Origin of the sequence: Micromonospora sonchi (assembly GCF_014646235.1) — a bacterium.
Lineage (GTDB): Bacteria > Actinomycetota > Actinomycetes > Mycobacteriales > Micromonosporaceae > Micromonospora > Micromonospora sonchi.
On the sequence record NZ_BMNB01000004.1, the window covers coordinates 1 to 115,343 of the forward strand.

The 115,343-nt window shown below is 69.8% G+C and carries 106 protein-coding genes (1 of these 106 running past the window's edge); 48 read left to right on the forward strand and 58 right to left on the reverse strand.

What is annotated here, in order from left to right; genetic code table 11:
• The first annotated feature begins 143 nt into the window (after positions 1 to 143).
• Positions 144 to 2,372: an RNaseH domain-containing protein gene (locus tag IEY61_RS31040; protein ID WP_268240630.1), complete on the forward strand. Its 2,229-nt coding sequence runs from the start codon at positions 144 to 146 to the stop codon at positions 2,370 to 2,372.
• A gap of 94 nt (positions 2,373 to 2,466) precedes the next feature.
• On the opposite strand, the gene IEY61_RS05630 is transcribed toward IEY61_RS31040, so the two are convergent.
• The 4 genes from IEY61_RS05630 to IEY61_RS05645 form a co-directional block, all read right to left on the reverse strand.
• Entirely contained in the window at positions 2,467 to 3,852 is a 1,386-nt protein-coding gene (locus IEY61_RS05630) for a hypothetical protein (RefSeq protein ID WP_189041244.1), read from the reverse strand.
• Positions 3,853 to 4,073: 221 nt separating this feature from the next.
• Positions 4,074 to 5,831: a UvrD-helicase domain-containing protein gene (locus IEY61_RS05635; RefSeq protein WP_189041246.1), complete on the reverse strand. Its 1,758-nt coding sequence runs from the start codon at positions 5,829 to 5,831 to the stop codon at positions 4,074 to 4,076.
• 6 nt (positions 5,832 to 5,837) lie between these two features.
• Positions 5,838 to 7,772 (reverse strand): ATP-dependent nuclease, encoded by a 1,935-nt coding sequence (locus tag IEY61_RS05640; protein ID WP_189041248.1) that lies wholly within the window; start codon positions 7,770 to 7,772, stop codon positions 5,838 to 5,840.
• Positions 7,773 to 8,064: 292 nt separating this feature from the next.
• Positions 8,065 to 8,649: a PASTA domain-containing protein gene (locus tag IEY61_RS05645; protein WP_189041250.1), complete on the reverse strand. Its 585-nt coding sequence runs from the start codon at positions 8,647 to 8,649 to the stop codon at positions 8,065 to 8,067.
• Positions 8,650 to 9,326: 677 nt separating this feature from the next.
• On the opposite strand from IEY61_RS05645, the gene IEY61_RS32280 reads away from it, so the two are divergent.
• The 6 genes from IEY61_RS32280 (at position 9,327) to IEY61_RS05670 (ending at position 16,866) form a co-directional block, all read left to right on the forward strand.
• Positions 9,327 to 9,683: a zinc finger domain-containing protein gene (locus tag IEY61_RS32280; protein WP_444543342.1), complete on the forward strand. Its 357-nt coding sequence runs from the start codon at positions 9,327 to 9,329 to the stop codon at positions 9,681 to 9,683.
• A gap of 395 nt (positions 9,684 to 10,078) precedes the next feature.
• Positions 10,079 to 11,299, forward strand: a complete 1,221-nt coding sequence (locus IEY61_RS05650; RefSeq protein WP_229705706.1) for a hypothetical protein — start codon at positions 10,079 to 10,081, stop codon at positions 11,297 to 11,299.
• The gene (locus IEY61_RS05655; RefSeq protein ID WP_189041252.1) at positions 11,296 to 11,844 is read left to right on the forward strand and encodes a hypothetical protein; all 549 of its coding nucleotides are present in this window, start codon (positions 11,296 to 11,298) and stop codon (positions 11,842 to 11,844) included. The genes IEY61_RS05650 and IEY61_RS05655 overlap by 4 nt, the downstream gene beginning before the upstream one ends.
• Entirely contained in the window at positions 11,841 to 12,503 is a 663-nt protein-coding gene (locus IEY61_RS05660) for a hypothetical protein (RefSeq protein ID WP_189041254.1), read from the forward strand. Before IEY61_RS05655 ends, IEY61_RS05660 begins: the two co-directional genes overlap by 4 nt.
• Entirely contained in the window at positions 12,500 to 15,583 is a 3,084-nt protein-coding gene (locus tag IEY61_RS05665) for a coiled-coil domain-containing protein (protein WP_229705707.1), read from the forward strand. The genes IEY61_RS05660 and IEY61_RS05665 overlap by 4 nt, the downstream gene beginning before the upstream one ends.
• Positions 15,580 to 16,866: a DUF2399 domain-containing protein gene (locus IEY61_RS05670; protein WP_189041256.1), complete on the forward strand. Its 1,287-nt coding sequence runs from the start codon at positions 15,580 to 15,582 to the stop codon at positions 16,864 to 16,866. The genes IEY61_RS05665 and IEY61_RS05670 overlap by 4 nt, the downstream gene beginning before the upstream one ends.
• Before the next feature lie 557 nt (positions 16,867 to 17,423).
• Here the strand turns inward: IEY61_RS05670 and IEY61_RS05675 are convergent.
• The 5 genes from IEY61_RS05675 to IEY61_RS05695 all read right to left on the reverse strand — a co-directional run bounded on the left by IEY61_RS05675 (position 17,424) and on the right by IEY61_RS05695 (position 23,619).
• Entirely contained in the window at positions 17,424 to 18,185 is a 762-nt protein-coding gene (locus tag IEY61_RS05675) for an NYN domain-containing protein (RefSeq protein ID WP_229705708.1), read from the reverse strand.
• A gap of 34 nt (positions 18,186 to 18,219) precedes the next feature.
• Positions 18,220 to 18,957, reverse strand: a complete 738-nt coding sequence (locus tag IEY61_RS05680; protein ID WP_189041260.1) for a hypothetical protein — start codon at positions 18,955 to 18,957, stop codon at positions 18,220 to 18,222.
• 22 nt (positions 18,958 to 18,979) lie between these two features.
• Positions 18,980 to 20,095: a hypothetical protein gene (locus tag IEY61_RS05685; protein WP_189041262.1), complete on the reverse strand. Its 1,116-nt coding sequence runs from the start codon at positions 20,093 to 20,095 to the stop codon at positions 18,980 to 18,982.
• A 556-nt stretch (positions 20,096 to 20,651) separates the two neighbouring features.
• On the reverse strand, positions 20,652 to 22,010 hold the full coding sequence (locus IEY61_RS05690) for a DNA cytosine methyltransferase (RefSeq protein ID WP_189041264.1): 1,359 nt from the start codon (positions 22,008 to 22,010) through the stop codon (positions 20,652 to 20,654).
• A 616-nt stretch (positions 22,011 to 22,626) separates the two neighbouring features.
• Entirely contained in the window at positions 22,627 to 23,619 is a 993-nt protein-coding gene (locus IEY61_RS05695) for a hypothetical protein (RefSeq protein WP_189041266.1), read from the reverse strand.
• A 134-nt stretch (positions 23,620 to 23,753) separates the two neighbouring features.
• On the opposite strand from IEY61_RS05695, the gene IEY61_RS05700 reads away from it, so the two are divergent.
• Positions 23,754 to 24,446: a hypothetical protein gene (locus IEY61_RS05700; protein ID WP_189041268.1), complete on the forward strand. Its 693-nt coding sequence runs from the start codon at positions 23,754 to 23,756 to the stop codon at positions 24,444 to 24,446.
• Positions 24,447 to 24,895: 449 nt separating this feature from the next.
• Positions 24,896 to 25,546: a transcriptional repressor LexA gene (lexA, locus tag IEY61_RS05705; protein WP_189041270.1), complete on the forward strand. Its 651-nt coding sequence runs from the start codon at positions 24,896 to 24,898 to the stop codon at positions 25,544 to 25,546.
• 55 nt (positions 25,547 to 25,601) lie between these two features.
• Here the strand turns inward: lexA and IEY61_RS05710 are convergent, their stop codons facing one another.
• The 6 genes from IEY61_RS05710 to IEY61_RS05735 all read right to left on the reverse strand — a co-directional run bounded on the left by IEY61_RS05710 (position 25,602) and on the right by IEY61_RS05735 (position 29,550).
• The gene (locus tag IEY61_RS05710) at positions 25,602 to 25,874 is read right to left on the reverse strand and encodes a hypothetical protein (protein WP_189041272.1); all 273 of its coding nucleotides are present in this window, start codon (positions 25,872 to 25,874) and stop codon (positions 25,602 to 25,604) included.
• 123 nt (positions 25,875 to 25,997) lie between these two features.
• On the reverse strand, positions 25,998 to 26,906 hold the full coding sequence (locus IEY61_RS05715) for a hypothetical protein (RefSeq protein WP_229705709.1): 909 nt from the start codon (positions 26,904 to 26,906) through the stop codon (positions 25,998 to 26,000).
• 239 nt (positions 26,907 to 27,145) lie between these two features.
• The gene (locus IEY61_RS05720; protein ID WP_189041277.1) at positions 27,146 to 27,562 is read right to left on the reverse strand and encodes an Imm1 family immunity protein; all 417 of its coding nucleotides are present in this window, start codon (positions 27,560 to 27,562) and stop codon (positions 27,146 to 27,148) included.
• Entirely contained in the window at positions 27,559 to 28,041 is a 483-nt protein-coding gene (locus IEY61_RS05725) for a DddA-like double-stranded DNA deaminase toxin (RefSeq protein ID WP_189041631.1), read from the reverse strand. Before IEY61_RS05725 ends, IEY61_RS05720 begins: the two co-directional genes overlap by 4 nt.
• Entirely contained in the window at positions 28,038 to 28,565 is a 528-nt protein-coding gene (locus IEY61_RS05730) for a DUF6244 family protein (RefSeq protein ID WP_189041279.1), read from the reverse strand. The genes IEY61_RS05725 and IEY61_RS05730 overlap by 4 nt, the downstream gene beginning before the upstream one ends.
• A gap of 442 nt (positions 28,566 to 29,007) precedes the next feature.
• Positions 29,008 to 29,550, reverse strand: coding sequence for a GNAT family N-acetyltransferase (locus IEY61_RS05735; RefSeq protein WP_189041281.1), 543 nt, complete (start codon positions 29,548 to 29,550; stop codon positions 29,008 to 29,010).
• A gap of 797 nt (positions 29,551 to 30,347) precedes the next feature.
• On the opposite strand from IEY61_RS05735, the gene IEY61_RS05740 reads away from it, so the two are divergent.
• Positions 30,348 to 31,796, forward strand: coding sequence for a UDP-N-acetylmuramate--L-alanine ligase (locus IEY61_RS05740; RefSeq protein WP_189041284.1), 1,449 nt, complete (start codon positions 30,348 to 30,350; stop codon positions 31,794 to 31,796).
• 572 nt (positions 31,797 to 32,368) lie between these two features.
• Here the strand turns inward: IEY61_RS05740 and IEY61_RS05745 are convergent.
• From IEY61_RS05745 to IEY61_RS05795, 11 genes are all read right to left on the reverse strand, one after another.
• On the reverse strand, positions 32,369 to 33,283 hold the full coding sequence (locus IEY61_RS05745; RefSeq protein ID WP_189041286.1) for an endonuclease/exonuclease/phosphatase family protein: 915 nt from the start codon (positions 33,281 to 33,283) through the stop codon (positions 32,369 to 32,371).
• Positions 33,283 to 35,784 carry a DEAD/DEAH box helicase gene (locus tag IEY61_RS05750; protein WP_189041287.1) on the reverse strand — a complete coding sequence of 834 codons (2,502 nt, stop codon included), beginning with the start codon at positions 35,782 to 35,784 and terminating at the stop codon, positions 33,283 to 33,285. The genes IEY61_RS05745 and IEY61_RS05750 overlap by 1 nt, the downstream gene beginning before the upstream one ends.
• Positions 35,781 to 36,842, reverse strand: a complete 1,062-nt coding sequence (locus IEY61_RS05755; protein WP_189041289.1) for a hypothetical protein — start codon at positions 36,840 to 36,842, stop codon at positions 35,781 to 35,783. The genes IEY61_RS05750 and IEY61_RS05755 overlap by 4 nt, the downstream gene beginning before the upstream one ends.
• Complete coding sequence (locus tag IEY61_RS05760; RefSeq protein WP_189041291.1) at positions 36,839 to 37,759, reverse strand: hypothetical protein; 921 nt, start codon at positions 37,757 to 37,759, stop codon at positions 36,839 to 36,841. Before IEY61_RS05760 ends, IEY61_RS05755 begins: the two co-directional genes overlap by 4 nt.
• A gap of 73 nt (positions 37,760 to 37,832) precedes the next feature.
• A complete protein-coding gene (locus IEY61_RS05765; protein WP_189041293.1) occupies positions 37,833 to 38,675 on the reverse strand; it encodes an HAD family hydrolase in 843 nt (280 codons plus the stop codon).
• The gene (locus tag IEY61_RS05770; RefSeq protein WP_189041295.1) at positions 38,669 to 39,931 is read right to left on the reverse strand and encodes an acyl-CoA dehydrogenase family protein; all 1,263 of its coding nucleotides are present in this window, start codon (positions 39,929 to 39,931) and stop codon (positions 38,669 to 38,671) included. The genes IEY61_RS05765 and IEY61_RS05770 overlap by 7 nt, the downstream gene beginning before the upstream one ends.
• A 183-nt stretch (positions 39,932 to 40,114) precedes the next feature.
• Complete coding sequence (locus IEY61_RS05775; RefSeq protein ID WP_189041297.1) at positions 40,115 to 40,675, reverse strand: GAF domain-containing protein; 561 nt, start codon at positions 40,673 to 40,675, stop codon at positions 40,115 to 40,117.
• Complete coding sequence (locus IEY61_RS05780) at positions 40,672 to 41,289, reverse strand: GTP-binding protein (RefSeq protein ID WP_189041299.1); 618 nt, start codon at positions 41,287 to 41,289, stop codon at positions 40,672 to 40,674. Before IEY61_RS05780 ends, IEY61_RS05775 begins: the two co-directional genes overlap by 4 nt.
• On the reverse strand, positions 41,264 to 41,626 hold the full coding sequence (locus IEY61_RS05785) for a DUF742 domain-containing protein (protein ID WP_229705710.1): 363 nt from the start codon (positions 41,624 to 41,626) through the stop codon (positions 41,264 to 41,266). The genes IEY61_RS05780 and IEY61_RS05785 overlap by 26 nt, the downstream gene beginning before the upstream one ends.
• Positions 41,627 to 41,637: 11 nt before the next feature.
• Complete coding sequence (locus IEY61_RS05790) at positions 41,638 to 42,054, reverse strand: roadblock/LC7 domain-containing protein (RefSeq protein ID WP_189041303.1); 417 nt, start codon at positions 42,052 to 42,054, stop codon at positions 41,638 to 41,640.
• Between the two features lie 28 nt (positions 42,055 to 42,082).
• A complete protein-coding gene (locus IEY61_RS05795) occupies positions 42,083 to 43,270 on the reverse strand; it encodes a sensor histidine kinase (protein WP_229705711.1) in 1,188 nt (395 codons plus the stop codon).
• A gap of 523 nt (positions 43,271 to 43,793) precedes the next feature.
• On the opposite strand from IEY61_RS05795, the gene IEY61_RS05800 reads away from it, so the two are divergent.
• Genes IEY61_RS05800 through IEY61_RS05810 form a run of 3 tightly spaced genes read left to right on the forward strand, consistent with a single transcriptional unit; the run spans position 43,794 to position 46,328 of the window.
• The gene (locus tag IEY61_RS05800; RefSeq protein ID WP_189041307.1) at positions 43,794 to 44,897 is read left to right on the forward strand and encodes a radical SAM protein; all 1,104 of its coding nucleotides are present in this window, start codon (positions 43,794 to 43,796) and stop codon (positions 44,895 to 44,897) included.
• Positions 44,898 to 44,912: 15 nt separating this feature from the next.
• Positions 44,913 to 45,512 carry a dTMP kinase gene (gene tmk / locus IEY61_RS05805; protein ID WP_229705712.1) on the forward strand — a complete coding sequence of 200 codons (600 nt, stop codon included), beginning with the start codon at positions 44,913 to 44,915 and terminating at the stop codon, positions 45,510 to 45,512.
• Between the two features lie 12 nt (positions 45,513 to 45,524).
• Entirely contained in the window at positions 45,525 to 46,328 is an 804-nt protein-coding gene (locus tag IEY61_RS05810; RefSeq protein ID WP_189041311.1) for an exodeoxyribonuclease III, read from the forward strand.
• Here the strand turns inward: IEY61_RS05810 and cyaB are convergent.
• A complete protein-coding gene (gene cyaB / locus IEY61_RS05815) occupies positions 46,325 to 46,882 on the reverse strand; it encodes a class IV adenylate cyclase (protein WP_189041314.1) in 558 nt (185 codons plus the stop codon). The two genes, IEY61_RS05810 and cyaB, sit on opposite strands and share 4 nt — an antisense overlap.
• 356 nt (positions 46,883 to 47,238) lie before the next feature.
• Here cyaB and IEY61_RS05820 point away from each other — a divergent pair, with 356 nt between their 5' ends.
• Positions 47,239 to 48,732, forward strand: coding sequence for an IMP dehydrogenase (locus tag IEY61_RS05820; RefSeq protein ID WP_189041316.1), 1,494 nt, complete (start codon positions 47,239 to 47,241; stop codon positions 48,730 to 48,732).
• Positions 48,733 to 48,830: 98 nt separating this feature from the next.
• Here the strand turns inward: IEY61_RS05820 and IEY61_RS05825 are convergent, their stop codons facing one another.
• From IEY61_RS05825 to IEY61_RS05880, 12 genes are all read right to left on the reverse strand, one after another.
• Entirely contained in the window at positions 48,831 to 50,156 is a 1,326-nt protein-coding gene (locus IEY61_RS05825) for a PD-(D/E)XK nuclease domain-containing protein (RefSeq protein WP_189041318.1), read from the reverse strand.
• Positions 50,153 to 52,501 carry an argonaute/piwi family protein gene (locus tag IEY61_RS05830; protein WP_189041320.1) on the reverse strand — a complete coding sequence of 783 codons (2,349 nt, stop codon included), beginning with the start codon at positions 52,499 to 52,501 and terminating at the stop codon, positions 50,153 to 50,155. The genes IEY61_RS05825 and IEY61_RS05830 overlap by 4 nt, the downstream gene beginning before the upstream one ends.
• A 272-nt stretch (positions 52,502 to 52,773) precedes the next feature.
• Positions 52,774 to 53,886 carry a DUF3800 domain-containing protein gene (locus IEY61_RS05835; RefSeq protein ID WP_189041322.1) on the reverse strand — a complete coding sequence of 371 codons (1,113 nt, stop codon included), beginning with the start codon at positions 53,884 to 53,886 and terminating at the stop codon, positions 52,774 to 52,776.
• A 131-nt stretch (positions 53,887 to 54,017) separates the two neighbouring features.
• Positions 54,018 to 55,484, reverse strand: coding sequence for a tyrosine-type recombinase/integrase (locus IEY61_RS05840; protein WP_189041324.1), 1,467 nt, complete (start codon positions 55,482 to 55,484; stop codon positions 54,018 to 54,020).
• 94 nt (positions 55,485 to 55,578) lie between these two features.
• Positions 55,579 to 55,845: a helix-turn-helix domain-containing protein gene (locus IEY61_RS05845; RefSeq protein ID WP_189041325.1), complete on the reverse strand. Its 267-nt coding sequence runs from the start codon at positions 55,843 to 55,845 to the stop codon at positions 55,579 to 55,581.
• An 88-nt stretch (positions 55,846 to 55,933) separates the two neighbouring features.
• The gene (locus IEY61_RS05850; RefSeq protein ID WP_189041327.1) at positions 55,934 to 56,392 is read right to left on the reverse strand and encodes an XF1762 family protein; all 459 of its coding nucleotides are present in this window, start codon (positions 56,390 to 56,392) and stop codon (positions 55,934 to 55,936) included.
• Positions 56,389 to 57,549, reverse strand: coding sequence for a DNA-methyltransferase (locus IEY61_RS05855; RefSeq protein ID WP_189041329.1), 1,161 nt, complete (start codon positions 57,547 to 57,549; stop codon positions 56,389 to 56,391). The genes IEY61_RS05850 and IEY61_RS05855 overlap by 4 nt, the downstream gene beginning before the upstream one ends.
• Positions 57,546 to 58,454: a hypothetical protein gene (locus IEY61_RS05860; RefSeq protein ID WP_373293101.1), complete on the reverse strand. Its 909-nt coding sequence runs from the start codon at positions 58,452 to 58,454 to the stop codon at positions 57,546 to 57,548. Before IEY61_RS05860 ends, IEY61_RS05855 begins: the two co-directional genes overlap by 4 nt.
• Complete coding sequence (locus tag IEY61_RS05865; RefSeq protein ID WP_189041333.1) at positions 58,423 to 58,974, reverse strand: DNA cytosine methyltransferase; 552 nt, start codon at positions 58,972 to 58,974, stop codon at positions 58,423 to 58,425. The genes IEY61_RS05860 and IEY61_RS05865 overlap by 32 nt, the downstream gene beginning before the upstream one ends.
• The gene (locus IEY61_RS05870) at positions 58,971 to 59,837 is read right to left on the reverse strand and encodes a hypothetical protein (RefSeq protein WP_189041335.1); all 867 of its coding nucleotides are present in this window, start codon (positions 59,835 to 59,837) and stop codon (positions 58,971 to 58,973) included. The genes IEY61_RS05865 and IEY61_RS05870 overlap by 4 nt, the downstream gene beginning before the upstream one ends.
• Positions 59,834 to 60,823, reverse strand: coding sequence for a TRM11 family SAM-dependent methyltransferase (locus IEY61_RS05875; RefSeq protein ID WP_189041633.1), 990 nt, complete (start codon positions 60,821 to 60,823; stop codon positions 59,834 to 59,836). Before IEY61_RS05875 ends, IEY61_RS05870 begins: the two co-directional genes overlap by 4 nt.
• Positions 60,807 to 61,748 (reverse strand): hypothetical protein, encoded by a 942-nt coding sequence (locus IEY61_RS05880; protein WP_189041337.1) that lies wholly within the window; start codon positions 61,746 to 61,748, stop codon positions 60,807 to 60,809. The genes IEY61_RS05875 and IEY61_RS05880 overlap by 17 nt, the downstream gene beginning before the upstream one ends.
• Positions 61,749 to 62,574: 826 nt before the next feature.
• Here IEY61_RS05880 and IEY61_RS05885 point away from each other — a divergent pair.
• The 27 genes from IEY61_RS05885 to IEY61_RS06015 all read left to right on the forward strand — a co-directional run bounded on the left by IEY61_RS05885 (position 62,575) and on the right by IEY61_RS06015 (position 91,097).
• Positions 62,575 to 63,453, forward strand: a complete 879-nt coding sequence (locus IEY61_RS05885; RefSeq protein WP_189041339.1) for a hypothetical protein — start codon at positions 62,575 to 62,577, stop codon at positions 63,451 to 63,453.
• 533 nt (positions 63,454 to 63,986) lie between these two features.
• A complete protein-coding gene (locus tag IEY61_RS05890; RefSeq protein ID WP_189041341.1) occupies positions 63,987 to 64,367 on the forward strand; it encodes a pilin in 381 nt (126 codons plus the stop codon).
• A 6-nt stretch (positions 64,368 to 64,373) separates the two neighbouring features.
• On the forward strand, positions 64,374 to 65,288 hold the full coding sequence (locus IEY61_RS05895) for a hypothetical protein (RefSeq protein WP_189041343.1): 915 nt from the start codon (positions 64,374 to 64,376) through the stop codon (positions 65,286 to 65,288).
• A 38-nt stretch (positions 65,289 to 65,326) separates the two neighbouring features.
• The gene (locus IEY61_RS05900; protein WP_189041635.1) at positions 65,327 to 66,262 is read left to right on the forward strand and encodes a PrgI family protein; all 936 of its coding nucleotides are present in this window, start codon (positions 65,327 to 65,329) and stop codon (positions 66,260 to 66,262) included.
• A 29-nt stretch (positions 66,263 to 66,291) separates the two neighbouring features.
• Positions 66,292 to 68,046: a VirB4 family type IV secretion system protein gene (locus tag IEY61_RS05905; protein WP_189041637.1), complete on the forward strand. Its 1,755-nt coding sequence runs from the start codon at positions 66,292 to 66,294 to the stop codon at positions 68,044 to 68,046.
• 17 nt (positions 68,047 to 68,063) lie between these two features.
• Positions 68,064 to 70,562, forward strand: coding sequence for an ATP-binding protein (locus tag IEY61_RS05910; protein ID WP_189041345.1), 2,499 nt, complete (start codon positions 68,064 to 68,066; stop codon positions 70,560 to 70,562).
• Positions 70,563 to 70,770: 208 nt separating this feature from the next.
• Positions 70,771 to 71,646, forward strand: coding sequence for a replication-relaxation family protein (locus IEY61_RS05915; RefSeq protein ID WP_189041347.1), 876 nt, complete (start codon positions 70,771 to 70,773; stop codon positions 71,644 to 71,646).
• Positions 71,647 to 72,113: 467 nt separating this feature from the next.
• Positions 72,114 to 72,830 carry a hypothetical protein gene (locus IEY61_RS05920; protein ID WP_189041349.1) on the forward strand — a complete coding sequence of 239 codons (717 nt, stop codon included), beginning with the start codon at positions 72,114 to 72,116 and terminating at the stop codon, positions 72,828 to 72,830.
• A gap of 28 nt (positions 72,831 to 72,858) precedes the next feature.
• Positions 72,859 to 73,299, forward strand: a complete 441-nt coding sequence (locus tag IEY61_RS05925; RefSeq protein ID WP_189041351.1) for a hypothetical protein — start codon at positions 72,859 to 72,861, stop codon at positions 73,297 to 73,299.
• Between the two features lie 442 nt (positions 73,300 to 73,741).
• Positions 73,742 to 74,839, forward strand: coding sequence for a hypothetical protein (locus IEY61_RS05930; RefSeq protein WP_189041353.1), 1,098 nt, complete (start codon positions 73,742 to 73,744; stop codon positions 74,837 to 74,839).
• A complete protein-coding gene (locus IEY61_RS05935; RefSeq protein WP_189041355.1) occupies positions 74,836 to 75,183 on the forward strand; it encodes a hypothetical protein in 348 nt (115 codons plus the stop codon). The genes IEY61_RS05930 and IEY61_RS05935 overlap by 4 nt, the downstream gene beginning before the upstream one ends.
• A gap of 201 nt (positions 75,184 to 75,384) precedes the next feature.
• The gene (locus tag IEY61_RS05940) at positions 75,385 to 75,651 is read left to right on the forward strand and encodes a hypothetical protein (protein ID WP_189041358.1); all 267 of its coding nucleotides are present in this window, start codon (positions 75,385 to 75,387) and stop codon (positions 75,649 to 75,651) included.
• A 131-nt stretch (positions 75,652 to 75,782) separates the two neighbouring features.
• The gene (locus IEY61_RS05945) at positions 75,783 to 76,124 is read left to right on the forward strand and encodes a histone-like nucleoid-structuring protein Lsr2 (RefSeq protein ID WP_189041360.1); all 342 of its coding nucleotides are present in this window, start codon (positions 75,783 to 75,785) and stop codon (positions 76,122 to 76,124) included.
• A 26-nt stretch (positions 76,125 to 76,150) separates the two neighbouring features.
• A complete protein-coding gene (locus tag IEY61_RS05950; protein WP_189041361.1) occupies positions 76,151 to 76,549 on the forward strand; it encodes a hypothetical protein in 399 nt (132 codons plus the stop codon).
• 48 nt (positions 76,550 to 76,597) lie between these two features.
• Positions 76,598 to 76,990, forward strand: a complete 393-nt coding sequence (locus tag IEY61_RS05955) for a hypothetical protein (RefSeq protein WP_189041363.1) — start codon at positions 76,598 to 76,600, stop codon at positions 76,988 to 76,990.
• Positions 76,991 to 77,148: 158 nt separating this feature from the next.
• Positions 77,149 to 78,024 (forward strand): winged helix-turn-helix domain-containing protein, encoded by an 876-nt coding sequence (locus IEY61_RS05960; RefSeq protein ID WP_189041365.1) that lies wholly within the window; start codon positions 77,149 to 77,151, stop codon positions 78,022 to 78,024.
• 90 nt (positions 78,025 to 78,114) lie between these two features.
• The gene (locus tag IEY61_RS05965; protein ID WP_189041367.1) at positions 78,115 to 78,792 is read left to right on the forward strand and encodes a GGDEF domain-containing protein; all 678 of its coding nucleotides are present in this window, start codon (positions 78,115 to 78,117) and stop codon (positions 78,790 to 78,792) included.
• Positions 78,793 to 78,885: 93 nt separating this feature from the next.
• On the forward strand, positions 78,886 to 79,461 hold the full coding sequence (locus tag IEY61_RS05970; RefSeq protein WP_229705713.1) for a hypothetical protein: 576 nt from the start codon (positions 78,886 to 78,888) through the stop codon (positions 79,459 to 79,461).
• A gap of 174 nt (positions 79,462 to 79,635) precedes the next feature.
• Positions 79,636 to 80,046, forward strand: coding sequence for a hypothetical protein (locus tag IEY61_RS05975; RefSeq protein WP_189041371.1), 411 nt, complete (start codon positions 79,636 to 79,638; stop codon positions 80,044 to 80,046).
• 57 nt (positions 80,047 to 80,103) lie between these two features.
• Positions 80,104 to 81,144, forward strand: a complete 1,041-nt coding sequence (locus IEY61_RS05980; RefSeq protein ID WP_189041373.1) for a hypothetical protein — start codon at positions 80,104 to 80,106, stop codon at positions 81,142 to 81,144.
• 389 nt (positions 81,145 to 81,533) lie between these two features.
• Positions 81,534 to 82,622, forward strand: a complete 1,089-nt coding sequence (locus IEY61_RS05985; protein ID WP_189041375.1) for a M23 family metallopeptidase — start codon at positions 81,534 to 81,536, stop codon at positions 82,620 to 82,622.
• Positions 82,623 to 82,677: 55 nt separating this feature from the next.
• Positions 82,678 to 83,775, forward strand: coding sequence for a hypothetical protein (locus IEY61_RS05990; RefSeq protein ID WP_189041377.1), 1,098 nt, complete (start codon positions 82,678 to 82,680; stop codon positions 83,773 to 83,775).
• Positions 83,776 to 83,941: 166 nt separating this feature from the next.
• Positions 83,942 to 84,820, forward strand: coding sequence for a hypothetical protein (locus IEY61_RS31045; protein WP_229705714.1), 879 nt, complete (start codon positions 83,942 to 83,944; stop codon positions 84,818 to 84,820).
• A 225-nt stretch (positions 84,821 to 85,045) separates the two neighbouring features.
• Complete coding sequence (locus IEY61_RS06000; RefSeq protein WP_189041379.1) at positions 85,046 to 85,456, forward strand: hypothetical protein; 411 nt, start codon at positions 85,046 to 85,048, stop codon at positions 85,454 to 85,456.
• A 336-nt stretch (positions 85,457 to 85,792) separates the two neighbouring features.
• Positions 85,793 to 86,932 carry an AAA family ATPase gene (locus IEY61_RS06005; protein ID WP_229705715.1) on the forward strand — a complete coding sequence of 380 codons (1,140 nt, stop codon included), beginning with the start codon at positions 85,793 to 85,795 and terminating at the stop codon, positions 86,930 to 86,932.
• Between the two features lie 13 nt (positions 86,933 to 86,945).
• Positions 86,946 to 88,577, forward strand: coding sequence for a VWA domain-containing protein (locus IEY61_RS06010; RefSeq protein WP_189041381.1), 1,632 nt, complete (start codon positions 86,946 to 86,948; stop codon positions 88,575 to 88,577).
• Positions 88,578 to 89,576: 999 nt separating this feature from the next.
• Entirely contained in the window at positions 89,577 to 91,097 is a 1,521-nt protein-coding gene (locus tag IEY61_RS06015; protein WP_189041384.1) for an SEC-C domain-containing protein, read from the forward strand.
• 242 nt (positions 91,098 to 91,339) lie between these two features.
• On the opposite strand, the gene IEY61_RS06020 is transcribed toward IEY61_RS06015, so the two are convergent.
• From IEY61_RS06020 to IEY61_RS06070, 11 genes are all read right to left on the reverse strand, one after another.
• Positions 91,340 to 92,845: a hypothetical protein gene (locus IEY61_RS06020; RefSeq protein WP_189041386.1), complete on the reverse strand. Its 1,506-nt coding sequence runs from the start codon at positions 92,843 to 92,845 to the stop codon at positions 91,340 to 91,342.
• Positions 92,842 to 95,898: a BTAD domain-containing putative transcriptional regulator gene (locus tag IEY61_RS06025; RefSeq protein ID WP_189041388.1), complete on the reverse strand. Its 3,057-nt coding sequence runs from the start codon at positions 95,896 to 95,898 to the stop codon at positions 92,842 to 92,844. The genes IEY61_RS06020 and IEY61_RS06025 overlap by 4 nt, the downstream gene beginning before the upstream one ends.
• Positions 95,899 to 95,929: 31 nt before the next feature.
• Positions 95,930 to 96,376 (reverse strand): pilus assembly protein TadG-related protein, encoded by a 447-nt coding sequence (locus IEY61_RS06030; protein ID WP_189041390.1) that lies wholly within the window; start codon positions 96,374 to 96,376, stop codon positions 95,930 to 95,932.
• Complete coding sequence (locus tag IEY61_RS06035) at positions 96,373 to 96,753, reverse strand: hypothetical protein (protein WP_308424552.1); 381 nt, start codon at positions 96,751 to 96,753, stop codon at positions 96,373 to 96,375. The genes IEY61_RS06030 and IEY61_RS06035 overlap by 4 nt, the downstream gene beginning before the upstream one ends.
• 89 nt (positions 96,754 to 96,842) lie before the next feature.
• The gene (locus IEY61_RS06040; protein WP_189041392.1) at positions 96,843 to 97,289 is read right to left on the reverse strand and encodes a TadE/TadG family type IV pilus assembly protein; all 447 of its coding nucleotides are present in this window, start codon (positions 97,287 to 97,289) and stop codon (positions 96,843 to 96,845) included.
• Positions 97,290 to 97,291: 2 nt separating this feature from the next.
• Positions 97,292 to 97,492: a hypothetical protein gene (locus tag IEY61_RS06045; protein WP_189041393.1), complete on the reverse strand. Its 201-nt coding sequence runs from the start codon at positions 97,490 to 97,492 to the stop codon at positions 97,292 to 97,294.
• A 44-nt stretch (positions 97,493 to 97,536) separates the two neighbouring features.
• Positions 97,537 to 98,409 carry a type II secretion system F family protein gene (locus tag IEY61_RS06050; RefSeq protein ID WP_189041394.1) on the reverse strand — a complete coding sequence of 291 codons (873 nt, stop codon included), beginning with the start codon at positions 98,407 to 98,409 and terminating at the stop codon, positions 97,537 to 97,539.
• Positions 98,406 to 99,245 carry a type II secretion system F family protein gene (locus tag IEY61_RS06055; protein WP_189041395.1) on the reverse strand — a complete coding sequence of 280 codons (840 nt, stop codon included), beginning with the start codon at positions 99,243 to 99,245 and terminating at the stop codon, positions 98,406 to 98,408. The genes IEY61_RS06050 and IEY61_RS06055 overlap by 4 nt, the downstream gene beginning before the upstream one ends.
• A 2-nt stretch (positions 99,246 to 99,247) precedes the next feature.
• Positions 99,248 to 100,555, reverse strand: a complete 1,308-nt coding sequence (locus IEY61_RS06060; protein ID WP_189041396.1) for a TadA family conjugal transfer-associated ATPase — start codon at positions 100,553 to 100,555, stop codon at positions 99,248 to 99,250.
• Positions 100,552 to 101,295, reverse strand: coding sequence for a CpaE/TadZ family protein (locus IEY61_RS06065; RefSeq protein WP_229705716.1), 744 nt, complete (start codon positions 101,293 to 101,295; stop codon positions 100,552 to 100,554). Before IEY61_RS06065 ends, IEY61_RS06060 begins: the two co-directional genes overlap by 4 nt.
• A 5-nt stretch (positions 101,296 to 101,300) precedes the next feature.
• Positions 101,301 to 101,900 carry an SAF domain-containing protein gene (locus IEY61_RS06070; RefSeq protein ID WP_189041398.1) on the reverse strand — a complete coding sequence of 200 codons (600 nt, stop codon included), beginning with the start codon at positions 101,898 to 101,900 and terminating at the stop codon, positions 101,301 to 101,303.
• 60 nt (positions 101,901 to 101,960) lie between these two features.
• On the opposite strand from IEY61_RS06070, the gene IEY61_RS31050 reads away from it, so the two are divergent.
• Positions 101,961 to 102,464, forward strand: coding sequence for a hypothetical protein (locus tag IEY61_RS31050; protein WP_229705717.1), 504 nt, complete (start codon positions 101,961 to 101,963; stop codon positions 102,462 to 102,464).
• Between the two features lie 391 nt (positions 102,465 to 102,855).
• Here the strand turns inward: IEY61_RS31050 and IEY61_RS31055 are convergent, their stop codons facing one another.
• A complete protein-coding gene (locus IEY61_RS31055) occupies positions 102,856 to 103,566 on the reverse strand; it encodes a hypothetical protein (RefSeq protein WP_229705718.1) in 711 nt (236 codons plus the stop codon).
• Between the two features lie 191 nt (positions 103,567 to 103,757).
• On the opposite strand from IEY61_RS31055, the gene IEY61_RS06085 reads away from it, so the two are divergent.
• The 3 genes from IEY61_RS06085 (at position 103,758) to IEY61_RS06095 (ending at position 105,338) form a co-directional block, all read left to right on the forward strand.
• On the forward strand, positions 103,758 to 104,105 hold the full coding sequence (locus IEY61_RS06085) for a hypothetical protein (protein ID WP_189041400.1): 348 nt from the start codon (positions 103,758 to 103,760) through the stop codon (positions 104,103 to 104,105).
• Positions 104,106 to 104,215: 110 nt separating this feature from the next.
• The gene (locus IEY61_RS06090; RefSeq protein WP_189041401.1) at positions 104,216 to 104,566 is read left to right on the forward strand and encodes a winged helix-turn-helix transcriptional regulator; all 351 of its coding nucleotides are present in this window, start codon (positions 104,216 to 104,218) and stop codon (positions 104,564 to 104,566) included.
• A 34-nt stretch (positions 104,567 to 104,600) separates the two neighbouring features.
• A complete protein-coding gene (locus IEY61_RS06095; protein ID WP_189041402.1) occupies positions 104,601 to 105,338 on the forward strand; it encodes a prepilin peptidase in 738 nt (245 codons plus the stop codon).
• A gap of 558 nt (positions 105,339 to 105,896) precedes the next feature.
• Here IEY61_RS06095 and IEY61_RS06100 read toward each other — a convergent pair.
• The gene (locus IEY61_RS06100; RefSeq protein ID WP_189041403.1) at positions 105,897 to 107,264 is read right to left on the reverse strand and encodes a hypothetical protein; all 1,368 of its coding nucleotides are present in this window, start codon (positions 107,262 to 107,264) and stop codon (positions 105,897 to 105,899) included.
• A gap of 267 nt (positions 107,265 to 107,531) precedes the next feature.
• Here IEY61_RS06100 and IEY61_RS06105 point away from each other — a divergent pair, with 267 nt between their 5' ends.
• Positions 107,532 to 108,434 (forward strand): hypothetical protein, encoded by a 903-nt coding sequence (locus IEY61_RS06105; protein ID WP_189041404.1) that lies wholly within the window; start codon positions 107,532 to 107,534, stop codon positions 108,432 to 108,434.
• A gap of 250 nt (positions 108,435 to 108,684) precedes the next feature.
• Positions 108,685 to 109,323: an NUDIX hydrolase gene (locus IEY61_RS06110; protein ID WP_229705719.1), complete on the forward strand. Its 639-nt coding sequence runs from the start codon at positions 108,685 to 108,687 to the stop codon at positions 109,321 to 109,323.
• Between the two features lie 235 nt (positions 109,324 to 109,558).
• Here the strand turns inward: IEY61_RS06110 and IEY61_RS06115 are convergent, their stop codons facing one another.
• Positions 109,559 to 109,978 (reverse strand): NUDIX domain-containing protein, encoded by a 420-nt coding sequence (locus IEY61_RS06115; protein ID WP_189041405.1) that lies wholly within the window; start codon positions 109,976 to 109,978, stop codon positions 109,559 to 109,561.
• Positions 109,979 to 110,129: 151 nt separating this feature from the next.
• Here IEY61_RS06115 and IEY61_RS06120 point away from each other — a divergent pair, with 151 nt between their 5' ends.
• Positions 110,130 to 111,161 carry an NAD-dependent epimerase/dehydratase family protein gene (locus IEY61_RS06120; protein WP_189041406.1) on the forward strand — a complete coding sequence of 344 codons (1,032 nt, stop codon included), beginning with the start codon at positions 110,130 to 110,132 and terminating at the stop codon, positions 111,159 to 111,161.
• A gap of 8 nt (positions 111,162 to 111,169) precedes the next feature.
• Here the strand turns inward: IEY61_RS06120 and IEY61_RS06125 are convergent, their stop codons facing one another.
• From IEY61_RS06125 to IEY61_RS06145, 5 genes are all read right to left on the reverse strand, one after another.
• A complete protein-coding gene (locus IEY61_RS06125) occupies positions 111,170 to 112,603 on the reverse strand; it encodes a helix-turn-helix domain-containing protein (RefSeq protein ID WP_189041408.1) in 1,434 nt (477 codons plus the stop codon).
• Positions 112,604 to 112,775: 172 nt separating this feature from the next.
• Positions 112,776 to 113,132, reverse strand: coding sequence for a hypothetical protein (locus IEY61_RS06130; RefSeq protein WP_229705720.1), 357 nt, complete (start codon positions 113,130 to 113,132; stop codon positions 112,776 to 112,778).
• Positions 113,133 to 113,553: 421 nt separating this feature from the next.
• The gene (locus IEY61_RS06135; RefSeq protein ID WP_189041413.1) at positions 113,554 to 113,964 is read right to left on the reverse strand and encodes an ATP-binding protein; all 411 of its coding nucleotides are present in this window, start codon (positions 113,962 to 113,964) and stop codon (positions 113,554 to 113,556) included.
• Between the two features lie 290 nt (positions 113,965 to 114,254).
• Complete coding sequence (locus IEY61_RS06140; protein ID WP_189041415.1) at positions 114,255 to 114,680, reverse strand: GFA family protein; 426 nt, start codon at positions 114,678 to 114,680, stop codon at positions 114,255 to 114,257.
• A 110-nt stretch (positions 114,681 to 114,790) separates the two neighbouring features.
• Positions 114,791 to 115,343, reverse strand: partial view of a 5'-3' exonuclease gene (locus IEY61_RS06145; protein WP_229705721.1) — the 3' portion only. 272 nt of this gene lie beyond the right edge of the window; 553 of the gene's 825 nt are visible here — the last part of the coding sequence; its start codon lies off the right edge, out of view; the stop codon is at positions 114,791 to 114,793.

A 115,343-nucleotide genomic window follows, 5' to 3' on the forward strand; every position in this document is an offset into this window, starting at 1 on the left:
CCTCCATCGGCTACCACCGCAGCAATGGCGAACCCAACATCGCCCGAGCTACCCGACGCGCCAACCGACGATCTACAGAACTCATCGATGCCGTAACCAGGAGTAACCCGACTACGCAATAGCCCTGCGTCACCGGCGGACTGATCGCCATCGACGATCCGTGGGAGAACGACCAAGGCGGCCGGTACGCCCTCTCCCGTACCGCTCTGAGCCTGGCAACAGTGCCGAACATCCTCACCCCCGTACTCATGGTGACCTCCCGGGTGACCCGCATCTCCGATTCGCTGATCTACAGCAGGAAAGTACTGGCGATCCAACCCGGTAAGAATCGGCCGATCCTCGAAGTGGCACTGCACGGTGGCGGCGGAGCCCGCACGATCAGCCGATACGCGCTCGAAGCGCTCGGACGTCTCGACATGGACTACTCCATCCTGAAAGCCATTGCGACCCGCTCGCGGGCTGAACAACTGATCCGCGCCGAGGCTGTCGCCAAGGCCGTCAAGGACGGCAAACCCAAACTGAGATTCCCCCGTGAACGGCCGGACCAGATCTGGCCGGTACTGCCCAAGAACCGCCAATTCCCCATCGGTGTCGGCACCGGCATGCACCACCTACGCGTGCTCAACCAGCACATCCTGAACCGGTTCCAGGACCTGGCCGAACCGCTCGTCGCACGCGCCACCACCCTGACCTTGCCTCACCGCCCCACCGACCCCGAGAGGGTCTCCAAGGCGGAGATGGACCGGCGCAAGGCCGAACGCGAAGCCGGGTCCGACATACCGCTGCGCGGCAAGGGCACCGCGTTCCCCGAACCCGCCTCCATCACCGCCGCCGTCAAAGCAGCCGGCTTCACCAAGCTACGCCTGGTCTGCCTCTGGTACCGCGACGAGACCCGCCTACGGATGCTCACCACCCTCGCCAAGACGTACAACCTCGACAACAAGGGACTGGACCCGCGCGACGGCCAGGAGATCGACCTCTACGGCGGCACGATCACTGCGGTCTTCCACTTCATGGGCGACTTCCTCACTCACGGCAGCCCGAGCGGCAGAACGAAAGCGTTGAAGCCGGCTGACGCGGCGCTCGACGCGAGCGGCGGCGTCCTGGTCGGCGCCTGGTGCGAAACCCACATCCCCACCGCCGACGATGCTCCCGGCCTCAAACCCGCCGAGCTGGAGGATATAGACGCCAAACCACAGACCAAGACGATCCTGGCCGGTAGAGACATCGCCAGCCAATACGTGCTCGGGAAGAACGCCCAGGGCGTCATCCAGCCGAAAGCTCCCGATCATCCGACCGAGATGGCGCTACTCGACCTCTACCGCTCCCTCGGCATCATCGATGACCGCATCGCTAACGCTCTCCGTCCCGAGCCGCGGCACGCGCTCTATGGGCCCGACCGGATCGCCCACGTCGGATTCCACATCCGCCAGCAAAACAAGCGCAAGGGTGAGAGAACCTCACCCAAGATTGTCGTAACCGCAACCGCGTTGGTCCCGCCAGCGAAACGCGGCGACGTGTGGCAACTGCGTGGCTGGAGCTCGGCCGTCCCTCGCTGGCAGCCCTACCGCTCGGCCCAGAACCAGTTCCACGCCAACCAGTACCCGCAGGAGGCCGGCGGCAAGAAGTCCTACCGCCATCGCTGGGACGACATCGGCGCCGTCATCGAACGCGCCCTCGAGGACCTCGTTGAAGAGCTCGACGGCCGACCCTACGTCGTCACCGTCGACGAGGACAGTGCCCGACGCATCTGGGACGGATTACAGAACAGCAAGCAGAGCAGCCACCCCGGCACGGGCAAAAACAAATACTGGCTTCCCGGCTACAGCCTCCAAGAGGATGAACGCCCCGACGCGATCATCCGCGTCAACATTGCCGACGACAGAGTGCCCCCGCCGGTCGCATACACCCGCGTGCTCAGCACACGAGACGGCGAAAAGGAAGGTGAGACGACCAACGCTCTGTACGAGATCGAGACGGACTTCGGCACCCCGGTATGGCTCTTGTGTAACGTTCCCCGCAATTACGACGGCGGAAACTCGGGCCGGCTCGGCGCCAAATACACCCGCTGGGACGCGAAACGCGCCGTCATCTCCGAGAATCGAGAAGACCGCCGCAAGAGCGAGATGCCCGAACCGTGGTACACGATGACCGCCACCGAGATCTTCCCCATCGCCCTCAACGACCGCGTCTCCCACGAGGCACTCGCGTTCGCTACCGCCCAACTCTGTCACCAAACCATGTACTGGTCCGGCCGCGCCCGCTACCCCGTCGCCCTGCACGCGGCAATACAGATGGACGAAGACCATCCCCAGTACCGCCGCACCGCACAATCAGCCGACGAGGAGCCAGACATCGACGAACAAGAATAATCCCCTGACCGACGCCTGCACCGTGCCAAGTCGGGCCGAGGCGATCCGTCACTGTGGTGGACGCCGGACCCGTGCTCGCCGCTTTGGTCGTTCGTCAGAGCCCGTGAAGCCTGCGCCACAGCCGTCTGTCGGTGCGTTTCCACAGGCTTTGGGTGTGATGGTCGTACCCGTCGCCGAGCCCGAGGGTAAGCCTCAGAAGCCCCTGCGGCGGGTGTTCCGGACGACGTTTCAGCTCGACCACCTGGTAAGCGGTGACGCTCTGGGCGTTGAGCGACTTCAGCCGCTTGAGCGCTTGATCGTGCTCCCGTCTCGTCTGCGTGGCGGCCGGGTCGCCCTCGGCAAGGAGTCTGGGGGTGAAGCGCCGTGGCTCGATGTGGGGCCGAAGCACCTCGTGGACCGCTGGGAGCACGTCGAGGGCGAGATTGTCGAGGTCCTTTCCCTGCTGCGGGGGCACCACCAACATGGTGACCTTGATGGGGACGACTAGGTTTTTCAGGACGGGCCACTTACCTCGAAAGTCCTCCATGCTGAGGTATAGGGCGTCGCGGAAGGTGCGTCGATCGGCGGTGTTTTCCGGAAGGCCTGGTAGCGGCAGCGTCAATGGGAACGACAGCAGGTCCTGCCACGGCTCGGTTTCGTGCTGCTCGACCAGATCGAGCAGCTCGGGCCGCCGCCGGGTCCCGCCGCCGTCGCGAGCGCCCGCCGCCGAGATCTGGTAGGGCGCGGACCAAATCGCGCCATCCACCAGTCGGTCCATCGCGATCAGTAACCGCTTCTGGGCAAGCTCAAGATTCTGGTAGGTACTCCACGCCAGCAGGGACTTGTTGAACCGGTCCCGTGCAGGATCGCCAGTCGGCTGCGGTACCTCCGTGTCCCACTCCTCAGGTGGGCCGATGCGCGGGTAATCGTCTTCCTCGTCCTCCCCGAACACGTCTCGGTCCATGAAGTGCCGCTGTCCGACTGTCGACAACTCGTGGGACACGCGTAGGTCCTCGACAGCGTCTCGCAGTGGCTGAGCATGGATTATCGTCTTGGGGCCCTCGGGTCCGGGCCGGTGCCCGTCTCCTGGCCAAGCCTGGTCAAGAGAGACGTGCAGCAGCTTGACCTGACGGTCGTTGCGATACACCAGCGGCCGGCGATCGGCGCTCAGCGCGACGGTAGGACCGGGCTGTTCAAGGACATCGAGTGCCCACTTCGCCATCCGGTGAATCGCGGGCGGTGTCGGCCGCGTCGAGATGAACCGAAGTTCCAACGCGACTGGCCCGGTCATCGCTCGGTGGCCGGCAGCTCGCTGTTGTGCGGCCACCTGCCGCTGGAACTCCTGGGCCGCTCGGCGGCCCCGCTCGCCTTTACCCTCGGGCTCCCCGCCCACGTCGATGCGCCTGACACGCCGGCGGCGTACGAACGATCGGTACTGCCATGCCTCAGGCGAAGACCAGAATCCGGAACCGGCCGATGGGCGCATCGTCACCACGAACATGCTAGGGAAGGCTCGGGCGCGAATTCGAGGGTAGCCACCGCCTGTCAGTTCGCCGTCCAAGCGGTTCAAGCCCCAGGCTTGCCCGACGGCGCGGTGTGGAGGCATTTGTATGGTGTGCGAGGAACCGGTGTGTCGCGGTTCGGCCGCACCGGATGCGGAACGCGGCGGCCTGCGATCTGCCTGCGGTCGAGGCCATGAAACTGCGGCGATGAGGCTGGGTGTCAGGCTCGTGCCCTGGAGTCTCGGGTGTTGTGGACGACCATGAACGGCACCGCGTCCCGTTGAAGGCAGGACGTTACAGTGGGCACCTGCGTATCGGCGGTTACCAGGATGAGCAGGCGCTGGGCGCGGGATGCGCCGACGTACAGCACCCGCCGGCTTTCGCCGGGATCGCCTTTGCTCCAGAGCCCGACCCCGTCGGTGGAGGTGGCGCGCTTCGGCAGCGGCGGGATCGCGACTGCGGTGACCGTTGCCTGGAGGCCCTTGAAGCCGTGGATCGTCGACCAGTCGAGCGCATCGGGTTCGTCGACCATGAGGACGGGCCAGGTGTCGCCGTTCGGAGAGCGGAGGCTACCGGTGTTGATCCAGTCGTCCCACCCCATCGCCTTGATGCCGTTGCGCATTTCGGCGCGGAAGGCGCTGGGTGGGCCGCCGAAGGGTGAGGTTCTACTGGCGAGCCGCAGGCATCCGTTCCGGAATGTGCGTGGGGTGAGTCCGACGGAGTCGAGGAACTCGGCGTCGGCGAGCACATGCTCGTCGTTGTGGCCGAGCCCGCGGAGGATGCCTTCGATCGTCTGCATGGCCTGGGTCCGGGCCCGGGCGCTGGCGCGGAGATCTTGGAGGGTTGCTGCGGCCTGGGCGAGCTGGACGAGTTTGCCGCCGCTCTTGTCGCCCGGCGGTGAGGCGCCGGCGCACTCGCGGGCGTCCTTCTCGGCGTAGGCGAGCACCTTGATTTCCTCGTCAGTGAAGCCCATCGACTCGGCGACCTCGATGATCTTCGAGCGAGCGTGGCCGAACCCGCTCACGGGCAGGACCACGACGGGGTACTGGTCGTCCTTCCATCTCCCGAGCGGAATATCGGTGCCGGCGTCGGCGCGCAAGCTGTTGACGACGGCGCAGATCGCCGGGGAGCTTCGGTAGTTGCCGTCGAACCGGGTTCCTTCGGGGACCCGGCCGACGAGGTTCTGGACCTCTTCGATGGTGGAGCCGCGGAAGCCGTAGATGGACTGGTCGAGGTCGCCCACCATGACGGTCTCAATGCCGCAGTCCAGCAGAAAGTTGATGAGGAAGATGTCGCTGCTGTCGCAGTCCTGCACCTCGTCGACGATGACCGATCCGAACCGGGCGCTCATCAGCTGGCCCAGGCGCGCCCGGTTGGTCGGGTCGGTGAGGTAGTGCTCCATCAGCACCCGCGTCGCCGCGCAGTCCATCACCCCGTTCGCGAGGAACCGGCGAGCCAGGCGCGAGGCGCTGGTGTTGGCCTTATTCCGCTGCCAGTCCGGGAGGTTGGTCACGGTGCTTCGCTGGGCGTACGGGACTTGGTGGTTAACCAGCCGGGCGTTGGCGCCGTCGTGGTCGAAGGCGAACCAGCCGAGCTGGAACTCCAGCGGCGCTCCCGCCACTCCGAACGTGGTGCCCTGGACGGTGTGCCACGAGTCCTTGAACGTGGGGACCTGGCCCGTCAGCGCCTTGTACAGGGGCGTGACGATGAACCGGTTGATGAAGCCGTCGATCGTGCCGACGTAGTTCGGGGCCGTGATGAGGTCTGGCCGCTGGGCGCACCGCTGCCGCGCCTCGTTGATCGCGGCGTTAGTGAACGACAACAGGGCGACGCCCTGCCGAGCAGGGACGCCGGGGCGTTGGGTGAAGCGCTCGACGATGCTCTGGGTCTTCCCGGCGCCCGGGCACGCCGGGACAAAGACGCTGCCCGGCTTGTCGATGAGGGCGCGCTGAGCCGGCGAGAAGTCGATCTCGTCCATGACCGCTTACCGCATCGCCGACTGGACGGCCTGGGTGAGGTAGGTGGGGCACTTGAAAGTGCCGCCGCTCTGGATCAGCTCGGCGACGTCGTGGGCGAACTCGCCCTTGCCGATGTACCGCTTGGAGGTGCGCAGCTTGCGGTAGAAGACCTCCGCCGGGTTTGTGCTCGTCGTGAGCGTGCTCCAGAACCTACCCGACCTGGGCTTCTGGCGTTTGAACGCGGTCTCCAGCAGCGGGCCGTTGACCGTGAACGGGTTCATCAGGTCGGCCTCGAGCGTGAACTCGGCGGCGAACACGGCGAGGATCGAGTCGGCGCTCAGCTGGGTGCCGATCTCTTCCAGCCGGTCCTTGCGGCTCAGTGTGGCGGCCGGCTCGTCCTCCGTCTTTGGCTCGCCGGCCTTGGGCTCATCGTCGAGGTCGTCGTCCTGGTCGACCTCGCCAGCGACGTCGGGGTCGCCGTCGGTGATGACCACCAGCCGGTCGACGAGCCGAACGCCGTTGACCTGCTGCAGGAGGAGCTTGAGGTACGGGCCGAAGTCGACGCTGCCGATGCTGATAATCGACACGGCCCGGAATTCGCGGCACTTCGCCCCGTAGCTGGGTGCCGTCTTATCGAGAACGCAGTGGCGTGCGAGCGGCGGCAGGATGACGGCCTCGGAGACGCCCTCCACAAGGACCGCGCGCCGGGTGAACAGCAGCTCAGCACGGCTCACGTCGAGATACTGGTCGATCTTGCGACGTTCCTCATCGGTCAGGTCGATGTCGCACAGGGCGATCGCGGCGGTGCCGCGCTGGATGCCCGTCGGCACCACCTCGACCTCGGTGGCCAAGGAATCCTCGGTGATCTCCGGTGTCGGGGTCTCCTGGGTGCGCAGGACCACGATGCTGCGGATGCCCACCGCGCTGGCCAGGTTCGGCGAGTGGGTCGTGGCGACCACCTGGATGCGACCCGCCGGGCCGTCCGTGTCGTCGCGCAGCGACTTGACGGCCTGCTCCTGAAGGTAGTCCAGCAGCACGGCCTGCAGCTGCGGGTGAAGGTGCGCCTCCGGCTCCTCTACGAGGAAGAGCGTGAGCTCGGCGTCCTGGGCGTTGCGCAACTCGATGATGACCGACGCCATGTAGAGCAGGTTGGCGTAGCCAAGGCCCGAGTCCTCGATGTCGGCAAGGTCGACGCCGTGCTCGGCCATCTTGAGGCGCAGGCCACGAGCGAGCCGCTGCAGCCGGACGTCGCGGAAGCTCAGACCGATGACCTGCCCACGGACCGGATCGGTGAGGTCGCTGACGTGCTCCTGCAGCCGCTTTTGGGTGCCGGTGATGACATCGTGCTCCTCGAGCTTGCGCAGCCCGTCGATCGCCTGGTCGAGAAAGTCCGTTCGGTCGGCCTCGCTCGTCAGGTACTTGATGATGAGCGCCATACGGTTGCCGGTGGCGGAGTCCAGCTCACGCTTGGCGTCGCGCAGCGGCGCCAGGTAGACGTGCCGGATCTGGTCGCGCTTCTCAGGTTCGGCGTCGGGCCCGGCGGCTCGCCCGACCAGATTTTCCAGCTTGGACCGGCGGGGTACGTCCACGTTCGGCCGGAACCGGGTCATGTAGTACGCCTTGTTCGTGGCAATATCGAGCGCGCCGATGTACTGGCCTTGCTGAAACCGCGTCAGACCGTCGAACTCGCCCACAATCTCGATCGGCCCATCCGTACCGGTGGAGACGTCGTCGATCTCCAGGTAGCGGACCCGTCGCCCGCTCAGCGGCGTGGTCAGCAACCGCATCGCGTCGATGACGTTGGACTTGCCGGAGTTGTTATCGCCGACGAGCAGCGTCAGGCCGGGCTGGAGCTTGATCTCCACGCCGCGACACGAGCGGAAGTTCGTGAGACGCAGGCCGGCGAGATACATGCCGCTGCCCGTGGTTGGTGCGCTGAGCGTGGTCGGTGCTGTGGGCATGCTGGTGGGAACTCCCTGTACCTTCTCGAAATTGTGTTTCAAGCCATGAGCTGCGGATTTGTGAGCGGATCAAGCAACTCGTCGATACTCGTTGATGAGGCCGCCAAGAAAGTGGCGCCGACGGATCGCCTGGTCGATCGCGACGACCGCGTCGGTCGCAGTCGGGTAGATGCTGATCCAGGCTCTGGTGTGGTCGGTGTCGGTCGAAATGGTCCTCGTAGTCGCGTAGCACGGTGGGGGCGTGTTGTTCGTTGTCGATCAGGGTCACAGCGGGAGTTGCTACCCGTCGGACTCAGCTCTGCTTGGTACAGGTCACTACCACCAGGTCATCCGGAAGCATCTTGCTGCCGGCCTTCGCTGACTGCTTTGTCACCGTCCAGTTTGCCAGTATCAGAACCAGTGTGTCGTTCTCGTCTTGGCTACCGTACTGAATGTTTGTGAACCCGAGCTTCCGGAGCTTGTCGTCGGCGACCGCAGCGTTCATACCCTTCAAGTTCGGCATGACCAGCTTCGTCGGTGCGGGCGGCGCGGTAGGTGCCGGCAGGGCGGGGGCGGTTGTCGCAGCCGGAGCAGTCGCGGTGGGGACTGACGTCGTCGGCGCCGGTGTGGGTGCCGCAGCAGCGGGAACAGTCGCCGCGACCGCTGCGGCTGTCGGCGAGGACTTCGCCTCCGGTTGGGGCTCACCGCTCACGGCCGCGACGATCCCGGTTACGCCGCAGCACGCGATGACGATTACCCCAGTGACGATACCGATGATTGCGCCGATGCCGAGTTTCCGGCGAGGCGGTGCTGCCGGTGGCAGACCGTGGGTGAACTGCTGTGTGGCCGGTGGCGGTCCCTGCCACGCAGCGTTGTTGTCAGGCGATTGGTAAGTCACCCGGTGGAGTGTGGTCGGCGGTGATTGTCATGCACACCAGCCGATCGGGTGCGTCGCTGTCAGGTAACCGACTTCCGAGGGCCGCAGGGGTTTGATAGGCGGGGCGAATCCGGCTCTCGGGCCTCACCGGTCATGCTCAATCGATGATCATATGCAGTCCATTGGTGCGGTAACGGCAGCGGCGATCGTGGAGTTCAAGGCCCGCACCTGCAGACGTTGTGCTCGGGCATGAACGCCATCACAATTACTACTCGTTTGCAGAGGCGATAAACCAGCTCAGCTGGCCTGCCCACCCCCGGTTCCCTTACGTCCGAGTATTCACGGAGCACCAGCGAGCTCCGCCTCGATGGCCGACATCGGCCTATCGGGACCAACAGGCCCCGAAACTTGGCGCGCGAACCACGGTCGATGGCAGCGAAGGCGGGCAACCCGTAGTTCGCGCCGCTGACGCTCTCAAGGCCCTTGGCTACGCTGAGCCGGTGAGCTACCCCCGGCAGACGCATCCCTACATGACCTTCCCCAGGTCGAACGATGACGGCCGCGGGAACGACTACCTCCGCCGTATCGCTGAAGCGGTGGAGCGCATCGCTGACGCAGTCGCCGGTCAGGTTACCCAGCAGGAGGTGGAAGTCCTACCGACGTACCCCATCATCGACTGCGACGGCCCCTCCCCCGAGATGGGCGTGGCCGAGCCACACATCCAACGCTCGGGTGGCCGCCTGTACTGCGCCGTGTGCACCTACTGCCCAGAGCGTCCAGGTCGAGCCGCCAACGTACTGGAGCCATCAGTCTGGCTGGAGTACAGCGAGTCCTCTTTCGACGTGGATGAGCAACGAGCCGCTCTGACCCGTCATCTCAACCATCACCGGAAGCAGGCCGATCCAACAGCAGCGTTACCTATCTGGACATGGTCCGACCACAGCTGTCCTCGGTGCCATGCACCGGCCGAGCACAGGTGCCGTACCAGCTCCGGACGGCCGAGCACCTCAGTTCACGCCGAGCGCTGGCAAGATCATTCGGACGAGTATTGGTAGCGCGTTCCACGCTTTGACGCATTTAACGAGCATGATGAATGCGTTGCTACGGTGACAAAGGCGCGGTATGGCAGCGTCGCCGGCCAGTGGGGGAACCAGATGAGACGCCGGCAGCAGGAGTTTGGCCTTGCGACTGGGCTTTTGCCTCTCCGCCGTGGGCGCGCGGTTCGCGGGTCGACGGCGGACGTGCTCGCGAGTCGCCCCTACCGGCGGACGGGCGCCGCGTGACGGCACCGTTCGGGCAAGTGCTGGCGCAGATGCAGAGAGCAGAATAATCCCGTGACTGCGCACCTGACAGCGCCAGAGAGACCTTTGCCCACCTCACGCGCCACCCGGGTCACCTCCGACCTGCCGGCCGAGCTCGCGGCCACCCGCGATGTCGTCGGCGGTGACCGGTGACCGGGCCCGACGAGCTGCCGTTCGAGGCGGCAGTAGCAGACTCGACAGTCTTGGCGATCTATCGGCAGGTGCACTCGGTCCTGGCCCGCACTTCCGGCAGCATGATCGACGACTCCGGCAGTGTCGACATCGACGAGGCCATCCTGAACGCGTTCGCGCTCGCCGGGCCGGCCGGTCTGACGATCGAGCAGGTATGTGCCGCCTGCCAAACTTTCGCTGATAGCGTGGTGCGCCGACGGTTCGAGGTGCTGCGCTCGTACCGGGCGGTGTCAAAGGTCAACGAACGCCCTAACGAGATGTACTACCAGGCCGCGTTCGCGCCGTACGTAATGCTGCTGTTCCTGCGTCGGCTGTCGCACACCGGCGGACTGAGCGAGCTGCATCAGCTGCTGTCGGTGGCCCGGCTCGCCATCGATGACGAGACGACCACCCTTGAGCAGGGCCGCGATCATCTGGTGCAGATGACGACGGTGTTCCGACTGCTGGCGAACCCCATCATGCAGTTGGCGAAGTCCGGGACCGTCGAGTCGCTGCGCGAGCAGGCCGAGCCGCTGCTGGGTAACCAGGAGCTGCTGGACCAGGCGACCGCTTATCACAACCGGGCGGCCGACATCTGGCCACAACTGCTGCCGGAGTGCACGGACCTGCGGCTGGCCGTCGCCGGGTATCGCGACGCGGTGGCGGCCGCGGCGGGCCGGCTGATCGACAAGGCAGGCCGGACCAGGGCGCTGGGGTTGCTGCCGGCGGAACGGTGGCGGACCTTCGCCCGGGAGGCGGATATCGACGAGCTGGCCGCTGCGGTCGACGGTCTGCTGTTCGACGCCCCGGACCCGTTCTTCACCGCCCAGGATCTGCTCACTGCGGTCGAGGAAGGGCTACACACCGACGTCGGGCGCACGCCGCCGCCGCGGCCGCGGATCGACGACGGCGGGCCGGGGGACCTGCCGAACATCGACGGTGACCTGCGGCTGCTTGTCGACCGAGCGGAGGAATTCCTCGCCGGCGGTGACAAGGTCACCGTCGCGGCGCTGCTGGCTGCTGCCGGGGACTGGCCCTCCGGGCGCAGGGTGCTGTCCGATCTGACCGCGATCGGGTTGCGACCCGAGCTGCCCTACGAGTTGACCTGGGGTGACGGGCTACGCGTCGACGCGGGCGCAGAGGTGACCTGGGTGAGCGACGGCTGGCTGCGGCGGCAGAACGTGACGGTGGCATCGTGAACGAGCGCGACACAGCGGTGTGGTGGGCGAAGGTCCGCTCCGGTGGGCCGCAGCGGGAACCGGCCGGTAGCCGCAGCCCGGACGGGATGCGCCGGCTGGTGGAATCGGACGCGCAGTCGGTGTGGCTGCTTGCGCACCTGCCCACCGGCGCCGGCCCGCACGTGCTGGCCGAGTACGGGCAGGAACCGATGACGCTGTCGGACTTGTCTGGCACGCTGCGGGTCCTGGCCGCCTGCCTGCGCTGTTGCTGGGCCGACCCGGCCGCCGATCCGTGGCCGGGCCGCCTCGCTGGCCTCGAACAGGTCGACACCGTTCTAGCCGCTCTGACGCCGGGCCGCGACCGGATCAGCCGGCGTCGGCTGCTGACAGCCGGCCTGCGGCGACTGGAAACGTCACGGTGGGTTCTGCCCACGCCAGGGCACGTACGGCTCGGCCCTCGGGTATCCGCGTGGACGGCTATGGATCTGTCCACGTTGCGGGAGATGTGGCGCATGCTGCCCTCCTCCGACCATCCCACCAGTGACCACCTGCAGGAGCAGGCATGAACAGCGAGCGGAACGTGGTGTTCGACACCGTACTGGCCCCGCTGACCGACAGGCAGCGCGAGAACGTCGAGGCGGCGTACGCGCTGCTGGAACACTCCCGGGAACCGGTTCACCGCCAGGAGTTGCCCGCGCTGCAGGACCCGACCAGCCGGGAACGACTCGAACAGCTGCTGCGCCGTACCGGCCGCACCCTCGTGGCCGTCGACGACGTCCGGTTCACCTCCGGCTACGACGACACCGTCACTGCGGAACTGACCGCCGACGGCTGGCAGCCGCTGACCCCGGTCGAACGGGCCGTGCTCGTGCTGGTCCTGGTGTACTCGGTCGCGATTCCCCGCAGCGAGGAACAGCTGGGTGCCGACGCGTGGACCAGCGGGTTCGTGACCACCGAGACCGACGTGCTCAAGGACGGCAAGGTGCCCGCCGGCGTCGGGAAGGCCGCGCTGAGCAGACTCGTCAGCTGCGGTTTGCTGGCCCGCCGCCGCGACCGCGCTGGTGGCGAAGGCGGCTATGTTCCCGGCCCGCAACTGCTGCGGCTCACCCCGGCCGCCCGCAGCCGGCTGCAGGACCAGCTGATCCTCGCCGCTGCCCCGAGCCATCCACTCGCCGCCGCGATTCGCGAACGCCGAAACCGCACGAGCAGGGAGAACATCCGTTGACGGCACCGCACACGGCCGACGGCAGCGCCAACGTCGACATCGTCGGGCCTCGCGTGCTCGCCGGCGTGCAGATGGTTAACATCTCTCGCCTGTCAACGCATCCGGTGCCGATCACTCCCCGCGGTCTGATCACCGTGGCCGGGCAGGGGCCGTCGGATTCCAACGGCGCCGGGAAGTCGTCGTTTATCGCCGGGATCAGCCTGCTGCACGCCGACGACCAGTGGCGACTGCAATCCGGGGCGCAGGACGCCGCCGAGCTGCTGTTCACAGCCGAACTGGCGGGGCAGGAAGTCGTTCACGCCAACGCCGATCACGGCTACATCATCGGCGTGTACGTGCCGCCGTCGACGCAGACCCTGCCCGAGCTGGAAGCCAGCGTGCTGACGGTGTGGCTACGGATCAACCGGCAGGCGCCGCATGTGGAGTTGCGGTGGGCGACGCGGCTGCACGTCGCGTTCGGTGACACCGAAAACGATCGCGCGGAAGGCGCCGACGGGCAGTGGGACGCGCTGCCGCGCAGCAACGGCCGCACCGACCTGCGGGCCAACAAACTCGCTCGGACCCTGTACGGGCAGACGGTGCGGTGCGTGTCGTTCCTCTCGACGTCGGTGCGGGCCAGCGCAACCGCGAACCTGCTCGCCCAGCCGCTCAACGAGCTGACCCCCGAACGGATCTTCGACGCCATCGGGGCGCTGACCGGACTGAACCGGGAGATCGAGGATGAACAGAAGGCCCGGCAGGTCGAATACCAGCACGCCGACGAAGCCCGCCAGGCCCGCACCGACTACGAGGCATGGAACACCCGGGTCACCGTCATCGAAGATCTGATCCACGCCAGGGAACAGGCCCGGACCCTGCGGGCCGAAGCCGACGACCACTGGCGATCCCGGTGCGCTCGCCATCTCGTCGACGGTGTCGTCCTCGCTGACGAACTCGCCCACGACATCAGCAACCTCGACGCCACCAAGACCGAGTTCGACGCAGCGATCGACACCGCCGACGGCGACTTGGCCCGGCTGCGCGACGACAAAGCCCTCGAGGCGAACTTCCGCACCCGGAAGAAGACCTACGACGACACCAAAGCAGCCGTCGACGCGCTGGGAAAACAGCAGACCGCCAACATCGCCCAGATCGAACTCCACACCGCCACCGCCCGTGGGCTGCGGCAGACCGCGGCGGCCGCCGACGGCCGGAGCGTCGAACAGGCCGAACAGGAACTCTCCGCCGCCGAAAACGCCGTCGAGGCAGCCCAACGCGCCGCCGGGGTCACCGAACAGCGGCTGCGTGACGCCCGCGACGAGCTCGCCGCCGCTGAACGAGGTGAGGACGTCGCGGTCGCCCAGGTCCAGGCCCTGCGCGCCGAAGACATCACCGCGGTTCCACTGGTTGACGTGATCTCGCTGACCGAACCGCAGCGTGCCGTCTGGGAGGCTCGGCTGCTGCCCTATCGGCATGCCGTCGTCGTCGCGGACGCCGCCGCAGCCGCAGTCGCCCTGGACGGGCTGCCCGGCTCCCTACTCATCGAAGCCGACCCCGCCGGCACCCCCGCCGGTGACGGCCTACCGCTGCCAGCGGACCCCGCCACCACCGTCCACCGGTTCCTGGCTGCACTGCGGGACCGCGCTGGCTCCGCCGACACCCATCTCGACACGACCACTGGTGTCCACGGCGTTGCCGGCTTCCCCGAGGCGATCACCGGCCGAGCAGGCCGGATCGAGAAAGCCCGCACCGCCGTCAACGCCGCCGTCACCGCGGACGACACCGCCGCAGGCACCCTGAAGACCGCCCGGAAGGCCCGCCGCCGCGCCGACGACCGAGTCACCGGCGCAAAGGCAGCCGTCGAGGCCGACAAACTCGACACGACGGTAAAGACGCTGCGGGCCGCCAACACCAGGATCGACGAGGAGCTCGGCACACTCGAGACGCCCCTGGCCCAGGCCCGTGCCGAGTACGACAAGGCGCTCGGCGAGAAGACCTCCCGCGACCAGCAGATCGCCGCGATCACTAGCCAACGGGACGGGCTGAAGGAACAACGGCGCCTCAACCGCGTCACCTGGCAGGAGAAGACCGCCCAGAAGACGGCGGTGAACCTGCCCGCCCGGCAAGCCGCCTGGCAGGGCACCACCGATACCGCCCACCAACACCTGCTTACCCTCACTGAAGCCGAACAACATCGCAGCAGCGCCGACTGGGACGATCTGTGCGTAGGTCAGGCCGACCGGCTGCAGTACGTGTGCTTCCCGCCCGGCACCCCGGCGGAGCAACTGCCCGAGGAACTGCGGATTATCAATCAGCAACGCCGCGACCGGCACTTCGGCGCGAACACTCGCCTCGTCCCGCACGTGCTGCGGATCGTCGGCACTCACCTGGACGGGCTTGCCGAACTCGACCAGGAGCAACTCGACCAAATCCGTACCGACCGAGGGAACCTCACCCGCACCCTGTCCAGTGCCGAGGCCGCCATGCGCGAAGCGCAACTCGCGTCGGCCGCGCTGCGGGCCACCCTCGCCAAAGCGATCAAAACGAAACTCAAACAGGTCAGCGACGAGTTCAACACCCTCGACACCACCTACGGCGGCTACGGCGGCGCCCTTGACTACCCCGAACCGGAACCACCCGCCGATCCGCAGAAACCGTGGCAGTGGACGATCACCCCTCGCTGGCGGCGCGGCGAAGGTAAACCCCTGTCGCCCTACCGGCTGCGCGGCAACACCGCACAGATGGACGACAAGGCCGTCAAACTCGTCTGCGCCGCCGCCCTGGCCGGCGCCACCGACCGGCCGCTGCTGCTGATCCTCGACGAACTCGGCCGCAACCTCGGCTCCGCGCACCGCCGGGACGCTGTCGCCCTGTTCGAGAACATTGGCCGGGACCGGGCGATCAGCGTCATCGGCGCCCTGCAGGACGACATGGAACGCTACGCCGTCGGCTCATCCAGCCTCTACATCAAACTGCGGCGCACCTCCGACACCCACGCCTACAACCAGGCCCCTATCGTCGTCGGCAGCGAATCCGAAACCGCGCGTGTCCAGCTACTCACCGACTGGATCACCTCCTACCGGCCGCAGCCGCTGACATGACAGACCCCGACGGGCCCACCCCCGGCCAGGAACCGGACCCGGAGATCGTGCTGCGGTCAATCACCGACTGGCCGGGGCTGATCGCGTACGCGCCGCTGCCCGCCTCCGGCCGATATCCCCGCAACCGCAGCGGAGTGCCGTACTACCGCACCATCCGGCTGCGCACCGACGACCCCGTACAGCCACCGCACCGGCCGAACGGGCTGCTGTCCGACACAGACTGGGCATGGATGATCCGCAGCGAGCACGGATGGAAACAGATCACCGACCGGTTCGGCGACCGCGCCCACATCATCGCGTTCACCCTCGCCCGCGCCGGCTGCATCACCATCGGTTACGAGCTGCAAGGCGCCCGCCCAGCTCCCACACCGAAGAAGGTCTACCCGCACCCCGCCTTGACCGCCACTGAGAAGGACCGCCGTACCAGCCGCCGCGATCAACGCACCAACTTGCAGACCCGGGCCGCCGCCCTCGCCGCCGACATGGCGGGCGAATGGCCCGGCGTCGCGCACGCGTTGATCAGCACCGACCATGCCGACCGGCTCACCTGGGCCGTCAACGCGGCCACCGACCTGGCCACCGGTGCCGTCCACCCCTCCGTCCGCGCGTTCGTCCAGCACCACGCCGCGAACACCAAAGCCCGCGACGACGTGCAACGGCTGCTGGCGGACCTCGGATTCGAACCAGCCGCGCTCGCCGAGATCGGCCTGTCCCGGTCGCCGTACATCGGCGTCGCCGGCCCGGTCCGGTTACACCCCCCGACCGGGCCCGTCATCGACCTGTCCGGCCTACCCGGTCCGCACGACCTCCGACTGCACCCCACCCACCCGCTGACCATCACCGTCACAGCCAGCACCGGACCACTGCTGATCATCGAAAACCGGCAGGCCGCCGAAGCCGTGTGCGACACCCACCCCCACCTGCCCATCATCTGGTGCCACGGACAACCACCCGACCCAGTTCTCGACCTGATCCGGCAAACCGCCGCCCAGGTGCAGCTCACCTGGATCTGCACCGACGCCGACCTCGGTGGCGTCCGAATCACCGCTCGCATCCACGACAACCTCCCACCGGCAACCGCCATCCGCGTTATCGACGTCGGCACCGCCGAACACACCTCTGGCAAACCGTTCTCGACTTACGTTCGCACGCGTCTGGAACCGGTCGCCGCTCGCGGCGACCAGGTCGGCGCGTTCGCCCGCGCCTGCCTCGCCCGTGGCTACGTGGTCGAACAGGAAGCCAGCACCCGCACGGCGTTGGTCATGGCGCTCGACTCGCGATGACGAATAAGGGTCTGTCAAGTTATTTGTACAGTCCCGCTGACGGTGGGTCGCCGCCCCCGGTCAGCTACCACCAGGGCCCCGCCGCAGGCGGCCGCTTCCGTCAGCTTGGTTCTACGGTCCTGGCGGGGTGCCGGCCGACGGTCGCGCCACATGCAGAAACACGGCTCGGACACTCTGAGTGCCTGGCAGGCCACCTCGTGCGGGAGCCGCACCCGGTCCTATGAGAAGCGCCGAAGGCAGCCACGCTCACCGGCTCGTCGCTTCCTTGAACCCCAGGACCACGGATCGCTTGAGGACGGTGCTCCATCGCCAGCCCGGCGTTCTCCCGCCGTAACCGCGCCAGCTCGGCCCGCTCGTCCTCGGCCAACTACCCGACAGCGCCTTCGCCACGAGCGGCACGATCCGGCTGCACCCAGTTAGCCGGTGTACCGCTGTTGATCCCGGATCACGCGCTAACTGCGCGATCGACTTCCCGGTCTCCGCATGATCCGGACCGCGCCCGCACGGAACTCCGGATCGAACCGGCGTCTCGTCTGAGCGCAGAAGGCCCCCGGTCCTCAGGCCAGGGGCGGTGAGTCAGGGCGGTGCCGCGTCGAGGCGTGGCGGTCACGAACGTAGACGACGGCGGGTTTACCGTCGGCGGGTAGTCGGCGGTCCACCTCGAAGAGGGTAGTGGCTGCGACGAGGTCGGTGAGTTTGGTGTACCCGTAGGTGCGGGAGTCGAAGTCGGGGCGGCGTTTGGTGAGGATGTGCCCGACGCTGGCCAGGTGTGCCCAGCCGTCGTCGCCGGAGGCGGCTTCGATCGTGTCCCGGAGCAGCCTGACGAGGGTCGTGTCGTTACTGAGATCGGTGATGGGTGTGCGCGGCTTGACGGCAACCGCTTGATGCGATGCCGGAGGGTCGAGCTTGAGGTTCTCGGTGTAGATGAATTTGTCGCAGGCGGCGACGAACGCTTGGGGCGTCTTGCGCTCGCCGAAGCCGTAGACGGTCAGCCCGGATTCGCGGATCCGTGAGGCCAGGCGTGTGAAGTCGCTGTCGCTGGAGACGATGCAGAATCCGTCGAAGCGCCCGGTGTAGAGGAGGTCCATCGCGTCGATGATGAGGGCGGCGTCGGTGGCGTTCTTGCCAGAGGTGTAGGCGAACTGCTGGATCGGTTGGATGGACTGCGCGAGAAGGTGTTCCTTCCATCCGCGAAGGCTGGTGCCGGTCCAGTCCCCGTAGGCGCGTTTGGCATGGGCCGTTCCGTACTTCGCGATCTCGGCCAGCAGCGGGGCGACGACCGCGGGCTGGGCGTTGTCGGCATCGATGAGAACCGCCAAGCGGGTGGTCCTCTGTTCGTTATTGTCCATGCTTTCACCTGCTGGTTGAGGGTGTGGTCGCGGCAGATTGATCCGGTGGCTGGGCGACGCCGATCGGCAGGAGGAAGGTCGCGGTGGTCAGTGCCGAGGCGCCGAACCGGAAGTACGCGAAGAGGACCGCGTGCAGCCAGGCGGCTGGCCCGGTCAGGCGCAGCGCCTCGGTGTCGGCGAACAGGAGCACCACCCCGTACGGGTCGAGGTGGCATTCCATGACGGCGGCGTGGTCGAACGACAGCCAGCGTCCGAAGGAGTAGCACCGGGTTCGGGTGGGGGTGAGCACGACCCGGGTGAGTTCGTGGTCGCGCCACTGGGGGCTGGCGAGGCGTGCGGCCCGGGAGCGGGCGTTGCTGTTGCCGACGGCGTTGGCGAGCAAGGCGTCGGTGACGAAGGCCGCGGAACCGAATGCCAGCGCGGAGGTCTGCTGGTAGGTGACCGTCGTGCCGTAGTGCCGCGCGTGGTGCAGCCGGGCGTCCAGGTGGACCGGCTCGTCGGTGAGGAATCCCGGGGTGGGCACGGTGCCGGGCTGTCCGCCCTGGGCGAGGAATTCGAGGGTACGACGCGCGGCGTCACGACCGTCCGTCCACGAGGAGTCGGCGGCTGAGGGTCGTAGTAGCCGGCCGATACCGTAGGTGCCCAGGGCCCGCGGTGAGTCGTTGACCCCTGGATCAGCCGAATCCGGCCCGGCCGCGCCGGTCGAGCAGGCTCGGCTTACGGCGGGCCGCTCCGGCGACACGGGCGAGACATCGGTGGCGAGGCTAACGGCTCGCCAACTTCGTAAGCCAACCTTCGAGGCCGTCGAGACGTCCCGACTCGATGTGTCCTTGGGTGCGGTTGATGCCCTTGCCGCGCGGAGGAACAGGTGCAGCGTATGCCGCGTGCGGGCCTGCTGGGTTGACATGAACAACAGATGTGAACAAAGGGCTATTCTGACGGCGAACCTCGCAGGCCGCAGCCAGCCGGGCGGGGTCGAACTCGTTGGTGATGAGCACGTACTCGAAGTCCTCACCGGCTTCCTCGAGTTCGGCGTAGTCCCGGAAGTCGCTGACGAACTGCTCTTCCCGATCGCTTCGTACGCTCCACTTGCAGGAGACGAGCGTTCGCTTACGTGTCACGTTATGGACAAGAGCGAGGTCTACCTGCCGGGGCTTGCTGTTGGCCCTAGGATTCCGGAACCCCGGAACCTCGTGTAGCAGCGGGCGGACGTAGAGAGTGTGGGTGTCAGCAATGGCGGGGATGCGGCTCAGAAGTGCGTAGATGGTGTCTTCGAATCCTTCGCCGACGAGGTTCTTTCGTTTGTTTTCAAGGCCAATATGGGTGTATATCCGTTCCGCGAGCGCCCTAAGGGTCGTCGCCGACGGAGGCTGCGCGAGGAACGGGTCGAGCATTCCGATAATGATCGACTCTAGTTCAGGATCCTCTCCTGGTTGGGGCAAGCCCATGCTCTGGTAGGGCTCACGCTGGAGGGAGACGGTGTCCAGAAGGCGTGCGCGGTTCCGCGCAGCCACAAGCGCAAGATCAGCAGTGGCGTGCCGGAAGAGGTAATCAATGTCCTTGTCCAGTTCGCCGGGTGCCACCCCCAGGGCCTCTGCCGACCAGACATGGAAGGCGAGGCTGCGCGCGTACCAGGGGCGACCGGGCTGACACTTGTCGCTTTCGTAGCAGTGGGCTAGCCCGGTGGTGCGGTCGATCCACAGCAGCAGCCGGTAGACATGTCGCCAGGCGTCTTCCGGGGTCACGGTGCCGACGCTCGAAAAGTACCGGTTTAGCAGACGGACGCGGTTCTCCTCGCCAAACGCGCGTGCGCTGGCTTCACTGGTTGAGCCCTCGGCTGCATCGCTCTGCCCTGGTATGGCTACCTGATCTTCGACCACCCGGCGAGAGTACTAGGCATGCCCATGTCTTGGTGTCCTGCATGGTGGTGGGCCCAGTGACTCAGATCAGCGACCGCCGCCGCAACACAGGACACGGCCGCCGTGAGACGGACCGTCAAAGCCCTGACCATTGCTGTCCCCGACGGGATCAGATTTCCCCGCGCCGAGGAGGCCGTCTGGATCATCCGGACCCGCATCACCGGCGCAAAGACCAGCCGCGAGACGGTCTACTTCACGGTTTCCCACCCGCCGAGCAGGCCCAACTCGCCGATCTATATGACTGGGCCCGCCGCGCATGGCCCATCGAAGACCGCGTACATCACGCCCGAGATGCTACTTTCCGTGACCTCCACCAGGCACGCACCGGCACCAGGCCCGCCGTCCTGGCCACTCGCTGCGTAACACCCTCCATCGGCTGCCACCGCACCAACGGCGAGGCCAACATCGCCCGCCATCCAACGCGCCAACCGCCGCCGCCTACACGATCTCATCACAGCCGTGACCAGCAATTGCTCGACTAAGCACTTACCCTGGGTGGACGGCTGGCCCGCCGAAACTAATGGATAACTCCGACTTCAATCGGAGATGCTGTTCTTCTCCCGGACGTCGGCCGACCTAGTTTCTGTTCGTCCTGCTCAAGGTGACAGCGAACAAGCTCATGCACTTGACGTGCAATGGCCTCCGCAAGTAGTGGCGGCACCGCATTGCCTACCTGCCGGTATCGAGAGTGTGCCTGGCCGCCATCGATGCGCCCAGGCAGGTTTCCGCGTCGCGGGTCGGTAGAAAACACAAAATGGTCAGGGAAGGACTGCAGGCGCGCGAACTCTCTCACGCTGAGGGCTCGCGGCATCCCGTAATGATAGGCCGAATCGGCCTTCGTGTTAAGCGTCCAGGCCCAGATTCCTGAATGTAGCCGACGATATGCAGAAAAATGGGCCCGACCAAGCCGACCGCTGTCGGTGCTCGGGCCCCACCGCTCGCCACTGATATAGCGAGCAGTGAGCGCCTCAGTGAGGTCGCGGTGATTTCCGCCAGCTGGAATACCCTTTAAGCGCGTGACGGTATCCGAGTTTATTCTAGGGACGCTGACGTTCCAGATACTGCCTTCCGAGTGCTTGCGCATCAGGCGCTGATACGCCGATTCAGCCTCTCTGGCTTCACTAAGTGGCATCGACTCCTCCCGCCTTCCTGCCTTCAAATTTCGCAGGTCAGAGATGGCTTGGCCGGCCGAAACGACAGTAGAGTTGTCGGGATCCTCCAGGCTTTTCAGTAAAGTCTCGGCGCGTGCTTTGTCTCTCCGCGTTTCGATGGCATACTTACCTTTTTCTTGTCGCACAAGGGCAAGGTGGAGAGTCGCTTCAGTTCCCTTGAACAACGGAGGGGGCTTACCCAGATCGCTTCGCAATCCTACGAAGACTAGCCGCTTACGGGTTTGTGGAACCCCGAAGTCAGCCGCGTCAAGCAGGTTGGGCTGAACGCTATAGGCACCATCTAGTTCTAGATCTTCCTTGACCTGTTCTAGTACGCCCATCTGGGCCATGCCCGGCACGTTCTCCATGACGAATGCAAGCGGTTTGATCTGCCCCACCGTCTTGACGAACTCTCGGTATAGCGAGTTGCGGGGATCGTCGATGATCCTTGAGTGATTTCGGACTTGCGAGAAAGCCTGACACGGAGGGCCACCTACGAGAACATCGACGCCTCGCCCTGCCTCGATAATGCGCTCATGGACATCAGGAAGCCTGACGTCTCCACAGATGAACTTAGCATTCGGAAAATTGAGTGCGAAGGTAGCGCAAGCGTCTGGGTCGATGTCGCTGGCACCGACAATCTCAAATCCAGCTTGCTGAAACCCTTGGGAGAGTCCGCCGGCGCCGGCGAACAGGTCCAGTACGCGCGTCTGCCGAACGGACATGAAGTCGCCTGGTGCGCATGGCGCCGTATCGGCTTGGAGTCCAAGCATTGGCAGTGCCAGTCGCGTGACCACGCAGCCCCCTTGACCCGTCTCGTCACGCCGCGCACACGCGGTGTTACTGCAGGCCCGATTCTGCTCCAGGCCGCCCCCAAGGGACGGCCGCCGCGCCGGGTGGCGCGCGCCTGCCATATTTGATCCTCTTCTGCACCCGTTCGACAAGTCGTCTCCCGGCATGGCAGCCGATCCGCGCCCGAGGCATACCCGGGGTGCTGTTGTGCTGGCGGATCGGTGGGCAGATCGGTGGGCGCGCCGAGCTGCGTCAGCGGGCACTGGTCAGATTGCTCGTGCGAGTTCAGTGAACGCGGCGGCCACCCGGGTCGCGGGCGGGGCGTCGGTGGCGAGTGTGGTATCCGCGTCGGAGGTTCTGCACGAAGGCATGGCCGATGACGACGGGCCTGCTTGCTGCAAACGGCATCGCAACTGCTCATCATCGATAGACAGGGCGGTGTTTACCCCGTCGCACGCACGCAGCGTGCCACCACTCGGGTGCGGCTGGTGCGACCACACCCTTGAACGGACGGCTGGGCCTGTGCTGGCGGGGCCGGTAGTGGTGGGCTCATTCGTCGTCCTGGTCGATGTCGGGGTCGAACTGGGTGAGCCATTCCACGTCGCCGTTCGCCTCGGTGGCGACCAGCCCGGCGACGAGCCAGATCAGGGCGGGAAGGAACGCGTCGCCGAGCCGGTCGAGGGCCTCGTTGACGGTCAGGTTCGGTGCCAGTGGGCTGCCGAGCAGGCCCGCGAGTTGGAATGCCTGGTCGGCGGGTTCGTCATCAAGGTTCTGGCGGATCCACCCCAGCGCGGGGCTGGCGAGGTCAGTGGTCGCGGTTGCCTTCGCGCTGGTCAGCCAGGTCATCAGGACAGCGGTCAGGGTGGTCGCGGCGAGACCGGCAGCGTCGGGGTCGTCGGCGTGGTCGAGGGCTGCCCCGAGCCGCCAGGCGGGTTCCTCCATACCGCTGGTGATCGTCTCGTCGATCAGGTCCCGCAGCCCGTCTGCGGAGAGCTCGACCGTCGACGCGAGGTCGATATCCTCAATGTCGCCCCGGTGGCGGGTCACGGCGTCGGCGTAAGCCTGCACCTCGGCGGCGCTGAACAGGTGCTGGTTCTCCTCCGTGACGAGGTAGCCGACCTCCCGCCAGGCATGGATCGGCGCTTGGTCCACCCCCGCGTCCTCGGCGGCCTTCAGCATGTGGTCCACGGCGTCATCGAAGCTCCGCTGACTCAACGGGGTCGGCTCGTCAGCGTCAGGGTCGAAGAACACCGGATCCTTCGGCCCTGGCTCACGGCCGAACTTCTCCCGGAACGCCGCGAACTGCGCCTGGAACCCCTCACGCAACTCCGTACCCGCCTGGGACCCCGCGTCCCACGTCAACGTGGCAACGCCGTCCGCGCCGGTGGTGCGCTGCACGAATCGGGGGTCCCCCATCCGGTCCAGGACCAGACGGGCGTGCTCTTCGTGGAACTCTTCCTGCCGAGCCACGTCTTGCCGCTGCTGCAGGCGTGCGCGCTGCTGCGCGGCGCGACGCTGACGAGGTGTGCGCTTCTTCGGCATGACCCGCTCCTCCCGCCACCCCTTCGACAGGCGACCCGGGCATTATCCCTATGAGACAGCCCGCCCCGACTCCGCGACACAGGCCCATGCGAACACGCCTGCCTCAACCTGGGATCGGCGACCAGATCCGTCCCGTGGACCGCTTTCCGGGATGCCCCTGCACCGGCCGGCTATCGTGCGATGGAGGGCCACCACAGGAGGATCGCGTGCGTCGGATGACCAAGTTCCAGGAAGCGGTCGAGCGGCTGCGCGAGGAAGGCCGCCATCGAGGCCTGGACATCCCGGCGGTCACCGCGCAGGACATCCTCGCCGACCTCGTCACCAGTGCTGCCGCCACCCTCGGCATCCGCGAGGAGACCTACGTACGGTCCCACCTTCTAAACGTCGACCTCGCCGACCTCGTGACCCACCTCAAACAGGCGGACGATGCGCAGAAACGCGAAGTGGCCGACGCTTCACCCGCGGTGATCAAGCTGGAGGACACCGGCCGGCTCATCGCGTCGCTCGCCCAAGCGGTGCGATGCGTCAGCCTCAACCACGACCGGCTAACGACAGGACGCCGCGACAAGTGGGAGGCCGTCGGCGTCCTCGACGACGCCAGCAACTGCCTGACCCTGCTCGGCGAAGCCGTGACCAACAGCCACACCACCGCACAGGGCACCGCCGTGCTCTGGAGCGACGAAAGCGTCGTGTACGCACGACGCGCTCTCACCCAGACCATCACCAACATCCGCGACGGTGGCTGGACCTTCGCCCACGGCCCGCAACTCGACGCCGACGTCGCCACCCGCATGAACGCCGACCTGAAGATCCTGCCCCCGGAGTGACCACCCAAACGCCATAACCTGCCAGCTTCACGCGATGCGACGGCCGACACCGCTCCCGACGCATTTCGCGATACCGGACTGGCGTTCTTGCTACGACATCGGTCACCGCACTCGAACCATCCGGTCCATTAGACGCTCGCCCGCACGCTGAGTGCCGACCGGCCGTTTACTTGCTGACGGCGCTGGACAGCCAGTGCAGGAGAACACCCGATGAGGTTGATCCGAACCGCACGGGCGCCGACGTCGGCTGCCCTGGGGATTGTCCTGCGTTGATGACCAGGTCTACCGTGACGGCATCGTTGGGCAGGGCGGCTCCCCCCGTGGTCGCCCTGCCCAACGTAAACAAGCCGGGATGCGCCAGGCGTCGGCCACGCCTCGACGACCCACGCAGACCGCATCCCACCCACCTGTTTAGTACATTCGTTCTAAGTTCGCGGTATCGTCCTGGGGTGACCGCTCCTGACGTGCCACCGGATCCGGTGTCGTTGACTGCCCGGCAACAGCAGATCCTCGACGTGATCCGGGAATGGGTTCAGCGGCATGGATACCCGCCGACGGTGCGGGAGATCGGGGCGGCCGTTGGGCTCGGTTCCCCCTCGTCGGTGGCACATCACCTGAAGACCCTCACCCACCACGGCCTGATCCGACGGGCTCCGGGCGGACCGCGAGCGGTCGACGCCCGCCCCCTGCTAGGCGACGACCCGCCGCTGAAGTCGGAAGCCGCGCGCGGAACCGCTGTGCCTCTGCTGGGAGCCATCGCCGCCGGCACACCGATCCTCGCCGAGGAACACGTCGAGGAGGTGCTGTCCCTGCCCGCCGAGCTGGTCGGCCGGGGCACGCTGTTCGCGCTGCGGGTACGAGGCGACTCCATGACCGAAGCGGCCATCACCGATGGCGACATCATCGTGGTACGGCAGCAGGCGGTCGCCGACAACGGCGACATCGTTGCCGCCATGCTCGACGGGGAAGCCACCGTCAAGCAGTACCGAACCCGCGACGGCCGCATCGAACTCGTCCCCCGCAACCCCCACTACCCGGTACTGCCCGGCGATCACGCGACGATCCTCGGCAAGGTCGTCTGCGTCCTGCACCGCCCGTGATCCCGACAATCGCCGCCACCGTCCTGCCGGCGGCAGGACGGTGGCTCGCCTGGGCCTACTGCTCAGCCAGGTCCGGGCGCCACGCGGTGATCTCGTCGTCAAGGTCGCCGCTGCGGAGGTCGTTCAGGGCGGCCATGTATCCGACCTCGGTGGCGTCGATGAGCATCCTCAGGACCTCGGTCGGCGCGTCCTGGTAGCCGTAAGCCGACCACACGTTGGCCATCGCCTCGTAGGCCCGCCGCACGTCGCCCTCATCCTGTGCGGTATTGCCGTGCAGGTTCGCCACGGCCTCGGACCAGCCGCTCACGTCGCGCTCCGAATAGGACATGAGAGAAGTATGCGCGACGCGATTCCCGCTGCGGGGTTTGCCGCAGCAGCGGACAAGCCCTACCGCCGTAGCCGAGCCGGGCTGTTGCCAGGTCTCGCCCGCCCCGGCTGCCCGGTGTGAGGGCTACCAGCCTCGTTGCACCTGGTAGGGCGGTAGCTGGCCACGGAGCACCTGCGCGAACTCGGCCCGCAGGCTCGTCAGGTTGATCGGGTGCCCGGCCATGCGTTCGCCCAGCTCGGCGATCGGCCATGTCGCGAGGTGGCCGAACCTCGCCGCGTACACCGCGACGGTGTGCAGGCCGTACCGGTCCGAGTAGTCCATCAGTGTGTACCCGAGGAGCTGGTCGAGGTCGGTACGCGCCAGGGAGGCGGCGCGGGTGCCGTCCGTTCGGGGTTTGCCACCCTGCCCGGCCTTGAAGTCGACCAGCATCCCACCGGCGATCAGGTCCGCGTCGGCGTTGAGGTCGGCGCTGCCGTCGAAGGTCATGCCAGTCGTCACGGGCCCCTGCGGCAGCCCTGGCAGCAGGCGTTCGACTGCCAGGTCCCGCATCGCGACCATGTCGATCACCTCCGCGTCGGTGGCCAGCGCCAGCAGGTCCGCCGCGCCGCTCGACTCGGGAAGGCGCATCAGTCGGGAGTGCTCCACCGACGGCGCCCGATACAGCTCCACGAGGAGCGCCAGGGCGTAACACACCCGCGCCCACCACTCATCACCACGCTCAGCGAATCCTGCCGGCCGCATCCGCAGTTCCACCCCGCCGTCGGCCACCCGGCGGGGGGTGTCCCCGGTCGCGAGGTCGGCGAGCAGTTCCCGACCGGCCCGCAGACACGGCGCCCGCCCCGACAACAGCCCCATCAGCGGCAGGGCGATCGACGGGTGCGGGTCAACGAGCATCCGCAGCCAGAAGTCGATCGCCGCGCCCTGCGTGCCTGGCGCAACCCCAGCCGGCATCACCACTCGCTGCAGGCCAGCCGCGACCCGGAACTCCGCCTGGATCTCCCTGGCCTCCGGAAACGTCGTCCGCAGCCACACGCATACAGGACTCCGAACGTCTTTCACCTCATACGTCAACGCAGACATGCACCGGAAGCTACAGAGAGCCACCGACAAAGAGCTCAGAGTGTGCGACGGATGCAGGAGGAAGGGATCAGGCCACCCGTCGGGCTCGCCGTGCCGCAACCGTCGTCGTCGAGAGAGCTGTCTCCTGCTCGGCGTTCAACTGGTCCCGAGGGAACCGCGCGCGTGCTCACTCCCGGCCGACACCGCCAGTGCTACTCGGTGTCGGCGGGTAGGCGGGGCGGCTTGCCGCCGGTGGCGAGGAAGGCGGTCGCGATCTGGATGGCCGTGTCGGGTCGGATCCGTAGGTACTCGGCGGGATACTCGGTGGGTACTCCGCCGAGGTCAAAGCTGAGTCCGGCGGTCGGGGCCTCGACTGTCGGGTCGTTGAGGTATGCGCCGTCGGCGGCGATGTGCACGGCGAAGCTGTGGGTGGGGTGGCCCAGGCCGATCTGCAGGCCGGGGGGCAGTTCGTCCGGGTCGTCGATCGCCTGGCTGAAGATGGTGACCGCGACGGGCTCTCCGGCCTGGTGAATCTCGTGCAGTACGGCGCTCAGGGCGGCGGGGGCGCTCAGGTCGACCTCGTGGTTGTCGCGGTGGTCGCCCCGGTCGTATGCCCACGTCACCTTCATGCGATGGCCTTTCCGTTGCCGGTGTAGGTACGCCACAGACGTACCTGCCCGTCATCGTCGCGTACGTACACGGTCAGCTGCGCACCGGACGGCAGCAGCCGGGCGAGGATCCTCTCGCAGCCGTAAGGCTCGTAGTCGCACGGCGGGTTGTTGGTCAGCACGACCGCGTGCGTTGCCTGTTCGCGGCGCATCCGGGCGGCGAGCTTGGCCTCGAGGTGGTCGGTCGTGGTGGCGATGAGCTTGTAGGCCGGTTTGAGGTCCGCAGCGGCTTCCGGGTCGCGGCCCGACTTCATGGGCACTCGTTGGCCGTTGATCAGTGCCATGCCGGACGTGGGGTCTTTCGCTCGCCGTTGGGGCAGGTCGCGGGCGGCCTCCGTCAGCCAGCCCGGAAGCCGTTCTGTTTCGGCCGGCGCCGGGGTTGGGCTCGCGGAGGTGTCGCTCGTGCCGGGCGGTCGGCTGACGCCGCCGCCCGTGGTCAGTTTCCCAGGTCACCGACCTGCCGGGCCTGCGCGAGTGCCGCTTCGACATGGTGGCGGGCCTCGCCTCCTCGGGCCCTGACTGCGGCAAGTCCCTGTCCGACCTGCTGCAGGCGGGCCAGCGTCGGTCCGGGTTGCCCACCCCGCAGCGCCGCGGCGACGAGTCGCCGGGCTTCCTCAATGCCCGCTGCCGCCGCCTCGACCGCCCCGTCGACAGCGGCGAAGGCCGCGACCAACGGCGCGAGCGCGGCGATGGCTTCCTGGGGCGACGGCTGTTGCGGTACCGCGGACACCGAGCGGGACGCCTCGCCCAGGATTCCACCGACCGTGCTCAGTCGTGTGTGGACCTGCTCTACCTGCTCGCGTACGCGAGCCAGCCCCACGGCGATGCCCGCGAAGCCCGCCCCGACGGCCTGTGCCGCGATCTGCTCGACGGCGTGGTCGACCCCGGCGACACCCTGCTGCGCGGTCGCCAGGCCTTCGGCCATCGCCCGCAGGTCATCACCGATGCTGTCGGTCAACGACATGGTTCCGCCCCTTCACCCTTTCGGCTTCTGCGCCTCGATGAACCCTGGCACTCTAGAGATCGAGGTCGATAGGAACAACCCGCATCCGGAAGGCGCGCATGCCAAGACGCTCTTCGGTCCGGTGCGACCACAGGGCCAAGACTGTCCTGCCGGCCGTGGTCAGGGCGGACTCGACTACGGACCAGAGCAGGTCGGTGGTTGGCCCTCCGCGGTGTCCACCGCGGTCGTGACATGGACGCTTCCGGCTGACCGTGACGGGGCGGATTCGGAGGCCGTGCTTGCGATGTTCGGGTCCGGGACGACGATGGTGCGGATCGTGGCTGTGGATGCGGACACGAAGTCCCGCCCGGTGAAGGGAGTCTCGATGGCGGGCACTGCGGTTGCCGTCCTCGATCCGGGTTTCACCCTGCTGCCCGCCACCTCGTCGCGCAGGAGAAGGTCCCTACCCTGCGGTGGGGGCGTCGTTGCATCGGTGGTGGGTGAGTGGTGGGGTCGAGGCCAGGAAGGTGAGGGATCCTTTCTGGTCGACTGTTGTGTACTGCTCGCTCATACCGATCTTGGTCGCGATGCGCAGCGATGTGGTGTTGTGCGGTCGGATCGTCGCCCAAATTCGAGGTAGGCCGGCGGCGAACCCTTCCCGCAGCACGAGGTGTGCGGCCTCGGTGGCGTACCCGTGGCCCTGGAATGCGTGCCTGATCTCGTAGCCGTTCTCGGGCTCGGTGATGCCGGTGCGGCCTGCGAACAGGCCGCAGTTGCCCAGGAGCCGGCTGGCGGACAGCTCGCGCACTGCGTACCAGAGCAGGCCGGTGTTCCGCTCAAGTTCGACGCGACGCTGGATCCACGACCGAGTCTGGTCGATGGAGGTGAACGGTCCGTCACCGATGAGGTGAGTCAGCGGGTCCGCGAACACCTCGTGCAGTTCGTCGGCGTCGCCGCTGCGGAATGGACGTAGGTCCAGTCGGCTGGTCGTGATCAACGGTCGCATGGCGCTCCTTCGATCTCAGCGGGCCGATCGACGCCGCGGGTCGGTCGGCGGCTGTGGCTTGATCGCTGCGGTCTTGTCTCCTCCGACGCCGTCCCATTTCGGCTCGGTGCCCGGCCGTGTCAACGCCGGTTGAGAGTTTTCACGCGGCGTCGACAGGCCGGCCCGGATCCGGCAGGCGACCGCTGGCCGTGCTCCCTGGGGTCGGCGGCCGGCCCTGGTGTGAGCCCGACGGCGTAGTCGCGCCTCGGCGTGCCGTCACCTTATGCGGCTGCGGCTGCGCGTCGGCAGGTCGCGGTTGCTCGACGGCGGGGGTGGAAGCCGGGACCTGCCCATCTGCCTCCGGTCACGGCGCGGAACCCCCGCGCCCCGTTCGAAGCACGGGTCACCTCTGGAACATGGGTCAAGATCGCTGCCCGGCCCCTGGATGTCGAGATCGGTTGTCGGCTCTGTTCGACACCGCGTCCGAGGGCTGCACTGGCAGGGAGGCAGATGCCCCCGTTGCGACCCCACCGCATCAGAGTCGGCAGGTGCCTGGGTTCAGTGTCGAACCGCTCGGCGATTGGCGCCGGGGCAGTCTGCACCGCGACGGCAGGCGGGATGGGCGCACCGGCGACCAACAGCGGCTGCGTCGTTGTGGCCGGTAGTGGACGACGCAGATCGATTGGACCCGCGTGGCCGCGATGGCGACCCGACGCCATCTCGGCCACACAAGGAGCGGACGGATGAGAAGGAGTGACCTCCTCACACGTCCGTTCGCGTCACCGACCCGTCAGCTCTGTCGAAGGAGGCACGGCACCATGACCGACACGATCCCCGGTAGCCCGAGCACCGAGGCGACCTACAGCGGCCCGGTCGATCTGACCCGCCCGCACTTCGTGGGCGTGGGCGAGCCGGTCCTGTCCGGCCTGGCCCGGCTGCTGGCCGAGCTGGGCCACCAGATCAGCGGCAGCGCCATACGCGAAACGGCCACTTTCAGAGGGCTGCGCACGGCCGGTGTTCGCGTGCGCCTGGGCGACGACGTGGCACATGTCGAGGGCGCAAGCTGCGTGGTCTGCCCGGCGAGCGCCCAGAACATGCTGGAGGTTCGGGCGGCGCGTGCCGCTGGCATCCCCGTGGTGCACCCGGCGCAGGTCCTCGACCGGCTGGCCGACGGGCGGCAGCTGGTGGCGGTGGCCGGGTCGCACGGCAAGTCCACCACCGCCGGCATGCTGGCGCACATCCTGCGGACCTGCGGACAGGACCCGACCTACCTGATCGGCGCCGACCTGACCGGGCCGGGCTCCGGTGCCCAGCTCGGCCGGTCGAGGCTGCTGGTCGCCGAGGCCGACGAGTCGGACCGCTCGTTCCACTACCTCACCCCGTCGATCGCGGTCATCACCAACGTGACCGACGCGCACCCGGAGAACTTCACCAGCCACGCCGACCTGCTGCGCGCCTACGTCACGTTCGGGTGCCGGACCGCAGTGAACGGCTTCCTGGTCGTCAACGCCGACTGCGTGGGCGCCACGGTGGCCGCCCAGGTCATCGCCGACGAGCGACCCGACCTGACGGTGCTGCGCTATGGCCGGGACCGGACGGCGGATGTCCGGCTCCTGGACGTGCACGCCGAGGGGTGGAGCGCGTCGACCACGGTGCGGATGCCGGATGACACACAGGTCCGGCTGACCCTGCCGACCCCGGCGGCGCATCACCTGGGCAACGCGGCGGCGGCCATAGCGTGCGCGGTGGCCCTCGGGCTCGACCCCACCGAGGTGGGCGGGGCGTTGTGCACGTTCGCCGGGGTGCGCCGCCGGCTCGAACATGTCGACACCCGGGCCGGGGTGACGGTCGTCGACTCCTACGCCGCCCATCCGCACGAGATCGCCGCCGACCTGGAAGCCGCGCGCACCCTGGCCCGGGGGCGGGTGTTCGTGGTGTTCCAGCCGTCCGGAAATGCCCGCGTCCTGGCCTTCGGGGAGCGGATCGGGAGGGTCCTAGCGGACCACGCCGACCACGTCCTGCTGCTCGATGTGCAGGGCACCGTGCCGGAGGGCCAGCCGGCAGCGGACCTTACCGCCATCATGGCCCAGCTGCGCGACGGTGCCTACTGCCTGCCCATCGGGCCCGACCACGCGGCCCGGGTGATCGCGCGGATGGCCGGACGTGGCGACCTGGTGCTGACGATGGGCACCGGCGACGTGACCAGCTACGGTGCAGCGATCCTGGACAAACTGAGCTGCCGATCCGAGGTGACCCTGTCGGCCTGATCTCCTTCCGTCAAGGGCTGACGCTGCCGGGTCACTCGACCGTCTGCTGGCCCGGTGAGCAGTCCCGCGCTGTTGGTTACCTTGACCTGGGTCCAGTCGCCCAGGGCCGCACGCAGCAACTCCACGCCTCGGACACGTCCGCTGTGCGGCCCACAGCCATGCCGCCCGCCGGGTGTACTCGCCGATCGCGACCAGCCGCCCGGCTCTGGTCCAGCGGCCTGCTGCCCGATCTGCCGGCGCACCTGCGGGAAGGGTGCTCACCCAACTCGGCCATCTCGCCGAGCACTGCGACCGACCGCCGGCCTTCGCTGGCCTTCGCGTGCGACGCCCGCATCGCGGCGCGCATCGCACCCAGCACAGCGTTGCGGGCGCCGTTGACAGCGGCCCTCCGGCCGGCCGGGGCGGGTGGTAACGGTGCCCTGCCCGGAGACGCTGCCCGGCCGCCGCCTCGATCGGGTGTCCCAGCTTCACAGAGCGGCGGACGCCTGACGCGGCTCGTACGGGCGCAGTCCTCCTCAGGGCCATGAAGGGCTGCAGAGCCTCGCGCCCGGCTCGAAGGGCTGCCGGTGCCGTTACAGGTCGATGGTGGCGGTGACGAGGTGGTGGTCGGATGGGTACGGCGGCCCGTCGGGGATGTGGACCTGGTAGCTGCTGGGGATGACGTGTGGGCGCATGGCGTTGTTGACCAGCAGGTAGTCGATGAGGTCAGGGCCGCCTTCACCGGGCTTGTCGATGATGGTGGGCGCGATGACGAAGTCGGGGTTGGCGAGCCAGGCGAGTTCGGCGATGGCGTGGTAGCCGGCGCCGTCGAGTCGGCGGTTGCTGATCGGGTCCCATCGGCCGATGAGGTGGTCGAGGGCGTCGGTGTCGGCTTCCCAGTGCCCTTCGGGGGTGCCGTCGTCGATCCGTTTGCCTTTGTGTGTGCGGATGTGGTGGTTCGCGGCGTGCCAGTCCCGTTGGGGGAGGTGTCCGCCGCTTGCGGTGGAGTTGAGGTCGCCGCCGCCGATGAACGGGAGCGGGTCGTTGCCGTAGCGGTCGAGCAGTTTCGTCTCTTCCAGGCGGGCGGAGCCGCTGCGGGAGTTGAAGTGGGCGACCCAGGCGCCGAACTCGGCACCGGTGGTGTTGACCCGGAACCGGCCGACGTTGCGTTTGTCGGGGAAGACGTCGGGGTCGTGCGGGTCGTCGCCGGGCCAGGCCAGGTGGGTGACGAGGTTGGCGTTGTAGAAGATGGCTGGTGGGATGGGTCCGTGCTGGCTGGTGCCGAGGAGCCCGGTGTAGGGGGCGTGGTGGACCTCGGTGAGGGCTTTCTCCGCCAGGCGTAAGCCTTCGTGCTGGTTCCGCCGGTAGTGCTTGGCTTCGCAGAAGAGGATGATCGCGGGCGGAACGTCGAGGGCGGCGAACGTCTGTTGCAAGGGCCGCATGTTGAAGGTGCCGTCGCGGTAGCCGCCCGCCTCGTAGTTGTAGGTCGCGATCAGCAGGCGCGTCATCAGCGGGTCCCTTCGGATGTGGTGGATGGCGAGTGCTGGTGCCGGTGTCCCGCCGGAAGGAGCGAGACGTCGGGCTGCAGGCGTGGAGCCGGCCCGCCTGGACGGCTCGGTGCGGGACGGGGTTCGGTGGGTTCGTTGTCGTCGCTTGTGCGGCCGCTTCGGCTTGCGGTGACCTGGTGCATGCCGGTCCAGCCGCTGGCGATCTCCCATTGCATCCCGATCGCGTCGAGTGCGGCGACCCGGTCCTGGGGGAGTTTGCCGTCACGTCGCGCGATGCGCTGGGCATGGATCCACCGGGATAGGTCGATGTCGTCTTCGCGGTGGCCTCTGCGTGGGTGCAGGTGTCCTTCGCGGTGGGAGAACGTGGTGGCGGTGGCGAGGTTGCGGTGCCAGGCGGCGTCGCGGATTGACCATTGCATGCCGAGTGCTTCGAGGCTGCGTGTGCGGTCGTCGTTGAGGCGTCCGAGTCGGTGATCGGTGCGTCGGGCGGCGAGCCAGTCGTAGAGGTTGATGCCGTTGACGGTCGCGCCATAGGGGACCTGGATGTGGCCGTGGGTGGCGTGGAAGTGCTGGAGGGCGGTGAAGCCGTCGTGGTAGGAGGGGCGTTTGACGGTCCAGGCGATCCCGAGGTCGGTGAGGGCGGTGATCCGGTTGTCGGGGAGGGTGTTCTTGCGGTGGTAGCGGCGCTGTTGTCCTAGCCACAGGTTGAGGTCGAGTCCGTCGATGACATGGCCGGTGGGCACGTCGAGGTGGCCGTGTTCGGCGCGGAACGCGGTGGCGGCGGCGATGCCCCGCTCCCAGGCCCGCGTCATGGGTGTCCAGTCGAAGCCGATGTCGTTCAGGTGCTGGACGCGGTCCTGTGGAAGCCGGCGTGCTTCGTACTCGGCACGCTGCCGCGCAATCCAGCGTTCCAGTCGCACGCCGTGGCGTACGTGGCCGACGGGCACCCGCAGGTGTCCGTGGTCGGCGTGGAACGCGCGGAGGGCGGCGTACCCGACAAGCCACTCCGAGGTGGTCTCCTCCAGCACCCGCACGGTGAGGGTCCGCAGCAGGTCCTCGGAGGCGTAGCCGTCGGGCAGGCGGACGAGCAGCTGCGGCGGCAGCGCCGCGGCCCCCGTGGACGCCTTCGTGCGCTGGGTGTCGAGGTCGGCGGCCAGGCCGTTGTCGTGGGCGCGCAGCGCGCGCAGCACCTGCAACAGGGTGGTCCATTCGGCCAGGTCCGCGGCGAGGTCGCGGGCGGTCTCGGCCGGATCGTCAGGCAGCAGGACCGGGAGCAGGATCGTGGCGATGCCGGACCCGGCGGGGTTGCGGCGCAGTGCCCGGCCGACGGCCTGGATGACGTCGGACTCGGACTCCTTCGGGGCGGTGAAGACGACGGCGTCGACGGCGGGCACGTCAACGCCCTCGCCCAGGCACCGTGAGTTGGAGATCACCGTCCAGCCGTCCTCGGGAGGGTCGGCGAGGTTGGCCAGATGGATCTGCCGCTGCATCATCGTCTGGGTGCCGTCGACATGCCCGACCGTCAGGCGGCCCTTGGGACGGTCCTGCTCAGGCAGGGCAGCCAAGGCGGCCGGCAGAGTACGGGAGAACTCCTGGGACTGGGCCACCCGTGGGGTGAACACCAGCACCCGGCGAAGACCGAACTCGGCGGCAGCGCGGGCGAGCGCGGTCTGCACCACTGCGGTGCGCAGCGGCGCCGCGCCGGCACGCACGACGGCGTGGGGGTCGAGGCGACGCAGGGTCGACAGCGCTTCGTCGGAGGTCACCCCGATCACCACGATGCGGTAGTCCTCGAGCCAGCCATCGGTGATCGCGCTCGCGAACGGGTAGCTGTAGTGGACCGGGCCGAACACGTCCGCGTCGTCCATCGACAACACGTCCTCACCGCCACGGCCCGCGCGGCGTCGTGCGCTGAGGACCCGTGGTGTGGCGGTCATGTACAGCCGCCGGGTGGCCGGCAGGTGCTCGTCACGGTGCACCAGGGCAACGTGTTTGCCGGGCCATCCGGCGGTGTGGTGCGCCTCGTCGATCACCAACAGACTCGCGGCGGTGTCCGTGGCGTGCAGCCCCGCGCCCACCAGAGCCGCGGAAGCATGAGTTACCAGGATCAGCCGCAAACGGCTGGTAGGAGTTCGCCGGACCCAGTCCGCGATCTCGCCCGGCCGCGTGGTGACCGGACACTGAAGGTCGGTCGTGCGCACCGCCGTGTCGGCGACGGTGTCGTCGCTGCACACCGCGAGTACCTGCACCGCCATGCCGGCAGCGGCCCACACCGCCAGGGTCTGCGCGAGCAGGGGCAGCGACGGGCAGGCCACCACCACCAGCCCGGTCGGGCAGAGCCGGACGGCGGCGTGCACCGCGACAAGGGACTTGCCGCTACCGCATGCCGCCCGGAACTGGCCGCGACCACCATCGGCCTGGCCCTCCACGATCGCCTCGACGGCCTCCTGCTGGTAGTCCCGCAGAGGCGGCAGCTTCTCGACCGCTGGTAAGTCCTTCACCTCAGGGCTCTCCTACGGCGCGTTCCGGCTGATGGCGTGCGGGGACCGTGCCGCCCCGGCGCGGCCGGGTCGACGCCCTGATCCGGTTGCGGGGAGCCGCCAGGGGGTCGAGGATCCGCATGGGCGCTTTCACCGATTACTGCTGCGAGGCGTTGCCCTGCGCCTGGCCGGAGGGTGGGGTGCTGGCAGCCGGCCGCCGGTGTGTGGGTGTCCGGGGTGCGGCGGCTGTCGACGTAGAGCCGGTAGCTGGCGGCGTCGGCGACGATCACGTCTGTGGTGTCGGGTCCCAGGCGCGGGTCCTGGGGTGGGATGGGGCCGGTGATGGTGCTGTGGGCGGCGAGGAGGACGCCGCTGTGCTCGTCGATGGTGAGGATCTCGCGCCTTGGCACGCCGGAGCGGTCGGTGTGCGGGAGGATGACGTCCATGCCGGGGCGCTGGACGCGGTCGGTGACGTCGGTCTGCGCGAGTAGGCCGGGTTGCGCCGCGAGGAGCCGCAGGACCGCGGCCCGGACCGGGCGGGTGGGCGCGTGGCGTTCGTAGAGCATCGCGATGCCGCCGACGATGTCCTGGAGACGGGTCTCGCCGGGACCGGCCGCGATGAGCAGGTAGGTGCGTAGGGCAGCGGGTTGTCTCGGTGGTGGCTGGTCGAACCGGTCCCCGGTCTGGCCTGTCCAGCTGCTGTCTCCGCCGTCGGGGATGCAGCTTCCGCTGTCGACGTGCACGCTGACCTGCCGGCCGTCGGCGGCGTCATCGGTGCGCCACAGCTGGTCGGCGCGGACCCGTTCGGGCCACCCGGTGGGGCCGGGTGGCCCGATGACGTCGCGGTACCAGGTGCTGCGTTCGACGTACTGGTAGTCGCCGCGGGTGGTGTCGGCGGGCGCGTCGCCAAGGGTGTCGGCCAGGCGGGTCAGCACCGGTCCTGCCGGGACCGGTGGTGTGCTGTTCGGGGGCGTCGTCGGAGACGGCGGGTCAGGGTTCACGCCGTCGGAGGGGCCGGCACAGGCGGTGAGAAGAAGTGACGTCGTGAGCAGCAACGCGCCGGTTCGGGTGCGGGTCACCGCGTGGCCTGGGCCGTGTCGATCGTGGGTTCCTCGGAGCGGTCGGCGATGAGGGTGTACGAGCGCAGGCGTGGTGCGGCCTTGTCCATGCGGGGTGGCGGGCCGAGGTCGGTGCTCTCGTGGGCGAGGACCCAGCCGGCCCGGTCGATGATCAGGGTGTCGCGGGCCTGCTGGTGCTCGACGGCGATGGCGATACCGGCCCGGCCGGCCCGGTCCGCGACCGTGCCATGGCAGATAACGGCCTTGGCGGTGGCGAGGAGCCGGAGCAGGGCGATCCGGGTAGCTGCGGCGGGGTGTTGGGTGAGATGCACGTCCGCGACCGCGCGGATGATCCACTGCGGGCCCATCTCGGGCGGCTGCACCGTGGCGAGGTGGGTGGCGAGGGTGCGCGGGTCGGTGGGGGTCGGCTCGGGTAGCGGTGCGGGTATTCCCCCAGCGGGATGGTCAGTGACGGTGTGGCCAGCGGAGCCGGGTGTGGTGCTGACAGTGCGACCAGATGCGTCGGCGGCCCGCCACTGCCAGGTCTCGGTGGTGACGATCGTGCGGCTGTTGGTCCCCGACGGGATCATGGTGTCCTGCGCGGTCCAGGTCCGAGTGTGTGTGCGGGCGTATGTGGTGGGGCTCGTCGGGGTGGCGTTGACCGCGTTGCTCGCGTCGGCTGCCGTGGCGAGCGTGTCGGCCAACTGCGCGAGGCACGGTGCGGTGATGACGGCTGCGGCCGGCGTGCCGGCGGGGACGTTGTTGAGGTCTGCGGGGATCACCGCCGGCTCTACGCCTGGGCGGTCGCCTCCGGTGGGGACCGGGTACGCGATAACTGCCGTCGGGGCGATGGTGACGGCGACCAGGGCGACCAGCAGTGGCGGACGCCACGGGTTGCCCCTGCGCCGGTGCAGGCTCTGCGCATCGAGTGGAGTCATGGCTGTTGCCTCATCGTCGGTTGTCTGGACGTGACGGAGGAGCGATCGAACCCTGCGGGGCTGGCCGGATCAGCTAGCCGCAGCTGCGTTCCGGCGGTGCCGGAGAGAAAAGCTGCAGGAGGTCGCGGATGGCGTGGGTGACGGTGGGATACGAGGGCACGGTCGGTGGTCGCGGCGCGGTGGCCGCCGGCTGACGGGTGATCCAGATCGGGACCATGCCGGCGGCGAGGGCGCCTTGGACGTCGGCGTGCCAGCTGTCGCCGATGTGGAGACACCGTGCGGGGTCGACGTTCAGCGCTCGGCTGCACGCGTGGAAGAGTCCGGGGTCGGGCTTCGCGAGGCCGATGTCCGGACCGCAGATGATGGCCGTGACGAACTCGGTGAGAGCCGCCTTGTCTAGCTTCCGCTGGACCGAGGAACGGTGCCCGTTACTGCAGACCGCTACCGGCGCCAGGTCGGTCAGCTCTCGCAGGAGACTGCGTAGTTCCGGGTCCGGGGCGATCATGGCGAGTTGGGCGGCGACGCAGGTGCGCACCAGCCGGTCCAGGTCGCTGGTGTCCAGCGTGACGCCCACGCTTCGGAGAGCCGTCCGCCAGACGCGTCGACGAAGGTCTTGCAGGCCGCCGGTGCCCGCTGCGGCGGGATGCCGCCAGTGGGCGGCGAATGCCGCGTGGTAGGCGTCGATCAGTGCGCCTGGGTCGACGCGGGAGGTGAGGGTGGCCGCGAGCTGGGCTGCGGCCCGCACGCCGTGAGCCAGGCTGGCGCCGGTGTCGATGAGTGTGTCGTCCAGGTCGAGGCTGATGGCCGCGAGTGGTCGTGGCGGCGGCGTGCCGAGTCGCGTGTGCAGGTATGTCGCCAGGACCGGCAGCGTGTCGGTGGGCTGGTCGTGGGCGAGGGTGCAGGAGGTGGTCAGCATGCGATGGACCCCGTTGCGCTCGTTCCTGCCCGCGGCGTGGGCCTCGCCTCGCCACGTTTTCGCCTCCGCTGGGGGACGGAGGAGTGGAACCGGGTTGACCAAAGTTGTTTGGTGGTGCCGAGGGCGTGTTCGGCCAGTCGGAGGAGTTGGATGTCCGAGGTGCCGGCGGGGGCGAAGATGTGCAGGGCGTCGCGGAAGTAGCGTTCGATGGGCGACTGGGCGGGTTGGAGGCCGTGTGCGGCGTGGATCTCCATCGCGGTGCGGGCGGAGTCGATCGCGTGTTCGGCGTTGATCAGTTTGGCGTTGACGAGTTCCGCGTCGCAGGGTTGCCCGCTGTCGAGTAGGTGTACGGCGTGGTAGGCGGCCAGGCGGGCGACCATCAGCCGGGACTGCATGGCGCCGATGCGCTGTTTCACCGTGGGTAGGTCGGCCAGGGGTTTGCCGTAGCGGCGTTGGCTGGTCGCGTAGGCGACGGTGGTGTCGAGGATGGCCTGATGGATGCCGAGGGCGACAGCGGCGAGGTTGGGTCTGCCGTACAGGACGCTGGAGGAGTACGCCACGTCGAGGCCGTCGCCTTCGGCGCCGAGCCGGTTCGCCGCTGGGACACGGCAGTTGTCGAAGACGATCTCGCCAAAGCTGAAACCGTGCAGGCCCATGCTCGGCTGGTGCGGGGTGAGGTGCACGCCGGGCCGGTCGGCTTCGACGAGGAACGCGGACAGTCCGCGGGTGCCGGGGCCGGTGCGGGCCACGACGCCGTGCAGGTCGCCGATGTGGCTGTTACCGACGAAGGTCTTCGTGCCGGTGAGGAGGTAGTCGTCGCCGTCGGGTATGGCGGTGGTGGTCATGCCGAGGACGTGGCTGCCGGATCCGGGTTCGGTGACAGCGATGGTCGGCAGGCAGTCACCGGCCGCGATGGCGGGTAGCCAGGTCCGCTTCTGTTTGTCGTCGCCGAAGTGGATGATCTTCGCGGTGCCGAGTTGGGACGCCTGGAGCATGGCGCCCATGGCGGCCGAGACCCGGGACAGTTCCTCGATGATGATCGTCTTGGCGAGGTGACCGAGTCCGAGGCCTCCGTAGGTGGGATCGATCGTGGCGCCGAGCCATCCTTGGCGGGCGATCTGCCGGGACAGGTCCTGCGCCACGCTGCGGTCCGCCTCCAGCTCCGTAATGCGGGGTCGGACCTCGGCCTCGGCGAACGCCCGGACTGTGTCCCGCAGCCGGGTGTGGCGGGGGGTGAGGTGGTAGCCGTCGACCATCTGCCGCTCTCCTCGTGAGTCGCCAACGGTGTCCGTCGGTGGCGGTGGGTAACGCCACGGGCAGGGCCGTGGCGGGGTCACCAGCAGTTCCTGGAATGTGAGCTGCCGGCCCGGGCAGCGAGGCGACGAAGGATGTCTCGTATGCGGGGGGGGACGATCAGGGCTGTCAGGCCGTGAGCCCGGTTACCGGGGGTGGTGTTCTCGCTGGCTGATCCGTGCGGACAGCTCGGCCGCCCAGGTCTTGATGGTGGCGAGTCCTTGCTGTCCCCAGGTGCGGGATTCAGTGCCGACCACGCAGATCGTCCCGAGGGTGGTGCCGGTGTGGTCGATGAGCGGGGCGCCCATGTAGGTGCGGATGCCGAGCTGGTCGACGACCGGGTTGCCGGCGAACCGCGGGTAGGAGCAGACATCGTCGAGGACCAGCGCGCGTCGCCGGTGCACGACGTGCGGGCAGAATCCCTGGTCTCGTGACATCCGGCGGCCGGGTTCGAGGGGGGTGGCCGCTGCCGACACGCCGGGCTGCGTGGTCCGGCCGGTGTAGAGGCCGGCGAAGAACTGGCCGTTCTCGTCGAGGAAGTTCACCATCGCCCACGGCATGTCCGTGACGTCGGCGAGATTCCGGGCGAAGTCGTCGAACTCCCGCTCCGGTCTGCCGAGGCCGAGCGCCCGCAGCCGGTGAAGCCGCTGGGGCGCATCCAGGTCGGGCGGAGTCAGAGGTGGGGGTTCGAAGTTTTCGCTGGTCATGCGCGATCACCTACCTCGGTCGGTGCGGAGCTGGCGTGTGCGGGAGAGGGAGCGGCGAGCAGGTGCCGCACGAGCGTCACCAGGACGGTGGTCGCGGACCGCCGGTCGCGGGCGTCACACATCACGATCGGCACTGCGGGCAGCAGGCCCAGGGCTTCGCGTACTTCCTCCGGGTTGTGCCGGTAGGCGCCGTCAAACTCGTTGACGGCGACCAGGAACCTCATGCCGCGGGACTCGAAGAAGTCCACGGCGGCGAAGCAGTCCGGCAGGCGGCGGGTGTCGACCAGCACCACCGCGCCGAGGGCGCCGTGGCTCAGTTCGTCCCACAGGAACCAGAACCGGTCCTGCCCGGGCGCGCCGAACAGGTACAGCACGCTGTCGCGGTCGATGGTGATGCGACCGAAGTCCAGGGCCACCGTGGTGGTCGTCTTCGCCGCTATCCCGGCGAGGTCGTCGGTGCCGACGCTGGCGGTGGTGAGCAGTTCCTCGGTGCGAAGCGGCGGGATCTCGCTGGTGGCCGTGATGAAGGTGGTCTTCCCGACCCCGAACCCGCCGGCGATCAACACCTTGAGCGCGTTCGGCGCCCAGTCAGAGTCGCTGTTGAAGGCCGACAAGGAGCCTCTCCAGGATCGATCGGTCGGTGGGGTCCGCGGCCGGGCTGGGTGGGCGGGTTAAAACCGCGCCGACTGCGACCAGGTCCGACAGCACCACCTTCGTGACCGCGGCCGGCAGCCTCATCCGGGCGGCCACCTCGGCGACCGTGGTCGCCGCGCCGCACAGGCCCAGCGCCACGTCGTGGTCCGGCTCCAACCGCCCTCGGGGACGCACGCCCGTGGCGACCACCCACGACAACAGCTCCATCGCCGTGGTGGGGCGGGTCCGTCCCGCACTGACCGTGTAGGGGCGCACCAGGCGCCCGGCCGCCTCGTCGAGCCACGTCTCTCGATGCATGCTATGGGAGGTCATGACGGGACGGGCGACGGTGCGCCGCTTCGGGCCGGTGTCGCCAGATACGGTCGGACGCTCTTGACCATCTGCGACATCTCGTAGCCGAGCACGCCGACGTCGGCCTGACGTCCGGCCAGCACCGCCAGCACCCCGCCTTCGCCCGCCGCCGTGACGAACAGCAGCGTCTCGTCGAGCTCGGCCACCACCTGCCGCACACCGCAGCCGCCGTTGAACATCTGTCCGGCGCTGCGGGTCAGGGAGAACAGCCCGGAGGCGATCGCCGCCAGGTAGTCCGCGTCGTCGTCGGTCAGCCCGTGGGCGGCGCGAGGCAGCCCGTCGGAGGACAGCAGCAGCGCGCTGCGGGTGTGCGGCACCCGCTCGACCAACCCGGACAGCAGCCACGCCAGTTCCTGGCCAGACGTACCGGTCATCGCAGACAACTCCTTCTCACATCTTCAGTCAGTGGCGCGGGACAGCACGCACGGCGGGCGGCTCGCCGCTGCCGGAACTGGCCCCGCGCAGGAAGTCGGCCATCAGCGTCGGGTCGTGATCACCAGCCGGCTGGTTCACCGGTCCCGGTCCGCCCCGAGTCAACGGGGCCGCCAGATGCGCCTGCCGCGTCCGGCGCGGCAGCAGCGGACCCGCAGCGCCGGCATCCCTGGGCGCCTGCCCGGACGCAACAGCGTCGCGGAACGCTGGCGCTGTCGCTGGTGACGCGGCCCGTGTCAGCGCTGGCGGCGCAGGTGGGTGGTGGCGAGCGCCGACGGGCGACGGCGAAGCACCTGCCATCGACGAGGACGCGGTCGCCGTCCCTGTCGGCTCGCCGCGCGATGGCATCCGGCCGGGCTCCGTAGCCGGCGGTCGCGCGGGGGGTCGGTCCCCGAGCAGTGGCGTCGGCAGGATCACCACCGCCTGCAGGCCGCCGTAGACGTTGCTCTGCAGCTTGACGGTGATGCCGTGCCGGCGGGCCAACGCCGAGACCACCCACGCCCCGATACGGCCGTCGCGCAGTAGGTCACCGACGTCCACCCGCCCGGGGTCCGCCAACAGTGCGTTCACCCGGTCCTGCTCCGGATGCGGCATTCCCAGACCGCGGTCGTCCACCTCGACCGCCACGCCGAGTGCCACCCGCCGGGCACGTACCGTCACCTCGGTATGGGGAGGCGCGAACGCGGTCGCGTTCTCGACCAGTTCGGCGAGCAGGTGTACCACGTCGGCGCCCGCGTGGCCGCGTACCGTTCCCTCGACCGGGGGCACGACCCGCACCCGCGCGTACTGCTCCACCTCGGCGATCGCCGAGCGGAGTACCTCGACCAGCGGCAGGGGCCGGCTCCACTGCCGCCGCGGCACCGCCCCGCCGACCACGGCGAGGTTCTCCGCGTAACGGCGGATGCGGGTCGCGAGGTGGTCGACCTGGAACAAACCCTTGAGCAGGTCGGGGTCCTCGACCTGCGCCTCCAAGACATCCAGCAGCTGGATCTCCCGGTGCACCAGCCCTTGCAGCCGACGTGCGAGGCCGACGTACACCTCTACCTGCTGCCCGGCTACGGGCTGGCCAGCGGAGGCGCTCGCCTTGGTGCGGACGTGCGCTCGGGCGAGTCGATGAACGCACGCGGCCGCGCCGGCAGTGATCGCTATGCTGGCCACCGCCGCGCACACCAGGGCTAGGCCGACCGTCGTCGGAGCAGGTCCCGGTGACTGCGCAAGCGCCCATGTCGCCGTGCCCAGGGCGATTGCCGCCACTCCAGCGGCCAGTGCCACACACAGCCACACCAGGCGAGCGGGCAGGCCAGCCCCAGACGGACCTCCGGCCGACGCGTCGAGTCGCACCCTGCCTCCCTGAGTCGCAGATGACGTTGCCAGCGGCACCGCCGACAGCGGGGACCCGACGGGCTCTGGCAATAGCTGGCCAGCGCCGGACCTGATAGGACGTGGCGTCGTGGTGATCAATACCGCCGGAGTTCAGTCTTGGTCGGCGATGGGGCGTCGGACATTGCCGACGCGAGGAATTGGCGCGGATTCCGGCAGTGGCCCCGACCTGGTCGGTGTCGGTTATCGGCGTCGAGGGTGTTCGACACGAGTAGGTGCCGGCCTACTGGACGAGGGAGTCCGCGAGGTAGGCGAAGCGGTTTCGGCGCCTCCTGCGAGCGGGTCGGCGCTGGGAGGGTTCATGAGTAAACGTCTGGTAGTCGAGACCCACGCCAGTTCCTGCTATTTCCGCACGTCGGTCGACGACGGTGAGCGCAAGGCGCTGGTGCAGATCACCGAGCGGTGCAACCTGCACTGCGCCCACTGCTTTGTGTCCTCCACCGAAACCGGCACGGACATCGCGCTCCAGGAGATGGTCGAGGTGGTGCTGCCCCGGCTGCGGCGGGCCCGGGTGACCCGGTTGACGTTGACCGGCGGCGAGCCGTTCGCGCACCCGCACCTGCTGGAGATCTGCGCCGCGGCGGCGCGGATGGACCTACCCGTCAAGATCTGCACGAACGCCACCCAGACCAGCGACGAGCAGATCACCGCCCTCGCCGAGCTGGGAAACGTGCGGGTCAACGTCAGTTTCGACGGATTCCGCCCCGCCTCGCACGGCCGGTTCCGAGGCAACCGTGACTCCTTCGCCGTCACCCGGGACACCACGCGACGGATCGCCCAGGCGGGCCTGCTGCACGGGATCCTGTCGACGCCCAACGTGCTCACCCGCCCGCAGGAGTTCACCGAGCTGTGCGCGTTCGCCGCCGACCTGGGCGCGGCGTACGTGCTGATGAACCCGCTGTCCAGCTTCGGCCGGGGGGTGAAGTCCCACGGGCGGCTCGCCGCCCCGGAGCAGACGATGCGGGCCATCGCCGCCGCCACCGCGCCCCTGGCCGACCGCGTCGAGCTGGTGCCGATCCGGTTCCCCAACGACACCCGGCCGTTGTCCGGCTGCGACGCCGGCACCCTGATCTACGTGTTCGCCAACGGCGACACCGCCGTCTGCCCCTACCTCGTCTTCGCCGCCCGCACACCCCAGTCCCCACACGCCGACCGCGAGTTCCTGGTCGGCAACATCCTCGACGGGGAGATCGCCGACGCCCTCGACCGGTACCGCTTCCACGACCGCTATCAGGTCGGGACCAACCCGACCTGCCGGGCGTGCGCGGTCAACGCCTCCTGCGGCAAGGGCTGCCCCGCTGCGGTGATCGCCGCCGGCCAGCGCATCGGCACCCCGGACACCGAGCAGTGCCCGCCAGAGGCGATCCGGCTCCCGCTGGTCCCGATCTCACCCACCGGAGCCTGACCTGCCATGTTGATCGTGATCGAGGGACCCAACGGCGTCGGCAAGACCACCATCGCGGGACTGCTGGCCGAGCGGCTCCGCCACCGTGCTGGTCAACACGTGCACCTGACGACCGAGCCCACACGCACCCGCCTGGGGGAACTGCTACGCGAGGCCGAGGCCGTCATCCACGGACGGGCCCTCGCGCTCGCGATCGCCGCCGACCGCACCATGCACGTCGAAGACGAGATCATCCCCGCCCTCGACGCCGGCGGCATTGTCGTCACCGACCGGTACGTCCAGTCCTCGCTGGTGCTGCAGCGCGTCGACGCGGTCGACCTCCGCGAGATCTGGAGCTACAACCGGTACGTCCTGCAACCCGCCATCTCCCTCTACCTGGTCGACGACCCGCAGGTCATCGCCGCACGGCTCGCCGCGCGTCGCCGGCTGACCCGGCTGGAGGCCACCGGCACCCCGCAACGCGAGTTGCAGCTCTACCAGCAGGCGTTCGACTTCCTCGACCGCCAGTCGTGGCACCAGGCGATGATCGACTGCCGCGGCCGAACCCCCGAACAGGTCGTCGCCGCCATCCTCGACACGCTGGCCCCGTTGCTCGCCCGCACCCCTGCGGCGTGAAGACTCGACGCCGTGTTATCGATCCTGACGCTGAACATCCAGGCCACCTCCCGGCGCCGCGCCGACGCGCTGCTGAGCTGGCTCTCCGGCCGCCCTGAGCAGATCCTCCTGCTGACCGAGACCAGCAGCGGCGACGGCACCGCCCACCTGCTCGACTACTTCCGCCGCGCCGGCTGCCAGGTGCACCACCCACCCCTGCCCGGTGACCGCGGCACGGCCATGATCAGCCGTGTCCCCATCACCGTCCGCCCGGACATCACCGCCGGGCTGAGCATCCCCGGCCGGGCCGTCGCCGCTACCGTCCACACCGACCCACCGGTCACGGTCCTCGGTGTCTACGTGCCTTCCAGCGATCGCGCAAAGGCCAAGGTCGAACGCAAGCGGGCCTTCGTCGCCTCCCTCGTCACCGTGATCGGTGACCTGACAGCCAGCGAGCGGGCGCACCTGGTGCTCGGCGGGGACTACAACGTCATCCCCCGCGACCACCAGCCCACCTACCCCGGGGTGTGGCTGCCGTTCGAGTACGACCTGTTCGACGCACTGACCGCCGCCGAACTCACAGACGTACACGACCACCTCGCCCCTGGAGCACAGCAGCACAGCTGGTTCGGCCGGGCCGGCAACGGCTACCGCTTCGACTACCTGCACGTCGGCACGGCGCTGCGCGACCGGCTACGCAGCGGCAGCTACCTGCAGGAGCCCCGCGAACAGCGCCTCACCGACCACGCGGCGGTCACCCTCGACCTGGACCTGAAGGTCCACACTCTCGACGTACGGCCCATTCCGCCGGTGGTCGAACCGGCGACCCTGTTCTAAACCCTCGCCCGTGCCGCTCGGATCAGCGAGTCGTACGTGTCGGTGGTGCGTTCCAGGAACACGTCCAGCGTGGCGGCGAACCGGTCGAGTTCGGCCTGGATCCGCTCACCCGCCTCGCCGTCGGTGACGATCCGCTCGATCTCCACAAACGCCCCAAGGCCGTCCACCTCGTCAACGCACAGCGACATCAACCTGAACGTCGCCGTCCGGCGGGCCTTGCGGATGCGGACCGTCGGGTAGAAACCCATCTGCCGGATCGCAGCGTCCATCTGCTCCCGATCCGCCACCTCGGTCTCATGCTCGACACACGACAGCTCATTGGCCACCGGCGTCTTCACCGTCAACAGATGCCGCCCCCGCTCGGTGCGCAGACGGGCGAACGGCACCCCGATCTTCGACTGGCCATACTCCCAGCCGACCGGCGCGTACGCCTGATCATCCTGCTCAACCGGCGCCGACAGGACGACACCACGCACGGCGAGGGCCGCCTCCAACGCGGCAAGATCGCCGATCCGGTACTTGACCTCCACCTCGTACGCCGACGTCTCGGTCATACCTGTCGTCTGGAGCGCGTCAGTACCTATCACGTCGTCGCACCCTACGGCTCGATCGCCCGGGTCGGTGTCCCGCCGCGCCCACATGCAGTGACCAACGTTCCACAACCGGAACAGTTAAGCCCCGCCACGCTCGGTGCCCTCGCCACTCGATTTTCGGCAGCCCACGTTGTGTCGAATCCAAGGGACACGCATAGCAACAGGTCAACCGCGATGCGCGTTCACGAAGGGCATTCGGCGCGGCCGGCAGGCCGCCTCCTGACAGAATGGACGTTTTCGGATACAACGAACCAGCCTGATAGCGTCTTTCGATCGCCCACGCTGTGCGGCATCCGATCTCTCAAGGAGTGAAATCAGTGCGGATCCTGCCCGAGATCTCCCGCACCTTCGGTGAATACCTGCTCCTGCCCAACCTCACCGACGAGGCGTGCACGCCGGACCGCGTGGATCTGTCCGCCCCCGTGGTGCGACACCGGGTCGGGGAGCCCTCGGCGTTGCGGATCGCCGTCCCGATGGTCAGCGCGATCATGGGGGCGGTGTCCTCACCCCGGCTCGCCATCGCTTTGGCCCAGTGCGGAGGGCTGGCGTTCATCCACCAGAACCAGCCGATCGCCGCACAGGCCGAGATGGTGGCCGCGGTCAAGCGGCACAAGGCCGGCTTCCGGCACAGCGACATCAACATCAAACCGTCCGCCACCCTCGGTGAGGTCGGCGACCTGCTGGCCGCCGCCGAACGCGATGTCGCGGTCGTGACCGACGACGGAAGCCCCGGCGGCATGTTCCTCGGTCTGATCTCCACCAGCGACTTCAACGTGCACCGCCACGACCTCGGCGACAGCGTCGAAACCCGGATGCGCCCCGCTGCGGGCCTCGCCACCGCACCCGCCGGAATCTCGCTGTCCGACGCGAACACCCTGATCTGGGACGCCCGCCAAGACGTCCTGCCGATCGTCGACGAGGACGGCCGCCTCACCTCGATCGTCCTCCGCCGCGACTACGAACTCCACAAGCAGTTCCGCAAGGAGAGCATCGACCAGGACAAGCGGTTCATGGTCGGTGCCGGGGTCAACACCCACGACTACCGCGAGCGGATCCCTGCCCTGGTCGCCGCCGGAGCCGACGTCCTGTGCCTGGACTCCTCCGACGGCTACTCGACCTGGCAAAGCGACGTGCTCCGGTTCGTCCGTGAGCAGTACGGCGACACGGTCCGCATCGGGGCCGGCAACGTCGTGGACGGACGCGGCTTCCGCTACCTCGCCGAGGCCGGCGCCGACTTCGTCAAGGTCGGCATCGGAGGCGGCTCGATCTGTATCACCCGCGACCAGAAGGGCATCGGCCGTGGCCAGGCGTCCGCCCTCGCCGACGTCGTCCGCGAACGCGACGCCTACGCCCGCGAGACCGGCCAGTACGTGCCGCTCTGCTCCGACGGCGGCGTCCTGCACGACTCCCACATGGCCATCGCCTTGGCCTTCGGTGCCGACTTCCTCATGCTCGGGCGCTACTTCGCCCGCTACGACGAAAGCCCGTCATCCCTGGTCAAGGTCGACGGGCAACTGTTCAAGGAATACTGGGGCGAAGGCAGCCAGCGCGCCCGCAACGCCGCCCGCTACGGGCAGGGCAAGGCCCTCGTCTTCGAAGAGGGCGTCGACGGGTACGTTCCCTACGCCGGCAGCCTCTACGACAACGTCTCCATCACCCTCACCAAGATCACCTCAACGATGATCAGCTGCGGCTCGACCACCCTGCCGCAATTCCACCAGACGGCGACCCTCGTCGAGGTCTCCCACCAGAGCTATCTGCAGAACAGAGAAGACGTACGGCTGCGCGATCGCCCCAGCGCCCTCAGCTGATTCGGCAGGGCAACGCTACCGACAAAGCCGGGCGCCCAGGTGCTCCGCTTCAGCCCGACAGCCTGAAGACCAGTTGAACCCACGACGTGGGTGAGCGGTCAGGGTGAGCCCGGACTACGTCGGCTTCGGGTTCGGCGGGGTGTGGCGGCTGGCGTCGCCGTCACGGTACCCGGCGCGGGAAGCTGGCTGGGACGGGACACGATGATCACATCGATGATGTCGTCACGTTCCAGAAGCGCTGCGGTCGTGATGTCGTGTTCCTGGCTAGAGGCCGAGGCGTCGTAGATGAACACGATGAGCTTCGTGTAGGTGCCGCGCTCACGCAGGTAGGCGATGGAGTCCTCGAGAATCTCCTTTTCGACTTTCTTGAACTCGGCGGCCGAGCGCACGTACTTGAGCTCGATGAGCACGCCGAGGCGCGGGATTCCGAAGTCCGCGCGGTAGGAGCTGTGACCGAGCCGCGGCAACGGCTCTTCATCGACGAGGTCACTGAACACGGACCGGAGCATGATCCAGACGATGTCCTGGATCTCGCGTTCGGAGCCAACCTCCCAGCGGACCGGGTGCCGGACGTCGTCCGGATCGTCCCAGCGCCAGCGCTTCATCGCGGCCGGGAACCGACGTAGTACGACTCCGACGTGGCTGCGGGTGAGGACCGTGCCGTCGATGCTGGCGTCGATGATCCGGCCGGCGGCTGCGCGTACCAGGGCTGCATCGCAGGTGGACAGGTCGCCGATGTCGGTGCGCAGAAGGCCGGTGAGGATCCGGCGCTGGATGAACTGCAGATCGGCGGCCGGGTCGGCAAGTCGCGCTGCGCCGACGATCGACATCCAGTGCACCATGGAAAGCTCGGGCAAGCTCTTGATACTGGTCAAACCGCCGAGCAGCGCGGGGTCGTCGGTCAGAACGGCAAGGGCGTGACGGCGCGCGAGGTCGGTGCGGGGGTCGTCGGCGCGGAACCGGGAGTCGGGCAGGATCTCGAGAAGCCAGCTGCGAAACGCCGGCAGCGCGTCCTGGGTGACGAGCGCGGCGAGGGTGATGCCGAGCAACTGCCGCCGGTCAGTGGCGAAGGTCGTTCGGTCGGCGGGGAACGGGTCGCGACGCATCAGGTCGCGCAGGCCGTCCACCAGGCGTTCGTGTGCACCGAGGTCGTGGTGGGACCTGTGGGCGTGCAGGGCGAACCCGAGGACGGCGAGCCCTGGGGCGTGGCGCAGCCTGTCGGTGTGGTCGTCGAGCCATCGCGTGGTCAGCGGGTTCACCTCCCAGGGGAACGACACGTCGACGCCGTTCAGGATGTGGTGGGCGAAGAGCCCGTCGAGGTCCCCGGGTTTGTTGGCGGGACCAAGGTGCCGGTCGAGGGCGGCCATCTGGTCGGCGAGCTGCGCGACGGCGACCGTGTGCGCGCCGGGTTCCTGGCTCGTCACAGGAACCACCTGCTGGTCCGGAACGCGGTGCGCAGGATGTCGGCGTTCCAGTTACGGACGTGCCGGAGCTGGCCGAGCAGGGACGCGATCAGGTCGGAGTACATGATCGTGACCGGGGACCTCGACGGGTAGAACCGCCGCCACGACATCGCGGTGAACCGGAACGCCTGACCGGCCAGGTACTCGATGTCGGTGAACGTCGACGCCCGGTGCAGCTTGAGCAGCAGCGGCCGGGGCAGCCCGTGTGTGGGCCGCTTGATGTCGTACGGCCCGGCGACGGTCAGCAGCACCTCGCAGGAGCTGATCGTCACGGCGTGCCCGCGTTGGGGGACGTAGCGGCCTTTCGGCTGGCGGCGCCCCGAGGGCATCGCGGCGTTGCCGATACCCTGCGCGGCGGTGTCGAACAGGTACCAGTCGTGCTCTTCGCTGACGTGCACGAACGCGAACTGCACGGCACGGAACTCGGCGAGCAGCCCGGAGACGAGGTTCTTCACGGCGTCGGCCTCGGTGTCCTTGAGCGGCTTGAAGACGTGGAAGATCAGCCGGATCGCGTCCTCGGGCCGCCAGGCGTTGCGGGTCTTCACCTCGTCGATGCAGACGCGCAAGGCGCGCAGAAGTTCCTCGGGGTATCGGTCGTAGTCGGCCTCGCGAGACATGTTGGACAGCAGGTAGTTGCCGTCAGCGCTGAAGACGGTGGTGATTCCGACGACCCGCTCGGGGGCGCTGAACCGGCTCGGCTTGATGTGGGCGCTGCCGATGCCGATCACCAGCTCGTGCATGATCGTGCCCGGGGCGGCGATCACGAACGGGATGCCGCCCAGCTTCGCGTAACACTGCAGCGCCATGCTGTCCAGCGGATACGCGATGTCGCCACGTCCGATCGTCTCGTACTGGATCTCCTGGACGGGGACGCCCTGGCCCATCAGCGTGGATTTCGCCACGAGGTACGGGCTGTCGTCCCCTTGTAGGTCCTGCTGCGCCTCGCTGGTAATCACGATCGCCAGATGTGGCTTCTCGTCGCGGTCCAGGGCGGCGAGACACGCGTCGCGGTAGGCGGTCGCGTCGCGGGGGCCGGTGGCATCGAAGGCTTCGATACGGATGTCGCAGTCGGTGAGGCGGTACTTGCGGGCGAAGCCCTCCGTGAACACCTTGGCGTTCGGGACCCCGCGCCGGAACTGGTTCATGAAGACCTCGACGCTGCCCTGGTACGCCCGGGGAGTCATGACGAGGATCCGCGGCCGGCGAGGCGAGAACGACTCGGAGTCGAACGGGCCCAGCCGTGTCAGCCCCCGTTGGGCCGACTTGTCGGTCTTGCCGCCGCCCGGGTCGAAGACGAAGGTCGGCTCCGCGAACGGCGTCGACCGCACCTGACCGCCGCTGCTTCCGGTCGAGCCGCTCCCCAGAGGAACCCCGACCTCGACCTCGACGTCCGCGGCGATCCGCAGCGGCCCGCCTCGCGCGAGCCGCCCGGCCAACGCGGTGATCCGTCCGAGGCGCCCCTCGGCCCCGGTCAGAGCGAAGGCCTCCTCATCGAGCCGTTCCAGCAGCGGCCCCTGGCGTCCACCGGTGAGGAAGGCGACGACGTCCTGAAAGGTGTCGAGACGTCCCTCCAGCCACGCCTCGCCAGCATCGACCTCCGACACCGCCGGGGCGTCACGCAGATGCAACCGCCCGGCGCGCACCGACTCGACCGCCCCGACCAGCTTGCGGTAGGCGCACTCGTCCAGATTCGGGTGGAACGGCACCTCGCCGGTCCGGGCGAGGACGTACCGGCCCTCGACACCGAACCCGCGGTCGAGCAACTCCCGCACGGTGAGGTCGAACTCGTACCTGGTCTTCAGGCCCACGACGATGCCCATCCTCGCCGACGGGCCGTTGGCCCGCGCGTCGAGACGGTACTGCGGAAACACGTGCACACCCGCGAGCGCCTCCCGCTGGTCGCCCGCACACTGAGTGAGCAGGTCCTGCTGGCGAAATCGGGACACGAAGCAGGGCTGCTTGAACGAGCGGAGCCGGTACCCCATCCCGATGACCTCGTTGACCAACGCCTCGCGTACCAGACGCATGGTGAGATGGCGGAAGTCGTTGATCGCGAACTTCTCCTCGGCGCCGACGAGCCGGGAGTCCGCAGTCAACGGCACGCACACGATCTGGTTGCCCTCGCGGGCCACCACGTGCGTCCCCTGCAACTCGGCACGGAGCCCGTCGAGCCGCTCCCGCGAGTCGAACGGGACCACGCCCGCGTGGAACGCCTGTCCGTGGAACCGGACCGGCAGGAAGTTCGCCACCAGACTCGGCGCCGCCCGTTGGGGCGGGGCGGGCACACCACGCACTGCCTCGACCACCTTCATCCTCGACTCGCCGCGGCTACGCCCGCGTTCACCCTCGACCCGGGCAGAGCTCGCACCTGGCCGGACGACCACGCTACCCAGGGGGTGCGACAGATCGGGTTCTGAGATCCGTGAGGGGCAAATCCCCTGGGCCCCGGATCTTCGCCCTAAACGGGAAAGGATCCGTTACCTCGCCCGGTCGTGACCGCAGAAGGCCAGCGTCAACTGATCACGGTGCAGCCCCGGCACCGGGTGAGTCCGCGAGGCGGGACGCGGTACGACCGGGATCAGATGCGTCGCGGCATCGTGATCAGATCCTTGTTCGGCCACACCCCGCCGACCGTCCACCGCTCTGCGAGGGGGGCGAGCTGCGCAACGAACGGATCATCGTCGGTGCCCGTCGCCCACGCTTGTCCGACCTGGCGGACGGCACCTGCCACCCAGTCGGCGATGATCAACTGCGGTGTCGTGCTGCTGTCGGCGAAGGTGATGTCAACGACCGGCAACGCCTGCGCTGGGAGGCCGGGCGTGACCGCCGGAACCTGGTCGAGCGACAGCAGCAACGGAAGGTGCCGGTTGATCGTCTTCGACGAGTCGTGCACCAGGTGGAACTCGCCGATGGCCGCCCCGACGTGACGACACAGCTCGATCAGGCACGGAACGGCGGGATCGAGGACATCGCGGATCTTGCGAGCGTCTATGAGGTCGACGAGATCCTGGGCGTGCCAACGCGCAGCGAGCAGACGGCCGACATGCGTGTCGAGGCCCTCCCGGGTTGTCCGGCGGTACGCCTCGATCGCATCGAACAGATCGTCAAGGGTGGTCGGCTGGTTGGGTCGGATCGCGTTGACGAAGGTCGCCAGCATCGCCTCGTAGGCGCTTTCGTCACCGAACACGGGACCGGCCAGGTGCATGAGGTTCGCCAGCCCGACAGCGGAACCGTCCGCGTACATGTCGTGGCCGGCCGCCCATGCCAGTTCGACCGCGAGATAGTCGACCATCTTCGAGATGATCATGAATCGCTTGTGCGCGACGAACGCGCTCGCAGCATCTTCCCCCAGGGTCGGCAGCACCGACATGAGCGCCGCCTGGCCCTGCCGGCTCTTCGCCAGCGACCCGTACTTCGGCTCGCCCTGCCGCGGCGGCACCGCGTCCAGCACGGACTGCACCATCGCCTGTGCATCGACGGCGCTCAAGCGCACGGCGGCCACGGCGAACACCGGCTGATAGGGATCAACGAGGTTCTCCCCGGAGTTGCTGGACTCGTCGGCATAGACCGTGGGAGCTTCGTCGGGCACCACACCACTGTGCCGACCGCAGCGAGATCCCGCGCGGCATTTCTCGCGCCGCTGTCGCGACACCCAGCGATGCGGGCCGACATAGCTCTCAGGTCGCGTCAAGGCTCACAGGCGCTCGCATCAGTGGCGGCCTGAAGACCCGTGGAACCCGCGACGTCGAAGGCTCAACGCCATCGCTGGCCGGCGACACTGATCGATCGGGGTGCCGGCCAGCGATGGCGCTCGACGTGGCGTTATGCAGCCTTCGGTCGGTTTCTGCGAGGGATGAGCTTGATTGTGGCCTCGGCGGTCGTCTTCTTCAGTTCCGCGAGGACGGAGGTGTAGATGTCGGCGGTCATCTTGTAGGACGAGTGGCCGAGAGTGTCCTGGATTTCTTTGATGCTGGCTCCGGCGGCGAGCATCAGGGTCGCGGCGATGTGCCTGAGGTCGTGGAACCGTACCGGCGGCAGGCCGCTGCGTTCGACGAGCCGGTCGAATCGGCCGGTGACCGTCTCCGGGTGCCACGGTTGGCCGTCGCGTTGCCGGACGAAGAAGATGTCGCTGTCGGCCCAGGTGTCGCCAGCGACGACCTTCCACGCCGCCCGGCGGAACAGGTACCGGCGCAGACTCGTGACGGTCTCGTCGCCGAGGTCGATGATCCTGTCCCCGGCCGCCGACTTCACCCCTTTCTCGATCACCTGGTAGCCGACGCTGGTGCGCTGACCGGTGATGGTGATCGCTGCCGCCTCCAGGTCGACGTCGTAGTCGTGTAAACCGCACAGCTCGCCCCTGCGTGGGCCGCGGTGGATCGCCACGTCGAACAGGGCATAGAGCTCGGGGTCCTCGGCCTCGGCGAAGTCGAGGAACTGGCCTGCCTGGACGGGCGTCCAGACCATGACCGGGCTGGGCCGCTGCCGCGTGCGGCGCCACCGGTTGACCGCCGCGTCGGTCCACAGCCGGGGTCTCGGCGGCCTGCCGGAGGCCAACTCGACCGACTCGGCAGGATTGTGGTCCACCAACTTGTGGTGATAGAGGCGGCGGGCGTCGTTGAGGGCCTTGCGGAGGGTCGCGAGGATCCGCTGCTGGCTGGCGTCGCCGACCGTGCGGATTCCCTTGACGGCCTCGCGGATCTCCTTCACGGGGCTGGCCTTCGCGGCGCGGATCTCGTCGTTGCGGGCCTCGATCGTCGCGAAGACCGACTCGATGTGCGCGGCGGTGAGTTCCTGCAGCGCTACCTGCCCCAGGTGGGGCGTCCAGTACTTGCTGATGTGGTCCTGGTAGCTGCGCCGGGTCGCGGGTGCCAGCCTGACCCGGTTGGTGATCCACTCAGCGAGGTACTCGCCGAGGGTGAGCCGGGTGTCGACGGGCACGTCGGCGCGGATGCGGCGGGCCACGTGGTCGCGGTCCGGCAGCGGCTGCTGGGGCTTGCACGCCTGCAGCAGGTCGGCGATCCGTCGGCGCTGGATCTCGTCGCGGCCGGCGAGGTCGAGCAGCGCACGGGCGTGATCGCGTTCGGCGGCGGCGGCCTCGCGGGTGTCGAACCCGGTGCGGCGCAACTGCCGCCGCCCGTGGCCGGCGTCGAGGGGGAGTTCGAGCTGGTAGCGCCAGGTGCCGTGGTGGGGGTTCCACCCGTTGCCGCGGCGGAGTTTGGGGCACTGCGCGCCGAGGCGTCTGCCGTTCTGTCGGCAACCGCAGCGTTTGGTGATGGATCCGTCTGCCATGACGAGTTCGCTCCTCGCCGACGCCGCCCTCTGGCGAGCATCGGATTGTCGGGTGTCCGTTGCGTGGTGATCACCGCTCGTTTCGGCCGGGTGATCAAGTCGTCGGTGGTGGGGGCGGTGGGTCGCTGGGGACGCCGAGGGCCGCCAGGATCGCGACGACGGAGACCCGGTAGCGGGAGCCGACCCGCAACACGGGCACCGGCAGACGGTCGCGGCGTGCCAGCTCGTAGGCGCTGCTGCGGGACATGCCGAAGATCTCGCCGACGGTCGCGACGTCCGTGACCGCTCCGAGTGCCCGGATGCCCTCAACGGTCCACACCGGCGGATCCTCTGGGGGAGTGCTGGCCTTCTTGCTGTCCATGGGATTCGGTCCTTCGTGCAAAGAGGGAGAGAGCCCGCCACCGTGGTGGTGGCGGGCTCTCGGGATGGTGGGGGTTTGCTGGTGGTGGTCAGCCGGTTGGCTCGGTTGGCTCCCACCGACGCCGGCCTATCTCGGCGGTGCCGTGGTCGATGCGGGGGCGGCTTGGTCGTGACCAGCCCGGCTGCGCCGGCCGGGAGGCGACCACGCGCCACCCGGCCGCCCGCAGGCTGGCCCCGCTCTCCCCGTCCTGGGTGTAGGTGACCAGACGCCGGTAGCCCAACGCCCGGACGGCCTTCCACGCCGCCCCGTACAGCAGAGAGCAGGCGTTACGAGTGCCGTCCGTCGCCACTCTGGTGACCTCGAGGGTCAGGCCGTCGTCGAGCCTGCGCGCCACGGGACGCCCGACGACGGCCACGCCGACCAAGACGTCGTCGCGGGCCACGCCGACACTGAACTTGTGCCCCCGCGGCGGCCGATGATGGCGGTGCCAGTCCGCGACGAAGCCGCAGGCTTCGGCGAACGTGACCGGCACCGTCCGTAGGTTCACCCGCTCTCCTCGTTCGACAGGTCGTGGGGCAGGTACGGGACGATCCGGGCCATCGCCTCGTCGTGGAACGCGGCGTTGATGTCGACCCCCACGTAGCGGCGGCCGAGCTGCAGCGCGGCGAGCCCGGTCGTCCCGGCGCCGGAGAACGGGTCCAAGACGACGCCGCCCGGTGGGCAGCCGGCCGCGATCGCCCGTAGCGGCAGGTCGATCGGAAAGGGGGCCATGTGCGACCCACGGTAGGGGCGGGTCGCGATCCGCCACACATCCCCCGGGTTGCGTCCCTTCGGATGGGCGGCGGTGTGGGCGTGCCCGAGCGGGACGAGGTTGCCCCGCCCTGCCCGAGGCTCGACCTGGACCTCCTCGGCACCGTACTTACCGGCGCCGTAAGCGGTGGCGCCGCGGCGGCGGGCGGTCGCGCCGATCCCGCCGGTGCGGCCCTTGCGTGCCCCGCCGATGATCCGGGTCCCGTCGGCGGCCTCCGGCCGGACCAGCGGGATCCGGATAGGGTCGAGGTCGAAGTAGTAGGAATGGGACCTGGAGAGCAGGAACAGCAGTTCGTAGCCGGTACTCAGCCGGTCGGTCACGGACTCGGGCATCGGGTTGGTCTTCGACCAGATGACCGCGTTGCGCAGCCACCAGCCGCGCGCCTGCAGTGCGAACGCGGTCCGCCAGGGCACGCCGATCAGGTTCTTCGCCGGCAACAGCGCGGACACCACCGGTGTCCCGGTGATTCCGCCCCTGGTGTCGTGGGCTCGACGGGTACCGCCGGTGTAGCTGTCGCCGAGGTTCAGCCACAGCGTCCCGGTGGGGTTGAGCAACCGCATCGCCTCGTCGAACACCCCCACCAGGCGGTCGACGTACTCGCCCACGGTGGGTTCCAGTCCGTACTGCGGGTCTGCCCACGTCGCCCCGCACCGGCCGCACGACGCGCCGTCGCGGCGTTGCCCGGCAGATAGCGGGTGCGGGCAGGCGGGGGTGCCGCCGTGCCACGCACCGGTGCCGTAGTCCCGCAGCGACCAGAACGGCGGGCTGGTCACGATGGCGTCGACGCTGCCGTCGGGCATCGCGGCGAGCACCTTCCGGGCGTCGCCGAGATACAGCTCGACCGGGCCGGCCTTCCGGTACCGGTAGGCCTCGAGTGAGGTGGGATCGGTCATGTTGGCACCGCCCACCGGTGCGGGCACAGCAGCAGCCGCAACGCTGCGGCTGCCTGTTGCGGGACGACGCCGTTGCCGAGGACCCGCAGCGCGCCGGTACGCGGCAACGCGAGCACCGGGTCGGTGACCCACTGTTGGTCGAGGCCCATGAGCCATTCCACGAACGGCGGTGCCAGCACCGGTTTGCCGTGCTGCCCGGGTTGGGTCGGCTCCGGCACCGGCCGGCCGAGTAGCACCTCCCAGCGTGCTACCGCGTCGGCGTAGACGCCCCACCGGTCGGCGTCGGGCTGACCGAGTCCGGCGACGGTGGTGCGCAGGTCCGCGCCGCCGTCGCCGTGCCGGCCTGGTCCCCGCGCGTCAGAGGCGCGCGGAGTGGGCAGGATCCGGGCCGGCACCCGCACCGCTGCCGACGGCAGGGTGAGGTCCCCGTGTGAACCACGTTGTCCTGGGCAGCCCTTGGTGCCGTCGGTGGCCTTCGGGGTGGGCAGCAGCACCTGCGACAGCGGTGGCCGCCATCCGGCACCAGCGCGCCGGCCGGGGGTGCCGGTGTCGCTGGCACGCGGGGTGGGCAACAGCGGCGGAGTCGTCGGCTTCCCGCCGCGCTGCGGCCGGTAGCCGCGGACCGCTGATTCCAGGGTCGGTCGCCAGGTGTCACGGTGGGTGCCGCTCATATAGCCGGTGCCGCCTCCCGCGGTGGGCGTGGGCAGCAACTGCCCGGCGATACCGGCAAGGCTGGGCCGACGGGTCGCCCCGGCCGAGGGGGACTTGTTCGACCCGTATGTCACCGCGGTCGGTGTCGGCAGCAGGTGATGGCGGGTGCCGGTCGGCTCGACCAGGTCGGGCAGCCCGTACTGGTGGCCGGGGCCCTTGCCGTCACGGGCACACGGTGTCGGCAACGTCCGCACCCCCTCCGCGGCGGTGGGTGGGGGTGGCCAGCAGGAACAGCCGGTCCCGCTGGTGGGCGGCGCCGATGTCGGACGCGCGTAGGCAGAGCCAGCTCGTGTCGTACCCGATCGCGGCCAGATCACGGTGGACGACGTCGAGTCCTCTCCGTAGGAGGGCAGCGACGTTCTCCACGAACAGCAACTGCGGTCGAAGAACGCGAACGGCTGCGGCGACGTGGTTCCAGACGCTGGAGTGCGCGCCGGTGATGCCGACGCGTTTGCCGGCGTTGCTGATGTCCTGGCAGGGGAAACCGGCGGTAAGGATGTCGACGGGTTCGACCTGGGCCCAGTCGACGGCGCTGATGTCGCCGAGGTTCGGGATGCCGGGCCAGTGGTGGGCGAGGACGGTGTTGGCGTGTCGGTCGGTTTCGGCGTACCAGGCGAGCCGGCCGCCGAGCACCAGCTCGACGGCCAGGTCGAGCCCGCCGTACCCGCTGCACAGGGAACCGACTCGTGGGGCGGCGGTGGCTTCACCGTTCACGCCACCTCCCCACGCCCCGCGGCGGCGGGTGCCGTCGCGTCGTGCGGGCAGGTCCACGGCCCACAACCGGGGGCGTCCGCCGGCCGTGGGCGTGGGCGCAGCACCACCTCGTCGAGCGGCACCCGGGCTCTGTGCAGGAAGAACTGCCCGCGCAGCGGGTGCCCGTCGGCATTGGCCTTCGCGGAGCCGTTGCGGATCGCCCGGTCGAAGGCGACCGCGTCGGCCCACTCCGCGGGGCTGTTCGCCCGCAGGCCGGCCCAGAAGCCGTCGTCGTGGAAGGGGCACCCCACGCACGACGACTTCGGGGTGTCCCCGAGGCCTTGGTCGGTCAGGTATCGGAGACAGTCGGTCCGCCGCCAGCCCAGGTCGAGCAACGGGTGGACGTTGTGCATGTAGCCGACGTCCGAATCGCGGGCGCGGCCGATCTCGTCCAGGCTGATCCCGATGGCCATCTGCGCCCGCACCCCGGCCGGCACCCGCGTCGGGTGCGGGTAGCCGAGCCGGCGCCGCACCTCCACCTTGATCGGTTTGATCTTGTACTCGGAGGTGCACTGCCGTCGGGCCATGCCCCGCTGACCGTTCGGCCCGAGCGTGAACAGGGGCATTGACGCGAAGCGGTGCTCCGGGTCGAGCGCGTCAGCCCGGATGTCTCCGGTGCTGACGCGCACGACCTCGATGCCGGCTGCCTGGGCGATGCCGGTCAACCGGTCCAGATGGCGGTAGACCGCGGCCGGTTCCCAGGACGTGTCGGCGAAGATCGCCGCGTCGAACCCGGGGATCGTGCCCTGGGCGGCGAGCAGCAGGAGCGTGGTGCTCTGCACGCCAGCGCCCAGCGACAGGAAGCGGTGGGTGGGTGCGCTCACGCGACCACCCCGGTTCCGTCCCGCGGTGATGGTCGTTTGGTGAAGATCAGGACGTCTTCGTGCGCGATGAGGTGCATCGGCATCCCGGCGGCCCTGGCCTTGCGGACCTGTTGGAGTTGGAAGAACGACGGCCGGGCGACGAGGTGGTCGTCGCGGACGGCGGCGAGGAGGGCGACGCACCGTTCGGTCGGTGCGAGGCCGGCGCGCCGGCCGGCGGCGATGACGGCGCTGGGCAGGTCGATCAGCTCGGTGTGTTTGCGCCAGGGTCGGGCGGTGACCACGACGATGCCGCCGGGGCGCAGGAGGGTGGCGCAGCCGGCCAGGATCTGGGCGAATCCGTCGGTAAGGCCGGTCAGGTCGCGGTAGGCGAGGTTGCCTCGGTCCTCGCCGTCGTTGTACCGGTCGTCGTACTTGACGACCCCGTCCGCGCCGGGGCGCACGAGGCCATGCACCGTGGGCCCGTACGGCGGTGAGGTGACCACGAGGGCCACCTGTCCGGTGAGGGCTGTCGGGACCAGGGACGTCAGTCGGGTCGCGTCGCCGCGGATGACCGACGCCCGTCCGGTGGCGCCGTGGTCGTGGGCGTGGCGGATGTTGGCGTCGGCGATGTTCGACCACTGCGGCTCGTACTCGATGCCGAAGGCGTCGCGGCCGGCGTGGATCGCCTCGACCAGGGTGGTGCCGATGCCGCACATCGGATCCAGAACCAGGTCCCCGGGCTGGGTGTAGGCGGCGATGGCGTGGGCGGCGATCGCCGGGAGCATCCGGGCGGGATGCTTGACCGACTCCGGCACGTGCCGGCCGCGTCGTTGGACGGGTCCGGTGGACTGGGCGGTGGCCCAGACAGATAGGCCGTCGGAGTCGGCGCGGTGGCGGCCGTCGTACTCGCGGTGCCGCCCCGGGTAGTCCCCGCTGGCGGGGCTGAAGGTGTTCGGCTCGTTGGGGTCGGGGTGTCCGGTGGTGGTGGGTTCAGGCACGGCGGTCACCACCGTCGCGGTCACGGCGCCGTCGCTGCCCGGCAACCGGGCTGGGCTGCCGTGGAGTGAAGACCAGCAGGTCGGCGTGCACCCGCAGGTGCGCGACGGCCCACTGGTCGGGGTTGGCGTGGGCCAGGGTGAGCAGCTCCTCATCGGTGACGACGTGGTAGACGAACTCGTCGCCGTCGGTACCGGCCTCGACAGCGACGATGTGCTGCAGGTAGCCGAGCCCCGCGCGGGAGGCGGCGGCCACGAGGGGGCCGAAGTCCTCGGGCGTGGGCTGCGTACCGGTGGGCACGCCGACGACGAGCACGAGGCAGCCGCCGGGGCGCAGCAGCCGCGCGCAGGCGGCGAGAAGCCAGGCGAGCCGGACCCGGGCGGTCGTGTCCGTTTCGTGCAGCGGCCAGGAGGCGACCACCAGGCTGGTGACCGAGTCCAGCGGTCCGTCGTCGCCCGACCGGACGACCGCGGTGTCGGGGCCGATGCCGGGCAGGTCGGGGTCGGTGAGGTCGTCGCCGAACCACTCGATCAGCTCGGGTACGTCGTCGTCCTCGCCGTCATCGGGCGCGGGTGAGGAAAGCGGGGCGGCGTCGGTCGCCGCCGGCCGGCTGGTGGTGGCCGGGCCGATGAGCAGGCCGGAGCTGGTGTCGGTGAACCAGGCACGGCGGTGCGCGCGCTCGCCCTTGACACAGGTCGCGGTCAGGGCGTGGTTGGTGGTGAGGTCGACGACCGCCTCGCCGGGCCGGCTGTAGGCGGCGACGAGGCGGTAGGCCAGACGGGCGGGCAGGCTGGTGTGGTGTTCGGCGTCGGTGCGGGCCGTGCGCCAGACCGTGATCGGTACCGGCGGGTCGCCGGCGATCAGGTCGATGAGTGTGGGGTCGGCCGGCTCGGTGTGGTCGGCCTGGTTGTTCTGGTGCGGCGTGTGCTCGCTCATGTGCTGTCGGCTCCGCGCCGCGCCGTGAAGCGCTGACACCCCCAAACCGGGGTTTGTGATCCCTGGCGAACACTTGCCGCACTCACCGCCGCTCACAGACGCTCACTATGTGGCGGCTCGTCCCGGTTCGGACGGCTTTTCCTAGCCGACTTCGCGTGGCGACGACCAGCGGCAGCCGCTGGGCTGCGACGGGCGGAGCCTGAACTCCACCCCCTCTGTCAGTTACCGTCCGTTACTGACAGAACAGGCAGAGGATGCCGGTCTCGGTCCGTGGGGACGCCGCGGCGTCGGCGTGGATCACCGCGTTGACCAGCACTGTGAGAAGTGGTGTGAGTGTCACCGGGGGCGGCCCGGCTTCACCGGCTCGGCGACCCTGTCACAGGTTGACCGTGTCAACGGTGGCAGAGCTTCTGCCGCTGTCGGAGGTGCCGCCGACGAACTGGCGCGGGCCGACCGACGGCGACCGGTGACACCAGCCGGACTGTCACAGGTTCCCGTTCCCGAGGCTGTGAGTGTCGTCGGCGTCGTGTCACGGGGCTGCGAGCTGAGCCGGTGACAGCGTCGTCGCGCGCGTGCCTGACGGGTTCTGTCAACCTGTCACAGGCCAGGTCAGCCCGCCTTTGCCAGAACCTCTATCAGCGATCACATTCGATGAATACGGGTAGGGTGTGCCTGTGACAGGAGCCGGGCGCAGGGCGGTGATCGGGGGTCTGAGCAGCTCTGTCAGAGGCTTGTGAGGCTCGTGTGGCGGAATCGATGCCACCGCTGCGCCGCGACAACGTCGGCGGCGGTCATCGAATCCCTTCGCTGTCACAGGAGTTTTGACATGAGCGTGTCCAACGCTACGGACTGGCCCACTTCCGCCCTTGACGCCGCGGCGACCGCCTTCGCCGCGCTGACGTGCGAACCCGCGCCGCTGGTGCTCGACTGCACGGCGTTCGGTCCCGACACCGGTCTGCCGCAGCGGGTGATGCCGCTGCCCGCGCTGCGGGACTGGCTGCTGCGCCACCCCCGTGCCTACACGGCGCGTGACGAGGTGTGGCGGGAGCTGATCCGCCGCGCCCGCCTCGACGGGCCGCACTGGGTCGTCGCCGCGGCAGGCATGGCGATGCCGGCCCTGCAGCAGTACGCGGCCCGACTCTGCCAGGGCTACTACGGCGACCCGGCGGACATCGACGCCGAGATCCTGACCGGCTTCCTGACCGCGCTACGCGATCGGGTGGACCTGACGAAACCGGCGCCGTACGCGAGTCTGTGCCGGGCGGCGTGGCGGGCCGGGCGTGACCTGCGCCTGCAGCAGCAGGAGTACCTGCCGGTCGAGGACATCGAGCACGTCGCCGCCGGCCCACGGACCCCGCGGGTGCCGTACGGGCATCCGGACCTCCTAGTCCGGCGGGCGATGAGCCTCGGGATCCTCGATCCGGAAGACGAGCAGGCCTACATCGACGTCCGGCTCGGGCGTCGGGCGATCGAGCCCATCGCCGCCGCCAACGGCGTCAGCGTGGACGCCCTGCGCATGCGGCTCTCGCGCATCGACAGCCGCATCGCCGAAGCCCTCGCCGACGGCCTGCTGACCGGGGCCGCGTCGCCGGAAACCGTCGCGGAACTGCGGAGGCAAGCCGAACAGCGCGGTCAGCGACGGGCAGGCCGCGCTGCGGCTGCCCGCCGCGAAACCAGCCAGGTGGCGGCTGCGGCAGCTGCCTGACAGCTTCCCGCACCACCGAGCGCAGCATCTGTGGCCCGACGTGCACCACGTCGGGCCACAGCCGTTTCTGCCTCCGCCCTGACAGAAACCGTCCGGCAGCACCCACTGTCGGGCAGCCGACACGCTCCAACGGAGAAAGAGCAGTTCAGCAGCCCTGACCTGCGCTGTGAGTCTTCGCCCCGAGGGTTGTGAGCGGCGTGGGAGCGCGGCAAGTGTTCGCCACAGGTCACAAGACCCGGTTTGGGGGTGCGGGACTTCCCCGAGCGGCACCGCTGCTCGGTGGTCCCGCCCGCCGCCGGGCGACACGAGGAACCACGATCCGCGTGCCTCGGGTGCCGCGCCACGTTGATGCGCTGACACCACATTGATGACCGCAACCCACCCCTAAGGGAGGACGAGCTCCTCCCGAGGCTCGCGGTGTCGTTCGTTCCTTCACCTACGCCCGGCGGCGGCCCCTGTGGACCGTTTCGAGCAATCGCCGCGCCCCGGTCACGCCGTTCGGCGCCCCGGGGCGCGGCGGGAGGTGAACCGCAATGTCCCGCACCCCCACTCACATCCGTACAACCCGACGGGCCGCTCGTTTCGCGCTGCGCGTGGCCGTGCCGCTGTCCGGCACAGGACTGGCCTTCACGATCCCGGCCGCCGCGCACGCCGATCCCGGTAGCGCCGTATACCTGGCGGCGAACTCGCTGCCGGTGGTGATCGCCAACCTTCAGGCCTGGGTCATGGGGATCCTCGCCGCGATCGCCACCCTCTACCTCGTCCTGGCCGGCGTCTACTGGGCCACTGCCGGTGGTGACCCGTCGCAGGTGGAGAAGGCCAAGCTCGCCCTGCGCAACGCGTTGATCGGCTACGGCTTGGCGGTCCTCGCGCCGATCCTGCTGCAGATCATCCAGGGCATCGTCGGCGGCTGAGACGTCATGGGATGGATCCTCGACCAGGCTCTCGACTGGCTCACCACGGCGATCCTGGCCTGCCTCACCGCGATCTTCGATCTGATCACCGGCATCCTGCTCCACACCCCGAAGGTCACCGCGCTGCCGCAGGTGCAGGCTCTCACCGGCCGGTCGGTCTGGATCGTGGACACCGTCTTCGTCCTGGCGTTCGTCGCCGCCGGCGTGCTCGTCATGGTCGCCGGCGGCGGCGAACAATCCCGGTACACCGTCAAGGACCTCCTCCCCCGGCTGGTCGTCGGGTTCACCGCCGCGCACTTCTCCCAACTGGCCTGCGCCCAGCTCATCGACGCGGCCAACGCCTTGACCGGGGCGATCAGCGAGGGCGGCTCCGACAGCGACGGTGCGTTCACCGCGATCCAGACGCACCTCACGGCGGCGAAGGACCACGCCGTTCCGCTGTTGTTCCTGGTCCTGGTCCTCATCATCACCGTGCTGATCGTGACGACCGCGTTCCAGGTGATCGGCCGGTTCGTTGCGTTGCTGGTGCTGACGAGCATCGCGCCGCTGGCGCTGGCCTGCCACGCGCTGCCACAGACCGACCCGTTCGCCCGGCTGTGGTGGCGCGCCTACACCGGATGCCTGGCGATCCCGATCGCCCAGTCGTTCTTCCTCACCGCAGGCGAGCAGGCGCTCCTCGACCCGGCAGCCATGCTGCCGGTGTTCGGCCTGCCCGCCGACCCCGGCGGCACCCTCAACCTCCTGGTGGTCGTGGTCCTGCTCTGGACCACCGTCAAGATCCCCACCCTGATGGCCCGCTGGGCGGGCCAGAGCGGACGCGGCACCGCGAACATGCTCGGCGCGGCCGTCCGCGTCGTCGTGGTCCAGCAACTCACCCGCGCCGTCCCCGGCCTGAACACCCTCCGGAGGACCATCACATGACCCGATCCGAACCCGACAGTGACCTGACCAGGGCACGGATGCCCGCCGACGTCGACGCCCCCGACAAGGTCGCCTACGGCCTGACGTTCCACCAACTGGCGATCGTCGCCACCGGCACCCTGCTCTTCTACGCCGCGTGGCGCACGCTGCACGATGTCGTGCCAGCACCAGTCCTCATCGGCGCGGGTGTGGTGCTCGGCGGGCTGGTCATCGGCTTGGCGCTCGGCCGCCGCGACGGCCTGTCCATGGACGTGTGGCTACTGCACGCGCTCCGCCACACCCGCACCCCCCGCTCGCTGTCCAACGCCAGCGTCGCGGCGGATACCGGGCCGGCGGACTGGGTCGAGACGCCCAAGAGTGGCCGGGTACCGCTGCCGGCGCCGTTGCGGCTGCCCGCCGACGCCATCGACGACGACGGGCAGATCAGCCTCGGCGCAGATCGGGCGGCGATCGTCGGCACCACCACGGTGAACCTCGCCCTGCGCACCCCCGCCGAGCAGGCGGCCCTGATCGAGGGCTGGGGCAGGTGGCTCAACAGCCTGTCGACGCCCACGCAGATCGTCGTGTCCGCGCAGCCGGTCGACCTAGCCTCCCATGGCCGGGCACTCGCCGCGGCCGCGGACGCCCAGCCGCACCCGCAACTGCGGGCGGCATGCGCCGACCACGCCGCGTTCCTCGCCGACCTCGCCACCCGGCGGGACCCGCTGCGCCGGCAGGTCCTGATCGTCCACCGCACGGCGGCCGGCGAGCGAACCCCACACACGGCCCTGCGCCGCGCCGATGACACGGCACGGACGCTATCCGGCCTCGGCGTCAGCCCACGGGTGCTGGACGGACCGGCGGTCACCGCCGCTCTGGCATCCGCCGCCGACCCCTACCGGCCACCGCGGCCGGGCGGCCTGGCCGCGCCCGACGCCGTCATCACCACCGCCCCATCCCCTGCCCCCACGAAGAAGAAGAGGAAGACATCATGATCAGGAACAGAGGGGCCACTGGCGACGGGATGCAGTCGCAGCCGGCCTCGTTGGCGTCGGCAGTTGCGCCAGCCACGGTCGAGGTCACCCCACGGTGGCTGCGCGTAGGCGACGGGTACGCCGCCACCCTCGTGGTGACCGGCTACCCGGCCGAAGTCGGCGGCGCGTGGCTGGAACCGCTGCTGTCCTGGCCTGGCCGCCTGGACCTCGCCCTGCACATCGAGCCGCTGCCGGCGCCGATCGCCGCCGCCCGGCTGCGCACCCAGCGGGCCCGCCTGGAGTCGTCGAGGCGGGCCGACTCCGACCGGGGCAAGCTGGCCGACCCGTACGTCGACGCCGCCGCCGAGGACGCCGGTGACCTGGCCGAACGACTCGCCCGTGGCGCGGCGAAGCTGTTCCGGGTCGGCCTGTACCTGACGGTGCACGCCCGCTCCGAGGCCGAACTGGTGCAGGCGTGCGCGCAGGTCCGGGCCGCCGCCGCGTCGACCCTGCTGGACGTGCAGCCGGCGACCTGGCGGCAACTGGCCGGGTGGACCACCACCCTGCCCCTGGCCACCGACGGGCTGCGGATGCTGCGCACCATGGACACGCAGGCCCTCGCCGCCGCGTTCCCGCTGTCGAGCCCGGACCTGCCCGCTCCGCTGCCCGGCGACCCGCCGACGACCGGCGGTGTCCTCTACGGGGTCAACCCGGCCAGCGCCGGCATCGTCTGGTGGGACCGATGGGCGCAGGAGAACCACAACTCCATCGTCCTGGCCCGATCGGGGGCGGGGAAGTCGTACTTCGTGAAGCTGGAAATCCTGCGCAACCTCTACCAGGGTGTGCAGGTCGCCGTGGTCGACCCCGAGGACGAGTACCTGCGCCTCGCCGACGCCGTCGGCGGCAGCGTCGTCCGGTTGGGCCTACCCGGTGTGAAGATCAACCCCCTCGACCTGCCCGTCGGCGACCGCCGCCCCGACACGCTGACCCGCCGCGGGCTGTTCCTCCACACCCTGATCAGCGTGCTGCTCGGCCACCAGCCGCCACCGGCGGAACGGGCGGCCCTGGACCGGGCCATCCTCGCCGTCTACCGGTCCGCCGGCATCACCGCAGATCCGGCCACCCACCACCGGTCGGCGCCGCTCCTGCGCGACCTCGCGCAGACACTGCGCACCGACGACGACCCGGCCGCCGCGACGCTGGCCGCCCGGCTCGCGCCCTGGGTGCAGGGCAGCTTCGCCGACCTGTTCGACGCCCCCACCACCCAGACGCCCACCGGACATTTGGTCGTATGGTCGCTGCGGCACCTGCCCGATGAGCTACGCACCGTCGGCACCCTGCTCGCCCTGGACTCGATCTGGCGCACCGTCGACACACCGCGACGGCCGTCGCAGCGGCGGCTCGTCGTGGTCGACGAGGCGTGGCTGCTGATGCGCGACGGCGAAGGCGCCCGCTTCCTGTTCCGCATGTCGAAGGCGGCACGCAAACGCAACGCTGGGCTGACCGTCATCACCCAGGACGCCGCCGACGTGCTCAGCACCGACCTCGGCCAGGCCGTGGTGTCCAACGCCTCCACCCAGGTGCTGCTACGGCAGGCCCCGCAAGCCATCGACGCCGTCGGAGAGGCGTTCGGGCTCACCGGCGGCGAACGACGCCTGCTGCTGTCAGCCCGCCGGGGCCAGGGCCTGTTGATCTCCGGCGTCAACAGGACGAGTTTCGAGTCAATCTCCTCGGACGCGGAGCACGCGCTGTGCACCACGAACCCGGCCGAGCTGGCCGAGGGCGACGAGGAGGACGACCTGTGACACCACCTCTGGACGCCGTGAGATCCGTGCTCCTGTCGCCGCCACCGGCGCCCAGCCCCACATTCGGGCCGGGTGCCGATCTCGATCCGCCTCCTACCGGAGGCGGCGCCGCCCTGGTCGACGCCGCCGCGTGGGCCACACAGCGGCCCTGGTTGGCGGCTGTCGCCGCCGGGCTGCTGGCCGTCTGGGTCGGAGCCCGGAACCTGGTCGAGATCCGGCGGCACCGCCACCACGCCCACGGCGCCAGGCTCGTGACGATCGCACCGCCGCCGGAGGTCGACCCACGCAGCGCGGGCGCGTTGTGGGCGAACCTCGCCGGCGTCCTCACCCCGTCGCGGCGGCGGCGTCTGCTCTACGGCACCTCGCACGTCGTGTGGCAGTACACGTGGTCGGGCCGGCAGCTGCTCATCTCGATCTGGGTGCCCGGCACCGTCCCGGCAGGGGCGGTCGAGGCGGCGGTGCGGGCGGCGTGGCCCAGCTCGGCCACCACCACCGACACCAACCCACCCCCGCCGATCCCCCTGCACGCGTACCCCGCCACCGGTGGGCATCTGCTGCCGGTGTTCGCGGAGTGGCTACCGTTTGCCACCGATCACGACGCCGACCCTCTGCGCGCGCTGATGTCGGCCGGCGCGCAGCTCAAACCCGGCGAGTACGCGTGCGTGCAGATCCTCGCCCGCCCGGCCACCCCCCGGCGGGTGGCACGAGCCCGCCGCGCCGCCGGACGGCTACGGTCCGGCAGGACCGCTGTCCCGGCGATCAACCCGGCCGCGCCGCTGCTGTGGCTGATCGACGCGTTCCTCCCCGGCACCGGCGGGGGCGGCCGGACCACCACGCCCGCCGCCCGCCGGGATCCCACCGTGGAACGGGATGTGCGGGCGATCCTGGACAAGACGGCGCACCCGATGTGGCAGACCGGCATCCGGTACGCCGTCGCCACCACCAACCAGCGGCCCGGTGCCGACCCGGTCGGCAGGTTACGGGGCATCGCCGACACCCTCGCCTCCGCGTTCGCCATCCACACCGGCCGCAACCGGCTCACCCACCGGGCCCGGATGCCCGCGCCGGTGGCCGTCCTCGCCGCCCGCCGACTCGGCCCCGGATTCCTCACCTCCGCCCCGGAACTCGCCGCCCTGGCAGCGTTGCCGCAGGACCTCGCCGTGCCCGGCCTGGACCGGGCCCGGGCGGCGTCCATGCCGGCACCGGTCGCCGTTCCCGGCGGAGGGCGTGGGGTGAAGATGCTCGGCGACGCCGAAGTCGGTGGCCACAGTGTCGGGCTGTCGGTGGCGGACGCGAGGTATCACATGCATGTGATCGGTTCGACGGGCTCCGGGAAGACCACCCTGCTGGTCAACATGGCCCTCGACGACATCAAGGCCGGCCGGGGCACCGTGGTCATCGACCCGCACGGCGACCTGGTCCTGGACATCCTCGACCGGCTGCCCGCCAGCGTCGCCGACCGTGTCGTGCTCTTCGACCCCGACCAGGAGAATCCGCCGACGCTGAACCCTCTCGAAGGTGACGACCCTGACCTGGTCGTCGACAACCTGGTGTCGATCTTCGGCAACATTTTCCAGAAGGCGTGGGGGCCGCGGATGGACGACGTCATGCGGGTGGCGTGCCTGACCCTGCTACGGCACAACAACGTCACCCTGCAGCACATCCCCCCGCTGCTCAACAGCCCACAGTTCCGGTCCGCGATGACGGTGGACCTGGACGACCCGGCCGGGCTCAGCGGCTTCTGGCAGTGGTACGACAGCCTCAACGACAGCCTCCGTTCCCAGGTCATCGGTCCGGTCCTCGCCCGACTGCGATCGTTCCTGCTACGCGACTTCGTCAAACGCACCATGCGGTATCCGAAGTCGAGCTTCGACATGGGCAAGGTCCTCGACGGTGGGGTGCTGCTCGTCCGGATCCCCAAGGGTGTTCTCGGGGAGGACACCAGCCGGCTCCTCGGCTCCCTGATCCTCGCGCAGGTGTGGCAAGCCGCGACCGCCCGCGCCGCCACCGCATCCGAACGCCGCCGCGACGCCACGCTGATCATCGACGAGGCGCAGAACTTCCTCACCCTGGCCAACTCTCTCGACACGATGCTCGCCGAGGCCCGTAAGTACCGGCTGTCACTCGTACTCGCCCACCAGGATCTGGCCCAGTTCCCCCGGGATCTGCTCTCCGCCGCGTCCGCCAATGCCCGCAACAAGGTGTACTTCACGGTGGCGCCGGAAGACGCGAAGGTGCTGTCCCGGCACACCCTGCCCGAGCTGGGTGAGCACGACCTCGCCCACCTCGACGCGTACACCGCCGCCGCGCGGCTGGTCGTCGACGGCCGCCAGACCCCGGCGTTCACGATGAAGACCCGGCCGCCGAAGCCGGTCGTCGGCGAGGCGACCGCTATTCGCCAGGCCGCCGCCGCGGCGGTACCGGCGCAGAACACCAGCGCCGTCGACGAACTCGTCGAGCGACTCAGCCGCAAACCCGACGATCGGCGGAACCGTCCGAAGAGCGACCGCACCTGACCACTCTGGGGCAGCGGTGGCGTCGACCGGGTCGCGAACCGGCTCGTCACCAGGATCGCCACCGGTGACCGCCCGGCACCTGCCCCACACCCCTGAGCTGGGCTGTCAGTGCCGCACACACCCCCTGACAGACCCTCCGCGCTGCCCTCTCCCGTTCCAGACACCCCTCCCGATCGGGAGGGAACCCTTTTCCCCAGGAGCAAACACCGTGTATTCCCGTGTTCCGTCCCTCTCCAGCAAACCCGACCCACTGGCGGTCTTCGGTCGTATCGTCCCCCGCGACCACGCCCTGCTGGCCCTGCTCGCCGAGCACTACCTGCTGTCCACCGACCAGATCACCCACGCGTTCTTCGACAACCAACGCACCGCGCAGCGGCGGCTGACGATCCTGCACCGCCTCGACGTGCTGCACCGCTTCGGCCGCAGCGGCGCCCACGGCCGCTACGGATCCCTGCTCTACACCCTCGGGCCCGTCGGACTGCAACTACACCCGACGAGCTACCACGACCCGAACGGCCCCGGCGGCAAGGCGCCCCGCAGCTCCCTGGAACGCGCCAAGCGCATCGCCGCCAGCGGCCAGGTCAACCACCTGCTCGGGGTCAACCAGTTCTTCACCGACCTCCTGGCCACCGCCCGCCGCGCCGACACCGTCCGGCTGTCACGGTGGTGGTCCGAGCAGCACGCCACCATCGTCTACGCCCAGTCCGGCATCCGCCCCGACGGCCACGGCGTGTGGACGGTAGGCGACACCGCGACCGGGTTCTTCCTGGAGCACGACAACGACACCGAGAACCTCGCCCGGGTCGTGGCCAAGCTGCGCGGCTACGAACGCCTCACCACCTTCGGACCCCGCTACCCGGTCCTGCTCTGGGTTCCCAGCCGACGCCGCGAGGCCAGCCTCCTCGGCGTGCTCGCCGGACTACGCACCGCCAGCCCGATCGCGACCGCCGTGCACGGACCCGACCCGGCCGGCCGGGTGTGGACCCTCGTCTCGGACCCCACCCACCGCAGGTACCTGCACGAACTGCCCTGCGACCACGGCCCCGACACGATCACCAACCCGCAGCGCTTCGACGACCTGTAGGACTCACACCGCAGGTCAGCGGCACCGACCGCTCGGCGGTGCAGGTCGACTACTCGCTGCGTCTGTCACCAACCAAGATTGTTTGTGAGAGGCCCGAAGTCTCACAGGGTCGGTGCCGACGACGGCCCAGCGCGGGGCCGGAGCGTCTCACAGTGCAGGTCAACCCCGTTCTTCGGCGGCCGCGTCGCCGCAGCGGCCTGACAGAACAAGCCGCTACTTTTCACGGCACCAACAGCACCCACATATATCTCCACCCGGTTCGGTCCCACCTTCGGAACCACCGCCGCACCCACCGGTGCGCCACGCCCACCCGCCCCATCAGGGCCGGTCGGCACCGCGCCGCGCGGCGACCCCAGGTCGCACCGCATCACCCCGCACCACACCTCTCCCCTTCGACCGACCCACGTACCCGGTGGGCCGGTCATCTCCGCGCGCCCTGACGCGCGCCCACACCCCAGGAGGACCCCATGGCCAAGAACCCGGCCCGCAAGGCCACCCCACCGGCTGCCACGCCGACGCCGACGGTCAGCACCATGATCGTCTGCGTTCCGGACGACCTGCCCCGTGAGTCCCTGACCGCACACCAACTCGACCGCCACTTCGGCGTGCAGGGCAATCTGTCGCCCCGGTTCTGGGCCAGCCCCGCCATGTACCTGTGGCAGCGCGGCCAGATGTTCGGACTGCGCAAGGGCCGTCCCGCCTACTGCGCCGGTGGACCGGTACAACTGCTCGACCTGCACGGCATGCGCCACGCCGCCAGCGTGGGAGCGGCCATCCGCCACCAACTGTTCAGCCAGGTCGTGCACGGCACCAGGCCGGCCACCCCGTGGCACGTCTACGAGACCCGCCACCTGGCGGACCCAACCAAGTACCCCTACGACACGGCAGCGGCGGACTTCCACCATCAGCCCCGGGTCAACGCGATCCGGATGCACAACGCCGCCACCTACGGCACTGGGCAGATCGCCCTCGGCGAACTGGAGATGTACCAGGCCGGCTCCATGGCCTACCAGCACCACAGCGCGCTCACCGCGGTCGCGGCCGACGCGCTGATCACCATCGAGGGAGCCAAGCTGGCCCCGGCCAGCGACGCCATGGCCGACCGGGTGACCTACCTCGAACAGGCCCACCGCCTGCTCGCCGGTATCGACCCCAATCAGCGGCTCCTCGCCGTCGCGCTCTGACGCCGGCCGAGACAGGAAGGACACAGCCATGGGCCGCGTCATGTTCCTGCTCGACGAGGTCGAGCAACTCGCCGACGCCTGCCTCCGCGCCCAGCGCCGGGGCACGGCCAACCGCGAGGCATCACACCCGGCGCCACCGGCGCTCAGTGTGATGCACGACGAGTTCCACCAGATTTACCTGTCCGGCACCAGCACCTCCGTGGGCTTGAACCACCGCCTGCGGCCCGTCACCTGCAGCCTTCTGGGCTGGCAGGAGACACCGGTGCTAGCCGGCGAGCTCACCGGCAGGCGCTACCGACGGCTGTACCCGGGTCGTCTCGGCGACATCCCGCTACGCGGGCCGGAGAGCGACCTGCTCCACCTCATCCAGTCCGGCGTCAACGCCGGCTGGAGCACCTTCGTCGTCGACTACGTCGACGGCACCGTCATTGCCGGTGTCGGCCGCGGGCGCTTTCGCGCCTCGCACTGACACCCTGCGGAACCGATCGGGCCAGCAGCCGCCATCCCTGTACCCGAAGGATGCGCGCTGCTGCCCGGTCGGCCCCGCCACCACCGCAGATCCAGCGGGCTACCGCGATCGCCAGAGGTCCCGGACCAGCGGGCGATTCCTACGGACGGTGTTCGCCGAGTACCTCGGCCGCGACCCGCCGACCCAGGTTCGTTGCCTCGGACATCAGGCTCCAGTCCTCGTACCTCAGGCGCCGCGCCTGGCGTGTGATCCGCCGGCCGCCTCAGGCAGGGGCACCCATTGCGCCACCGGCCGGCGACACGGCCGCCCTTCCCTCTTCCACGGCCACCACCGGCAGCGACACCCGCGAGCGCCGGTCACCTGCCGCCGGTCACCCCCATCGAAGCCGACGGCGATCAAGTCCTGGCCGCCGATATCACCCTGTCTGAAGGGACAACACACCATGATCCAAGTTCCGATCTGCCCTGTCTGCCACGAGCCGGTGGTAGACCAGCCCGCCGAAAACTGGACCAGCGCCTACCGCAGCGGCGGCACGTGGTGGCACCTCGCGGACAACCGGCCCATCTGCCCAGACGCGGACGGCAACCTCTCCCCGGCGGCCTTCGTCGAGGACCAACTGCGGATCGACAGCGCAACCAGCGCCTGGATCAACACGATGACCGACCTGTTCGCCCTCAACGGCTCCTCCACCCCCGCCCGACTGGGCAGCGCCATCGCCGCCGCCGAGCACCTGAACCGGTGGCTACACACGGCCACCGGGCCCTTCAGCGCGCTGCTAAGCCTGCCCAACGCCGCCGACGTCGCCTCCCTGCTCGGATACCTGCACCGCACCAACCGGCTCCTCGCCCGGGTGCACGCACAGACCGGGTCCTACCTGCTCGACCAGGCCCGGCAGACCCAGTTCACCGGTCTCGACGACGACAACGAAGAGGCCATCGACGCCGCCGCCGACATCCACGTGTGGCTGCGCGACGCCGCCGATTGGTCCGCCCAGTCGGCGCAGGCGACCGGCGCGGCCTGGTCCCTCATCCGTACGCTCGCCACCCTGAACGGAGCAACATCTGGAACGCGAGCCGACGAGCAGCGACCCGGCGGGAACAGTGCGAGCCCGGCCGTAGCGCAGGTGCCGCGGGAACTGTCTCCCGAGCACCTGGGTGAACTCGTCGGATCGGCGTTCGGCGACGAGGCCGGCTTCACCCCGGAGCTGACCCACAGCGCCGCGCGGATCCTCGGAACCACCGCCAGCTACCTGGCCAACTGCCTCGGCCCGGCCCGATCCGCCGCCATCCCCACCCCGCACGACCTCGCCGATCTCACCACCTCCCTGACCTACCTCACCCACACCCTCATGGGCGGGCTCCAGCACCTCGCCGACAGCCCACGCGGCAGCGAGAGCCACGGCCTCGACGACGCTGACGCCACCGCGATCCGGGCATCACTCACCGACGCCGTCGTTGCCCTGCGCTTCGCCGCGAGCAACCTCGCCACCGTCTCCCACACCGCCGCCGCCCCAGAACAGCAGAACGAGGAGCAACGGTGACCGGCGGCAGCACCCCCACCGACGATGCCGATACGACCCCACACGGCTTGACGGTGGTGGACCGGAGCTTCGGCGAACGCGGGGGAGGCTACGACCTCACCGAGATCCGCCGCACCGGCAGCGGCCACCGACTGCGGGTCCGGATCCACCGCGACCCCTACCTGCGTCAGAGCCACGCCCTCGTCGAGGTCCTCACCCCCGCCATGACCTGGACCGCACTCGCTGACGAACCCCCCTCGGCCTGGCACCCTGCCACGCCGTACCGCAGCACCAGCCCGACACCGCTGGAGAACCTCGCCGAGCGGCTCTTCCAGCGGGCCGTCGCCATCCTTGACCCCGAGTAGGTCAACAGCCCCTCAACAGGGAGCACCGGCTTCGGGAGCGGTGCTCCCGCAATGACCAGGGCGCGAAGCGCGCACCGTGGTCCGTTCCCGACATCCCACAGCACGCTAGCTCCGGCCGATGCCCGGCCGAACACGCGCCCACCGCGCGCCCGGGCGCGGCCATGTGGCCGTGCCCGGGTGCCTTGTCTGAAAGGTCCCGCCGTGGTTTCCACCTCACCCAACGCCGAACAGCTCGTCGAGCGGCTGAACGACATCATCCGCCGCCACCGCGACGAACCCGCACTGGGCCAACCCGTGCTGATCGACCTCGGCGAACCTGTCCCCATCTCCTACGTCGAACTGGCGGACCTCACCGAGCAGTGCCGACAGACCGACTGCCACTGCGCCTACGGCCCGCAGAACCCTCCCGCCGACGCGCCCACGCAGGGCGTCCACCTCGCGGTCGTCATCGGCGGCCACTGGGACTGAACCGCCACGAACGCGGGCGACGCGACCCCGTTCCGGCACCACCTCACCCTTGCCTACCCGCACCTCACCGCTGCCCCGGCGCCAATGCCCGGCGTCTGGGCCTTTGCCGTACCGGATGGAAGGAAACCCTGATGGCAACCACGATGACCGTCGTCGTCACTGACGACCTGGACCACAGCACGGACAACGTCGGCACCTACCGCTTCGCCCTCGACGGCGTCGTCTACGAGATCGACCTCGCCCCGCACAACCTGGCGCGGCTAAGGGAGGCGCTCGCCCCGTACAACGCGGCCGGCCGCCGGCTCCCGAAACGCGCCGCGACGCGCAGCAGCGGCGTCCGCGACAGCCGCCGCGCCGCCGCCGAGGTCCGTGACTTCTGGGCCACCCACCAGAAGCAGCTGGGGCTGCCATCGCACCGCAGCCACGGCCCAATTCCCCACACGGTCCGCGCCGCCTACCGCGCCGCCCACTGACCTTCACCGCAAGGAGAACGAGAGACATGCGCGCTATCGATGCGCTGCCGCGACCGGCAGGCGAGTTCCACACCATCCCCGCGACCGTGACCGTCGGCGAGTCCATAGTCGTTTCCTGGTACCGGGAGATCGCGACCGACGTCGCGACCTCCGTCGGCCAGCCCTTCGACCACGCCGAGTATCTGCTGCACCGGCACCCGGGCGCCTTCGCCCCGTACCTGCTGTATGGGTGCTTCTCCATCGCCGGCCGCACGGTGGCTGTCTCGGTGCTGTGGGACGACCTGTGGCGCGAACCCGGCTACGCCCTGGCCGTCGACGGCCAGCCGGTGCCCCTGGACACCACGAGCACCGCTCGTCCCGCGGCCGTCATCGCCTACGCCGCCTGGCAGGCCATCCTCACCCCCGCGACCCGGCGGAACCACTGATGGACCACCGCTACTTCGACCCGGCCCGGTGGCCGAGGGCGGTGGCCAATGCCCACTGCTGACTACGAGCCGGCCCGGGGCAACACGGCCGTGTTCTCCGGCCGGTGGCTGCGCTACGAGCCGGTCCCCGGCTTCCACCGCTACCACGAGGGCTACCGGGCCACCGTGCTCGGCTGGTGGAACGGCGCCTGCGAGTTCACCCTCGACCGCGAAGCCGTGACGGCCCTGGCCCAGACGTTCACCGCGATGGCCAACTACGTGGGCGGGGACTGGCGCACCGTCGACTTCGACGGCCGCATCCTCACCATCGCCCGGCCGGCATCCCTCGGCGGCGGCGTCCACCTCGCCCATCCCACCGACGGGCGCTACCGCATCGGCTGGGGCCTGCCCTGGCGGCCCATCGACCCCCGCCGCTGCGACCGCATCTTCGGCCAACCATAACCCCCACGGCCCACCCGCGCGGGCGTGAAGGCCCTACCGCAAGCGTCAACGGCGTCCCGAGATCCGGTCACCGCACTTGATCACGGGGCGCCGTCGAAGCGTGCATCAGTGCACGCCACACCACCACGGACCGACCAACGACCAACGAGGAGGACACGATGGACAGCGAACCGGAGCAGACCGGCACGCCCAGCGCGCTCGACCGGATCACCGCCGCTCTGGCGGAACTCGGCCAGGACACCGCCGCCGCGATCGCCCAGCAGGCCGGGGTGGGCTACTCCACGGCCACCAAACGCCTGCGCCTGCTGGAGAAAGCCGGCCAGGCCGAGGCGTTCCGCGCCGACGACGGGCGCACGCTCTGGCGGCGGCCGGCCAACGCGACAGCCAGCGGCGACAGCGACGACCCGCCGCACGCCACCACGAACGCCACCGACCCAGATCCCGACAACCCGGACGAGTCCCCCGCGCCGGAGCAGGACACTGGCACCACGGTGCCGACAGGGCCGGAAGGCGTGCCCACTGGCGACCTCACCGACGGTGTGACATCGCCGGCCGGCCAGGATCAGCCGTCAACGCAGGACGCGCCACCTCGGCCGGACGACAGCAGCAGCGAACAGGCCACGACCGAGCCCGACGGCGACGCCACCCCGGCTCGAGCCGAGGACGGAGCCGCCGCAGAGACCCATGGTCAGGCGGATTCCGGTCAGGACCTCGACCCGGCGGGCAGCGACGACGCGGTCATGGCCAACGACCCAGAAGATGCCGCGAACGCGCCGACCGGCGGGAAGCCCCGCCGGTCCAAGGGCACCCTGCGCGGGGCCATCCGCGATGTGTTGGAAGCCCACCCCGGCCAGCCGTTGCGGACCAGCCAGCTCTGCAAGGCCATTGACGCGGCCAACGAGGGCAGCGGCTCGGCGAAGGCCAGCGCGGGCGCGGTCGTCAACGCCGTGCACAAGCTCGTCGCCGACGGCGTGGCCGTCCATGTGGTCGAGAGGCCGGCGGCCTTCCAACTCGCCGCGAAGACCGACGACTGATCCCACACCCCGTGGTAGCCCGGGGTGGGCGTCGAACTTGGCGGCTCACGCCCACCCCGGTGCTCCTTCAGATCCAAGGAGCGATGCCGAGTGTCTCACCTGTACTCCTACCTGACGGCGGCCGGCGGTGTCCTCGCCGGCCTCGCCGCCGCAGCGGCCCTGCTCATGCGGCAGCGGCGAATCATCCACCACCAGCGACGGGCCCTAGCCGACCGCGATCGGGACCGGTCCTACTGGCATCACCTGGCCACCCACAGCGACACCAGTGACCTGCCGAACCGGCGAGCCCTGCGAAACCTGCTCGAGGCCATGTTCTCGCTCGGGGAGCCGCTCGGGCTCGTCCTGATCGACCTCGACCGGTTCAAACAGGTCAACGACACCCACGGCCACGAGGCCGGCAACGACCTGCTGTACGAGGTCGGCCAGCGTCTGGTCACCATCGGGCCACCGGTGGCCCTGGCTGTCCACCTGTCCGGCGACGAGTTCGCCCTCGTCGTCCACGGCGACCACGACGACGTCGAGACCGCCGCCCAGGCCGCTCACCGACGCGTCGCGGACAGCCCGTACAACATCGAAGGCCAGCGGATCGCGATCACCGCCAGCGTCGGCTACGCCGCCGCCGAGCCGCACATGCTGCCCCGCGACCTCCTCCACGCCGCCGACCAGGCCATGTACCTGGCCAAACGCACCCCCGGCAGTGCCCACGCCCACGACCCCGGCCACGACCCGACCCCGGACGGCGGCACCCGCTACCGCGACCTGCGGTAACCCGCTCCACCGACAAGCCCTCTGCAACCCCCTGGAGCCCCGCAGGCCAGCCAGCCTGCGGGGCTCACGCACGTCAAGGAGCCGACCACCGTGATGTCCTTCAACGCCGTCCACACCCTCACCGGGTGCCTCCTGGACGTCGAGGCCAACGCCGACCTCCTCGGCTGGGGCCAACCACCTTTGCTGCTGCTCGTCCAGGACCGGCCCGCCCCGTCAGCGGCCAGCGGCACGCGACGCCAGATGCGCGTCGCCCACCTTCCGCTCAACGGCACCCGCCTGGGCCGCTACCGGGCCGGACTCGCGGACTTCCTGCCGGACCTCGCCGCCGCGCTGCGCGCTGACCGGCCGGTCGGCCGGCCTTCTCTGGCGGCCTGCGTCGATATCGGCCTCATCGCCGACCTGCTCGCCGATCCCACCCCCGGACTCCGACTGCTGGCATGGGCCGTCCGCTACGAGGACGTGCTCGTCGCCCCCGACGAGATCCACGAGGTCCGCCGGATCGACGCCGTCGACGCCGACCGCCGCGGCTACCAGATCACCAGGCAGCGGGATGAACCGCGTCCCGTGGTCTGCATCGACAAACCCCTCGGCCACGACGACGCCCCGGCCACCCGCTCCGGGCTGACGCGCCTCGTCCAGGCCACCAGCCGGCCCACCCCGAACTCGTAACGCACACCAGAGATCAACGCGACCGGCCTCGGTCCCACGCGAGACGACTTGACCTTCGTGCAGAGATGAGCGTCGATCGTACCGGTCATCGTCCGAGCCGTTCATCAGGCACGACGCCGCCGGCCTCGGTCGGACGCTGTCCCCTGTCCGGAACCTGAAGGAAGGTCGCCCGCCATGTCCGACCGGAGCCGAATCCGTCCGTCCCACCGCGCACTGTTGCCCAGCGATGTCACCGACCGGCTGCTGTGGCGGCTGGCCGTCGACGTCCTCACCGCACACCAACCCGGGCCCGCCGACCGGTGCGTCAACCTGCAGTGCGCCGACCAGAGGCCCGGCCCGTGCACGGCCGCCAAACAGGCACAACGGGCGATGCGGACCGCCCGAGCCGCCGCGCCCCAGCCGGCGCCCCTGCCGCGGCCAGCGGTCAGCAGCCGCGAACACGCGCCGCAGCGGCGTGCGCGCGACGTCGGCGGTTTCGTCGGCTGGTTCACCGCCGGACTTGCCGCGACCGCCACGCACCTGCGGTCGCGGATCCCGCAGCGACTACCGCGCCGGGTTCCCGGCGCGGCGCTCACCGCCGCGTAATTCCCGGCCCCGGGCCGCAGACAGCCCACGGCCAACCCACCCGATCAGGAGAACAGCATGACCCTACGCACCGAGACCACTCTCCCCGGCTACGCGCGAGCCGCCGTCGCGATGAAGACCCGCATGCACGAGTACTGCGCCAGCACCGCCGGCCACGAGTACCACCGGGCCTTCGTCGAGACCCGCTGGGCGGCGCTCTTCCCGACAGACGGCGATGACGCGGCCGACCCGAACCACAAGCTCGTCGACGTGCTCGACCGGGCGAACAGCATGGTGTGGGCCCACGGTGAGGCGTTCGTGATCGCTCCCGCCATGACCGCCGTCGTCGCCGCGGGAGCCGAAGCCCTCGATCTCACCGGCGACCTGCTCACCGCCGACGCCGCCCCCACCGACGGCGGCGTGCTGTTCCTTCCCGAACCCATCTACCACCGCACCCTGGCCGGCCGGGTCAGCGGCATCGCCGCGATCACCTGGACCACCATCGCCTCCCCCCGTGGGCGGTCCTGGCTGATCTGCGGCTGGGCCCACCGCGACGACCCCGACGACCCCCACGCCACCCGCATCCAGGCCTACGCCCGGCAGGACCCCACCCTGCTGTCACGGCTCGGCCCCTACGTGCTCACCGACGTCAACGTGCTGCCCATCGCGCAACCCGTGCCCGCCGTCGACTCACCGGACGTCGAGGAACCCGACCGAGACTGGGAAACCGCACCGGACGGCCGGTACGTCATCACCGACGCCACCGCCCGTACGCACGTGTGCGCGGCGATCGCCTACGCGTTCTGGCGCATCCAAGCCCAGCCCATCGCGGTCGCCGCCCCGGCACCGTTGGACCGGGCCGCCCGCCGCCGCGCCGCACGCGCCTCCATCGTCCACGACACCCGCGTGGTGATGCTGCGGCGCACCTCCGCCGTGGCCGAACCCGGCGACGGACCCGCCAGGTGGCACTACCGGGTGAGGTTCCTCGTCCGCGGCCACTGGCGCCGCCTCATCGACCGACACGGGCAGGCGTACCGGATCTGGATCCACGCCCACATCAAGGGACCCGACGGAGCACCGCTGCTGCACGGCGAGAAAGTCGCCGTCCTCGCCCGCTGAACCAGCCCTCCGCGCCCACCCGCACACCAGCGACCGCGCGGCCCCGTCGCGGGCCGCGCGGTCGCTGGTGTGCCCACATCCCGCGCCGCCTAACCGATCAAGGAGACACCACCCGTGGGAACCACCTCGCACGTCGGCACCGCCGACCCCGACCCCGTCCAGCCGACGATCACCCGCCCCGTCCACGGCGACGGTCGCCCCTCAGCCCCCATCCCGCGATCGCGGGACATCCGGGCCGGCATCCCGCGCCGCGACACCGGCCCCCAGGAACCACCCGCCCCGCCCCGCCCCGCGCTCGGTGTCGGCCCACCGGTATCCGCGCCTGCCCGCACCATCCGGGTGCGACCGCGCCGGACCCGCCACCTCACTGCCGGCTGCCGCAGGCCAGGATGAGCTTCCGATCCCTGGTGTCGCTGGCCGTGGCGCTCACCGCCGTGTTCGTTCTCTGCGCCGGAGGGCTCGGCGGAATCCTCCTCGGCGGCAACGCCGCCGCCGGATGCATCCCCGTGGCCGCATCCCCCGCCGCCCCGCCGTCGACGTCCCCTTCCGTGCCGCCGACGGGGTGGCCGGCGATCGGCGACTGGGACAGCGACCAGGTCGGCAACGCCGCCGCGATCGTCACCACCGGAGCCCGCCTCGCCGTACCGGCCAGAGGGTGGGTGATCGCGGTCGCCACCGCGATACAGGAGAGCACCCTGCGCAACCTGCCCGGCGGTGACCGGGACTCGGTCGGGCTGTTCCAGCAGCGTCCCAGCCAGGGCTGGGGCACCCCGGCCCAGCTCCAGGACCCCATCTACGCGGCGGAGAAGTTCTTCGGCAAGCTGGTCACGGTCAGCGGCTGGCAGACGATGCCGCTCACCGACGCCGCCCAGGCCGTGCAGATCAGCGCCTACCCCGACGCCTACGCCAAGTGGGAGGCCCCGGCCACCGACCTCGTCACCGCGATCGCCGACGCCACCGGCCTACCCGCTGGTGGCCTGGCCGGGTGCGGGGCAGTCGGCCCGTGGACCCAGCCCGTGCTCGCCCCGGTCGGATCCGGGTTCCGCACCTCGGGCCGCCCCGGCCACGACGGCGTCGACCTCAGCGCACCACGCGGCACCCTCATCCGCGCGGCGTCCGCCGGCACGGTCCGCACCGTGCGCTGCAACGCGGTCTACGCCAGCACGGGCGCGCAGTGGGGCTGCGACCGCGACGGTGACCCCGACCTGACCAGGGGTTGCGGCTGGTACGTCGACATCGACCACGCCGCCGGCCTGCTCACCCGCTACTGCCACATGGACCAGCCGCCGATGGTGACGGTCGGGCAACAGGTCACCGTCGGCCAACCGATCGGCGTCGTCGGCTCCACCGGCCACAGCTCCGGCCCGCACCTGCACTACGAGGTGCACCACCACGGCGACCCGAGCCCGGAGGGCGCGGTCGACCCCGTGCCGTTCATGGCCGCGCAGGGCGCCCCGCTCGGCACGCCGCCCACCTGAGCGGCCCGTCACCATCCCCCCGCTCGACCCCGAGCGGCCAGAAGAAGGAGAAGCTGTGCCTGATCAGAACAACCCCGCGCCCGGCTATGACAGTCCGCCCGAACCCCATGCCGACGCAGCGGGCGACCACCTGGCCGCCGCCCACATCATGATCGGCGACGTCGGGGTCTTCGCCGGGGAGTGGAGCGCCTACGAACACCACGGCCGGAACCGCCACCGCACCGGTTTCGTCGGCCGCCTCGACGCCCAGCGAGGACGCAATGGCCGCTACGCGGTGTTCTCGTGCGACCGTGACGTCGCCGAGGAGATCGTCGCCGAACAGGAACGCCTACGCGACGAGACCCGGCAGCGCCTGCGCGCCGCATGCCTGCGAGGGCCCGACCTCGACGCCGAGCTGGACCTGGCGTACGCGCCGCTGCGTTTCGACGGCGACGACATCGTCCTGGACGAGCGGGGCGTCCACGGCGACGCCGAAGGGCTGTCCCGGATCTGCCCGGACGCCGTGGGCCGGTACGTGATCTGCGGCTGGCGGTGGGAGTGGCAGGCGGTCGATCCGGCTGACTGCGACCGCGTCGCCGGCACCCCTCCCGCGGCGTCGGAGCAGCCGGCCCGGATCCCGCTCGTCCACAGCCGGCTGCACGTGCCCCACCACCGGCTCGCCGTCACCAGCCTCACCGAGAGCACCACCCACGACGGGGTCTTCACCGCCACGCTCTGCCTCGACGGCGCACTGGTCGGCGTGATCGACAACTACCTCGGCGAGGGACAGACCCGGCTGCGGCACCACGACCCGGCCCGGTTCAGCGCGCGCGACCTGCGCGACTTCGTCGCCGGTTGCCGATTCCAGCGCCAGCCGACCGACACGGAGACGGTGCTGGACCGTCTGGTCGCGGAGTACGAGCTGGACACCCAGATCGCGACGCTGCCGGCGAACGGGATCCTGGCCCGGACGGTCGACGCCGACGGCGACTTCTGCGGCACCATCGTCGCCCTCGAATCCCTCACCAGCCTCGACCAGTTCGACCAACCCGCCAAGTGGGCCGGCCTCGCCGTCTACCTCATGACCTTCGACACCAGCTCGTGCTGCGCCGGCTGGCAGGTGTGGCTGGGCGACACGTGGCATCCGGTGCCCGCCCTGATCGCGATCACCTAATTCCAGCGGGGGTGCCACGGCGCTGCGCGTCGTAGCGCCGAGGTCATTCCCAAGGGCGCCCCTGCCCGGGGCAAACATCTGCACAAGATCGACATCGCGCATCGGTGGGGCGGGCCAGCAACCAGGCCCGCCCGACCAGCACATTTCCGAGAGGAAGAAACAACAGATGAGTGACTCCACGCGATCACACACCGGCCCTGCGGACGGCGAGGACACGAACTGGTCCACGCTCGGCCGACGGTTCCAGGAGATCCAGGCCACGATGATCCACGGCGACGGCGAGGCGGCCCTCGGCGGAGACGACTTCTACGGCGAGGCGCTACGACGCCTACTCACCCGCGGTGACTCGGGCTGGATCACCAGGGCCGCCCACGACCGGTTCATCCAGGCGCACCACGTCTTCAGCGGATCGGCGGTGGAGACCGCCCGGCGGCAGGCACGCCAGGCGCGCACCCGCTACGCCGTCTCCGCTCGGGGGATCCGCGCCGAGCTGGCCGCCTGGCTGCGCGAGGCGGGCTCCAACGAGCGGGTCGTGTCGAGCCGGTACCGGCGAGACGGGGTGCTCCTCGCCGCCGACTGGATCGATCCGGCCACCCCGGCGTGGCCCTACACCCGGCCCGAGCGCAGCCAGGAGGTCACGCCACCGTCCCCGGCCGGGGGCCACCGGTGGCGGCGGGTGCTGGAGGCGCTGCACGCGGCGGGCGAGCAGAACGGCGAGCGGGCCGCCGCCTGGTGGGCGCAGTACACCGTCGGCGGGCGCAGCCGAGGTGACGTCACGGCTGCCGCCCGCGCCGTGTTGGCCGGCATCGACGCCGGTGACCCCGCCGTCCTGGACGGGCTGCCCGCCTTCGACCTCGCCGGCTACGACGCCGACCGGTACCGCAGCCAGGCATCGGACGACGCACCCGACTGGGACGACCTGTCCGACGCCGAGCAGGGCGCCGCGATCGACGCCGCCCGCGACGGCTTCACCGCCGCCGTGCAGGACGGCGTCGCCGCCTCCTGCGCGGCCCTGCTCGGCGACGACATCGACAGCATCGGGTAGCCCTGTCACCCGCCGGACGCGGCAGGCATCCGGCCCATCGCCCTCGGCCGACCGGCCTGAGGGCCTTTCTGTTCACGAGAGGGAGCAACACGTGAGGAAGCCCTGGTGTGACCAGCGCGAGCCCACCGGACCCGCCGAGGAGGCAGCCGACGGCCCCCGTGCCCGCCCGGCGAGCGGGCCACCCGAACCGTGGCTCGTCGACGGGGGTTGGGAGGTGGCACGGCGGTGATCGACGACGACTATGTCCCCGGCGAGGGTGACGTCATGCCCGCCCTCTGGTGGCACCTGCCGGATCACGTCGGCCTCAGGAAGCGGTGGCGCAGCAGCGAGATTCCCGGCCATCCGCTGATCGCGTTCGCCGACGAGTTCACCTCGACGCTGCGCACCGCCGGCCCCCTCTACATCGACCTGCACGGGTACACGGCCTGGGACACCACCTCGTCGACGGGCTCCGTCGAGCGGCAGTTCTTCGAGGCCCTCACCGGCGGGTTCCCCGGCATGTTCAGCGTCGTCGTCGATGCCGGCCGCCCGACGGTGTGGCTGGCGCTGCGCCTGACGCGCCTCACCCACCCGATCGCCACCGCGATCATCGACCACCACGACCGCTACCGGGCCCACCGCCGCACGTCGGCGTAGCGGCCACCAGCCCGCCGCAGGCCGCCCGCGCCCGGTCTCTGGGCCGGCCTACGGCAGACGCCCGACCTGAACACCCGCTCCACGTAGCCGAGAACGGCTACGCGCACTCCTTCCCGCCCGCTGTGGCCCACCCTGCCGCCGCGCGCCCCGGGAAGGGGCGCGCGGCGGCTTCATCCGCCAAGGAGCAACCCCTATGTCCCCTCTGACCCGTATCCCGATCCGCCTGCCTCTGTCCAGCCCAAGGCCCGCGCCTGCGCTGCGCGGACACGACTTGATCACCCCCGACAGCGCGGGTATCCGTTGCACGCCGACCGCAGCCATCGTCGGAGGTGCCCGGTGACCTCGCCCACTCGACCCACCACGCCCAAGGCCAAGCCCCGCCCCATGTTCGGACCCGTCCTAGCCCTGCTCGCGGCCGAACCGCACCGCGCCTTCTCCATCGGCGACGTGGGCAAGGAATTGCCCGGCCGGTCGTCCGGCGCGATCGGCTCCGCGCTGAACCGCCTCGCCGACCGCGGCTGGGCCACGATGTCCCCAGGATCACCGCGCCGGTACACGATCACCGCCGAGGGCGTCGACGCGTTCACCGCCGGAGCCGGCGCCAGCCGCGCCCCCTCGACCACCGCCCCCACGCCCGCCGTACCGGCACCTGCCCCCACGGGTCCGGTTCCGCCGCGTCCCGGCGCGGTCCTGCGCCCCAACGGCGTCTGGTACCTGCCCCGCCGCCTCGGCGAGAGCACCGACGTCGAGGTGCTGCGCCGGCTACGCCGCGACAACATTCCGGTCCTGCTCTACGGGCCGCCCGGCACCGGCAAAACCAGCCTCATCGAAGCCGCCTACACCGATGCGATCACCGTCGCCGGCCACGGCGACACCACCGTTGAGGACCTCGTCGGCAACTATGTGCCGCTGCCCGACGGTGGCTTCGAGTTCTCCTACGGGCACCTCGTCACCGCGATGCGTCAGGGACGCGCCCTGTTCATCGACGACGCCACCCTCATCCCACCCCGCGTCCTGGCCGCCCTCTACCCGGCGATGGACGGACGGGGGACGATCACCATCGCCGCCCACCACAACGAAGTCGTGACCGCCACCGACGGGTTCTTCGTCTGCGCCGGCCACAACCCCGGTGTGCACGGGGCCATCCTCACCGAGGCCCTAGCCTCCCGGTTCTCGGTGCACATCGAGGTCACCACCGACTTCGACCTCGCCCGCTCCCTCGGCGTACCCCACGGCGCGATCGACGCGGCGGTCGCGCTCAACGCCCGGATGCGCAAGCACGAGATCGACTGGGCGCCGCAGCTGCGCGAGCTGCTGGCGTTCAAGCGCGTCGCCGCCAGCCTCGGGCTGCCCGCCGCCGTGGCGAACCTCGCCGCGGTCGCACCCGAGCCGGACCGGCAGGCGGTCGTCGAGGCCCTCCAGCGGGCCTACCGCGGCGCCCCCATCACCCCGCTCACCCTCGGCAAGCAGAAGTGAGGTCGACCCGACCATGACCAGCGTCTCCGCGCACCTGAGCACCTCCGGCCCCACCGCTACGGCACCGGCCCTGACTGGATCACCCTGGAGTCGGTGGTCGGCGGCCTGGACGAAGCAGGCCGCCCAGATCACCAGCCGAGCCGACGCCACCGTCACCGTCATCCCGGCCGCCGGCGGCCCACCCGGCTTCAGCTACCCCACCGCCGCCGAAATCCACATCGACGCCGACCTCATCGCCGACCCGACCATCGCCGACCCCCGCCGACCCGCCCACCGGTCGAAGGTCCCCGTCGCCTACGGGGTCCTGCTACACGAATGCGCCCACGTCATCCACTCCACGTGGAACCCACCACCCGACGTGCCACCAGTCGTCCGGGAGGCCGCGCTCCTGCTCGAGGAATCACGCGTCGAAAGCCGCTACCGCGACACCCGCCCCCGCGACCGGCGATGGCTACGCCGCGCCATCACCCACATCATCGACCCCGCCGACACTCCCACCGACACCCTGTGGAGCGCCGCCTACGCCGCCGGACTACTCCTCGCCCGAGTCGACGCGAAGATCCTCTACCCCGCCGACGTCCGCACACCGAGACGCATGATCACCAAGGTCCTCGGCCGCAAACTGCTCAACGGGCTACGCGGCATCTGGCGGGAGGCCCAGACCGTCGGCGACACCGACACCGCCCGGATGATTGACCTCGGCGAACGCTGGTGCCGGCTGCTGGGCATCGACCCCACCGCCAGCCCGGACCTACCCGCCGACGACGCGGTCACCAGCACGATCGCGGCGGCCATCGCCGCCGCCCTCGACGCCATCCTGCACAACCCGGCCGACACGCCGGAACCCAGGAGCGGCGGGCCCCGGACCGACGTGCCCGGCATCCGCGTCGACACCGACGTGCCAATCACCTGGGCCGAACGCGCCCCCGCCGACGCCGAACGCCACGCCGCCAACCGGCTCACCGCCCTGCTACGCCGCGCCCGCCACCGCGAACCCGCCCGCACCCGAGAACCCAGCACCGCACCGCCCGGACGGCTGCGCACCTGCGCTGCGGTCACCCTCGCCGCCCAACGCGCCAGCGGCGCCTCCCCCACCGCCCAGCCCTGGCAGCGCACCGTCCGCCGGCCGGTCCCCGACCCGGAACTGACCGTCGGCATCCTCATCGACGCCTCCGGCTCGATGACCGACTTCGCGAAACCCATGTCCTCCGCGGCGTGGATCGTCGCCCAAGCGGCCACCCGCGCCGGAGCGACCACCGCCACCCTCGCCTACGGCGACCGGATCACCGTGCTCATCCCACCTGGCCGCCGACCCACCACCGTCCGCGACATGCACGCCGACGCCGGCACCGAACGGTTCGTCGAAGCCTGCGCCGAAGCCGAACGGCTCCTGCACCTGTCCACCCCCGGCACCGCACGGCTGCTCGTCGTCGTCTCCGACGGCCACTACGTCAACCCCGACGAAAGCCAAGCCACCATCACCCGACTCCACCACACCGGCTGCGCCGTCCTGTGGCTCGCACCTGCCAACAAAAGCTGGCCGGCTCGCACGTACGAGCACACCACCACCGTCACCGTTGACGACCCCACCACCTGCGTCAACCTCATCGGCCACGCCGCCATCGACGCCCTGAACAGGGCCTAAACCCGGCGGGATTGGCTCCCGACCACACGCCGGGAGCCAATCCCGCCGGCCCACCGGGTCCGCCGCTGAATCCCCCGCACGCCCCGAAACGGAGAGCAGCATGCCCGACAGCGACATCACCCCTCCCCGATGTGGATCCCCGCCGACGCGACAACCTCGCCGGCTTCGTCACCGACCGACAGGCCGCTGCGCGGTGGCACCCTTCCCCGAGACCCCACACCCCGCGCTGGTCCTGCCGACGGACCGAGCCGCCGGAATCGAGCCCCGATGAACCCGACGCGCACCGCAGCCGACAAGGCGCGGCCGGTAGTCGCCATCGACGTCGACGGCGTCCTCAACCCCGACCACCCACGGCGGCGCGAACGTTTGGGCCCGATACCCGGCCTGCCCCGAGAACACGTCCTTCTCACTGACTGACGCCATGGGGCCCGCAGCCCAGATGCCACACGGAGCGTCACTGCCCGTGATGCCCGGACCTGCCACGATCCGCCTCCCGCTACCGCACTGACGATTATGCCGCAGGAGCGGGGCGAATACCGGATTGGGCCGGCTCAGGCCGTCACGCCTGCGCTCCGGCGATGTCCGGAGACCAACTTCGCGCCATCCGGGTGGGGCCGGCCGCGCGAGACCCAGAATCAGCCCGGCGACTGTCCATGACAGCGCCGCCGATGCCACGCCCAGCTCGACGAGGTAGATCGGCGGCGTCCGGGGTGGGCTGAGCGGGTAGACGCTCAGCCAACCCTCGGGCCTTGAGTAGGAAACCGGTCCCTTTTGCGTTTTTCGGGCCGGTGTCGGTGCACGAGTTTCATTGCACAGCCAGGTACGCCAGAAGTACACAGGCCGAGTTGTCTGCCGCTTCGGCTCCGTCGGCGACTTGCGAACGGAGCAGCCCTATATTCTACTCACGCTGGGTTACCAGTCGAGTCGGTTCGGGCGAGCGGATCGCGACTACTCCGTGCGTTCACGAGGACGTTCGGTTGGCCGGGAACTTGACCCTGAGTGGCACACTTCATCGCGATGGATCCGTTGGGGAATCTCGGCCGCAACAACCGGTGCTGGTGCGGTGAGCCGCGTAAGTACAAGGCCTGCCACGGGCGTCACTATCCACCGTCCACGCCAGGTCAGCCGATCGGCCACCCTGATGACGAAGACCGCGTCTGGCTGTCACCGACCACCGCCATGGCCCGCAATGCCCTGCGCCAACCGAGCACCGGCATCCCGTACGTCCTGCCGCTTGGTCGACCCCAGACCCGCCCGATCGACGTCGATCCGGCCGTCCAAGCCCTCCTCGACGCACCCCGGCTCACCACACAACCGTTGCCGGTCCTCGGCAAACACCGCTTCGAGGTCTTCGATCACACCGGACACGACCGCGCCGCCCTCACTGATGGCATCGTCGGTATCGCCGTCGCCGTTGCTCAAGCCCTAACCGAACTCAACTTCCAGCACGAACATCGGCCGACCATCCTGTGGAATGACGAGGTCGACGCCGACCGCCTTCTCGGCCAGACGCTCCTGTTCGCCGACCATGTCTGCGTTCCCGACCACGTCTTCGCCGCCATCATCGCGGGCCGCGACGACAACGCGATCCACGACGCCATCGCCGAACAACGCCGTCTTCGCCCACTCATCGAAGCCGGCGTCATCGTCCCCGTTCCCGAAGCACTCGGCATCGCCGCGCGGGTCGACGCCGCCAATACGCTGACGCAACGGGACCTGCAGCGTCGCGACCTTACCGACTGGATTCGCAGCCAACTCATCGTCGAAGGTCCGACTGCCCGCGAAGCCATGTTCATCAACACGATCGACGATCGCGACTCACCGCAGATGTGGCTCTACTCCCGGCAAACGGTCTTCGACGAAGACTCCGACGGCAGAAGCACCTTCACATCCCGCCTCCCCGGCATGTACGACCCCGCCCACGACTACGAACCGTGGAAACAGCAGAACCTCGATAAGGCCGTTGGGTGGCACCTACGGCGTGCCAACGAACGACTCGTCACCGGCGAGGTCTTCACCGCCGACTACCTCACCACCTCACCGTTCCAGGCTCGGCTCCTCGCCCGGAAAGGCGTGCTACCCGATCAGCCGATCCACGCCGCGGTCTGGGCCGACATCCCCATTCTGCCCACCGCCGACCCCGCCACCCTGGCGCGTGCTGCCGCCGAAGAAGAAGCCGTCGAAGACCTCCGCCAGAAGGTCCGAAACGCCCTCCGCGGCGCCCGCGACCTCGGCACCGGTGCCGACGCTCTCACTGCTCTCGGTGAAGAGCTCGCTCACGCCAGTCGGCAACTCCAACGCACCGTCCGCACCGAACGCCGCTGGAAGGTCATGGTCCCCGCCGTCACAGGGCTCGGGGCCATCGCGCTCGGAGCCGCTGGCGGCCTCCCCGCCATCGCCTCCGGCGCGCTCGGTGCCGCCGGCGGTCTTGTCCCGTACTTTGCTGACAGGTCGGGCCGCCGACGCAACGCTGCCTACCTGTTCTACCTAGCCAGCCGAACCCGCCGACCTGGGCGTTGATAGCCACGCACCAGCCGGCTTAAGCAACTCGGCTCACTAATCCGCTCATCGGCCAGATCCCCACATCGACGACCAGATGGCTCAGCCGACCCGTCGCGCAATGTCACCGATCTGGATTGCCGCGAAGTCGAGGGGCCAGTCGCCGTGCGTAGGTCGACATCGGCGCGTACGTAGTGACGCCGCACTAACGCTGTAATCGGACATCTATGCCGGCAGGCCGGTCGTCGTGGTGCCTGTTGACATCACTCGCTCTGGCTGTTCGGTCGTGCGGGGCCGGGGCGTCGCCGTGTGCGTTCCCTGGCGATTCCCGGTCGTCGGGGGTAGTCCGGTGGCAGGTAGCGGTAGACCGAGCGCAGCGACTTGCCGATCTTCTCGGCGAGTCGTTCAGGCTCGATGTTTGGTTCTCGGCGCAGCCAGTAGGCCACTGCCTGCGCGGTTGCCGTGGGCACCTCCGAGTCCCTGTCGTCGTCCTCGTCGTCGAGAGAAGCGTCCTGATCGTCGTCTGTCTCGTCGTCGCTGGTGCCGTCGGTGGCGTTGTCGGTTCGGCCGGTGCCGGTGAACTCCTCAGGCTGAAGTTCGCCCGTCGGTGGGCCAGCGTCGTCCTGGCTCTGTGCACCGTGACCGCCGTGAGGGGCGGGCTCGGGGTTCCGAACGGGCGCTGGCTTCTGTTCTCGCGGGGGGATGGCTGGCGGGTTTGGCTGGGGCTGGGCCGATGTTGGGTGGGGCGTCGGGATCGCGGCGGCGGGGGCCTCTCGTCGGGGCCAGCGGCGCCGGCGGTGGCCGGCTCTGGTGGCGGTGGTGATCCTTTCTGGGGCGAGGTCGGCGGCGAGGAGCGCGGTTAGTTCGTTGTAGTCGGCGGTGGCGGCGAGGCGGGTCGCGATCTCGTTGAGGTCGTACACGCGTACGGCGATGTCGGCGGTGGTGGGGTCCACGGCGGCGCGGATCTTGCGGTGAAGGACGGTGGCGATGGCGGCGTCGCGGCGTTCCCGGGCGATCGCGGCGCGGGCGGCTGTCATGGATTCGTACAGGTCGAGGCCGTCGGCTTTGGCGATCGCCCGGGACCGTGAGGTGATGACGGGGTGGCGGATCCAGTGGCCGAACACCTCGTAGGCGGGCGGGGTGGGTGGCAGGTCTCCGGTCGCGCGGAGCCGATCGCGGCGCTGGTTGCCGGCGTGCATAAGCCAGACGAGGTAGCCGAGGGCGGACATGCCGGCGTAGAAGCCGCCGACGAGGTGGTCGGGGTGGACGATCCAGTTGAAGGCCACGGCTCCGGCGGCGATCGCGGCGGACAGGATCCGGGCGGCGATCGCCCGTTCGCCGAGGCGGCGGCGTACGTCGGCGTTGGCCATCACCACCACGCCGCCGAGTTCGAGGGCGGCGACGGCCGGGACCGCGACGATCACCGAGATGCCGAGTGTCTGGACGGCACCGGTGACCTGCCCGACGAGGGCGACCAGCAGCACCAGGACGTAGAAGGCCATCCGCATCTGCGCGGTGCGACGCACGGCGTTGACAAGGTCGGCGTCGAGCGCGTCGCGGGTCATCGGGGTGCTGGTGCGGCTGCCCGGCGCCAGCTGCCCGCCGGTTCGCGGCGGGGTGGGGCTGGTGGTGGTGGGCATGGATGTCGGCGGTGCGGTGCCGTTGCGGCGGCCGTTCGCCGCGTACGGGCCGCCGCCGCTGGTGTGGGCGGGGTCGTCGGGCGGCCGGTGGTGGGTCGCCTCGGGTGCCGCCGCAGGGTGCGGTGTCACGGGTGCCGTCCGGTGTCTCGGGGGTTGGGCTGACCGGCGGGGCGCTGCCGCAGGCCGGCGATGAGCCGGTCGGCGAGTGCGACGGTGTCGTCGCTGGGTTCGGCGTCGATCTCTTCGAGCCGGTGGGTGAGGGTGCGGCGCAGGGCGCGGATCTCGTCGAGGTGTCCCAGCGCGGCGTGGGCGCGCATCGCCTGCTGGTAGACGGGTTCGGCGTACGGGTCGTGGCGGATCGCGGCGTGCAGCACCGTGAGGGCTTCGGTGGGGTCGTCGGTCGCGGCGGCGAGGGCGAGGTGCGCGTCGAGGGCTTGGCGGCGGATGCCCTCGCGGTGGGCTTCGATCCATTCGTAGTCGAAGCCGTCGGCGAGTGCGCCGCCGTAGGCGTCGACGGCGCAGCGCAGCGCGGCGATCCGCTCGGCGTCGTCGCGGGCGCGCTCGGCGTAGCGCAGGGCGTCGCGCATCCGCCACAGGTCGGTGTCGAACGCGTCCCGTGTGAGGGCGTAGCGGCGTGACGGGTGGGTGAGGTAGGTGGCGGGTCCGCCGGTGCGGGCGAGGGTCTTGCGCAGCGCGGACACGTAGGTGTGCAGCCGGTGTGGTGCTTTCGCCGCCGGGGCCTCGGGGAGCAGGTCGTCGAGGATGCTGTCCTGTGCGGCGTCGCCGTCGTGGACGGCGAGGTAGACCAGCAGTTCGAGCGCTTTGGCCCGCAGCGGCACGGTCGTGTCCATGTCCACGATGCGGGCGCCGCCGAGTACCCGCACCTCGACCCGTCCTTCGGTGAGGGCTGGCTGCTCTTCGCCTTGTTCGGCCGAGGTGTCGCCTGCGGGAGTTGTGTGCGGCTCGGCGCGGGGCGCGACGGCGAGGGCCGACACCCCGGCGGCGGCTGGCACCGGGGTCTCGGCGCCGGCCGCTGCCTGGCCCGGCTCGGCCTGGTCGGGCTTGTCGGTGCCGGGCGTGCCGACTGACGCTGGTCGCGGGCCGTGACCGTTGGCGGGCGGCGGGGACACGGTCGGTGCGGAGGGCCGGTGTTGGCCGGTGTGCGCTTCGGCGAGCGTGGCGAGCAGGTCGATCGTTTCCGCCGGGGTGAGGACGGCCAGCCGGCCGATGTCGGCCGGGTGCGTGCCGTGGCGGGTTTCCCCGTCGGCGGGTGTGGTGGTGCCGTCGGTGTCGACGACGACGGTGTCCCCGTCGGGCCAGGGGCCAAGCAGGACGCCGTGGATGTCGAGGCGTTGTCCCTGGGCCAGGAGCGCGGCGATCCTAGCGCGTTCGTGGCTGGCCGTCGCGTCGGCGATGAGCAGGACGGGTGGTTGGGGTTCCTCGTAGGGGTCGGCGTGGCGCAGCTCGGCGATGGTGTCGACTTCGTGCTGGTAGACCAGGCGGGTGCGGTGCAGCGTCTGCGTTTCGAGGATGTCCAGGGCGTCGTCGAGGCCGCCGGTGACGGTCAGGCGGGGTGTCTCGGGCAGGGCTACGGCGGCGGCGCCCAGCAGCGTGGCGGCGGTCGCCGAGCCGATGACCACCCAGCTGCGGGCGTCGGGGTTGTCGATGCCGCCGGTGGCGAGGGCGGCGGTGAGGAAGCCCCGGCCGGCTGCCTCCGCGCCGGGTCCGGTCAGTCCGAGGCCGGCTGGTGGCCACACGGAGACCAGCGGGTTGTCCAGTGCCGGTACGACCGGCACCGGGGTGGCGGACCGCTCGTCACCGGACGATTCAGGGTCGGCCTGGCCTTCATCGTCGTCGAGGAGACGGTGATCGTGGGCGGAGGCGGTGCTGGCAGTCGTGGTGTCGGGGATGTCTGCCTGGTTGTCGTCCTCGGCTGCGTCGGCGCGCAGGCTGCGGCGGATCCGTGAGACGACGTCGGGCATGCGGTCGAGGTCGGCATCGTCGGTGCGGGTGTGGGCGCTGGGAGGTCGCGGCTGGTAGCGGCGGCGGCGGTGGGCCCACACCAGCGCGGCGGCTGCCGCGATCGCGACGGCGAGGCCGAGGTCGATCCAGCTTCCGGTGAGCAGCGCGATGCCGCTCGGACGCTCCGGTTGGGCCGACGGGCTGGTAGAGGCGGGCGCGTCGGCGGAGGTGCCGCCGGGGGTGCCGACCGGTGTGGCCGGGGCGGGGGTGGCGGGGGTGGGTTCGGTGACGCCGTCGTCGGCGGGTCGGCTGACGGTGGGGCTCGGCTGCGGCGGCGTGGTCGTGGGGTTGGCCGGCTCGCTCGCCGACGGGGCAGGTGTCGGAGCCTCTGGGGCCGCCGGTATTCCGGGTGTTTCCTCGGCCTCGGGCGGCGGCGGGGGCGCGGGGGTTGCGGGGCGGGCGGCGGCTGGTGGGACGGCGTCGTCCGGTAGTTCGAGGGTCCAGCCGGGGTGGATGAGGTGAGGGCTGGTGAACGTGCCGCCGACGGTGTCGAAGTGGGTGCCCCGGTTCAACGCCCAGATCTCCGGCCAGCGGTTGGCGTCGCCGAGCCACTCCTCGGCGATCTCGGACAGGGTGTCACCGCGCTGCACCGTGCAGGTGTAGTCCTGGCCGGCGGCGACGAGGGTTATCTGGCCGGCGGCCAGCCGCAGGGCAGGCGCTGCGGCGGCGGGCGCCTGTGTCGGGGCGGGTGCGGCAGGCACGGCCACCGCCGTCTCGGGGCCGATGTGGGACGGGGCGGTCGCGGGGGCGCGGTGTCCGGTCGCGTTGGCGGGCTCGGTGAGGGCCGGTGCCGCCTGGGCGGCGGTGGCGAGGACACCGCCGGCGACGGCGGCGACCAGGAGCGCGGCGAGTCCTCGGGCGGGTGCGATGGCTTTGGGCTGTGGCAGGCGGATGCCCGCCACGGTTTCGGCGATCTCGGCGATCAGCGACCAGATGAACGCCGCCCACGCGATCCAGAGCAGGCACACGACGGCGTTGCCGAGCATGCTGTCGGTCAACGGTGAGGTGAGGGCGACGCCGACGTCCGACCAGGTGGGAACCTGGCGGGGCAGTGGCCAGCCGACGTAGCGCACGAGCGCGTACGGCACGCCGGCGGTGAGCAGCGCCAGGAACCCGAGTCCGGCCAGCCGGCGGGCGGTGGCGGCGAGGAATGCGAACACTGGGTCTCCCGGTCGTGCGAGGCGGCTCTGGTCAGGAGGGTGCGGTGACGCCGGTCAGCGGGGTGGCGGTCGCGGTCGCGGACACCGGCAGACCGGTGATCCCGACGATGGTGAGAAGTTGTGTCTTCCGGGTGGCGGTGATGGCGACGGTGACGGTGGTGGTGGACGCGGACACCGTGACCTGCCCGTCGGCGGCGGCCTGCTGGGCGAAGGCCCGCGCCGCGGCAGCGGCCTGGGCGGGCTGGAGTTGGATGGCGCCGGTGGCCCGGTAGGTGGCGAGGTCGATCTCGCGGGCGCCGGCCCGGGCGGCGGCCTGCGCGACGTCGAGCAGCCGGACCTTGTCCGACATGCCCAGGCCGAGGTCGAGAACTAGGCCGGCGAGGACCAGGACGATGACGACGCCGACGATGGTCCACGGGGTGACCTGGCCGCGGTCGTCCCGCCGGGCCCGCTCCAGGCGGGTGCGTAGGCGGCTCACGGGGTCGACCCGATGTACCGGTCGACGGGCTGCGACGAGGTGCCCGACAGGGTCACCGACCCGGGCAGTCCCAGGCCGAACAGGTCCTCCAGGTGCACGGTGCACACCACGGTGGCCGAGACCACGCCACCCGGGACCAGACCGCCGCTGCTGATCGACGTGCTGTGCGGGCGGCAGGTCATCTTCCGGCCCTGCAGGGTAGCGGCCGCGGCGTCCCTGCCGCCGGCGACGGCTGCGGCGGGGGTACGGGCCAGGGATGCCTGGCGGGCCGCCGCCGCGGCGGCGGCGTTCACATCGCTGTCGGCGGATGCCAACCGCAGGCAGGCGACGACCGCAAGCGCAGCGAGGACCATCAGCGGCACGTAGGTCAGGGCGATCTCGGTGCTCACCGAACCCTCGTCACCGCGCAACACGGCCAACCGTCCGACCGGCGGCCGGACGGTGTCGGCGGGCGCCTTACGCGTCTTCACCGGCGGTCTCCGCCGGCTGCGGCGAGGCCGAGGGTGTCGAGGTCCGGGCGGAACCGCTCGACCGGCGCGGACACCGTCGTCGACACGGACAGGGACAGGAACGGCACGATCTGGGGTGCGGTGGCCGTGATCTGGACGGTCGCGGCGTCGGCGGTGCGGGTCACCGCGATCCGCCGGTCGCTGACGAGACTGCCGGCGACCTGGGTGAGCACAATGTCGGCGTCCGCGCGACCGGCCGCGGTCGTGCCGCCCTCGATCCGGGTGGTCTGCAACGCATGGTTCGCCGCGTGCTGCAGGGCGAGCTGAGCCACGCCCCAGGTCGCGAACTGCACCCCCAGCAGGACGAGCAGCATCAGCAGCGGGGCGTAGAGCACCACCTCGGTGGTGACCGACCCCCGGTCACCACCGAGCCGGCGGCGTCTGGTGTGGCGTCCGGTGCTCATGGCTACAGGGTGATGCCGGTGATCTTGGTGATGATCTTCGATTGGAAGATCGCGTACACGGCGGCGACGAGCAGGACCAGGAACGCGATCCACAGCACCTTCTCCGTGGTCTCGGAACCGCGGTCCTTCGATTCGCGTAGGCGGTGGATCCGGTCGGTGAGGGTGAGGTGGACAAGGGTCAGGAGGGCGAGTGCTCTGGGCACGAGGGGTGCTCCTTCGGTGCGATTCTGTTCGATTTTGTGCAGTTTTAGAAGGTGTCGATGGCGGCGACCGCCGGGTAGAGGAGGAAGATCATGTAGCCGATCGCGAGGAGCATCACCGGCATGCTCATGCGTTCGGTGGCGGAGTTGGCCTTGGCCTCCAGGGCGTTGGCCTGGTGGGCGCGCATGGTGGCGGCGCGGATGCCCAGCGAGGTGCGGATCCGGGCCCCCTCGGCGCCGGCGAGGCTCATCGTGGCCGCGAGTTCCTGCAGCTCGACGACTCCGGTGTCTTCGCCGAGTTGACCGAGGGACTGCCAGGGCGGGACTCGCAGCAGCCGGGAGGTCGCCACCGCCCGGTTCAGCCGGTTGGCGGCCCAGCCGTTGGTGTCGGCGCAGGCGTCGTCGAGGGCCTGTTCCAGGCCGGCGCCGCCGGCCAGGGAGATGACGACCAGGTCGAGAACCGCGGACAGGGCGTAGCGGAGCTCGTCGCGGCGGCGCTGTGCCTCGGCATGCACGGTGGTCTCGGCCAGCCACCACCCCCCGACGCCGCCGGCCAGGGACACCCACAGCGGAACCTGGGCGCCGAAGGTCGTGCCGCCGGAGGCGAGCAGCGCCATCACGACGGGCGGGAGCAGCAGCCCGGCCAGGACCGCGAGGGTCTGGTCCGCCAGGTGCACGGCTACGGGCCGTTCCAGGACCGCCAGGTCCGCCCGGGTGCGGGGCCGTGGCAGCCCGAAGGCCCGCCACGGGGTGGACAGCACCCGGGTACGCCACGGCAGCGGATCGGCGGCCGGCGCGGGCGGGCGACGCAGGGCGTCGAGTGCCCGCGCGAGCGACGGGCGGGCCGGCCGCAGGCCAGTGGCGATGAGCAGCAACCCGAACCCGGCGACCGCGCCCGCGGTCAGGACACTGCCGGTCATGACGACGTCCGTGGCGCGCTGAGGATGCGAGGCGGCTGGGGAATCCGCGAGGCGCGGGCCAGCCACCAGAACCCGCCGACGAAGACGCCACCGACCGCCAGCAGGACCAGCTGCCCGGTGAGCGTGCTGTACGGGGCGAGGAAACCGCGGTTGAGCAGGATCAGGCCGGCGACCATCACCACACAGGTGCCGGTGATGACCCGCGCCGCCGTGCGGGTCGTGGCCCGCGTGGTGGCGACCCGCATCCGGATCTGCGCCTGCTCCCGGGCGGTCGCGGCCAGGCTCGTCAGGCTTTCAGTGAGCTGCCCGCCGTGGTAGCCGGCTGCCTGCTGCAACGCCCGCACCACCAGGTCGGCGGTCGGGTCGGCCAGCTCGTCGGCGAGCACCCGCAACGCCTCAGGCAGCCGCACCCCGGTGCGGACGGCGTCGGCCAGGCGCTGCACCTGCGCGCGGATCGGCGCCGGGGTGACCGGCGCGGTCACGGTGATCGCCTGCTCCAACCCGGCCGCCGAGGACAGGGTGTCGCGCAGCAGCTCGGCCCACGTCGCGACCGCCTCGATCCGCGCCAGGGACCGGTGGTGTTCCCGGTCCGGGCCGAGCACACGGGGCAGCGTCCAGACCGCCACGGCGGTGAGCAGCGCGGCCACCGGCCAGCGAGTCAGCACGGCGGCGGCGAACCCGCCGACGACGGCGGCGACCGCACGGGTCCGGTCCGCCGACGTCCACACCCGGCGGGCTGGCCGCGACGGCGTCGAACCGGCAGGGCGGCGACGCAGCCCGTCGATGATCATCATCAGGCCTGCGGCGCAGGCCAGCCCGAGCAGAATCGGCCCCACCGCTACCACCGGTCCTTCGCCAGGAGGTCCGGGTCCAGGCCGGCGGCGGCCAGCTCGTCGAGGGTGTCGGCGCGCATCGGCGCCGCCGGCACCGCCCGGCCGTCGCGGGCCGGCCGGTAGATCTCGTTGCTGGGCACCTGGGTGCCGTCGGTTTCCAGGACCTGCCGGATCGAGGACACCACCCGGGTGCCGTCGGTCGCGGTCGCCAGGTGGATCACGAAGTCGACGGCCTGGCCGATGAGCATGTTCGCCGCGTCGAACGGGTACCGCTCCGGGGCCTGCATCACGTAGGTCGCCAGCCGGGTCAACGCCTGCTTGCTGGACGAAGCATGCAGGGTGCACATGCTGCCGTCGTTGCCCTGCGACATCGCCATCAGCATCGGCACCGCCTCGGCGCCACGGGACTCCCCGACGATCACCCGGTCCGGGCGCATCCGCAGCCCCCACCGCACCATCGTGGCCATGTCGATTCCACCGACACCTTCGAGGTTCGGCTCCCGCTGCTGCAACGCGGTCGTGTTGGGATGCTGGTCGGCGTCCTCGTCCAAACCCAGCTCATAGGCGTCCTCGACCGTGACGATCCGCTCCAACGGGCTCATCGCCCCCGCCGCAGCACGCAACAGCGTGGTTTTGCCCGCGCCGGTGCCGCCACTGATGACCAGGTTCTTGCGAGCCCGGACCAGGGCGGCGATCAGCTCCCGCAGACCCAGGGTCAGCTCCCCGCGCCGCACCAGGTCATCGAGAGTGACCCTGCGCAGCACGTTGCGGCGGATCGACAGGCTCGGCCTCTTGCTGACCGCCATGACCGCGAACAACCGCTGCCCACCCGGCAACCGCAGCGACAACCCCGGCGAGCCCCGGTCGAAGCGCCGCTCCTCCTGACCGCTGCGCGCGGCGGCGACCCGCACCAACCCGATCAGGTCCTCATCGGAGGCGGCCACCGCGGCCACCCGCTCCACCCGGCCCCCCGTGGTCCGGATCCACACGTTGTCACAGCCGTTGACGAAGATGTCCTCGACGTCCGGGTCGTCGACCAACCGCTGCAACCCGCCCAACCCGGTGAAGCTGTCCCGCAGCGCCCGGGCGACCGCCGCCTCGACCTGCGGCGTCAGCGGTGTCCGGCCCGCCGCGATGTCCGCCTGCGCGTTGCCGGCCAACTCCTCGGCGATGTACCCGGCGATCAGCGCGTTGCGCTGCGCCTCGGCCAGTTCCGCACCCCGCTGGGCGAGACGGTCGCTGACCCGCCCCCGTAGCCTGGCGACGACATCCGGCGGCGCGGCGATCCCACCGGCAGGGCTCGGCACCGTCATCGGGACACCACCTCCACACCCGCAGCGTCACGGGCGTGCGGCACCCGCTGCCGCACCGTCGCGGCCAAGTCCCGCAACGCCCGCACCAGCGGCGTGCGATGCCAGGTCCGGCCGGTCAACCTGCCGCTGAGCACTCCCGCGCCGCGCGGGTCGCTGGGCAACTCCGCCCACACCGGAACCGCGAGCCTGCCCTCGATCTCCGCCGCCCCGTACGGGCCCTTGCCGACCAACGCCAACCCGACCCGGTCGGCACTCACCACGTCCCGCAAGGCGGTCAGGCGGGAGTCGAGGTGGTCCAGGTACTCCGTCGTCGGCGCCACCACCAGCACCACGGCGTCCGCCACCGCCAGGAGGTCCACCGCCGGGCTTGCCAGGTAGAGCCGTCCCACGTCCACGACCACCGTCGGCGCGAGACCCCGCAGCACGGTGCCCGCATGGCGGGCGAGCACACCGACCGACCCGGCCGCGACGTCAGCAGATCCGGGCGCCACCACCACGTCGACCCCCAACGGGAGCCGCTGCACATGCTCGCCGAGCACCCCCACGCCCCCGTGCCGGGCCGCCGCCGCCAACGACGCCAACCCCGGCTGCTGCGCGAGCCCGAACCGGGCCGCGAAAACCCCGCCCGACGGGTCCGACTCCACAAGCAGCGTCTCGGGCTGCGCCCAGCCCGCCGCCAAACCCACCGCGACCGTCGACACTCCCGGCGACCCGGACACCGACGCGCACACCACCAACATCTGGCTCACCCCTGCGGCCCGAGCTGCACCAACGACACGTCACCCGACGCCGACGCGACCGCCTCGGCGGTGTCCGCCGCCAACAACAGGGTCACCAGTTGGCTGCCGACCTGGTCGGCGCCGGCCTCGACCGACACCACCGTGGCCACGCCACGGCGCACCCCGGCCACCGAGTTCGGTCCCGTACTGCTGCCCGGCTGCGGCACCGGCTGCCCGGCGGTCACCGCCGGCACCACCAGCACCACCACCCGCGCTCCCGCCGCCAGCCCGGCCGGGGCACGACCCGGCTTCACCGGCAACGCGATCACCGCCTGCCCGGCCGGCGGCCACGCCACCGGCCCCACCTGCTCCGCCGTCAACAGGCTGCCCGCCGCGAGAGGCACCACCGCACTGCGACCCACCCACTGACTGCGCTCACCGGCCGGCAGCAACGCCAAACCGGAGGCGTTCGCGACCCGCACCACCCGCAGGTCCGCGTCCGCGATCACCTGCCCGGCCGACACCGGCCGCGCCACCGCCAGGTACGACTGGTCCGCGTTGACCCGCAGGTCCACCTGCCAGAACACCACCACCGTGGCCAGGACCAACAAGGCTCCCAGAACCACCCGACGGCTGCTGCGACGTCCCGGCCGCGACGGCACCGCCGCACCGGCCTGCCGCGTCACATGCTGCCCCGCTCGGGGACGCTCAACGGTGGCAGTCACCGCTACCCCGCCACAATCGCCTGGGACTGCGCCACCGGCAACGCCACCGACGACGTCGTCGTCAACGGCGGCACCGTGCCGCTCTGCCCACCACCAGCCCAGCTCACCAACCAGGTCACCGTCGCCCGCAGCGTGAACACGGCACCCGGCGCACCTGCGGAACTGACCCGATACGTGTGCCCACACGACGACACCGCCCGCGGATCCGTACCCGCGCGCCACGGCAGCCCCGGCCCCTGGCACACCACCTCACCGGTCCCGTCACCCGGGCTCCACACCACCCGCACCGGCGTCGCGGTCGCCGTCACCGACATCCCCGGCACCGACGCCGTCGCCCGACGCACACCCCACGTCGGCCCATCCACCCACAACCACACCGGCACCTGCACCAGCACCCCACTCGCCGCCTCAGGATTCGTCCGGATCCCCGGCGCCGGAAGCCGCAACCGCGACACCGCCACCTGACCCAACGCCTGCGGATCAGCCACCTGCCCCGCCGCCAGCCACATCGCCTGGCTCACCGAAACCCCACCCTGGTCAAGCTGGCAAATCTGCTGATACCACGCCCCTCCACCGGCACCAGAGGGAGCCGGAGCCTGCGGCTCGAGACGCTCGTACCTGCACTTCGACTCCTCACCACCGCCGGAGCCAGAACCGCCCCCACCGTTGTCGACACCACCGTTACCGGTTCCTGCACCGCCCGGAGTGCCGACGGACACGGTGCATTCCTGAGCGTGAGGGAACCGCGAGCAGTCGATACCGCCAATGCCATCACCGGCGTGCGCCGTAGGGGTCAGGAGGATGAGGCTTGAAAAGCCAATCGCAATGATTAGCAGGGGTCTGCTTTTCCACTTCGTCAACTGCATGTGCCCACCGCCTGTATGCCGAGGCCGGTTACTCTCCAGCCTTCGCCGGTACCGAGATTCGTGGCCGTAGCTTTCGTGAGTCTGCGTCCACCCGACTCGTCATCGACCAGGTCACCGGACGACGTGTAGGTGAGGAACCTCTCGGTGCTGAGGCAGTCAGCGATGCTCACGGTCGCGGGCTGATTCGACAGGTTGACCTCGGTCACCTGAGGGCTTGAGCCGAGTTCACCCTTGATGACGTGTCCGTCCCGCCTGGCGTTGGAGAGCCCTTCGCGGAGAGTCGCAAGCGCCTTCCCGCTCGCGTGCTTGGCGAGATCCGGCTCGTCTGGGTTCGCCGTCAAACCTGCCTTGGCATAAGCGCTCCACATGCCGCGGTAGGCGTTCAACGCGAGTTCCTCCGCGCTTCCGCGTGCGTCCTGCGGAGGCGCAGACATCGCGGGAGTCGTCGGCCCGGCCTCGGTTTCCGGGCTACCGCCGCCAGTGCATCCGGTGAGCAATGCCACCGCGATCGCGACGCCTAGAACCGCAACCGGTCGGGCGGAACGCGAGGAAGCAAGAAAGCTCTGGCAACTTCGCAAGCCCTCTTGGCATTGCCGCTCACTGATAGTTACTGAACTCCCGGCGACATGCAGTTGCCGGGCCTCGATCGACCCCACCATGAATCCCCCGTGAAAGTTCCACATCTCAATGTCTGCGATCACCTCTACACCCTTCACCTACGGTTACCGCAACGTGATTACCCGTCGGTAGTTACCTCTTCGTAAGTCCCACCGACCCGCGACATATGGGGAAGAATCTGGACGAAAATTATCCCGGATGTCAGGTTAGCGACACTATGACCGAACGGAATGGAAGCCGTAGAATCTTCTAACCGTTGCGAAGGGGTCGCCGCATGAGCGCCGTTTCCGGGAGCCCTGCACCGCATGAGCTCGCCGCCGAGCTGGGCAGGCGATCCCACGCCGTCTTGGCTCTTGTCACGTTGAGCAATCACGGCGAAGGCACCATCGAGCAACTCGGACTCGATCAGGCATGTCACGAGCGAGGGCGCCTCGGCGAGGACCTGGGCTGGCTCGCCGCCGTCGGCCTCGTGCGGCGAGACTCGTCAGCAGGATCATGGGACATCTCCGATCCGGGAGCCGTCTACCGCCTGTCCACGCTCGGCGCGACGGTCGCCGCCTCCCTGGCCGCCCTCGCCCAGGCATGCGGGGCCACAGCCGCCCATCGCCGCGTAAATCCATGAATCTCAATGAATGATGGGCTTCTACCTGGCTTCTGACGAAATCCGCTATTCCCGAAGCGCGCCGCGCCCCCTACACTTCCCCGGATACTCGACCGGACGGGGGAAGGTGCATGCAGGAGTTCGAGACCTTCTACGCCGCTGTCAAACTCTGTGGACACCGTTGGACCCTTGAGATCCTGACGTCGCTGCAGCAACAGCCGATGCGCTTCACCGACCTGCTCCAAACCATCCGGCCCACGCCGAGCGCGAAGTCCCTGAACGAGGCACTCCGCCGGATGCAGGACCGGGACCTGATCGGCCGCAGCAGCAACGACGAGGGCCTCCTGTACCAGTTGACGCCCGCCGGGCGGCAGCTCATCCCGCTGCTTCTAGGGTTCATGCAGGAGATCCGACAGTGGGCCGAGCGGTACCACGACAGCGCCGCCCCCGTGACCGGCACCCGGCCAGCCCGCAGGCCGTGACCGCGCCACCCGGACGCCGGCAAGGCACGGGCTGATGCACCAAGCGGTCATCCTCGCTGCCGGCATCCTCGGCGCAGGTGCCGGTGCGCTGATCCCGCGACCGACCTACCGGCTGTCCGTCCCGACCGACTCGCCACCGCGTGCCGTCTGCCATCACTGCCAACTGGCCTTCCAGCCCGCTGTACGGAGTTGGGTCGTCGTCGGCAACCGCTGCGCGAGCTGCGCACGGAACCTCGGCCCCGCGTGGCCGCTACTCAGTGGCATCCTCGCCGTCACATCGACCGCCTTAGCCTGGCGGCTGGACCCCACGACCACTCAAGACCTGGTGCTGTTGGCAGCGTGGCTCCTGGTAGCCAGTGCCGGCTTGCTGCTGGCGTGCGTGGACGTGGCAGTACGACGCCTACCCACCCCAATCGTGCTCGCCACCGCCGCCGCCTTGGTCGGAATGATCGGTGTCGCTTCCACCGTCTCTCGCCAGCCCTGGATGCTCGTCAACGCCATCACGGCCGGCGGGCTGCTCGCGGGGATCTACCTAATGCTCGCGCTACTCGGCGGCGGTATGGGGATGGGCGACGTCCGACTCGCGGGAATGCTCGGCCTGGCCCTCGGGACTACCACCTGGACCGCGGTGTTCCTCGGGGCGGTACTGCCCTACCTCCTCGCCGCGCCCCACGCCGTCGCGCTTGGCATCGCCGCGCGCGTGCGCAGCCACCTCGCGTTCGGGCCGTACCTGGTCAGCGGAGCGGTACTCGCGGTACTCGCAACCGGATAGCCAAATCCTGGTGCCTACTGGCCGGCCATTTTTGGATCATGCGAGGACGAAGTCGTCGGGGCCGCCTGCATGGGCGACCCCGACGAGGAAGGCTGTGGTCTCTGGCGTGGATGGCCGTAGCGGGCCAGAGCACGGTCCAGGACCCGAAGCGGGGAACTGCCGCTCGGCGTGACCCGTAGGTCAGAGGCCGATCTCGGAATCAGTTGAGCATCCCGCTCCGCCCTACCGGGGGCATGGCCCCCATTCGGGTACGTCGTCGACGTTAGCTTCCGCGTCGCGTGGATTCAACCGAGTAGGCGGAGTACGACGGGAGCACGCGTGGTGGTGCAGTTGTCCCAGTCCTCAACGGGGCAGGCCGCGCTGAACGTCGTCTGCCTGGCCGCCGCTGGTCCGACCTGTCCCGTCAAGGACGGCGCTCGCTGGTCGATGGCAGGACTGGCCGCCATCGACCAGCGAGTTCCAACCCTCGCGTTGCACGCTTACGCGCGCCCGCCGGCACCATCGTGTCTTCTGTTACTGCCCTGCCCTGTCATGGGGGATTCTGGCGTCGACCCAGGGTCACCTCATCGTCGAGTGCCTTCCGTTCTCGGGCGGCGACGTCTGTGCCGGGTGTGGCCACAACACGTCGATGATGGTCTCGATGCTGACGCTGAGGGTCGACTCGATGTCATCGAAGTCGAGCGTGCTTTCCATGAGCGCAAGGTGGTCGAGCAGGGAGTCGAACGAGCCGGCAAGGTGCTGCAGTGGTGGTCGATGCTCGCGGCGTTCGGCAGCCTGGGTCTGCAGCGAGACCGCGTATGCGACAGCGGCCGGCCACAACTGGTCGAGGAACAGCCCGGGAGGAGGTTCGTCGTCACTCCACCCCGCGTCGCGCCAGTTCTCGGTCTCGGCAGCACGGGCACGCTGGCGAAGGTCGGGGCACTGTTCGTCCAGTGCTGCGACGAGGGCTCCGAGTCGGGCGCCGGGCCCGAACCTGACCAATGGAGCGGGCCGGGCACCGGGCGGCAGCCATACCCAGAGCTGTTCCGGCTGCGACCAGTAGTCCGCGGGCAGAAGAACCGTGCCCGCCTGCTTCCACAGTCTTGTCAGCTGGTCGTCGAACCCGGTTGGTGCCGTACACGCCAGCAGCGCCACTGGCCCGGCCCAGCCAGCCGGCATCGCGAGGTCGGTCGCGGCCAACTGGTCGATCTGGTAGGTCAGGTAGGCGGTGACGTGCCCGGCAGTGACGTGCACGTCACCATCGAATGCGCAGACCGGGCACAGCGTTAGCTCATCGTCGCCAGCGGCGGGGAGTAAGTGTGCGCCCGGGTAGGCGTCCCCACACACGGCGCATTGTGCCTGGTTGGCGGCCTTCGCCACCGCGCGTGCACGTCCGGCGGCCAGCATGCGGTTCAGTTCCGCGATCAACTCGTGGGCGGGACGGTCACCGCTGATCTGGGCGTGTGCTTCGAAGCCGGTCGGGGTCAGCGGGGCGGCCATCTCCACCGTCGGCGGTTGGGACACATCGAGCCGCGTGTCGTCGTCCGGGTCCGGGGCTTCGCCGCCGAATTCCGCGACCTGGGAGGCGCGACCAACCAAGAACCGGGCCGGGCCAGCGTAGCCGCGGTACTCTGCGTTCTCCGCGAAGGTTTCGTACTCCACGGGCCAACCCGCCTCGTGCAGGGCTTGCATCAGTTCGGTGTGCACGGCGGCGGCGCTGAAGCCGCCGTGGCGGCGGGCGGTTAGTCGCGCAGCGGCCGCGTGGGACACCCCCGTCGCCTCAGCGTATGCCCTGGCGGCCTTCTTTCGAGCGCTGTCCTTGACCATCGTCTTCGACCCCTTCGGGCGGCCCCACACCCCGCACCGACGAAAAGACGGGTGTGAGCAGCGCGCGAGCCGGAGGCCCTTGTCCGCGATTACCGCGACGGTGTGGGCGTCGGCCGGCACGGAGACAGGCAAGCGCGTGCTGCCCAGGAATATCGTAGTCGCCGCGTACCGTCAGCGCGATGACCGGCCGGTGTGGCGCCCGGTCGACGACAGGAGACGAGGATGGCTAGTCGAAGGCAGCAAGCGGAACGTCGTCGGCGTGCCACGCAGCACACCCGCAGACCGAAACTCGCCGCGCCGGACGGCTGGCTCAGCGACGACCAGTGGCTGGCGTGGGCCGGAGACTACGGCCTCGACCTGCGCGACCGTGACCAACTGTTGGACGCTGTGGCGGTAGGGCTGACCGTGCTCTGCTGGCGCAACACCGCGCTGGAAGACGTCCACGCCGGAGTCGAACGCGTCCAGCGCCTGGAACTGCTGGGCAGGGACCCGGACGATCCTGATGTGCACGCTGAGGAGCGCCGCGCCCGGCGCGACCACTACCAGTTACTGAACGCCAACTGGGAGATGCTGGCCGACATCGACCCCGACGAGAGTGTTCGAACCGACGTGTTCCTCGACGGCCGCGAGCAGGGCTTCGGAATCCCCGACGACATCATGATGAGGCTGAACATCAGTACCGCCCTGGATGTCCGAGACATGCTCGACGACGTCCTACCAGACTCGGTTACCGAGCCAGGGGCCGAGATTACCTACGACCGGCGCTCGGTGCCCGAGCACATCGCGGCGTTGGTCGAGCTATTGCAGGACCCGGACCGGGAGCTGACCGTGGGAGGCTCGGCGGTCGCCGCCGGTGACGTTCTCGGCGCGACGTGGGACGAGTACGCCGAAGATGTCATGCGCAAGGTCGCGACACACATCAAGGTCACCGATCTCATCGGGGCTCGCCGTGCACTCTGGTACGCGGGCCTCTCGGGGATCATCTACGCCTCGGCCTGGTTCCCCAACCCTTGGTGGTCGCGGGCCGTGGACCTGCTGCGCGATGCGATAGCCGACAACCGCGCGGTCGAGGTCCTCTACTCGCCGGAGCGAGTGACGGAGATCCCGCTCGACGACGAGTTCTGGCAGACGTTGTCCAGTCGGCCGGCCGAGCTGACCGGCCCGCAATGCGCCTGGGTGCAAGACACCCGACTGCCTGATCTGATCAGCACAGCACGCGACAGCGACCGGCAACGTCTCGGGCCTCTGACTGGTGAAGACCGCTTCTTCGGTCTGGCGGTGATGTTCTGACTCCCCGACTCCAGATTGCCCCACCCATGAGTTCGCCGTTCGACTGCAAATCCATGAAAAACCTGAACTGTGTTGAGCCATCCTGATTTCGGTAGGTTGGACAAAACGGGGTCACGGCTGCGTCAGGACCGTAGGCGAATGGAACGTCGACCACCAGGACCCGGCACACGCGGATGCTGCTGTCTCGCGGCGCGGCACGCGCCCGCCACCCAGGCTCGCTTGTAGAGTGCGAGATCCTCCCTCGTACGCCATGCGACTGGAGCTGCCATGTCAGGTCACGCCGACCCTGTTAGGGCAGGCGATCCTGCGCATCCGGGCTCTCAAGCTGGGGGGTCGACTCGTGGCGATCAGTGATTCGGACATCTCGAGCGCGCTCTCGGCCTATATTGCGCGCTATCCGGACGATGCCGTGTCGCTGTCCGAGCCGCTGCGGCTGCTGGCTGAAGGGGCGAGTTTCGCGTCGCGGCGAAACTTCTCGATGCACGTAACTGTGGGTGCGCTCCTCGTCTGCGGCACGGATGTGCTGCTTGTCGATCACCTCGCCTACGGAATCCCCTTGCAGCCTGGAGGGCATCTTGAGGCGACTGATTCCACGCTGATTAGCGCCGCAGTGCGTGAGCTGGTGGAAGAGACCGGTGTTGACCCCAGCGGACTCTTCCCTGCGTCGGAGGTCCCGGTCTACGTCGAGTACGGGAAGGTTCCGGCACGGCCCGCAAAGGACGAGCCGGAACACTTCCATCTCGACTTCGGCTACTCGTTCGTGACGGCGCGGGCGGAGATGGGGCGTATCCAAAAGTCGGAGGTCCGGAGTGCCGCGTGGTACCCGCTCTCCACGGCGCAGCGGCTTGTCGGACGGCGCATCGCGCGGGCGGTGACCACGCCAGCGTGAGGCGGTTGACCGGCCCGGCAGATCTCGCCGTTCAGCGGGTGCCGTTGCCCGCCGGGCCACAGCCAGATCTTGGCGTTGCTATTTCGATGTTGGCCCCGATGTCGTTCATCCACTCGTTCCAAGAGCGATCTGCGGTCCGGCTTCCACTCGAGCGCAAACAGAACGCGACGATGATCCGGTCATATCAGAGCCGTCTGGCGGCTTTGTCGCTGGGCACACGTGTGGTCACTCATGCCTACGTCGGCGGCTCCCAGACGACGATCATCGTCGGGATGGGCAGCCCCGGCGTCTCAGTCTGAAGCTGGGGCAGCGGTACCCAGTCCACGCCCACCATGGCCGGGCAGTCACAGGGCAGGCGGTCATCGCCGAGTCTCGGTTCGCCGTCGGCTACCTGCACCGCGAAGCAGGAGGTCAGACCCGACGGGTACGGCACGTCGAGCAGATACCGCACAGCCACGGGCCGAAGACCGACTTCCTCGACAACCTCGCGACGGACGGCGTCCTCGGCTGTCTCGCCGACGCCGATGCCACCACCGGGCAGCGTCCAGTACTCCTGGCCGTCGTGACGACCGGAAGGACCTCGCCCGCGCTCCCGCACCATCAACACCCGGCCGTCGCGTACGATCACCGCCGCCGCTCGCCGCCGCTTCGTCACTGCGAACTCGCCTCTCCGCTGAACGTTTGCGTACCCGTTCCGCGCTGGCCTTGTCGCGACGACAAGGCGCTCTGTGGGGTTGCGAGTGGGGCCTCCTCCGCGAGACGCGCTGGTTGTGCCGGTCGCTTGACCATAGGCGATGATGGCGGGCATGCGGCTGCTCATACTCGGTGGAACCTGGTTCCTCGGGCGCACTCTCGGTGAACTCGCCCTAGCCTCGGGTTGGTCGGTGACGACCTTCAACCGCGGCGTCTCCGCCGCCGACCTGCCCGGCGTTCAGGCCGTCCACGGCGACCGGGAACGCCCCGAGGATTGGGCGAGACTGGCCGAACACGGCCCGTGGGACGCCGTCATCGACACGATCGGCTACGTCCCCAACCAGGTCCTCGCCGCCGCGAACGCCCTCGCGCCGGTCGTCGGCCGCTACGTGTTCGTGTCCTCGGTCAACGTGTACACCGGCTGGCCGAACGAGCCCTTGCACGACGACTCACCGGTCTTCGACTGCCCGCCGGACGCCGACGCGACCTTCGGCGCCGACCTCGGCTACGCCGGCCAGTACGGGGCGCTGAAGGCAGGCTGCGAGAACGCTGTCGTCCACGCTGTCGGGCAACAGCGGGCCGTGGTGCTGCGGCCCGGGGTGATCCTCGGGCCTCGCGAGTATGTAGGTCGGCTGACCTGGTGGCTAACGCGCGCTGCCCGGGGCGGTCAGCTGCTGGCGCCGGGGCCCGCAGAGCGGCCCATCCAACCGGTCGACGTGCGCGACGCTGCCGCGTTCGCGTTGGCCCTTGCGGCAGGACGGGAGCATGGCTCGTTCAACGTCACCGCACCGGTCGGCCACGCGACGTTCTCCGAGCTTGTCGACGCCTGCGTCGCCGTGACGGACGCCGGTACCCGGCCGGTGTGGACCGACCCGGACTGGCTGATCCAGCAGGGTGTGCAGCAGTGGACGGAGCTGCCGCTCTGGCGCACCCACCCCGGCGTGTGGGCCGTCGACAGTTCCCGCGCCGCCGCAGCAGGACTGAACTGCAGGCCTCTACGAGACACCATCAACGAAACCTGGTCGTGGATGACCGCAGGCGGCAGCGCCATCACCGGCGAGGGCGAAGCAGGCCGGGCCGCCGACCATGGCATCCCCGCCGAGCGGGAACGCGAGCTACTGCAGGCCTGGCACCAGCGCGGCTGACCCGGAACTCATAGCGACGGCAGCGCGGGAGGAGCGGGCCGGGCCGTGGCGAAGGAACTCGCCAGCTCGGCGAGCTGACGCGCCTCGGGCACCTGACGCCACCGCAGCGCCGACAGCGCCTCCTGCACCCTGCCCAAGCGTCCGAGCAGACCGGTGCGCCGCCACTCGGGCGGTATCGACCACAGCGGCGCCAGCGTCTCCTGCGCCGCGTCGAGCCGTCCGTCGGCGAGGTGGCAGGTGGCCAGGTCGACTCGGGCCTCGCCCTCAATGGTCGACCACGGGGCGGCGTCCTGCGCCGCGGCCAACCGCAGAGCGGCGGTTGCCGCCTTCGTGGCCTCGTCCAGGTCGTCGACCTGCAACCAGGCGGTGCTCGCGCAGCGCGCCTGCTGGGACGCGGTGAAGCCGAACTCCCCGCCGATAGCGTCGTGCAGGACGTCGTCACCATCGACAGCACGGGCGTCGTCGGCTGCGGCGAGTGCCTCGCGAACCTGGTCGACCGCGCCCCGATGCGCCCAGGCCCTGGCCAACACGCACTGGGCACGCACCTGAGCGATGCCGGACGGGGCGCTGTCCACCGCTGCCATCGCGTACCGCACGGCTTCCTCGTGGCGGCCGGTCCAGTACGCGATGGTGGCCTGCATCCCACGCGCGTAGGCGCGCACACCAGGGTGGCCGATGATCTCACCGTAGGTGTCGGCCGCACGGGCGTACCGCATCGCCGACGTCCACAGACCCAGATCCGCGCTCGCGCTGGCCAGCAACGCCGCCGCCTGCGCGGTGATCAGGTACAACTCGTGCTGCTGACTGGGCCGGTGGGTGCGCCCCAGAGCCTCGACGGCGAGTGCCCGCACCCGCAAGGTCTCGGTGATCGCCACCGTCGGCGTCAACTGCCCGTAACTCTGGGCCATTCGGATCGCGTCGTCGCGTAGCTGCTCGACGGTGAGGTCTGACACGGCCCTCGCCCCCGCGTTCATCGCGTGTTCGCTGGTCTCCCGCGCGGCGACCCTGATCGCCTGCTGCACCCCAACGTACGCCCCGTCCGCAGCCCCCACAAACGCCGCCTCCGCCGCCACGGCATCGACCCGGGGCAGGAACGACGTGTCGTGATGCTGCGCCGCCTCGGCGATCACCTGATGATCCAGCACCGCCCCCCAGCGGGCATGACGGGCCGCCTCGGCCTTCTCCTGCTGGTGTCGAACCTCAAGGGACCGGTACTCGTCATACCCGTTGATCAACTCGCCGTCAGCATGGAGAAGTGACTCGCACTGCGCCCAGAAGACGCGGTCCACCACCTGCCGGCCGCTCTCGACGTTGGCGACCGTGCTCCGGGTGCTGTGCACCCGCCGTGCGACATCGTCCTGAGTCAGCCCGCGCGTCCTACGCCACCTGCCGAGCCTTCGACCCAGCGCCCGTTTCACGTCACTAAGCTGCTGCGGATCCACGAGGACGTCCCTCCATCACCGCCAGAGGGGCTGTCACCGCTCGCTACGCTTCCCTCACGGCACGCTGACAGTAGCCGATGCCGGCAGCGACGGTCATCCCCGCAAGGGCTTCCGACGCCCCCGACCACATCCGGCACGCCTTCCGTGAATGACGGACGCTGGATAGCTCTGGTCAGCGGGGCCAGTCGAGTTGCGCCTCGGGCACGCCGACGTCGCGGGCGTAGGTGATCGCTTCCTGTCGCCCGGTGTCGTCGCCTCGGGGATAGGTGAAGACGCGGCCGGCGAACACGACCCAACTGGTGCTGCCGGTGGCGTAGTCGGCGTACCAGCGGCCCGGGGACAGCGCGGCGGCGAGCTGGCGGGCGAGTTCGTCGCCAGCGTCATCGGGGCCGATGAAGTCGATCAGCGTCCACTGGGCGGGCTGGTCGCCGGTGGCGCTCCACGCGGGGAAGCGGTGGATACGCCGCAACGTCAACGGCACGTCGATCGTGGCGTTCAAAGCCAGGCTCTCAACGACAAAAGCGCCCACGATAGGCATGAGAATCACCGCCTGCGTTTTGGTGGCTCGGGCAGCGGCCAGCCTAGCCAGATCGAACGAATGTTCCAATGACTGACTTGACGTGTCGCAAGTGTCGCCCCGTCGGCAACGACGTTCGGATGAGAGCACGAAAGTCGTGGACGGTCTGCCCGGAGGCCCTCGGCGGCCCCGTCCGCACACTGCCCGGCCTAGGCCCGCCGTCCAGGAGAAGACGAAGAGGTCGACCAGTAGTGGCGCGCACTGTCATGGTTGCAGCACCAGCGCGCCAGCCGCGACGCGCTCGCCGCCGCGCCGGCCTGACCACCCAAGGGGGCCCGATGCCTGGTAAGCCGGGCAAGGCACACGGTAGGTATACGGGCCACCGCACCCACGACGACGGACGGGCACAGCTGCCTCGCCTGCCGGGTAGCGGTCAACGTTCGCCCGTCGTTAGCCCCGGCTGGGGCGAGGGCGGCGTGAGACGAATCCATACGAGCTTGCCGCCGTGGTACTCCTCGACGCCCCATGCCTGCAACAGCGCCTCGATGATGCCCAGCCCACGCCCACCGTCGCTGTCCACCGGCCGGCGACGGGGAACGACAGCCGAGCCGTCGACCGCGCTGATCGTCACCTGATCCCCCTCGGCAGACACCCGCAACTCCAAGCGGCCGTTGCCGTGTCGGACCGCATTGCCCACCAACTCGACCGCGACGAGCACCGCGTCGTCCACCCAGTCCGGGTCGCGGAACCCCCACACGCTCAGAACGGTCCGCACCATCTGCCGCGCCGCCGCAAGAGCAGGAGGTTCCATCGGTAGATCCACATGTGCGGTCAGCTCACCCACGACCGTTGTTCCCGTCTCCCAAAGCCGCCCTTCGCGGGTAGAACAACCGCTACCCGCGCCCCGAGAAGTAAGGACTTTCCGGACAGCAACCACAGCCGCGCGAGAACACCCGACGACAAGCCCCCACTGGCAGACCTGGTCGCCACTCTGATCAAGAAGGCCGGCCCCGCGCCTAACTCGGAAGTAGACCTACTTCCTCCCGGATTAGGGCCGCTTCGCGCAGCGGAGCGACAAGGACTAACCCCAGGCTTCGAGCTGGCTGCCCTCAGGCATCCCCCGACATCAGGTTCTCAGCCGATGATGCTGTGCTGGGTGTCGGGGACCTGAGGTAGCCAGGTGACCGCATCGTCGCGGAAGGACTGGTTGACCGGGACAAGGCAAGGGTCGTCCCGGTCGTCGAGGGCGGTGAGGTTGATGCCGATGAGCGTGTCGCCGTAATCGAACGCCGCCACCGAGCTGCCGCAGGCGGCGCAGAAGCCTCGCGTGGTCTCGCCTGGGAACGTGTCGAACCACGTCGGCTCGCCGGCTTCGCCGGTCCAGTTCAGCCCTTCCAGCGGAAAGCTGACCCACGACTGGATCGGCCCGCCGGCCCGCTTCTGGCAGTGCGGGCAGCTGCAGACGTGGGGGTAGTCGGGCTCGCCGCTCACGGTGAACCGGATCTTGCCGCACAGGCAGCCGCCGGTGCGGACCTTGGTATCGACGACAGGCTCAGACATCGGCTATTCCCTCGCGTTGTGGTCAGTTGGACACTTCACCTTGCCGCCCCCGTTGACGATCTGCCGGATACGTCGACGGGTCCAACGATCCAGGTTGGCTCCATCGGGCGTTACCAGAGGTGGAGTTGGTCGAGGATGTGGGCCGCGCGGGGCAGGGGCGCGGTGGGCTGGCCGGTGATCAGGGTGTCGGGGAGTGAGATGTCGGTGCGCAGGCGGATGGCGTCGCGCCAGGCGAGCAGTTCGGTCCACTGGTGGGTGATGGGGTGGCAGCGCGGGTTGCGGAGTCGGGGGCTGTTGGGGAGTTGGTCGAGGTGCCAGCCGTCGGTGAGGAGCGTGGCGGCGGTGGTGGGGCCGATGCCGCGTATGCCGGGAATGTTGTCGGCGGGGTCGCCGGTGAGTGCCCGGTAGTCGGGCCACTGGCAGGGGTGGATGCGATAGCGGCGATGGATCTCGGCGGTGGAGATGACGGTGCGGTGTGGGGTAAGGACAGTGACCGCAGGCCGCAGGAGTTGGTAGAAGTCCCGGTCGCTGGAGTAGCAGACGACGGATCGGCCCTCGTGAACGGCGCTGGTGGTGGCGGTGGCGATGATGTCGTCGCCTTCTATCTCGTCGATCTCTGTCCAGCGGACGGCTGCGGCGTCGAGAGTTCGCTTGACGTCTGGC

Excerpts from the sequence above, each read along its gene's own strand:
- IEY61_RS05630 (WP_189041244.1), bottom strand. The coding sequence starts at position 3,852 with ATGTTCGTGGTGACGATGCGCCCATCGGCCGGTTCCGGATTCTGGTCT.
- IEY61_RS05635 (WP_189041246.1), bottom strand. The coding sequence starts at position 5,831 with ATGGACGAGATCGACTTCTCGCCGGCTCAGCGCGCCCTCATCGACAAG.
- IEY61_RS05640 (WP_189041248.1), bottom strand. The coding sequence starts at position 7,772 with ATGCCCACAGCACCGACCACGCTCAGCGCACCAACCACGGGCAGCGGC.
- IEY61_RS32280 (WP_444543342.1), top strand. The coding sequence starts at position 9,327 with ATGGGCGTGGCCGAGCCACACATCCAACGCTCGGGTGGCCGCCTGTAC.
- IEY61_RS05660 (WP_189041254.1), top strand. The coding sequence starts at position 11,841 with ATGAACAGCGAGCGGAACGTGGTGTTCGACACCGTACTGGCCCCGCTG.
- IEY61_RS05670 (WP_189041256.1), top strand. The coding sequence starts at position 15,580 with ATGACAGACCCCGACGGGCCCACCCCCGGCCAGGAACCGGACCCGGAG.
- IEY61_RS05690 (WP_189041264.1), bottom strand. The coding sequence starts at position 22,010 with ATGTCCGTTCGGCAGACGCGCGTACTGGACCTGTTCGCCGGCGCCGGC.
- IEY61_RS05695 (WP_189041266.1), bottom strand. The coding sequence starts at position 23,619 with ATGCCGAAGAAGCGCACACCTCGTCAGCGTCGCGCCGCGCAGCAGCGC.
- IEY61_RS05710 (WP_189041272.1), bottom strand. The coding sequence starts at position 25,874 with ATGTCCTATTCGGAGCGCGACGTGAGCGGCTGGTCCGAGGCCGTGGCG.
- IEY61_RS05720 (WP_189041277.1), bottom strand. The coding sequence starts at position 27,562 with ATGAAGGTGACGTGGGCATACGACCGGGGCGACCACCGCGACAACCAC.
- IEY61_RS05730 (WP_189041279.1), bottom strand. The coding sequence starts at position 28,565 with ATGTCGTTGACCGACAGCATCGGTGATGACCTGCGGGCGATGGCCGAA.
- IEY61_RS05735 (WP_189041281.1), bottom strand. The coding sequence starts at position 29,550 with ATGCGACCGTTGATCACGACCAGCCGACTGGACCTACGTCCATTCCGC.
- IEY61_RS05740 (WP_189041284.1), top strand. The coding sequence starts at position 30,348 with ATGACCGACACGATCCCCGGTAGCCCGAGCACCGAGGCGACCTACAGC.
- IEY61_RS05745 (WP_189041286.1), bottom strand. The coding sequence starts at position 33,283 with ATGACGCGCCTGCTGATCGCGACCTACAACTACGAGGCGGGCGGCTAC.
- IEY61_RS05760 (WP_189041291.1), bottom strand. The coding sequence starts at position 37,759 with ATGACTCCACTCGATGCGCAGAGCCTGCACCGGCGCAGGGGCAACCCG.
- IEY61_RS05765 (WP_189041293.1), bottom strand. The coding sequence starts at position 38,675 with ATGCTGACCACCTCCTGCACCCTCGCCCACGACCAGCCCACCGACACG.
- IEY61_RS05770 (WP_189041295.1), bottom strand. The coding sequence starts at position 39,931 with ATGGTCGACGGCTACCACCTCACCCCCCGCCACACCCGGCTGCGGGAC.
- IEY61_RS05775 (WP_189041297.1), bottom strand. The coding sequence starts at position 40,675 with ATGACCAGCGAAAACTTCGAACCCCCACCTCTGACTCCGCCCGACCTG.
- IEY61_RS05785 (WP_229705710.1), bottom strand. The coding sequence starts at position 41,626 with ATGCATCGAGAGACGTGGCTCGACGAGGCGGCCGGGCGCCTGGTGCGC.
- IEY61_RS05790 (WP_189041303.1), bottom strand. The coding sequence starts at position 42,054 with ATGACCGGTACGTCTGGCCAGGAACTGGCGTGGCTGCTGTCCGGGTTG.
- IEY61_RS05800 (WP_189041307.1), top strand. The coding sequence starts at position 43,794 with ATGAGTAAACGTCTGGTAGTCGAGACCCACGCCAGTTCCTGCTATTTC.
- cyaB (WP_189041314.1), bottom strand. The coding sequence starts at position 46,882 with ATGACCGAGACGTCGGCGTACGAGGTGGAGGTCAAGTACCGGATCGGC.
- IEY61_RS05840 (WP_189041324.1), bottom strand. The coding sequence starts at position 55,484 with ATGGCAGACGGATCCATCACCAAACGCTGCGGTTGCCGACAGAACGGC.
- IEY61_RS05845 (WP_189041325.1), bottom strand. The coding sequence starts at position 55,845 with ATGGACAGCAAGAAGGCCAGCACTCCCCCAGAGGATCCGCCGGTGTGG.
- IEY61_RS05855 (WP_189041329.1), bottom strand. The coding sequence starts at position 57,549 with ATGACCGATCCCACCTCACTCGAGGCCTACCGGTACCGGAAGGCCGGC.
- IEY61_RS05880 (WP_189041337.1), bottom strand. The coding sequence starts at position 61,748 with ATGAGCGAGCACACGCCGCACCAGAACAACCAGGCCGACCACACCGAG.
- IEY61_RS05885 (WP_189041339.1), top strand. The coding sequence starts at position 62,575 with ATGAGCGTGTCCAACGCTACGGACTGGCCCACTTCCGCCCTTGACGCC.
- IEY61_RS05890 (WP_189041341.1), top strand. The coding sequence starts at position 63,987 with ATGTCCCGCACCCCCACTCACATCCGTACAACCCGACGGGCCGCTCGT.
- IEY61_RS05895 (WP_189041343.1), top strand. The coding sequence starts at position 64,374 with ATGGGATGGATCCTCGACCAGGCTCTCGACTGGCTCACCACGGCGATC.
- IEY61_RS05900 (WP_189041635.1), top strand. The coding sequence starts at position 65,327 with ATGCCCGCCGACGTCGACGCCCCCGACAAGGTCGCCTACGGCCTGACG.
- IEY61_RS05905 (WP_189041637.1), top strand. The coding sequence starts at position 66,292 with ATGCAGTCGCAGCCGGCCTCGTTGGCGTCGGCAGTTGCGCCAGCCACG.
- IEY61_RS05920 (WP_189041349.1), top strand. The coding sequence starts at position 72,114 with ATGGCCAAGAACCCGGCCCGCAAGGCCACCCCACCGGCTGCCACGCCG.
- IEY61_RS05925 (WP_189041351.1), top strand. The coding sequence starts at position 72,859 with ATGGGCCGCGTCATGTTCCTGCTCGACGAGGTCGAGCAACTCGCCGAC.
- IEY61_RS05930 (WP_189041353.1), top strand. The coding sequence starts at position 73,742 with ATGATCCAAGTTCCGATCTGCCCTGTCTGCCACGAGCCGGTGGTAGAC.
- IEY61_RS05945 (WP_189041360.1), top strand. The coding sequence starts at position 75,783 with ATGGCAACCACGATGACCGTCGTCGTCACTGACGACCTGGACCACAGC.
- IEY61_RS05950 (WP_189041361.1), top strand. The coding sequence starts at position 76,151 with ATGCGCGCTATCGATGCGCTGCCGCGACCGGCAGGCGAGTTCCACACC.
- IEY61_RS05955 (WP_189041363.1), top strand. The coding sequence starts at position 76,598 with ATGCCCACTGCTGACTACGAGCCGGCCCGGGGCAACACGGCCGTGTTC.
- IEY61_RS05960 (WP_189041365.1), top strand. The coding sequence starts at position 77,149 with ATGGACAGCGAACCGGAGCAGACCGGCACGCCCAGCGCGCTCGACCGG.
- IEY61_RS05970 (WP_229705713.1), top strand. The coding sequence starts at position 78,886 with ATGTCCTTCAACGCCGTCCACACCCTCACCGGGTGCCTCCTGGACGTC.
- IEY61_RS05975 (WP_189041371.1), top strand. The coding sequence starts at position 79,636 with ATGTCCGACCGGAGCCGAATCCGTCCGTCCCACCGCGCACTGTTGCCC.
- IEY61_RS05980 (WP_189041373.1), top strand. The coding sequence starts at position 80,104 with ATGACCCTACGCACCGAGACCACTCTCCCCGGCTACGCGCGAGCCGCC.
- IEY61_RS05985 (WP_189041375.1), top strand. The coding sequence starts at position 81,534 with ATGAGCTTCCGATCCCTGGTGTCGCTGGCCGTGGCGCTCACCGCCGTG.
- IEY61_RS31045 (WP_229705714.1), top strand. The coding sequence starts at position 83,942 with ATGAGTGACTCCACGCGATCACACACCGGCCCTGCGGACGGCGAGGAC.
- IEY61_RS06010 (WP_189041381.1), top strand. The coding sequence starts at position 86,946 with ATGACCAGCGTCTCCGCGCACCTGAGCACCTCCGGCCCCACCGCTACG.
- IEY61_RS06040 (WP_189041392.1), bottom strand. The coding sequence starts at position 97,289 with ATGAGCACCGGACGCCACACCAGACGCCGCCGGCTCGGTGGTGACCGG.
- IEY61_RS06050 (WP_189041394.1), bottom strand. The coding sequence starts at position 98,409 with ATGACCGGCAGTGTCCTGACCGCGGGCGCGGTCGCCGGGTTCGGGTTG.
- IEY61_RS06060 (WP_189041396.1), bottom strand. The coding sequence starts at position 100,555 with ATGACGGTGCCGAGCCCTGCCGGTGGGATCGCCGCGCCGCCGGATGTC.
- IEY61_RS06065 (WP_229705716.1), bottom strand. The coding sequence starts at position 101,295 with ATGTTGGTGGTGTGCGCGTCGGTGTCCGGGTCGCCGGGAGTGTCGACG.
- IEY61_RS31050 (WP_229705717.1), top strand. The coding sequence starts at position 101,961 with ATGCTGCCCCGCTCGGGGACGCTCAACGGTGGCAGTCACCGCTACCCC.
- IEY61_RS06085 (WP_189041400.1), top strand. The coding sequence starts at position 103,758 with ATGAGCGCCGTTTCCGGGAGCCCTGCACCGCATGAGCTCGCCGCCGAG.
- IEY61_RS06090 (WP_189041401.1), top strand. The coding sequence starts at position 104,216 with ATGCAGGAGTTCGAGACCTTCTACGCCGCTGTCAAACTCTGTGGACAC.
- IEY61_RS06095 (WP_189041402.1), top strand. The coding sequence starts at position 104,601 with ATGCACCAAGCGGTCATCCTCGCTGCCGGCATCCTCGGCGCAGGTGCC.
- IEY61_RS06110 (WP_229705719.1), top strand. The coding sequence starts at position 108,685 with ATGCGACTGGAGCTGCCATGTCAGGTCACGCCGACCCTGTTAGGGCAG.
- IEY61_RS06120 (WP_189041406.1), top strand. The coding sequence starts at position 110,130 with ATGCGGCTGCTCATACTCGGTGGAACCTGGTTCCTCGGGCGCACTCTC.
- IEY61_RS06140 (WP_189041415.1), bottom strand. The coding sequence starts at position 114,680 with ATGTCTGAGCCTGTCGTCGATACCAAGGTCCGCACCGGCGGCTGCCTG.